General features: G+C 43.5%; 95 protein-coding genes (1 of these 95 running past the window's edge). 34 read left to right on the plus strand and 61 right to left on the minus strand.

The genetic code is table 11. The features are described from left to right. The 8 genes from F597_RS0113285 to F597_RS0113320 all read right to left on the minus strand — a co-directional run. On the minus strand, positions 1-800 hold an 800-nt coding region (locus F597_RS0113285), incomplete at its 3' end, for an SDR family oxidoreductase (protein WP_019540243.1). A 24-nt stretch (positions 801-824) separates the two neighbouring features. Continuing rightward, complete coding sequence (gene uxuA / locus F597_RS0113290) at positions 825-2,006, minus strand: mannonate dehydratase (protein WP_019540244.1); 1,182 nt, start codon at positions 2,004-2,006, stop codon at positions 825-827. A 159-nt stretch (positions 2,007-2,165) separates the two neighbouring features. Next, complete coding sequence (locus tag F597_RS0113295) at positions 2,166-4,061, minus strand: RagB/SusD family nutrient uptake outer membrane protein (RefSeq protein WP_019540245.1); 1,896 nt, start codon at positions 4,059-4,061, stop codon at positions 2,166-2,168. A gap of 12 nt (positions 4,062-4,073) precedes the next feature. Next, entirely contained in the window at positions 4,074-7,343 is a 3,270-nt protein-coding gene (locus F597_RS0113300) for a SusC/RagA family TonB-linked outer membrane protein (protein ID WP_019540246.1), read from the minus strand. 34 nt (positions 7,344-7,377) lie between these two features. Then, a complete protein-coding gene (locus F597_RS0113305; RefSeq protein WP_019540247.1) occupies positions 7,378-8,814 on the minus strand; it encodes a putative oxidoreductase C-terminal domain-containing protein in 1,437 nt (478 codons plus the stop codon). A gap of 85 nt (positions 8,815-8,899) precedes the next feature. Beyond that, positions 8,900-10,282, minus strand: coding sequence for a Gfo/Idh/MocA family protein (locus tag F597_RS0113310; RefSeq protein ID WP_026327454.1), 1,383 nt, complete (start codon positions 10,280-10,282; stop codon positions 8,900-8,902). 191 nt (positions 10,283-10,473) lie between these two features. Beyond that, positions 10,474-11,373 (minus strand): DUF6807 domain-containing protein, encoded by a 900-nt coding sequence (locus tag F597_RS0113315; protein ID WP_019540249.1) that lies wholly within the window; start codon positions 11,371-11,373, stop codon positions 10,474-10,476. Between the two features lie 11 nt (positions 11,374-11,384). Continuing rightward, entirely contained in the window at positions 11,385-12,662 is a 1,278-nt protein-coding gene (locus F597_RS0113320) for a DUF6807 domain-containing protein (protein WP_139224161.1), read from the minus strand. A 586-nt stretch (positions 12,663-13,248) separates the two neighbouring features. On the opposite strand from F597_RS0113320, the gene F597_RS0113325 reads away from it, so the two are divergent. Next, positions 13,249-14,316, plus strand: a complete 1,068-nt coding sequence (locus F597_RS0113325; protein WP_019540251.1) for a substrate-binding domain-containing protein — start codon at positions 13,249-13,251, stop codon at positions 14,314-14,316. Beyond that, positions 14,313-15,041: a lipoate--protein ligase family protein gene (locus F597_RS20830; protein ID WP_019540252.1), complete on the plus strand. Its 729-nt coding sequence runs from the start codon at positions 14,313-14,315 to the stop codon at positions 15,039-15,041. The genes F597_RS0113325 and F597_RS20830 overlap by 4 nt, the downstream gene beginning before the upstream one ends. Before the next feature lie 53 nt (positions 15,042-15,094). Here the strand turns inward: F597_RS20830 and mnmL are convergent, their stop codons facing one another. From mnmL to F597_RS0113390, 11 genes are all read right to left on the minus strand, one after another. Next, positions 15,095-16,027: a tRNA modification radical SAM protein MnmL/YtqA gene (gene mnmL, locus F597_RS0113335; protein ID WP_044060338.1), complete on the minus strand. Its 933-nt coding sequence runs from the start codon at positions 16,025-16,027 to the stop codon at positions 15,095-15,097. A gap of 231 nt (positions 16,028-16,258) precedes the next feature. Further along, complete coding sequence (locus tag F597_RS0113345; RefSeq protein WP_019540254.1) at positions 16,259-16,723, minus strand: DUF4252 domain-containing protein; 465 nt, start codon at positions 16,721-16,723, stop codon at positions 16,259-16,261. 13 nt (positions 16,724-16,736) lie between these two features. Continuing rightward, positions 16,737-17,258, minus strand: coding sequence for a hypothetical protein (locus tag F597_RS0113350; RefSeq protein WP_019540255.1), 522 nt, complete (start codon positions 17,256-17,258; stop codon positions 16,737-16,739). Then, a complete protein-coding gene (locus F597_RS0113355; protein ID WP_019540256.1) occupies positions 17,242-17,763 on the minus strand; it encodes an RNA polymerase sigma factor in 522 nt (173 codons plus the stop codon). The genes F597_RS0113350 and F597_RS0113355 overlap by 17 nt, the downstream gene beginning before the upstream one ends. Positions 17,764-17,889: 126 nt before the next feature. Continuing rightward, the gene (gene rpsA / locus F597_RS0113360; protein WP_019540257.1) at positions 17,890-19,902 is read right to left on the minus strand and encodes a 30S ribosomal protein S1; all 2,013 of its coding nucleotides are present in this window, start codon (positions 19,900-19,902) and stop codon (positions 17,890-17,892) included. Between the two features lie 385 nt (positions 19,903-20,287). Continuing rightward, positions 20,288-20,833: a DJ-1 family glyoxalase III gene (locus F597_RS0113365; protein WP_019540258.1), complete on the minus strand. Its 546-nt coding sequence runs from the start codon at positions 20,831-20,833 to the stop codon at positions 20,288-20,290. Between the two features lie 12 nt (positions 20,834-20,845). Continuing rightward, on the minus strand, positions 20,846-21,628 hold the full coding sequence (locus F597_RS0113370) for an energy transducer TonB family protein (RefSeq protein ID WP_019540259.1): 783 nt from the start codon (positions 21,626-21,628) through the stop codon (positions 20,846-20,848). A 42-nt stretch (positions 21,629-21,670) separates the two neighbouring features. Then, positions 21,671-22,330: a beta/alpha barrel domain-containing protein gene (locus F597_RS0113375; protein ID WP_019540260.1), complete on the minus strand. Its 660-nt coding sequence runs from the start codon at positions 22,328-22,330 to the stop codon at positions 21,671-21,673. Between the two features lie 10 nt (positions 22,331-22,340). Beyond that, entirely contained in the window at positions 22,341-22,748 is a 408-nt protein-coding gene (locus tag F597_RS0113380) for an ExbD/TolR family protein (RefSeq protein WP_019540261.1), read from the minus strand. A gap of 87 nt (positions 22,749-22,835) precedes the next feature. Beyond that, positions 22,836-23,492 carry a MotA/TolQ/ExbB proton channel family protein gene (locus tag F597_RS0113385; RefSeq protein WP_245542042.1) on the minus strand — a complete coding sequence of 219 codons (657 nt, stop codon included), beginning with the start codon at positions 23,490-23,492 and terminating at the stop codon, positions 22,836-22,838. A gap of 121 nt (positions 23,493-23,613) precedes the next feature. Continuing rightward, the gene (locus tag F597_RS0113390) at positions 23,614-24,345 is read right to left on the minus strand and encodes a pyridoxine 5'-phosphate synthase (protein WP_026327456.1); all 732 of its coding nucleotides are present in this window, start codon (positions 24,343-24,345) and stop codon (positions 23,614-23,616) included. 102 nt (positions 24,346-24,447) lie between these two features. Between F597_RS0113390 and F597_RS20835 the strand changes: the two genes are divergently transcribed. Next, a complete protein-coding gene (locus tag F597_RS20835; protein WP_019540264.1) occupies positions 24,448-24,825 on the plus strand; it encodes a hypothetical protein in 378 nt (125 codons plus the stop codon). Positions 24,826-24,986: 161 nt separating this feature from the next. Beyond that, positions 24,987-25,883 (plus strand): NAD kinase, encoded by an 897-nt coding sequence (locus F597_RS0113400; RefSeq protein WP_019540265.1) that lies wholly within the window; start codon positions 24,987-24,989, stop codon positions 25,881-25,883. 82 nt (positions 25,884-25,965) lie between these two features. Here F597_RS0113400 and F597_RS0113405 read toward each other — a convergent pair whose 3' ends face one another. The 13 genes from F597_RS0113405 to pruA all read right to left on the minus strand — a co-directional run bounded on the left by F597_RS0113405 (position 25,966) and on the right by pruA (position 38,472). Further along, entirely contained in the window at positions 25,966-26,148 is a 183-nt protein-coding gene (locus F597_RS0113405; protein ID WP_019540266.1) for a hypothetical protein, read from the minus strand. A gap of 12 nt (positions 26,149-26,160) precedes the next feature. Next, entirely contained in the window at positions 26,161-27,318 is a 1,158-nt protein-coding gene (locus F597_RS0113410; protein ID WP_019540267.1) for a sodium ion-translocating decarboxylase subunit beta, read from the minus strand. Positions 27,319-27,419: 101 nt separating this feature from the next. Further along, positions 27,420-28,577, minus strand: coding sequence for a sodium ion-translocating decarboxylase subunit beta (locus F597_RS0113415; RefSeq protein WP_019540268.1), 1,158 nt, complete (start codon positions 28,575-28,577; stop codon positions 27,420-27,422). A 15-nt stretch (positions 28,578-28,592) separates the two neighbouring features. Then, positions 28,593-29,030 (minus strand): acetyl-CoA carboxylase biotin carboxyl carrier protein, encoded by a 438-nt coding sequence (locus F597_RS0113420; protein WP_019540269.1) that lies wholly within the window; start codon positions 29,028-29,030, stop codon positions 28,593-28,595. Between the two features lie 27 nt (positions 29,031-29,057). Continuing rightward, complete coding sequence (locus F597_RS0113425; RefSeq protein ID WP_019540270.1) at positions 29,058-29,963, minus strand: OadG family transporter subunit; 906 nt, start codon at positions 29,961-29,963, stop codon at positions 29,058-29,060. Positions 29,964-29,975: 12 nt separating this feature from the next. Continuing rightward, entirely contained in the window at positions 29,976-31,538 is a 1,563-nt protein-coding gene (locus tag F597_RS0113430) for an acyl-CoA carboxylase subunit beta (protein ID WP_026327457.1), read from the minus strand. A gap of 212 nt (positions 31,539-31,750) precedes the next feature. After that, on the minus strand, positions 31,751-32,158 hold the full coding sequence (mce, locus tag F597_RS0113435) for a methylmalonyl-CoA epimerase (RefSeq protein WP_019540272.1): 408 nt from the start codon (positions 32,156-32,158) through the stop codon (positions 31,751-31,753). 114 nt (positions 32,159-32,272) lie between these two features. Next, complete coding sequence (gene pfkA / locus F597_RS0113440) at positions 32,273-33,256, minus strand: 6-phosphofructokinase (RefSeq protein WP_019540273.1); 984 nt, start codon at positions 33,254-33,256, stop codon at positions 32,273-32,275. 119 nt (positions 33,257-33,375) lie between these two features. Next, entirely contained in the window at positions 33,376-34,269 is an 894-nt protein-coding gene (locus F597_RS0113445; RefSeq protein WP_019540274.1) for a 4-hydroxy-3-methylbut-2-enyl diphosphate reductase, read from the minus strand. Beyond that, positions 34,256-34,963, minus strand: coding sequence for a (d)CMP kinase (cmk, locus tag F597_RS0113450; RefSeq protein ID WP_019540275.1), 708 nt, complete (start codon positions 34,961-34,963; stop codon positions 34,256-34,258). The genes F597_RS0113445 and cmk overlap by 14 nt, the downstream gene beginning before the upstream one ends. A 192-nt stretch (positions 34,964-35,155) precedes the next feature. Further along, the gene (locus F597_RS0113455) at positions 35,156-35,848 is read right to left on the minus strand and encodes an SMUG2 DNA glycosylase family protein (protein ID WP_019540276.1); all 693 of its coding nucleotides are present in this window, start codon (positions 35,846-35,848) and stop codon (positions 35,156-35,158) included. A gap of 173 nt (positions 35,849-36,021) precedes the next feature. Next, the gene (locus F597_RS0113460; protein WP_019540277.1) at positions 36,022-36,738 is read right to left on the minus strand and encodes a DUF6994 family protein; all 717 of its coding nucleotides are present in this window, start codon (positions 36,736-36,738) and stop codon (positions 36,022-36,024) included. A gap of 102 nt (positions 36,739-36,840) precedes the next feature. Continuing rightward, the gene (gene pruA / locus F597_RS0113465) at positions 36,841-38,472 is read right to left on the minus strand and encodes an L-glutamate gamma-semialdehyde dehydrogenase (protein WP_019540278.1); all 1,632 of its coding nucleotides are present in this window, start codon (positions 38,470-38,472) and stop codon (positions 36,841-36,843) included. A gap of 292 nt (positions 38,473-38,764) precedes the next feature. Here pruA and F597_RS0113470 point away from each other — a divergent pair, with 292 nt between their 5' ends. Then, entirely contained in the window at positions 38,765-39,949 is a 1,185-nt protein-coding gene (locus tag F597_RS0113470) for a proline dehydrogenase family protein (RefSeq protein WP_019540279.1), read from the plus strand. Positions 39,950-40,018: 69 nt separating this feature from the next. Here the strand turns inward: F597_RS0113470 and F597_RS0113475 are convergent, their stop codons facing one another. The 6 genes from F597_RS0113475 to F597_RS0113500 all read right to left on the minus strand — a co-directional run bounded on the left by F597_RS0113475 (position 40,019) and on the right by F597_RS0113500 (position 47,136). Then, positions 40,019-41,068, minus strand: coding sequence for a 2-oxoacid:ferredoxin oxidoreductase subunit beta (locus F597_RS0113475; protein ID WP_019540280.1), 1,050 nt, complete (start codon positions 41,066-41,068; stop codon positions 40,019-40,021). 1 nt (position 41,069) lies between these two features. Next, the gene (locus F597_RS0113480) at positions 41,070-42,935 is read right to left on the minus strand and encodes a 2-oxoacid:acceptor oxidoreductase subunit alpha (RefSeq protein ID WP_019540281.1); all 1,866 of its coding nucleotides are present in this window, start codon (positions 42,933-42,935) and stop codon (positions 41,070-41,072) included. A 259-nt stretch (positions 42,936-43,194) separates the two neighbouring features. Further along, a complete protein-coding gene (locus tag F597_RS0113485; protein ID WP_019540282.1) occupies positions 43,195-43,968 on the minus strand; it encodes an isocitrate lyase/PEP mutase family protein in 774 nt (257 codons plus the stop codon). 101 nt (positions 43,969-44,069) lie between these two features. Beyond that, complete coding sequence (gene murA / locus F597_RS0113490; RefSeq protein WP_019540283.1) at positions 44,070-45,374, minus strand: UDP-N-acetylglucosamine 1-carboxyvinyltransferase; 1,305 nt, start codon at positions 45,372-45,374, stop codon at positions 44,070-44,072. Between the two features lie 18 nt (positions 45,375-45,392). Continuing rightward, positions 45,393-46,391, minus strand: a complete 999-nt coding sequence (murB, locus tag F597_RS0113495) for a UDP-N-acetylmuramate dehydrogenase (RefSeq protein ID WP_019540284.1) — start codon at positions 46,389-46,391, stop codon at positions 45,393-45,395. A gap of 163 nt (positions 46,392-46,554) precedes the next feature. Then, positions 46,555-47,136, minus strand: coding sequence for an RNA polymerase sigma factor (locus F597_RS0113500; RefSeq protein ID WP_019540285.1), 582 nt, complete (start codon positions 47,134-47,136; stop codon positions 46,555-46,557). 124 nt (positions 47,137-47,260) lie between these two features. Here F597_RS0113500 and F597_RS0113505 point away from each other — a divergent pair, with 124 nt between their 5' ends. The 4 genes from F597_RS0113505 to F597_RS0113520 all read left to right on the plus strand — a co-directional run bounded on the left by F597_RS0113505 (position 47,261) and on the right by F597_RS0113520 (position 53,923). Then, the gene (locus F597_RS0113505) at positions 47,261-48,307 is read left to right on the plus strand and encodes a FecR family protein (protein ID WP_169337982.1); all 1,047 of its coding nucleotides are present in this window, start codon (positions 47,261-47,263) and stop codon (positions 48,305-48,307) included. 12 nt (positions 48,308-48,319) lie between these two features. Next, positions 48,320-51,421 carry a TonB-dependent receptor gene (locus F597_RS0113510; RefSeq protein ID WP_019540287.1) on the plus strand — a complete coding sequence of 1,034 codons (3,102 nt, stop codon included), beginning with the start codon at positions 48,320-48,322 and terminating at the stop codon, positions 51,419-51,421. 194 nt (positions 51,422-51,615) lie between these two features. After that, complete coding sequence (locus F597_RS0113515; RefSeq protein WP_026327459.1) at positions 51,616-52,356, plus strand: glycosyltransferase family 2 protein; 741 nt, start codon at positions 51,616-51,618, stop codon at positions 52,354-52,356. 10 nt (positions 52,357-52,366) lie between these two features. Continuing rightward, positions 52,367-53,923, plus strand: coding sequence for an ArnT family glycosyltransferase (locus F597_RS0113520; protein ID WP_019540289.1), 1,557 nt, complete (start codon positions 52,367-52,369; stop codon positions 53,921-53,923). Positions 53,924-53,948: 25 nt separating this feature from the next. Here the strand turns inward: F597_RS0113520 and F597_RS0113525 are convergent, their stop codons facing one another. Beyond that, positions 53,949-54,659, minus strand: coding sequence for an SAM-dependent methyltransferase (locus F597_RS0113525; protein WP_019540290.1), 711 nt, complete (start codon positions 54,657-54,659; stop codon positions 53,949-53,951). A gap of 213 nt (positions 54,660-54,872) precedes the next feature. Here F597_RS0113525 and F597_RS0113530 point away from each other — a divergent pair, with 213 nt between their 5' ends. Then, a complete protein-coding gene (locus F597_RS0113530) occupies positions 54,873-56,402 on the plus strand; it encodes a peptide MFS transporter (RefSeq protein ID WP_019540291.1) in 1,530 nt (509 codons plus the stop codon). Positions 56,403-56,410: 8 nt separating this feature from the next. Here the strand turns inward: F597_RS0113530 and F597_RS0113535 are convergent, their stop codons facing one another. Both F597_RS0113535 and F597_RS0113540 read right to left on the minus strand, forming a co-directional pair. Beyond that, positions 56,411-56,971 carry an NUDIX hydrolase gene (locus F597_RS0113535; protein WP_026327460.1) on the minus strand — a complete coding sequence of 187 codons (561 nt, stop codon included), beginning with the start codon at positions 56,969-56,971 and terminating at the stop codon, positions 56,411-56,413. Between the two features lie 139 nt (positions 56,972-57,110). Then, on the minus strand, positions 57,111-57,944 hold the full coding sequence (locus F597_RS0113540; protein WP_019540293.1) for a sugar phosphate isomerase/epimerase family protein: 834 nt from the start codon (positions 57,942-57,944) through the stop codon (positions 57,111-57,113). A gap of 128 nt (positions 57,945-58,072) precedes the next feature. Between F597_RS0113540 and F597_RS0113545 the strand changes: the two genes are divergently transcribed. Continuing rightward, positions 58,073-59,482 carry a methyltransferase RsmF C-terminal domain-like protein gene (locus tag F597_RS0113545; protein WP_019540294.1) on the plus strand — a complete coding sequence of 470 codons (1,410 nt, stop codon included), beginning with the start codon at positions 58,073-58,075 and terminating at the stop codon, positions 59,480-59,482. A gap of 162 nt (positions 59,483-59,644) precedes the next feature. Next, positions 59,645-60,733, plus strand: a complete 1,089-nt coding sequence (locus F597_RS0113550; RefSeq protein ID WP_019540295.1) for a sensor histidine kinase — start codon at positions 59,645-59,647, stop codon at positions 60,731-60,733. Here F597_RS0113550 and F597_RS20840 read toward each other — a convergent pair. From F597_RS20840 to F597_RS0113565, 3 genes are all read right to left on the minus strand, one after another. After that, on the minus strand, positions 60,708-61,481 hold the full coding sequence (locus F597_RS20840) for a murein L,D-transpeptidase catalytic domain family protein (protein WP_052319825.1): 774 nt from the start codon (positions 61,479-61,481) through the stop codon (positions 60,708-60,710). The genes F597_RS0113550 and F597_RS20840 overlap by 26 nt on opposite strands. Before the next feature lie 325 nt (positions 61,482-61,806). Beyond that, entirely contained in the window at positions 61,807-62,832 is a 1,026-nt protein-coding gene (locus F597_RS0113560) for a L,D-transpeptidase (protein WP_019540297.1), read from the minus strand. 142 nt (positions 62,833-62,974) lie between these two features. Next, positions 62,975-63,661, minus strand: coding sequence for a B3/B4 domain-containing protein (locus F597_RS0113565; protein ID WP_019540298.1), 687 nt, complete (start codon positions 63,659-63,661; stop codon positions 62,975-62,977). Positions 63,662-64,091: 430 nt separating this feature from the next. Between F597_RS0113565 and F597_RS0113570 the strand changes: the two genes are divergently transcribed. The 3 genes from F597_RS0113570 to rny all read left to right on the plus strand — a co-directional run bounded on the left by F597_RS0113570 (position 64,092) and on the right by rny (position 66,405). Beyond that, positions 64,092-64,382 carry a hypothetical protein gene (locus F597_RS0113570; protein ID WP_019540299.1) on the plus strand — a complete coding sequence of 97 codons (291 nt, stop codon included), beginning with the start codon at positions 64,092-64,094 and terminating at the stop codon, positions 64,380-64,382. Between the two features lie 20 nt (positions 64,383-64,402). Beyond that, on the plus strand, positions 64,403-64,705 hold the full coding sequence (locus F597_RS0113575; protein WP_019540300.1) for a cell division protein ZapA: 303 nt from the start codon (positions 64,403-64,405) through the stop codon (positions 64,703-64,705). Positions 64,706-64,875: 170 nt separating this feature from the next. Beyond that, complete coding sequence (gene rny / locus F597_RS0113580; RefSeq protein WP_019540301.1) at positions 64,876-66,405, plus strand: ribonuclease Y; 1,530 nt, start codon at positions 64,876-64,878, stop codon at positions 66,403-66,405. Between the two features lie 142 nt (positions 66,406-66,547). Here the strand turns inward: rny and F597_RS0113585 are convergent, their stop codons facing one another. The 3 genes from F597_RS0113585 to F597_RS0113595 all read right to left on the minus strand — a co-directional run bounded on the left by F597_RS0113585 (position 66,548) and on the right by F597_RS0113595 (position 71,234). Beyond that, entirely contained in the window at positions 66,548-67,885 is a 1,338-nt protein-coding gene (locus tag F597_RS0113585; RefSeq protein ID WP_019540302.1) for a glycoside hydrolase family 57 protein, read from the minus strand. A 22-nt stretch (positions 67,886-67,907) separates the two neighbouring features. Further along, a complete protein-coding gene (locus tag F597_RS0113590; RefSeq protein ID WP_019540303.1) occupies positions 67,908-69,164 on the minus strand; it encodes a glycosyltransferase family 4 protein in 1,257 nt (418 codons plus the stop codon). 108 nt (positions 69,165-69,272) lie between these two features. Then, entirely contained in the window at positions 69,273-71,234 is a 1,962-nt protein-coding gene (locus tag F597_RS0113595) for a glycogen debranching enzyme N-terminal domain-containing protein (RefSeq protein WP_019540304.1), read from the minus strand. Between the two features lie 175 nt (positions 71,235-71,409). Between F597_RS0113595 and F597_RS20845 the strand changes: the two genes are divergently transcribed. Further along, complete coding sequence (locus tag F597_RS20845; RefSeq protein ID WP_019540305.1) at positions 71,410-72,099, plus strand: rhomboid family intramembrane serine protease; 690 nt, start codon at positions 71,410-71,412, stop codon at positions 72,097-72,099. A 90-nt stretch (positions 72,100-72,189) separates the two neighbouring features. Here the strand turns inward: F597_RS20845 and F597_RS0113605 are convergent, their stop codons facing one another. From F597_RS0113605 to F597_RS0113660, 12 genes are all read right to left on the minus strand, one after another. Beyond that, positions 72,190-73,200, minus strand: coding sequence for a GRP family sugar transporter (locus F597_RS0113605; RefSeq protein WP_019540306.1), 1,011 nt, complete (start codon positions 73,198-73,200; stop codon positions 72,190-72,192). Between the two features lie 14 nt (positions 73,201-73,214). Next, the gene (gene rbsK / locus F597_RS0113610) at positions 73,215-74,141 is read right to left on the minus strand and encodes a ribokinase (protein ID WP_019540307.1); all 927 of its coding nucleotides are present in this window, start codon (positions 74,139-74,141) and stop codon (positions 73,215-73,217) included. A 10-nt stretch (positions 74,142-74,151) separates the two neighbouring features. Next, positions 74,152-75,294, minus strand: a complete 1,143-nt coding sequence (locus F597_RS0113615) for a glycoside hydrolase family protein (protein WP_019540308.1) — start codon at positions 75,292-75,294, stop codon at positions 74,152-74,154. Positions 75,295-75,333: 39 nt separating this feature from the next. Further along, a complete protein-coding gene (locus F597_RS0113620) occupies positions 75,334-76,377 on the minus strand; it encodes a nucleoside hydrolase (protein ID WP_019540309.1) in 1,044 nt (347 codons plus the stop codon). A gap of 17 nt (positions 76,378-76,394) precedes the next feature. Continuing rightward, a complete protein-coding gene (locus F597_RS0113625; RefSeq protein ID WP_026327463.1) occupies positions 76,395-77,585 on the minus strand; it encodes a nucleoside hydrolase in 1,191 nt (396 codons plus the stop codon). After that, positions 77,582-78,613 (minus strand): hypothetical protein, encoded by a 1,032-nt coding sequence (locus F597_RS0113630; protein WP_019540311.1) that lies wholly within the window; start codon positions 78,611-78,613, stop codon positions 77,582-77,584. The genes F597_RS0113625 and F597_RS0113630 overlap by 4 nt, the downstream gene beginning before the upstream one ends. Positions 78,614-78,630: 17 nt before the next feature. Next, positions 78,631-79,620 (minus strand): BACON domain-containing protein, encoded by a 990-nt coding sequence (locus F597_RS0113635; protein WP_019540312.1) that lies wholly within the window; start codon positions 79,618-79,620, stop codon positions 78,631-78,633. Positions 79,621-79,637: 17 nt separating this feature from the next. Then, a complete protein-coding gene (locus tag F597_RS0113640; RefSeq protein WP_019540313.1) occupies positions 79,638-81,206 on the minus strand; it encodes a RagB/SusD family nutrient uptake outer membrane protein in 1,569 nt (522 codons plus the stop codon). Positions 81,207-81,338: 132 nt separating this feature from the next. Next, positions 81,339-84,356: a SusC/RagA family TonB-linked outer membrane protein gene (locus tag F597_RS0113645; protein WP_019540314.1), complete on the minus strand. Its 3,018-nt coding sequence runs from the start codon at positions 84,354-84,356 to the stop codon at positions 81,339-81,341. A gap of 673 nt (positions 84,357-85,029) precedes the next feature. Further along, complete coding sequence (locus F597_RS0113650; RefSeq protein ID WP_019540315.1) at positions 85,030-86,583, minus strand: ADP-ribosylglycohydrolase family protein; 1,554 nt, start codon at positions 86,581-86,583, stop codon at positions 85,030-85,032. 72 nt (positions 86,584-86,655) lie between these two features. Further along, the gene (locus F597_RS0113655) at positions 86,656-87,699 is read right to left on the minus strand and encodes a nucleoside hydrolase (protein WP_019540316.1); all 1,044 of its coding nucleotides are present in this window, start codon (positions 87,697-87,699) and stop codon (positions 86,656-86,658) included. Positions 87,700-87,770: 71 nt separating this feature from the next. Continuing rightward, positions 87,771-89,075 carry a Gfo/Idh/MocA family oxidoreductase gene (locus F597_RS0113660; RefSeq protein ID WP_019540317.1) on the minus strand — a complete coding sequence of 435 codons (1,305 nt, stop codon included), beginning with the start codon at positions 89,073-89,075 and terminating at the stop codon, positions 87,771-87,773. Between the two features lie 215 nt (positions 89,076-89,290). On the opposite strand from F597_RS0113660, the gene F597_RS0113665 reads away from it, so the two are divergent. The 7 genes from F597_RS0113665 to F597_RS0113695 all read left to right on the plus strand — a co-directional run bounded on the left by F597_RS0113665 (position 89,291) and on the right by F597_RS0113695 (position 96,000). Then, complete coding sequence (locus F597_RS0113665; protein WP_019540318.1) at positions 89,291-90,313, plus strand: LacI family DNA-binding transcriptional regulator; 1,023 nt, start codon at positions 89,291-89,293, stop codon at positions 90,311-90,313. A 161-nt stretch (positions 90,314-90,474) separates the two neighbouring features. Next, a complete protein-coding gene (locus tag F597_RS0113670) occupies positions 90,475-91,374 on the plus strand; it encodes a diaminopimelate dehydrogenase (RefSeq protein WP_019540319.1) in 900 nt (299 codons plus the stop codon). Between the two features lie 180 nt (positions 91,375-91,554). Continuing rightward, positions 91,555-92,445 carry a prolipoprotein diacylglyceryl transferase gene (gene lgt / locus F597_RS20850; RefSeq protein ID WP_044060342.1) on the plus strand — a complete coding sequence of 297 codons (891 nt, stop codon included), beginning with the start codon at positions 91,555-91,557 and terminating at the stop codon, positions 92,443-92,445. 164 nt (positions 92,446-92,609) lie between these two features. After that, a complete protein-coding gene (locus F597_RS0113680) occupies positions 92,610-93,833 on the plus strand; it encodes an FprA family A-type flavoprotein (RefSeq protein ID WP_019540321.1) in 1,224 nt (407 codons plus the stop codon). A 20-nt stretch (positions 93,834-93,853) separates the two neighbouring features. Beyond that, positions 93,854-94,663: a glucosamine-6-phosphate deaminase gene (nagB, locus tag F597_RS0113685; protein ID WP_019540322.1), complete on the plus strand. Its 810-nt coding sequence runs from the start codon at positions 93,854-93,856 to the stop codon at positions 94,661-94,663. A 198-nt stretch (positions 94,664-94,861) separates the two neighbouring features. Then, complete coding sequence (locus tag F597_RS0113690) at positions 94,862-95,377, plus strand: TlpA disulfide reductase family protein (RefSeq protein WP_157279145.1); 516 nt, start codon at positions 94,862-94,864, stop codon at positions 95,375-95,377. Between the two features lie 20 nt (positions 95,378-95,397). Beyond that, positions 95,398-96,000 carry a thioredoxin family protein gene (locus F597_RS0113695; protein ID WP_026327465.1) on the plus strand — a complete coding sequence of 201 codons (603 nt, stop codon included), beginning with the start codon at positions 95,398-95,400 and terminating at the stop codon, positions 95,998-96,000. 161 nt (positions 96,001-96,161) lie between these two features. Here the strand turns inward: F597_RS0113695 and F597_RS0113705 are convergent, their stop codons facing one another. After that, entirely contained in the window at positions 96,162-96,506 is a 345-nt protein-coding gene (locus F597_RS0113705) for a GNAT family N-acetyltransferase (RefSeq protein ID WP_019540326.1), read from the minus strand. Positions 96,507-97,234: 728 nt separating this feature from the next. On the opposite strand from F597_RS0113705, the gene F597_RS0113710 reads away from it, so the two are divergent. The 11 genes from F597_RS0113710 (at position 97,235) to F597_RS0113765 (ending at position 113,530) form a co-directional block, all read left to right on the plus strand. Next, entirely contained in the window at positions 97,235-98,170 is a 936-nt protein-coding gene (locus tag F597_RS0113710; RefSeq protein ID WP_019540327.1) for a hypothetical protein, read from the plus strand. Between the two features lie 118 nt (positions 98,171-98,288). After that, positions 98,289-101,465, plus strand: a complete 3,177-nt coding sequence (locus F597_RS0113715) for a SusC/RagA family TonB-linked outer membrane protein (protein ID WP_019540328.1) — start codon at positions 98,289-98,291, stop codon at positions 101,463-101,465. 13 nt (positions 101,466-101,478) lie between these two features. Then, entirely contained in the window at positions 101,479-103,002 is a 1,524-nt protein-coding gene (locus tag F597_RS0113720) for a RagB/SusD family nutrient uptake outer membrane protein (RefSeq protein ID WP_019540329.1), read from the plus strand. Positions 103,003-103,098: 96 nt separating this feature from the next. Further along, positions 103,099-104,094, plus strand: coding sequence for a TlpA disulfide reductase family protein (locus F597_RS0113725; RefSeq protein ID WP_019540330.1), 996 nt, complete (start codon positions 103,099-103,101; stop codon positions 104,092-104,094). A gap of 126 nt (positions 104,095-104,220) precedes the next feature. Then, positions 104,221-106,740, plus strand: coding sequence for a M14 family zinc carboxypeptidase (locus F597_RS0113730; RefSeq protein WP_019540331.1), 2,520 nt, complete (start codon positions 104,221-104,223; stop codon positions 106,738-106,740). A 201-nt stretch (positions 106,741-106,941) separates the two neighbouring features. After that, positions 106,942-107,724: a C39 family peptidase gene (locus F597_RS20855; RefSeq protein ID WP_019540333.1), complete on the plus strand. Its 783-nt coding sequence runs from the start codon at positions 106,942-106,944 to the stop codon at positions 107,722-107,724. Continuing rightward, the gene (locus F597_RS0113745; RefSeq protein ID WP_019540334.1) at positions 107,675-107,986 is read left to right on the plus strand and encodes a hypothetical protein; all 312 of its coding nucleotides are present in this window, start codon (positions 107,675-107,677) and stop codon (positions 107,984-107,986) included. The genes F597_RS20855 and F597_RS0113745 overlap by 50 nt, the downstream gene beginning before the upstream one ends. A gap of 79 nt (positions 107,987-108,065) precedes the next feature. After that, positions 108,066-109,331, plus strand: coding sequence for a M20 metallopeptidase family protein (locus F597_RS0113750; protein WP_019540335.1), 1,266 nt, complete (start codon positions 108,066-108,068; stop codon positions 109,329-109,331). A gap of 70 nt (positions 109,332-109,401) precedes the next feature. Then, positions 109,402-110,598 carry a cation:dicarboxylate symporter family transporter gene (locus F597_RS0113755; protein ID WP_019540336.1) on the plus strand — a complete coding sequence of 399 codons (1,197 nt, stop codon included), beginning with the start codon at positions 109,402-109,404 and terminating at the stop codon, positions 110,596-110,598. 229 nt (positions 110,599-110,827) lie between these two features. Further along, positions 110,828-111,646 carry an alpha/beta hydrolase gene (locus F597_RS0113760; RefSeq protein WP_019540337.1) on the plus strand — a complete coding sequence of 273 codons (819 nt, stop codon included), beginning with the start codon at positions 110,828-110,830 and terminating at the stop codon, positions 111,644-111,646. Between the two features lie 27 nt (positions 111,647-111,673). Next, entirely contained in the window at positions 111,674-113,530 is a 1,857-nt protein-coding gene (locus tag F597_RS0113765) for an outer membrane protein assembly factor BamB family protein (protein ID WP_019540338.1), read from the plus strand. A 37-nt stretch (positions 113,531-113,567) separates the two neighbouring features. Here F597_RS0113765 and F597_RS0113770 read toward each other — a convergent pair whose 3' ends face one another. Then, positions 113,568-115,343 carry the 3' portion of a UvrD-helicase domain-containing protein gene (locus tag F597_RS0113770; RefSeq protein WP_019540339.1) on the minus strand. Its footprint extends 1,566 nt past the window's final position, so 1,776 of the gene's 3,342 nt are visible here — the last part of the coding sequence; its start codon lies beyond the right edge, outside the window; its stop codon occupies positions 113,568-113,570.

Below are 115,343 nucleotides of genomic sequence, written 5' to 3' on the forward strand. Positions count from 1 at the left end.
CCGTTGAATCCTCCGTCTATGGTGATGGTTGTCCCGGTCACAAAGGATGAGGCATCGCTCACTAAATAGTGGATTGCCCCGCACAGTTCCTCGGGTTTTCCCATCCGTTTGAAGGGCGTCTGGCGTATGACATCCTCTCCCCGTTGGGTGTAACTACCATCGGGGTTTGTGAGCAAATCCCGGTTCTGTTCGGTGATAAAGAAACCCGGTGCTATGGCATTTACCCGTATCCCCTCGCCAAATTTGGCAGCCACCTCATTGGCCAGGAACTGCGTGAAGTTGGTGACCCCCGCTTTTGCCGCGGCATATCCGGCTACGCGTGTCATCGGACGGAAGGCGGCCATCGACGAGAAATTAATGATATTCCCCTTTTTTTGTTCCACCATGGGTTTGAGAAAAACCCTGGAAGGCAGCACGGTGCCGGTTAGGTTCAACCGGACCACCTTGTCGAATTCATCCAGATCCAGATCGAAAAAGGTTTGTGCGGGACTGATGTTGGCTCCCGGCATATTCCCACCGGCTGCATTGAGCAATGCGTCGATACGCCCGTACCGTCCCAATATCTCTTCCCTGTTCCGTACCAGCACAGCTTCGTCCAGCACATCAGTTCTCAGGAACAGCGCTTCCTTGCCTTCCGATTTGATTTTGTCTACACTCCCCCTGCCTGCCTCTTCCCGGCGCCCCAGGATAACTATTCTGGCGCCCTGGCCTGCCAGGTAGGATGCAATTACACTTCCCAACACGCCCGTACCGCCGGTAATGACGATCACCCTTTCCCGTATACTGAACAAATCTTCCATAACTAAACTATTTTATCAACTTTATCAACATTTTCCTGATTCTATTTCATCTTGCACTACGGCCATTATTCCCTCCACCTGTGCCAGCGCGAACATCCTCCCGTAGAAGGAGTATCCGGGATTATGGTTCTTTTCGACATCATCGAGCATCAACCTGCCGTGGTCGACCCGCATGGGGATATGAGGCCTCTGTTTTTCCAGAATACGGATCACTTCAATCAATGCTCCCTTTCCTTCCAGATGGGAAGCCTCTATGAAGTCGCCGCCGGGAAGCAATCCGGTACTCCTCAGGTGGGCAAAACCTGTCCTGCCGGCAAATCTGCAGGCCAGGGCGGGCACGTCGTTATGGATGCCGGCACTCAAGGATCCGGTACAGAAAGCCAGCCCGTTCGCGGGACTGTCCACTGCATCCAGTATCCATTCGATATCTTCCTCCCCGGTTACGATCCGGGGTAATCCAAATACCGGAAAGGGTGGGTCGTCGGGATGGATGCAAAGGGTGATCCCATATTCTTCGGCTACGGGAATAACCCGTTCAAGGAAGTATTTTAAATTCACCCGGAGTTGGATCTTACTTACCCCCTTATAAAGTTGCAGGAGTTTTTTAAAAGCCTGTACAGGATCAGTCTTCCCATCAGATATACTCCGGTGGATAAACCCCTGGGTCTTTACGATAATGGTGTCGATCAGCACTGCTTTTTCATCTTCGGTCATCCTGTTGTAAAGCAATCTTACCTTTTCCAGTTCTTCGGTTGTATAATCTTTTTCCGCTCCCTCCCTTTGCAGTATCATACAGTCGAAACAGGCAAACCGGATCTTGTCGAAGTAGAGGGTATATGTGCCGTCCGGCAGTTTTCTATGCAGGTCGGTACGGACCCAGTCGATAGCGGGCATAAAATTGTAACAGATAGTTTTTATTCCCGCCTTCCCTAAATTGGACAGACTTGCTTTGTAGTTTTCGATCAGCCGGTCGCGTTCGGGTGCCCCGTATTTGATCTCCTCGGCAAGGGGAAGGCTTTCCACTACCGACCAATGCAGTCCAGCCTGCTCAATATGGTCTTTCAGACTGTAAATGGCTTCACTTGCCCACACCTCGCCGGGAGGCACATCATACAGGGCCGTAACAATGCCTTCCACCCCGATCTGACGGAGCATATCGAGCGTAATTATATCTTTTGCACCAAACCAGCGCCAGGTCTTTTCCATAATTTGTTTTTTCTTTTGTTCATTTAATTAGGCAAATATCGGTTCATTTGTTCTAATAAGCAAGATAAAATAATAACACCAGCCCTACGTAACCACAGAGCACGTGGGGCTGGGTTAAAACATGATTCTATAAATATTTGAAATGCTACATTTAAAATTTTATTGAGGTCCTAACACTGTACCTTCCTTGGGTACAATTAACGGTTCTACATTATTTTCAGCACCCGGGTAACCAATATTCTGATTAATGATCCCTCTTATATTTGTATTTATAGCATTTGCAGGAACGGGCCATAAAACATGATGTACGCTCATTTTATATTCAGCCCATTTATGTATTACACCTTTGTTGTAGAAATTGGATTGTTTCATTATCCAATCATAATAAAAATTAATTCCTTCCTGTTTTATATTTGCCCCTGTTCCTCCCGGACCAGAGAAATTATCCAGTCTATATACTCTGCCACCAAATACTTCGCAAGGTTTTCCGGTCTTCGCATAGGTGTATGCTACTCTTGTCAATTCGGATTTTCTGTTTTCTTCGTAATACAACTCCCTTGCTCTTTCGTCCAAAATAGCACCAATATTTATATCTGCAGCTGTTAAAGGATCGGCTCCTGCTCTTGTTCTTACTACGTTTAAAGCCTCAGCTGCCTGTGCGGGTTGATCTTTCCAGTAATAACATTCAGCAATCATCAGATAGACTTCTGCAGAGCGATAAATGTACCATGGTGTTTCTCCCCCCTGCCATTGAGTTTGAAGCGGATCCGGGACAAAGAGTTTATAATGCGGCCAGGAAAACCAGCAACGGATTGTGTCTTCTACCGACATAGCAACCGGTTTGACTAAATTCTGACCGTACCACGGATTATTGTCTCTTTTAAGGTCGGGATGATTATATTGTAAATCTTCGGGGCTTTTCCAACTGTCGCGATTATAAATTCCACGCAAATCGTTCTTTTCCTTGTCTGTCCATACTTTATTGGTATAATAACTGGTGGGGCGCAAGCGTCCGATTCCTCTTCCGTAACTTTTATTCAAGTCCATCCAAGGATCTGTTTCGGTTGCATGGATACTTACACTGGTTCCGGTTTTTCCATCGGGCGTTCTTACGTTTCCACTATTCCAGAAAGGTACGCCATTACGCATGGTCTGAATCCTGTCGGAACCGTCGATTTCGGGATATGCCACTACATACATCAATCCTTCCGTATTGCTCCTGTCGAGTTTGGCTTCCACACTGTGAAGATCGTGCATCAGATTTGTCCCTGGTTTTGTCTGGTTTGCAGTAAACCGTTGGGTCATTAACGGGTGTTTGGCAATAATTTCATTACCCACTTCAATAGCCCGGTCAAACTCTCCCAACGCCATGCAAACTTTCATCAACAGGACTCCGCAAGCTGCTTTAGATGTCCTCCCCCGGTCTACCTTTTCAGGAACCCATTGATATGCAAATTCAAGTTCGGGAAGCATTTTCTCCAAAATGGACCAGCGGTCATACGAATAGAAATCATATTTGGGTTCTACTATTTCCCAATCCAGATAAGGAACGTTGCCAAACTGATGAGTAAGTTTATAATAGCGGTACGCTCTGTGGAAATAGGCTGATCCCAATACTGCATTCCTTTCAGCTTCGTCTTTGTATTCAGCCTGATCGATCTTGGCAATAACGATATTGGCATATTTAACACCCTTATAGCCTTCATACCAGTACCAACCTACTCTTGTACGATCCACACTATTCAAGTTGGCATCCGGCAAAAGTGAAACATCCAGATCCATTTGGGGACCGGCTTTGTCGGTTGTTCCTTCTACAGCCATATCCGACAAAATAAATTCTGTAAGAATAGGTGATCCGTCTCCGAAATACTCGTGTCTCATATTGCGTTCACATGTGGTTAACGCAGCATAAAACCCTTCTGCATCCACATAGGTATTTTCAGGCGTATAAAAAGATAGGGGTTTTGGCTCCAGCCAGCTGTCTGAACAACTCCATGTTAAGATGAATACCAACAGGAGTGTTATTTTATTGTATTTTGATAATAACGTCTTCATATTATTAAACTATTAGAGGGTGAAGTTTAAACTAATATTATAAGTGCGTGGAGTAGGTTCCATGCTATTGGGATTATCTGTATCCGGATTACGCCTTTCAGGATCCCAAAAGTTCCAGTGCGGAGAAAATACGGCTACATTTCTCACGGAAAGCGATACGCGCATATCCTGAACAAATATTTTCTGAGTCAGAGTCTTGGGTACATTGTATGATAATGTGATATTTTCCCAACGAATAAACGATTTTTGTTTGTAGTTATTTCCGGTATTTTTTGATCCGATCCGGGCATAGTCGTTTATCCTGTTCTCAGCTGTCCAATAGGGTTGTACATATTCCGAAGTTCTGTCGGGGAAATTAGAAACATTTGCCGCACGGTTAAATGTATCATACCACCCCCAATGGGAATAAAACATGGTTGAAAGAGAAAGATCTTTATAAAAGATAAATTCATTGCGGAATGTCCAGTTAAAGCGGGGAGTTTTATATCCCTGGAATATTTTATCGTCATCCGTCATTACTCCGTCTCCGTTCTGATCTTTGTATTTAAAATCACCCGGTTGTAAACCGTATATCTTAGCCTCTTCGGCTTCTTCTTTTTGCCAGACGCCAATGCGTTCATAATCCCATATACGGTCCGGATCCTGACCGATAAACCATTTGTTCTTAATGTCGTCGGCTTCTCTTTGTCCGATTACGTTACCGTTCTCATCCTTTATATCGATCATGTCTCCGTAGAGACTTACAATTTTTCTCCTGTTGAGCGAGAAATTGGCAGAAGCATTCCATTCAAACTTAGGACGTGAGATCATAGTTGCATTTACGGTTGCTTCGAATCCCCTGTTTTCCAATTTACCCAGGTTGGCCGCAACACTGTTATACCCGATAATTTCGGGGAGCGCCCGATCCACTAACAAATCGTTGGTAGTGGCGATATACCCTTCCAATGCGCCACTGATCCTGTTATGGAGAAATGAGAAGTCCAAACCTACATTCATAGAAGCGGTACGCTCCCATTTTAAATTCGGATTCGACATTCTGTCCACATATATCTGAGAGGTTATATATACATTTCCGTTTTGATCGATATAGGGATGTGGACCGGATACCATATTCGATAATGCCTCATATTGTCCGATATCCCTGTTCCCGTTTTCCCCCCAGGATAAACGTAATTTCCCATAATCAAACCAACTGGTTATGGATTCTGCAAACTTTTCTTCAGTAAATGTCCATCCTAAAGCCACAGCCGGAAAAACTGCCCGGGGATTCCTCTGTCCGAAGGCGGAGTAGCCGTCTCTCCGGACGGATGTGGTAATCATATATCTGTCTTTTAAGGAGTAGAATAATCGTCCCATCAGTGCATCTCCTGTACGGTAGGTGTCATCGCTTTCATTCAAAGGAACTGTACCTGCCTGGATTCTGTGATATCCGAGTATGTCGTTGGGCGAGAACTGTGTTGACGTCATTTTTTGGCTCCAATACTGTCTTTGTTCAGCATTTACCAGTAAGGTGGCCTCAATATTGTGAATTTGGTTGAACCTTTTTTTCCATCTCAATATATTGTCGACCTGCCAAGAATAGATTTTATGAGTTAAGCGTTCGGATTTTCCTCCGTTCGCTGCCCATGAGAAGTTTTTGGAAGATTCGTGATTGTAGTACTCTCTCCACTCGTAGTAGGGTATAAAATTAAATTGATATTCAATATCGAACGGAAGGCTCAGGATAGCATATAAATTTGCATTCAGAGTACTGTAGACATTCTTTCGGTCTCTGTATAAATTATCAAAGAAAGGGTTAACCGGAGTTACATCCGAAGTTGGGTATTTCCAGAGATATTCATCCACTTCCGGATTGCCGATCTCATCAGCACCATAGGGAGATATTCTGACCATTTGTCCCCAATCAGCCCGTAAAAAACCTTCATTACGCGTACTAAAACCTGAGTTAAGGCCGATCCTGAGAAAAGAGGTAATATTTGATTCCAGATTTAAACGTGTCCTTGCAGTGGTAAACCGGTCACCTACGATAATACCTTCTCTGTCGGAATATCCCAATGACCAGTAGTAAGAAACATCGTCGGTCTTGTTGGAGATGGCAACCTGATAATCCTGCTGTAATCCTGTCTGGAATACTTTCTTCGCCCAATCGGTTGTTCTGCCAAGAATAAAATTATCAATTTCAGGGGCTTTAAGTTCTAAGCGGGATGCCCAGGTTCTTAAAAGATCTTCTTCCGTGAAATTTTCTATGGGTGTTTCTTTGTCATAGTTGAACCAATCCCGTTGATTTACATTTTGAAGTTTACGGGGATCTTCAAAAATTTCAGGATATTTTTGTAAATATTCATCACTGTTTTTACCAATTTCATATGCCCTCCGGTATTGGATAAAACCCTCGGCATCCAATAATTTGGGCTGATTGGCCGACTGCACCATACCAACCGATGTATTGAAAGATACCATTGGTTTTCCGCCACGTCCGCCTTTTTGTGTCATGATAACAACTACCCCACTAGCGGCTTTGGCGCCGTAAACAGCAGCAGAGCTGGCATCCTTTAAAATATCTATTGAGGCCACATCCATCGGATTGATATCTGCCAGAGAACCTTCGTAAATCACTCCATCCAAGACGATCAGAGGACTGGATCCTGCTTTTAAGGTGTTTTTTCCACGTAATTGTAGAGTAGCATCGCCCTTTGCTGTAGTGGCAAGACCAATGTTTACCCCGGATGAATTGGCTCGTAACAGATCCTGCACAGAGCGGGGGCTTTCTGCTTTGAGTGCTTCTGTTCTGATTGTAGATATGGCACCTGTCAGGTCTTTTTGTCTCATGGTTCCGTACCCAACGACCACTACTTCATCCAGGAAGCTTGTTTCTTCTTCTAAAGTAATATTTATAACGGTTCTGTTTCCCACATTTACTGTTTGCGTCTCAAATCCGATATAGGATATATTCAATATTGGATCTGATGTGGTGAGTTTTAATGTGTAATTCCCGTCTATATCGGTGATGGTTCCATTGCTTGTACCTGCTTCTACCACATTTACACCGATCAGGGGTTCACCTTTCGTGTCATTAATATGACCGCTTATGGTTCTTGTAACTTGCTGTTGTTCAATTGGTTGATTTGCGGGGGGGGGGGGGGGGTATTCACCTAAAGCTAAGGAGCTTACAGGGAAAGAGAAAAGTAAGGCCATAATAAAACCGGCGAGTGTCAGTTTCATGGTCCCATCTCCCACCTTCATTTTTCTTGGATTGAGAAAAAATTCATTCTTTTCTTTCATAATGATCTAATTAAAAAAATAAATAATAAATGGTTTAATTATTTTGAGAGTCGGAGGGATCAATATCTTTTGCCATTTCTAACGCGGTTGTCGTTATGTAATATTTTGCGATGGTGTTTGAAATTTCCCACTCCGGCATATCCCGGTTAACAAGATACCCGAAATATTTTTCGGCTACCATTCCAAAATAGTCTTCATGTCCTTTTCTGAATTCCACAGGAGCAATGATTTGATACCTTCCTTCCTCGATTTTCTCTGCCGATACATAGGGATACGATGCTTGCAGATCTGTCACTGCTTTCACTATATTAGAATCAAAAGTTTGTTCATCAAAAGATTTCTCTTTTTGAATAAATAATTCTTTGATATAGTTCACCGATTGATCCTGAACAATTTCAATAGACGCATTCGTTCCCCTGATAAGGCCATTGTAAGTATCACCACCTCCTTTGGGTGCTTCATAATTCCACAGAACGGTTACCGATACATTTTTTCCTTTTACCTGATAATTGATTTTCCCGTTGCCATAAACCTCCAATACTGAATTATTAATATATTTCTGCAGGAAATCAGGGAAAGCGTTCAATTTTGTGGACTTAGAAAAATCCTGTAACGTCAATCTGGTGGGCCAATGACTTGCGGCTGTCATTTGTACATCGTTGGTATAATCGATTATCTGGTCAGGAAAGCACTGCCAGTTGATCAGATCTATTAAATGTACCGACACATCTGCAATTCCTTCTCCCTGTTGTTCCACATCATAAAACCATACCGGACGAACCAGTGTATTTCCGGATACTTCCTTATAATAATGATGCACACTTTCCATGACTATTCCGGGATTATCCGGTGTTCCGGCTTGTAATTCTCCAAACAGTTCTTTCCTGTTCACAAGTTTACGGGTAAGTGTATTGATGATCTCGTTCCTTTCCGTCATAACATCCAACAAATAAGAGCCATGAGTATGAGCAGAATCAAAGGCTGCTTTCAACAAATTAAAATTCTCTTTGCTGATCGCCATCGGCTTGTCTGAAAGGATATTGAATCCGGCATTGAGCGACTGGAAAATATACTCAGTTTTTTTCCTGTTATTTCCAGCCAGAATCACTACATTTCCATTTTTCTCTTCAATCATCTTCCCGAGATAATCTTCCCCGGCATATAACACTATCTGCCAATTAGTCGGGTTTTCCGGGCGCTGGTTATAACTTTCAATACTTTCCAGATACTGATCAAGTTCGTTCCCCTCAGGCGCATATACGTGTACGGTGTCGTTGACCTGACGCTGTGGAAATTTCTGGAGCAGACTGGCATGAAAATGACCTGGATCCAATACCACTAATCTGATCTCTCCGTCCTGACCGGTAAACTGAGTCGACGCCTGTTCTTTTTCCGTGTCCTTCCGCATATTGCATGAAAAGAGTAAAAGGGCTCCAAGAATAATCACCGATTGATAAAGAATATTTCTCATCATTACAATTCTTTAAAGTTTCACTTAAGTTAGACTATCTCTCGCTATGGCATAGCTCAAGCAAGCTTGGCTCTGCTCATTTAGCTTATCGAGATAGTTGAATATAATCTGTACCGTATGGGGCTCTCTGCGGCCTTTTTAACATAGAGTTTGCCAATTCACTGTTTTTGAATTTTTCGAGTTTCGGATCCCATTCCAGCCTACCCGGAATCTTCATTGCGATGTGGCTGATCAGGCAGACAGTACAGGCACGATGTCCGATTTCCACGGGTGATATAGGCTCTTTTCTCGATTCGATACAGTCAAGCCAGTTCCCGTGTTGATTGTCACTCTTATACAAATGAATCTCGTTTTCACCGATCTCTGAGGTCAAAATTTGGGGATCACTGGCATCCAATGCTTTTGAATTATTTCCCTGTGTCACCGGATCACTTGATGATGCGACATAATTACCACGGGAAACGAAAATCCATCCATCGGTGCCTTCATATCTGATGCCGTTGGGATAACCTCCACTTGTGTACATGGTTATTCCGTTTTCATACTCCGCTTTTACCATAAAATCGCCGTGTACATCCCACAGCCCCGATTTGGGGAATTGTGCAATAGCCTCCACAGAAACAGGACCTGTGTATTCAGTGTCCATACCCCATGCAGCCGAATCAAAATGATGTTGTCCCCACCCGGTAATCATACCGGAACCAAATTGCTCACATCGCAACCATCCGGGACGTCCGTAATTGTTTTGGGGATGAACCCTGATTTCGGTATAATATACTTCAGGGGTTGATCCGAGCCACATGTCGTAATTCAAGTTCGTTGGAACAGGCATTTCATTTGCGTCCGGACCGGAAGGATCGCCGGGTAATCCTATTTTCACGGTATGAAGCTTGCCGATCCTTCCGTTTCTTACCAGTTCTGCCGCTATCCTGAATTGGGGGGACGAACGTTGCTGTGTTCCTACCTGAAGGATTACATTCTGACGGCGTACTACATCGCTTAGGAGCCGTCCTTCCTCTACTGTTAACGATGTGGGTTTTTGCAGATATATGTCCTTTTTAGCCAAAGCTGCGCGGATAGCAGGTTCTGCATGCCAATGATCCGGCGTACTGATAATTACGGCATCAATATCTTTGTCAGCCAGCATATCGATGTAATTTTCGTACATCTTTACGTTTGAATAGGACTTTTTACCTGCTTTCTTAGCATAATATTCATCCACATACTTTTTTCCATCGGTCAGGCGTTTACTGTCTACATCGCAGACAGCTACAAATTGTGCTTTATCATATTTTATGGTCTCTGCCATATCATGATCCCGGGCAATTCTGCCACAACCAATCTGTCCGATATGAATTTTATTGCTTGGTGCATTTTTGCCGAACACCGATGAAGGGACAATGGTTGGAAAAACCGCTGTTCCCACTGCTGTTGCAGCAGCCTTTTTTATAAACATTCTTCTTTTCATATGATTAAATTTATATAATTACCAGTTATCAGTTACTAATTACCAATTGTGATGTCAGAACCAAGAGTCAAGAACCAAGACTATAAAATTCAAGATTTAAGATTCAAGATTTTTAAACTTCTTGATTTTGCGGACTTCTCCACTTCTAACTTCTCAATTAGTCTTATTGGCACATTAGTACATTAGTCTCATTAGTTCGTTTCCGATTTATACTTCTCAAATTCCCCTGCTATCCCGGCTTCAATATGATCACCGTTATGTACAAGTACCCTATATCTGAGTGTAATGATTTCTCCTTTTTTTAGTACCGTATTTTTATCATTCTCCGGCCAATACATAGGGGTGGGAGAGAAGAACCCGTAATCGCGTGTAAACCAGGGAGCGGGATACCACTCATTGGAAGGATGCTGCATAATAGCCATTCCTTCCATTTTTCCCTGCCTTTTACCATGATAATCCATCCATGGTGAACGTTTGCCGAAAGTCGCTTTTTCTCCTTTTTCCCCTTCGGCATTGATCATTGTTCCTCCGTTAGTCACTGCCAAATCGGGATCTATACGTCCACTGAACAAGGAATGGTTGGTTTTTTCTATTGTCACATCCATAAGCATTTCCATAGTGACATCGAAATCTATCTGGATTTTTTCCTTTGATGGGGCGGAAATAGTGATGATCCGTTTGTCCTTTATGGGAGCATCTGCACCGGGGCGTCGCCAGATACATTCGTTTTCGATCACTGCTTTCTCATTCCCTGTCTCAATAATATCGGCTCTTAATGAAATGATTTGCCCCCTTTCTAAGCCTTCCTGCCAGTAATTGCCTCCATTTACTCTGTCACATCCGAAGAAAAGTGAACTATGGTGGGGGTAATCGGCATTGCGCATTGAAGTTACAGATGCGTTCGAAGGGCCATTTACAGGGTAGAAAAAGGGATATTTCTCATATTCCGAAATGATATAATTCGTAAACAGTTTTCCGTTTACTTTTATCTCGATTTTATCTCCTGCTTTTTCTGCCGTTACTTTTGATTGAGAAAAAGTAACATGGTGAATAAGCCCGCTAAAAAGAATAAATAATAGGATCTTTCTCATGTTTTTATAGTTTATTTTTTTGAAATGATTTTAATTTCAGCTTTTCCGGAAAAGCTGTTCCAATACATTTCGGCTGTTTCTTTGTTGATTTTTCCATCAAAGACGATCATCCTGTATTTAAGAACATAGTTATTTCCTTTTTTAAGTTCCCATGACTTATGGCGGATAGGAGTAAACTCGAAGTACATATCGCCTCTACCTCCATTTGCATCTATCGGCCAGACACGCATAGGTTCAGGGTGTGCACGGTTTGAAGAATGGCTCAGGAATAAAATACCCGAGCGGCCTTCCTCTACTTCCGACTCTCCCTCTACAATACACCAACGGGCATTGCTTCCATCGGCATCTATTCTTGTTTTTCCTTCAGAAGTAAGCACTGTAGAGTTATCCTTTGTCCATTTCTCAGTTGCTCTGAAGCCAATACCTCCACCATATCGGTATGCGTCGAGCATGATACCGTCCGGTAATGGAGTATTTAGTATAGTGGTATAGTCAATGACCCTTACTTTGTCATTTATATTCCAGACCCTCACATCCAAAGTTTCATTGATTGCTATCTGATCTTCACCCTTCGCGCCAAAATCAATATGTTGCTGCAGCACACGGAACCCGGAGAATATATCTCCGACTGTTTCAGACAGGAAGCCTGCAAATTGAACGGTTCCCTCACCTTCATACAAATTCCAGAAATCGACTTTCCGGTCATTTATATGTGTCAATGTCCACGGTCCCCAGATGCCATAGTGATGATAATGATCCGGAGCCTGCACACGCGTTAATATTTCTCCGCCGGGAGACCATAAGGGATGGATAAATCCTGAACGCTTAAATAAAGGATTGACCCCTTCAGGAGGATACATTATGGCAAAGCGATAACTTAATACACCCTGCTCCTTTTGACGAAGAGTAAGGTTTTCCCCCGACTTGTATATGTGTATATCAGTATTTAATGTGTCGATAGGATTTTGTTCTTGAATTTTAAGAGAAAATTTTCTTGTGGAATTTTTTGCAGATAATCCTTCCAATATAAACCAAAGGTGAGAGGAGTAATCTGATTCTACTTGGCAGTGTACTGATTTCTCTCCGGTTGAGATAATTTCATATAGTGCCAGGTTCTCTTGGTCTGTATTTACATGACCTAATAATTCATCCAGCGGAATCGATACCGGCATATCAAGACAGGACTCTTTAGTAGTGACCGTGAAGTTTATCGTTTGACTGGTAACACATAGAGAAAATATCCACATAAATGTGAGAAGAATTTCTTTTAATAGATTTGGAGCTTTCATTTCACTGATTTATTTAGATTTATGCAATATTGACGTAAGTTGTTACTTCTTATTTAAGAAATAGATCTTAATTGTTTATTATATATGTCTATTGTTTTATTAGAATCTATAACATTTTCATTATTAGTATATTAATTCATTTCTAGCGAATTTTTAGTATGTGCTCGTACACGGGATCTGTTGTTGTGTACGTACACAATACGTATCGAAATCTTACTGAAACCCTCTTTTTATCAAATTAAGAATGTAAATGATATCTTACTGCCTGGTTTACAATCTCTTTAGCCTTTTTGCAGGTGCATTAAAAACGTATTCTCCCATCACAGAATACAAAGATATGTTATATTTTTCCAAACAAAATAATGAAAAACCTTAAAACATCATTGAAAATATATATAATGAAAATAAATTTTGTTTATATGCTTGTTTTAATTGATATTTTTTTATAGTTTTCTTTGTGAGGAGTAAATATCTAAATCGTTTTACTAATAATATTGCCGGATTTGAAAATATATCTTTACTTTGCACATTTATTTATCTGTTTACAATTCGTCATTATTCCAAACAGGTGTAAAATTAGCCCAATATGCAACGAAAGATTCGCATAAAAGATATTGCGGAAATGGCCGGAGTTTCGGCAGGTACGGTAGACCGGATACTCCATAATAGAGGAAATGTTTCAGAATCAGCGCGTATAGCTGTTGAGGAGGTGTTGAAAAAAGTACACTACAAGCCGAATATCCATATTTCCGGATTGTCATTAAAAAGAAAATACAAGGTAGCGATTACTACCCCCAATGTAATGGAAGGAGAATATTGGGAGAGTATTCATTCAGGTATCAGCCATGCATTGGAAGAGTTTGAGAATATCCGGATACAATGTTTGGTATACACCTATAATCAATATGATATTTATTCTTGTAGGGAGGTATATGATCAGATAGCACAACTCGATGCTGATGCCATCATTATCGGTACTACTTTTAAGGAAGAAACCGTTCGCCTGTCGAGACGATTGGATGAAAGGGAGATACCCTATGTTTTTGTTGACTCTACCCTGGAAAATACAGCACCGTTGGCCTTTTTTACTTCCGATCATTATATCTGTGGCTATCTGGTGGCTAAACTGATCACTTCCATTATTCCTTCGGGAAGTGATATTGGGATGTTACAGGCAGTGAGGATAGGGGATGAGAGTGCCAATACGAGTATATTGAGAAAGCAGGGTTTTAATGACTATCTTACTGAAAAGAGCATCACCAATAGTGTGCAGAAAATACCTTTTACTGCCATGGAACCGGAAAGATTTGATGAACAGCTGGCTCACTTCTTTCAGACACATCATAATATTGGAGGAATAGTAGTACTCAATTCGAGAGGAGGGATCGTTGCCGATTATTTTGCCAGAAACGAGATTAATGATATCAGGTTGGTTTGTCTGGATCTCACGGCACCCAATGTAAGAGGGTTGAAAAACGGGTATATTGATTTTCTGATCGGCCAGGAGCCGGAACATCAGGGATTTCTGGCGATGAAGACATTGATCGAGTACCTGATATACCGCAAACCGGTAAAAGTGGAGAACTATACACAGCTCGATATCCTGACCAGGGAGACTATCGGTTATTACAACCAGTTCAACTTTATGTCATGAACATCATCCTGTCTCACTCTACTTTACCTTCGTTTAACTTAGCTGCAGAAGAACATTTTTTCTCAAAAACGGGAGAAGATTTCTTGCTGTTGTATGTCAATGAACCGAGCGTTATCATCGGATCTAATCAGGCGGTATTGAATGAGGTAGACCAGGATTTTTGTATAGAACACAATATCCGGATTATACGGCGGTTGTCGGGCGGAGGAGCGGTATATCATGATACCGGAAACCTGAACTACAGCTTTATCCATGGGAAAACCGGAGAGCCGTTGAGTGCCCGTTTTCTCGATCCGGTGGTGGAGGCGCTTCGGGCATTGGATATCCCTGTTGAAATAAGAAAACGGAAAGATCTTTGGCTGGAGGGATACAAAATATCGGGTACCGCATCACATCTTTCCAAGGGGCGGGAGATACATCATGGTACATTGCTTTATGATACCGATCTGCAGATGCTTTCGAAGGCATTAAATCCTGAGCAGAGGGATTTAGTAAGGAAGGCAACCGCTTCGATACCCAGTCCTGTGAAAAATATCCGGTCATATTTAAAAAAAATAAAGGGGATCAATCCCGAACCGGAACAGTTCTTCCGGCAGTTTGCCCGGCAGATAGGCTTGATATTGGGAACAAACCATATCGGTACTTTTGGTAACCATGATAAAGAGGAGATAGAGAAGTTGCAAAGAGACAAATACGTACAAAGAAGCTGGAACTATAGAATGTAACAGCTGCCTCGTTGAGGTGATACCAGGGCTTTACGTAAAAGAATCAGATATCCTTATGATTGTCTGTACAATCGCCCTTGCCAGGTTTCTCTTTCCCGGAAACGTTTCACTATTTTTTCTCTCACCACATAATTCTTCTGATCCCAGGCGGGAGCAATCAATAATTTTCTAGGAGATTGGGAGGTAAATCGTTCGATGTAAATCTCCGGCTTTAGCCGTTCCGCAAAATCGACACACAGATCGATATATTCATCCAGCCCGAAGAGGTGGAACGATTCGGGTAATAGCCGGAATTCTTTTGCCATAGCAGTTCCTCTGATAATCTGTAGCTGATGCAGTTTCAATGTTGTCAGGGGGAGTCGCGAAAGTGTACCTGCATGAGAAAGTATCTCTTCTATGCTTTCCCCCGGCAATCCCAGGATCATATGTGCACCTGTCACAATGTTTCGTCCGGCGGTTTCCCGGATCATCTCCGCCGATTCTTCGTAACTATGCTGCCGGTTCACCCTCTCCAATGTTTTATTCAGTGTCGATTCTACCCCGTATTCCACCATGACAAATGTTTTTTTGCTGAGCTCTTCAAAATAGTCAAGTAGTTCGTTGGGCATGCAGTCCGGGCGGGTACCCACGATCAGTCCCACTACGTTGGGGTAGGAGAGCGCCTCTTCATATTTAGAGATAAGCGAGTCGAGACTGTCATAGGTATTGGTATAGGACTGGAAATAGGCCAGGTATTTCATCTCAGGATACTTATGAGAGAAGAAGGTGATACCGTCACTCAACTGTTTCGAAATAGTTCTGGTCGGTTTGCCATAACCTGGGCTAAAACTCTGGTTGTTGCAATAGGTACATCCGCCACGCCCTTTATTGCCGTCACGGTTGGGACAGGTGAAGCCGGCATTGACGGAAATTTTTTGTACTTTATAGGGAAATTTTGCTGAAAGGAATTCGGCAAAATCGCGATATGGTTTGTCGTTTGAAAACACGCGTGTTATATTTATTTTATGAATCAATGGCAGAAGCCGCCAACACAAAGAATCCTGTTGTTATTAAGACTACAGGAATGCTGATTATAACTCCTAATCTTAAACAAATGTAGGAATAAAATGTTTTCGATAAAGGAGTATTGAGATAAAAATGAAATAACGGGAATATGGCTCACGCTATATCCCCGTTCAAGCATTTATATTAAAAAAGTAGAGTTAATTATTAACCGGTTATTTTTTCCTGATCGTGTATAATTCCCATTTCAGAACGACATTTCCACTACCGTTTTCGATAACCCGCACTTCTTCCATCTTATCGGATGATTTGCGTATATATTCCGATACACGATTGTCTTTACCATTGCGGACATAGGAAGTGTTTTCAAATTTATCACTCTCCAACGCTTTATTCACTTCGGCCATAAAACTCTTCTGAAAACTTTCATTGGCTGAATTCAGAATAAGCATTTTCTCATTTTCCTTGTTCCGATCCGATTTAAACCGGATATTAAATGCATCTGTTTTCAGATTTTCCAGGTCTGTTCTATCCAACACAGAGCCGGCACTTCCTTTTCTATATATATAATTGAAGCGTTCATCTTCCATATATTTATCGAATAACTTCTCTACCTGTTGTGCTGATGCTACTGCTGAAAATACCAGCGTTATAAGCATAATTGAAAATAATTTCTTCATAATGTGTTGGATTTTATTGTTTATAATTTGTTTTTATACATTCTATTTTTTGATCTGTTTCTTTTAATATCTTTTCGGCATTAAGATCTTGATTTATAGTGGCCGCTTCACGGAAAAGCTGATAGGAGTTCTCTATGATCTTGTCCGTTTCCGAAAACATGTGCTCGGCGTATTGCTGTGCTTTATGCTGATTGACGACCTGCTTTCCGTTTACAATAACCATATATTCAGGATGTTGTGAGCGTGCGTACTGTAGGTTAGAGAATGTGACAGCCAGTAGTCCTATAGCAGCTGATCCTGCCAGTAGAATAATTATACGTCGTGTAATCGCAGGTCTCCTCGTTTTCTTTTCAGGGAAGGTCATCACCGGTGCCTTTATCTGTTTTTCCGTGTTGAAAGCAGCGAAAACCGATCTGTATATTTCGTGTTCGGGAAGTATCCCTCTTCCCTCGAAATAGTTCTTCAGCCTTTTCTCTTCTTCGGTCGATGACACGCCGTTGAAGTATTTCTCAAGCAGATTATCTATATCGTTCATATACTTTATTCTCCTTTTTTCGGTTGTTTGTAATCATATCGCGAAGTTTTTTGCGCGCCCGGGAGAGGTTTACGGTGACGGCATTTTCCGTCATCGACATTATCTGGGCGATCTCCTCCAATTCCATCTCTTCCACATCTTTCATGCGGAGAATAGTTCGTTGCATTTCGGGCAGTGTATCGATCATACTACCGATGTGATTTATCATATCAGCTTGTTCCGTTTGTTGATGCGGATTGGGAGCGTTGTATTCAGTGTCGGCCGGAATTTCATGTGTGTGAATTGACTTCCGGATCATATCGAGGCACAGATTACGCATGGATGTGAGTACAAATGCCTGATAATTGGCAATGGCATCCAATTGCTCGCGCTTTTCCCACAGGCGCATCATAAGTTCCTGCAATGCATCCTTTGCACTGCTTTCATCTTTTAGGATCGATAGTGCCATCCGATACGATTTATCGGAGAGGCAAAGGATCTGATATTGGAACTGCCGGACATTCATATACTATATAGACGAATATAATGGGAAATTCTTACATAACCCGGTCGATTTTTTTATAAAATAAATCCATAAAAAAAAACTGCCCGGATTTCCGGGCAGTTTTTACATTATGTAGATAAAGAATGATTATTCTTTCTCTGTTTCGGATTCTTCAATTTCAGCTTTGTTTTCTGCTTTCGGCTCTTCCGAAGCAGTTTCTTCCGCTTTCACTTCTGCCTTAGTTTCGGCAACTTCAGGAGTTTCTGCTTTGACCTCTTCGGTTTCAGCTTTTACTTCTTCTGCTTTTGCTTCCGCAGCTTTAGCCTCTTTGGCAGCTTCTTCCTGTTTTACCTTTTTATTGAGTGCTTCTATTTTTTGGCTATCGAGTTTTTCCTTCAATGCAGCCAACTCTTCGATATCACCCAGGGTGGTTCTTTCCATTGCCGGGATAGCCGCAGCGGCTTCGTTTCCGCCTTCTTTTCTACCACCGGTACGCTTATTCCCTTTCTTCCTGGAATCATCTGCCAGATCTTCATGGATACGGCTGTGAGAGACAATGATACGTTTTGCATCTTTATTGAACTCAATTACTTTGAATTCCAGTTTCTCATCCAACTGTGCCTGAGAGTTATCCTCTTTCACAAGGTGTTTGGGTGTTGCGAATCCTTCCACGCCATAAGGCAGAGAAACAACTGCCCCCTTGTCGAGCATTTCGATAATAGTACCTTCGTGGATGGACCCTACAGTGAAAATGGTTTCAAATACATCCCATGGATTTTCTTCCAATTGTTTGTGGCCAAGGCTCAAACGACGGTTCTCCTTGTCGATGTCGAGTACCTGTACTTCTATAGGAGCACCGATCTCTGTCACTTCGCTCGGATGTTTGATCTTCTTCGTCCATGAGAGGTCGGAGATATGGATCAATCCTTCTACGCCGTCTTCAATCTCCACAAAAGCACCGAAGTTGGTGAAATTGCGTACTGTAGCAGTGTGTGTGCTGCCAACAGGATATTTCTGTTCGATATCTTCCCATGGATCGGGTTTGAGTTGTTTAATACCGAGAGACATCTTGCGTTCGTCGCGATCGAGTGTAAGGATGACTGCTTCCACTTCTTCGCCTACGTTCATGAAATCCTGAGCACTGTGCAGATGCTGTGTCCAGCTCATTTCCGAAACGTGGATCAAACCTTCTACACCCGGCGCTATTTCCACAAATGCACCGTAATCGGCAATCACAACTACCTTACCTTTAACGATGTCACCCACTTTCAGATTTTCACTCAAGGAATCCCATGGGTGCGGAGTCAATTGTTTCAGACCAAGGGCGATGCGTTTTTTCTCGTTGTCGAAGTCGAGGATTACCACGTTGATCTTGTCATCCAGCTTCACTACTTCATCCGGATGTTGAATGCGTCCCCATGAAAGGTCGGTAATATGCACAAGACCGTCTACACCGCCAAGGTCGACGAATACACCGTAGGAAGTGATGTTCTTCACGACACCTTCGAGTACTTGTCCTTTTTCGAGTTTTGAAATGATCTCTTTTTTCTGCTGTTCAAGCTCTTCCTCAATCAGAGCTTTGTGCGATACTACTACATTCTTGTATTCAGGGTTGATTTTTACCACCTTGAATTCCATTGTCTTATCGACAAAGATGTCGTAATCACGGATAGGCTTCACATCAATCTGTGAACCCGGGAGGAATGCTTCGATACCGAATACATCCACGATCATACCACCTTTTGTACGGCATTTGATGTATCCGTTAATAACTTCGTTGTTTTCGAGCGCGGCATTGACCCGATCCCAGGAACGGGAAGCACGTGCTTTTTTGTGAGAAAGGATCAACTGTCCTTTTTTATCTTCCTGGCTTTCGATGTACACTTCTACTTCGTCGCCAACTTTCAGATTGGGGTTGTAACGGAATTCATTCATTGATACCACACCATCGGATTTGTAACCGATATTTACAACCACTTCGCGTTTGTTCATGGAGGTCACGATACCGGTTACTACTTCCTTGTCGTTGATCTTGTTCAAGGTGTTATCGTAGCTCTCGGTAAGCTTTTCTTTGCTTTCTTTGCTGTAGGAGTCCCCTTCAGCATAGGCGGCCCAGTCGAAATTTTCTATTGGAGCCACATTGTTTAAATTTTCTGTCATTTGTTGTGAGTAATAATTTTCAATTAAATAAGTGAGACATTATATTAATATAAAAAACGGTGCAAAGGTAGTTGTTTCTTTGTTAAAAGACAACTATTTGCACCATTATTTATGGTCATTTGTTCAAGTTTCGGAAGTCGTGTGATTGCAACTAAATCCTTCGATTGACGATATTTCGTGACCCATAATAGTTCTTATTCACTAAAGTTAGATATTTGCTCGCCATGGCATAGCTCAAGCAAGCTTGGCTCTGCTCATTTGGCTTAACGCAAATATTCACTAAAAGAGTAGAAGTCGCTTCGCTTGACTACTCTTTTTGTGCTCACTTCGAACTATGGGTTCCAACAAAATATCTAAATATCTCGTCTTTAGTTATATTCAGTGCTCAGAGTAACAGACCGTTTTGGACTTCCTGACGCGTTTTGAGGCCGGCAATCTGCTCTACCAGCCTTAATGCAAAGTCGAATACCAGTCCGGGACCTCTCCCTGTGGTGATATTGTCGTCGACTACTACATTTTCACCTGTTGTTTGTGCACCTGTCAATTCGGCTTCAAATCCGGGATAGCAGGTAGCCCGTTTATCTTTAAGCAGGCCGAGTCCTCCCAAGACTATGGGGGCGGCACATATAGCAGCGATTAGCTTTCCTTCGGCATCGAACTTTGTGATCAGTTCTTTCAATGCTTCGTGTTCATTGAGATTTTTGGCACCCGGCATTCCGCCTGGCAAAACCAGCACCTCTACTCCAGAAAAATCGGCTTCCTGAAAGGTTTTATCTGCTATGACCGGTATATTATGTGCGCCGGTCACGGTTTTTTCATCCGAAATGGATATGGTTTCAACAGCTATCTGCGCTCTTCTCAAAATGTCTACGGTGGCAAGCGCTTCAATTTCTTCAAAACCGTTTGCTAAAAAGAGGGCTACTTTCTTCATGATTGTAGTTTTTTAGTTGAGATTGAATCGATAAGTAATGGTTCCCTGCTGGTTGTTAGCAGAGTTAATCGCATTGAATTTGGTCCTTCTTGCGGCCCGCAATGCTTCCTCACGGAGAGTGGCACTGGGAGTATTTGTCCCTCGCCCGATCTCTGCATGGATTACATTGCCGGCAGGATCTACTGTGATATTAACAACAACAGTGCCGTAATCGTTCACGGTGTAATTGGGTTGGCCCAATCCTCCGCTTCCGAGACTACGCCCACCCAAGTCGTAGGAACCGATTCCACCGGTCCCGGTAGGTGAGCCTTGCGTAGCGTTTCCGGTGGAAACTCCCTGTGTACCTTCGCCTTCCGTATTGCCACGGCTTCCCGAACTTTCTCCGAAGAGTCCCGACATCTGCCGGTTGATTTCCCGTTTGCGCGCTTCCTCTTCTCTCCTGCGTCGCTCGGCCTCTTCCTGTGCCCTGCGTTCCGCCGCCAATTGTTCCTTACGTCGTTCTTCTTCCCGTTCCGCTTCCACGTCAATAGTCGGCTCCGTTGTTTGGGTAATCAACGGTTCGGTCGGAGAATAGGGTGGAATCTCAGGTGATGGGGTGGGTGTAGGTGTCACTTCCGTTATAGGTGGTTCAGCGATACCGAAGGCATCTTCGGTGGTTCCGAACATTACCGGTATCCCTTCCAGTTCCTCAGGCGGAAATGATAATGTGAAAACAGAGAATAACAAGATGAGGAAAAGCAATATCGTAAAAATTACCGTTCCTATTATTCCTCCTATTTTTTCTCTTGTGATCATATTTTCTGATAACTGAATTTATGTATACTTAATCGGGACATTTTATTCGCTTCGGTAGCGTAGCATTATTTCCTTGAACAATTCGGCTGTTGTGGGCGGCGTATAGGAAACCGCATTGGCACCGGCTTCAATTACCTGCCTGATGGTCTCATCTGTCTTTCCGCCTGTGGCAATAATGGGAATATCATCATTTATATCCCTGATCTTTTTTACGATGTCCGCCGTTTTATCCGCTCCTGAAACGTTGAAGATATCTATCCCCGCCTTGATACGTTCTCTGATATCGTCTTTTCCCGATACGATGGTAATGATGATAGGAATATCTATCTTATTTTTCATCTTCTCAATCGTCTCGTTCTGGGTGGGTTTATTCAATATGACACCCAGGGCACCCTGGAATTCTGCATCGAGTGCAAGCTCTATGCTTCTTTCTCCGGAGGTGATACCTCCGCCAACACCACAGAATATCGGTTTATCGGCAGCAAGGATAAGTGCATGCGATATCAGAGGCTGAGGTGTGAACGGATAAACGGCTATAATCGCATCGGCATTGGTATTGCGGATGATGGCGACATCGGTACTGAACAAGAAAGACTTTAACGACTGCCCGAAAATGTTGATCCCCGAGCAGGTGTCGATGATTTCAGGAACCTTTACTATATTTTTCCTGAGTCGACCGGGATATGATGGAGCCTTTCTCATTTCTTATTTTTTAATTCGGTCGCGTCATCAGTACCATTTTGAATTGGTTCTGATTGGCAATATCCAGCACACGGACAATTTCCCGGTAGGGGACGGTCTCATCTGCATAAAGTGCGACGAATATACTGGGATCGGCCGAATAGACCGATTGCAGGAAAGGTGTGATATCTTCGAAAGATACCTGCCGTTCCGTTTCATTGGCATTTGCCACGTAATAATTAAGATCCTTGTCTATCGTTACCCGTGTAATAGGTTTTGCTTGGGTCTGTTGCTGAGACCTTGGCAATAACACCTGTATGGAATTAGGTACGACAAAGGTAGAGGTGATCATAAAGAAAATAAGCAGCAGGAAGATCACATCTGTCATGGATGCCATGCTGAAATTAGTCTCTATTGTAAACCGTTGTTTTAAAGCCATTTTATTGATTTGTTGATTTGTTGATTTATTGATTTGATGATTGGGTAGTTTGGTGATTTGATGATAATCAACACATCATCACATCAATTAAGCTGCCGGTTCATTGAGAATATCCATGAACTCCATGATTCTCATCTCTAATCTATTTACAATTCCCTTGATCCGAGTGGTGAGATAGTTGTAAGCAAATAGTGCAATAATCCCCACAATAAGCCCGGCAACGGTAGTCACCAATGCTTCGTAAATACCGGCGGAAAGGGTGGTTATACTCACGTTAGCCCCTGCGTTTGCCATACTCATAAAAGCACTCACCATTCCTGTCACGGTACCAAGGAACCCAACCATAGGAGCACCCGATGCAGAAGTAGCCAGTACCTGTAATCCCTTTTCCAACTTAGAAATCTCAATATTTCCCTGGTTTTCAATGGCAGACATCACATCCGCTGTGGGTCTCCCTAAACGGGAAATACCTTTTTCCACCATACGGGCTGAAGGAGTGTCGGTATTGCGGCAGAGTGCAACCGCAGCGTCGATTTTACCGTCGTGGATATAATCTTTGATGCGATTCATAAATGAATTGTCCTCTTTGCTTTCTTTGTTGATAACTAATGTTCTCTCAATAAGAACATAAATAGTCATCAGCAGAAGGATGAGCAGAACGATCATCAACCAACCGCCTTTCAGGGCAAGATCGAAAGCATTCATTGTGACAGCTTCGGTCTCGGCAGTCGCTACTTGCTGCATGGTGTCATAAATTGCCTGGGCTGTATCTCCCGGCACCGGTATTTGCAATAAATTCATTTCACGCGATTATTATATTTACATTCTGATTTGTTTTGCGGATAAAGATAGTCAATTTGGATAGTCAAACCTCTTCTGGAGACTCTTTTAAACAATTTTTATACGCTTTTATTGTTTCTTTCAACCCCATGTAGAGAGCATCGCTAATGAGCGAATGACCTATTGATACTTCTTTTAGCCAGGGGATATTCTGGTAAAGGTAAGCGAGGTTCTCCAGATTCAGATCGTGCCCTGCATTTACGCCTAATCCGAGGTTTTTCGCCAGAGTGGCAGCTTCAATAAAGGGTGCTATCGCCTTTTCCCTGTCTGCCCGGTATGCTTCGGCGTAAGGACCCGTATAGAGTTCAACTCGGTCAGTACCGATTTGCGACGCCATCCGTACCATTTCCGGATTGGCATTGATGAAAATGGAGGTGCGTACCCCCATTGCCTGAAACTCATTGACAACATCGGTCAGAAAATCTTTATGTGTAACGGTATCCCATCCCGCGTCTGAGGTGATAGCATCATGGGAGTCGGGTACAAGCGTTACCTGTGTGGGTCTGATTTTTCTGATCAGAGAGATGAATTCCGGCGTAGGATTCCCCTCGATATTGAATTCCGTATATACTTTTGCCTGTAAATCAAATACATCGGTATAGCGGATGTGGCGCTGATCGGGACGGGGATGTACCGTAATGCCTTCTGCTCCGAAAAGCTGGCAATCGATAACCACCTGCACCAGATCGGGGATATTTCCACCGCGCGCATTTCTCAAAGTAGCTACTTTGTTTACATTTACACTGAGTTTGGTCATAAAAAGAAAAAAATAAAAACCCGTAGGAACTTTCAAATAGGCAAAATTTTGCCATCTTTGTAAATCAGATACAAAAGTAATACGAAATAACCGTTTTGCGCAATGTCGACTAAAGAATTTATCAAAGAACAGGTGGAAAAATTCAGTTCATCGTTTACTCCAGAACAGTTTACGGAACTTTCCAAGATGGAAAATTCCCTTATTATTCTGGAAGTTCCGTTGAAAGATTATACGCTTACTGAGATAACCCGGATTGTGGAAAGTAATAATGCACATATAACAGCTCTCAACGTCATACCTATTTCAGGAGGAGAATTTCTTTTGGTCTCTTTAAAACTCGATACGGATGATGTGACCGTACTTTTAAGAAGCTTTGAACGATTTAATTATAATGTGGTGTATTATTTCATGAAGGAAGGAGAAGTAACCGATAAGCAAAAAGAACGGTTAGATGAACTGATGTACTATTTGAATATGTAATAAATAAGGTGGAAAAGTGGAAAAGTGATTTAAGTGAAAAGTGAAAAATTAAAAGTGAAAAATGAAATTTTTTTGAGACTGCTAATTGGTAATTGGTAATTGATAATTAGTAATTCTCCACTTCTTAACTTCAGACTTCTAAACTTCTAAAAATAAACGAGATGAAATTTGCTTTATTCGGGAGTATGTTCCCCGACAGGACTGCTAAAGCCGAAGAGCAGATATGCGGGGTATGTGAAGCTATCAGGCGAAACGGGGGTGAGTTATGTCTACCTGTGAATTTTTTTTATAGCCTGCCGGCCCCTCTCCGCCAGCGGATCGCTCCGCTCTGCACACTCGAGGAGAAATTACCTCCGGTAGATATGGTGGTGAGTGTGGGAGGGGATGGTACTTTCCTGAGAACGGCCGGCACCGTAGGTGATTCGGGTATTCCTATTTTGGGTATCAATACGGGGCGGTTGGGTTTCTTGGCAGCTATTAATTATGCCGATATGGAAGAGACCCTACAAGAGGTAATGGAAGGTTCATATAAAGTAGAAGAGCGTACATTACTGAAGTTGTCGACCGATGAAGCCTTTCCTCCGGAACATTTCAATGTGCATGCTCTCAACGAAGTGGCCATCCTGAAACAGGATACAGCCTCTATGCTCTCGATCCATGCTTATATCAACAATGATTATCTGACTTCTTACCAGGCGGACGGATTGGTGATATCGACACCAACAGGATCTACTGCCTATTCATTGAGTATTGGCGGTTCTATTTTATCACCCACTACACCCAGCATTATCCTTTCAGCCATTGCTCCTCACAATCTTACATCCAGATCGTTAGTGGTAGACGACAGCAGTATCATCTCATTGAAAGTGGAAAGTCGTAGCCATATGTTTCTTGTCTCAGTGGATGGAGAATCGCGTGTATTGGACGAATCGGTAAGTATCCAGGTGAGAAAGGATGATTACACGCTCCGTGTGGTGAAACGGATTGGCCATACCTTCTATGAAACACTGCGGGACAAACTGATGTGGGGAGCAGATGTAAGGAAGCAACAAAAATGACGTACCATTTCCCGGTGCTGTCCTTCACCTTTCACTCCCCCTCTTCATTATTAACGGCTCAAAGGCTCTAATTCTTCATTCTTCATTCTTCACTTTCCTCCTCTTCGGATATCTCTTCAATAAACTCTTCCACAGGCTTTTCTTCCTGGTAGGGCAGGTATTTGTCGAGCGCAAGAATGATCAGGTAGAAGAAGGACATAAAAACAAAAATCCCTGCCAATCCTACCACGGCGATGAACAATGCTGTTTGTATTGTCGGTGTCATGTTGGTTGTTTTTTAAGCGAGTAATGGAACTAATGTCAATATAATACCCCCTGCCACTACCGAGCCTATCTGGCCGCCAACATTGGCACTGATAGCCGGCATAAGCAGATAGTTGTAGGGATCTTCTTTCTGTCCCATCTGATGGATCACACGGGCCGACATCGGGAATGCCGAAATACCACAGGCGCCTATCATCGGATTGATTTTATTACCCTCTTTACGGAACAGGTTCAGGAATTTTGCGAAGATCACCCCGCCAAAAGTATCGAAAATAAAGGCGAAAAGCCCGAGGGCGATAATAATCAACGTATCCGTACGGATAAATCTATCAGCCGTCATTGTGCTGGCAATAGTTATACCAAGCAGTATGGTAACCAGGCTCGACAGTTCGTTCTGTGCCGATTGAGATAACTTATTCAATACACCGCACTCACGAATCAGGTTACCGAACATCAGGAAGCCGATCAACGACAGGGAAGAGGGAGCGATGATACCTGCTGCAATGGTAATTACAATAGGGAAGGCAATAAGCGCTTTTTTCGATATTCTCTTATTATTGTGGTTGGCAGATGACATTCTTATAAGCCGTTCCTTGCGTGAGGTCAGCAAGCGGATGACCGGCGGTTGAATAATAGGTACGAGCGCCATATAGGAATAAGCTGCCACAGAGATGGGCCCCAGCAGGTTGGGTGCAAAACGTGAAGCCACCACGATGGAGGTAGGTCCGTCGGCTGCACCTATAATACCAATGGATGCTGCTTCGCGGATATCATAGCCCAGTAATGTGGCAAACATCATTGTGAGGAAGATACCGAATTGTGCAGCCGCACCGAACAGTAGTAGCGATGGATTTCTGAATAGCGGTGAGAAATCGATCATAGCCCCGATGGCGATAAATATCAGTAATGGGAAGATCTCGGTAGCAATACCGGCATCGAAGAAGACATTGAGAACACCTTCTACGGCCTGTCCTGTAGCGGGATCGATTTGTGTGAGCGCCGAAGAGAGGGGAATATTCACTAAAATAGCGCCAAACCCCATCGGCAGTAATAGTGTTGGTTCGTAATTCTTGGCAATAGCGAGATAAATAAGGATAAGTCCCACGCCAATCATCACCAGATGTTGCCAGGTCATACCGGCTATTGCCGGTAACAGTTCTTCTAAGCCCATAAAATAGTAATCTTTTAAATTCAGTTTTGTATGCGCTACTTCGTGTTATGTAAAGAGGCGAGGCTACTGCCCCACCTCTTTACATAACGTATAATCTTTTCTTAATAGAGGAATCCCAACAGGATACCGGCCGCTACTGCCGATCCGATCACGCCGGCCACATTGGGACCCATAGCATGCATCAACAAGTAGTTGCTGGGATCATATTCCATCCCAACATGTTGAGAGATACGGGCGGAGTCGGGTACGGCAGAAACCCCTGAGTTTCCGATCAACGGATTGATCTTTTTATCTTTCCCTAAAAAGAGGTTCATAAACTTCACGAAGAGAATTCCTGCACAGGTAGCGATAATAAATGAAAGTGCCCCGATAGCAAATACTTTTAGAGACTCCCACCGTATGAAAGTAGTGGCTTGTGTCGAGGCACCTACGGTGAGTCCCAGGAGAATGGTTATGGTGTCGATTAGCGGGCCACGGGCTGTTTCAGCAAGACGACGGGTTACCCCCGATTCTTTCAACAGGTTACCGAAGAATAGCATCCCTAACAGCGGAAGTCCGGATGGTACCAGAAACGCAGTCAGCAATAATCCCATAATGGGAAACAGTACTTTTTCGGTTTGTGAAACCACACGAGGTGTTTTCATTTTGATAACCCGTTCTTTTTTTGTTGTCAGCATCCGCATAAAGGGTGGTTGTATTACCGGTACCAATGCCATATAGGAGTATGCCGAGATAGCTACCGCTCCCAACAGGTGTGGGGCCAGTTTGGATGTGGTAAAGATGGCTGTAGGGCCGTCTGCACCACCAATGATACCGATTGCTCCTGCTTCATTGGGTGCAAATCCCAGTTGCAAAGCTATTATATAAGCTCCGAAAATCCCGAATTGAGCGGCTGCTCCAATGAGGATCAACTTAGGGTTGGCTATCAAAGAAGAGAAGTCTGTCATGGCCCCGATACCGAGAAATATCAATGGTGGGTACCATCCTTGTACTACTCCCTGATATAGTATGTTGAATACAGAACCTTCTTCATAAATTCCCACTTGCAGGTTGGCAGCTTCATTGAATGGAATATTTCCGATAAGGATACCAAATCCGATAGGGATCAGTAGCAGGGGTTCGTACTCTTTCTTTACGGCAAGGTAGATAAAGAACAACCCCACGAGGATCATTACAATATGGCCCGTTTCGGCATTCGCAAATCCGGTGTAGCCCCAGAACGTTCGTAGATTGTCTGTTAATGATAATAATGTGTTCATAATCAATCCTTGATTTTATTCAATGACTACGAGATCAGCTCCTTCGAGAACTGAATCTCCTTTCTGGATAAGAATTTCCGTTACTTTTCCATTTCCGTTGGCAAGGATATTGTTTTCCATCTTCATTGCCTCAAGGATCATCAGGGTTTGTCCTTTTTTTACCGTATCACCCACCTTGCAGCGAATATCCAGTATGACACCGGGAAGTGGGGATTGAATGGTATTCTTACCGGCAGGCCCGGCTGGTTTTGTTACAAGATGACTAGTTGAACTCTGTGCTGGTGTTGCGGGCGTACTATGGCGCTGCACGACAGCTTTTGGTTTTTTGGCTTTTGGTGTTATTTCAACCGTGTAGGGTGTACCGTTCACTTCAAGCTCCACTAAATCAGTGTCTGATTTGTTAACCACTACCCTGTAGGGGGCACCGTTGATTTTATAATTGAACTCTTTCATATTATTATTTTATCTTTATTCTTTGTTTTATTTCGGTAACTGCCTTAGTGACTGAAGCTTGGAACTCCATGGTGAATAATTCCTCTTCACATGTTGGATGGTGAGGATTGTGGATTCCAGATCATGCTCATCTTCTCTCATCTCGTGAATGGCGGCAGAGATAGCAGCCAATACCTCACCCGACAGATGAGTATGGCTTCTCACAGCAGAGAGCGTACCACTTTGGGCCACTTTCCTTTCCGACATTCTCTTGGCTATATTCCCCGATGATTTGAAGAAGAGATACAAAGCAATCAGAGCGAAAAATACCACTAACATGGAGGTGATGGTAAGCATGCCACCCCATGCATCGGTTTCCTGAAGACTTACCACTTTGGGATTTTCTTCCAGAATGGCGTTATTGCTGCTGGGAGTTACCCTTTCAAGACGGGTAGCGAGAATGTTACCTTCCTCGTCGTATTTTATACCATCCTGAGTATAGCCATAGGTCTGATCCGCGAGTATCCCGGCCGGGATCACGATTTCGTCCAGCAATGTCTTCCCGTCGTTATCATAGAGTGCGATATAGTTCTCTTTTGTAGGGTCGAGTTTGAAACTCACGTGGAACGTTCCGTTAAAAGGTTCGTTGTCCGCCCAGAAAAGAGCATGCTGATGAGGAGGTATCCTGGTGAGGACGTCCCCTCTGGGGATCGGATACTTTTTCGGATTATTGCGGTCGTTGGTGAGGTATCGCCCTCCCAAGTCCTGCGTTCTTGCCGTATTGTTGTATATCTCAATCCATCCGTTCCGTTGTCCATAATCATCCATATAGCTGCTCTCGTTGAGAACCATGACCTCGTTGATGACCCAGGCCGGATTTTTCAGTTTGGCACTACATCCGGAGAACAACAGCGCTGCGGTGAAAAGAAATAATATTATTGTATAATTTCTCATATTCAACTGCTTTTAAAGAGGTAGATTGTCGTGCTTCTTGGGCGGATTCTGCAATTTTTTTGTCTGCAGTTGTTGCAATGCACGAATGACACGGAAACGGGTGTTCCGCGGCTCAATCACATCGTCAATATATCCGTAACGTGCAGCTACATAGGGGTTCGTAAAAAGATCATTGTATTCTTTCTTCTTCTCCTCTTTTACTGCTGTCATCTTTTCAGGATCTTTCTCAGCTGCAATCTCCTTGCTGTAAAGCACTTCCACGGCCCCATCTGCTCCCATAACAGCAATTTCAGCCGTGGGCCATGCGTAGTTGATATCACCACGGAGTTGTTTACAACTCATCACGATATGTGCTCCACCGTAAGATTTGCGTAACGTAACGGTTACTTTTGGCACAGTCGCTTCGCCATAAGCGTAGAGCAATTTAGCGCCGTGGGTGATTACTCCTCCATATTCCTGTCCTGTTCCGGGAAGGAAACCGGGTACATCTACCAATGAAACGATAGGTATGTTGAAAGCGTCGCAGAAACGGACAAAACGGGCTGCTTTACGCGAAGCATTGATATCGAGCACACCGGCAAGGAATTTAGGCTGGTTGGCTACAATCCCGACCGATTGACCGTTGAAACGGGCAAAACCTACAATGATGTTTTTTGCATAATCGGCATGTACTTCCAGGAACTCTCCCTTATCAATGATAGCACCAATCACTTCATACATATCATATGGTTTGTTGGGGCTGTCGGGGATAATATCGTTGAGTGCGTCATCCAGCCTGTCGATTGGATCATCGTTAGGCTGCAAAGGTGCTTCTTCCAGATTGTTCTGCGGAATAAAGCTGAGCAGTTGACGGATCAGTTTCAATCCGTCCTCTTCGGTTTGTACCTGGAATTGGGAAACTCCTGATTTGGAAGAGTGAACTGAAGCACCTCCCAGTTGTTCTTGGGTCACATCTTCACCCGTTACGGTTTTTACTACTTTCGGCCCGGTGAGGAACATATAAGAAGTTCCCTGGGTCATGATGATAAAGTCGGTAAGGGCAGGGGAGTAAACTGCACCTCCGGCACAAGGCCCGAAGATCCCTGAAATCTGGGGGATCACACCCGAGGCGAGGATGTTACGTTGGAATATCTCGGCATAACCTCCCAACGCATTGATACCTTCCTGAATACGTGCACCCCCTGAGTCATTGATGCCAATAACAGGAGCACCCATTTTCAGCGCCTGATCCATTACTTTACAAATCTTTTGTGCATGCATCTCTGACAGGGATCCTCCGGATACAGTGAAATCCTGTGCGAAAACATACACCAGACGTCCGTAAATGGTTCCATAACCTGTTACCACCCCGTCTCCCAGGAATTTGGTTTTTTCCATTCCGAAGTTGTGGCAACGATGTTCCACGAACATGTCGAATTCCTCAAAACTTCCTTCATCCAGAAGCATGTCGAGTCTTTCGCGTGCCGTGTATTTTCCTTTGAGGTGTTGCGCTTCGATTCTTTTTTCGCCACCCCCTAAACGAGCTTTTTCACGCAGTTGGATAAGCTCTTTGACTTTTTCGAGTTGGTTGCTCATATAAAAATGTTTATTTAAAACGAAATAGGTTTTTGCAACGGCTTTTACTTCACCAAAATTCAAACAAGTTTGTTTTTTGTTTCAGTTCATAATCAACTGCTCTTTGTTGTTGAGAACAAATGACTAATATCTTTTGAGACCTGTTGCTTTACTATATTGTTTGGTGTAAGAATTTTTCTAGATGATAGTGTTGGAAAAGAAGTTTCTCCGGATTATTCGGGATGTTCGCATAGTTCGGTGAGAACGCCACCGGTAGATTTGGGATGTAAGAATGCGATACGCAACCCTTCAGCACCTCCACGTGCTTCCCGGTCTATCAATCGTACGCCTTTGTCTTCCATTTCTTTCAATGCCTCGTTTACATTTTCCGTGGCATAGGCAATATGATGTATCCCTTCACCTTTTTTTTCAATAAATTTAGCGATAGTACTTTCTTCATCGGTCGGTTCCAGTAATTCAATCTTGGTTTGTCCCACCATGAAAAATGCAGTTTTTACTTTTTGATCTTCTACAGTCTCAATGTTATAGCATTTCAGGCCCAAAATCCCTTCATAATAAGGGAGTTGCTCTTCAATACTCTTTACGGCTATCCCGATGTGCTCGATGTGTGTAATCTTCATATTATTATAATCTTATGATATTTCAGAGTTTGACTGCAAATGTACGTCTTTCAATCATAAAATAGAATAAAAAACGCATATTTATTTTGGAAGAAAGGTAGAAAGGCGTAATCGTCAGATAGAGGAGATACGTAATACCTCCAACATTTCCCTGCTGATTTCCCTATCTTTCTTTATCGCTCTTTTAAACGGAACATATACGATCTCATTCTCCCGGATACCGATCATTACGTTACGTTGATATTCCATTAATGCCTGTATGGCTGCAACCCCCATACGGCTTGCAAGGATACGGTCCTGCGCGGTGGGCGAACCGCCCCGCTGCAGGTGTCCGAGTATGGAAACGCGAACATCGTATTGGGGATACTCTGTTTTTACCCGTTCCGCTAATTTGATGGCTCCACCGGTCACTTCACTTTCGGTGACAAGCACCATGCTGCTGTTTTTTGATTTGCGGAAACCCTGCTCAATGAGTTCTGCCAACTGGTCTTTTTCTATACTTATTTCGGGGATAATCGCTGCTTCGGCTCCAGAGGCAATAGCACTGTTGAGCGCCAGGTAACCGCAATTACGCCCCATCACCTCTATGAAGAACAGACGCTCATGTGAAGTGGCTGTATCCCGTATTTTGTCCATCGATTGCATGATGGTGTTCAGTGCTGTATCGTATCCGATAGTTGTGTCGGTACCGTTCAGGTCATTATCAATAGTGCCGGGAAGCCCTACCACCGGTATGTTATATTCATTGGCGAAAATAGCGGCACCCGTGAGAGAACCGTCACCTCCAATCACAACTAACGCCTCGATGCCATGTTTCTGCATGTTTTCGTATGCCATCCTTCGCCCCTCTTGAGTCATAAAATCTGCCGAGCGGGCTGTTTTCAGCATGGTACCTCCCTGCTGTATGATATTACTTACACTATTGGTTTTGAACTCCACAATCTCGTCTGAGATCAATCCTCTATATCCTCTGTAAATTCCATACACTTTCATGTTATTGAATATCCCGGCACGTGTTACCGCACGAATGGCTGCATTCATGCCGGGTGCATCTCCTCCCGAAGTGAGGACGCCGACACTTTTTATATTAGAGTCCATAATTGAAATGTTAGTCTTTGAAGATTTGGCCGTTATTTATGTGAACTTCTTGAAAAATCCTTTTAAATAACGAAGCGCAAAGATAGATTTTTTTAATGATGCATACAAAAAAAAGCTGCTTAAAAAGCAGCTTTTTCGACTTGCATCTGGGGTTGTAGTTTTGCGATGTTCTCAGCTACAGCCTCCATTTGCCACATAGGCGTGGAGGTCGCTCCGCAAATACCTATCCTGATATCTTCTTTCAAAAGAGATGGGTCGATCTCATCCGGATGGTGAATCAGGTATGAGTTGGGATTCTTTTTCTTACATTCGGCAAACAGTACTTTGCCGTTGGAACTCTTCTCTCCGGCAATAAAGAAGATGAGATCATGATTTTCTGCAAACTCCTGTATATTGGGAACCCTGTTCGATACCTGCCGGCAGATGGTGTCGTAGAATTCAAATTTAGCGTCGCCCTGCATACGTGATTTAATCAGTTCTCCTACTTCACGAAAACCTTCAAGCGATTTGGTTGTTTGAGAAAAGAGGCTGATATCTTTTGTAAAGTCTAATTTGTCTATCTCCTCTTTGCTCTCAATTACAATGGCTGATTCATCCGTCTGTCCAAGCAGTCCGTTTACCTCCGCATGTCCCTTTTTACCGAAAATAACAACCTGGGCATCGTCGCTTTCTGCATGTGTGTATTTTTTCTTGATCCGTTTTTGTAATCCCAGCACCACCGGGCAGGAAGCATCAATCAATTCTATATTGTTCTGTTTCGCTATTTCGTAGGTGCTGGGCGGTTCGCCGTGTGCACGAAGTAATACCTTTACATTCTTCAGTTGCTTGAACTGCTCATGGTTGATAGTGATCATCCCCATCTTTTCCAGACGTTCTACTTCTATGTTATTGTGTACGATGTCACCCAGGCAATAGAGGGTGCCTCCTTTTTTCAGCTCCTCTTCCGCCCTGATAATAGCTTTCTCCACCCCGAAACAGCAACCGGACTGCCTGTCTATTTCAATTTTGCTCATTTTTTGCTATGATTCTGTTAAACATATCCAATGCCCATTGCAGTTGTCCCTCGATATCTACGTACGTATTGTCGAGTTCAATTGCATCATCGGCTTTACGTAGCGGACTCTCGGCCCGCGTAGTGTCACGCAGGTCGCGTTCCTTTACATTCGCCAATATATCTTCATAAGCCGGTGGGTTGATCCCTTTGGCTTTCATCTCATCAAAACGACGTTGTGCCCGTATTGCTGGTGGGGCAGTGACGAAGAGTTTTAATTCGGCATCCGGAAGAACAACCGTACCTATATCGCGGCCATCCATCACCACCCCCTTCTCTTTCCCCATCTCCTGCTGCTGCCGTACTAATTCTTTCCGTACAAAACCGAGCGTGCTTACCCGACTGGCACCATTAGCCACTTCTAAAGTACGGATATCATCTTCCACATTTTCTCCGTTCAGGTAAGTATCCTGGTTGCCCTGTGCATTAGGAGCAAATGTTATCTTTATCTCCGAAACATGCTTGCGAAGGGCTTCTTCGTCCATCGTTGTTCCCGTGATCCACCCTTTCCTGATGGCGTACAGGGCAACAGCGCGATACATGGCTCCACTGTCGATATAGGTATAACCCAATTTTCTGGCCAGGTCTTTGGCCATTGTACTTTTGCCGCACGAGGAAAAACCGTCGATGGCAATATTAATCTTTTTTGCGTGCATATCCAAATGATCAATCTCTTTATCCGTTGTTTCCCCGCGATAACCTGCAATGGGTAAATATCCTGAATGAAATAAACAAAGTACAAAGATAGAATGTTTTTGTGAAATAGTTATTTAACAGATATTCCGACAGGTTGGTACAGGAGCCGGAAAAGTGGAGCGACCGAGTCACGTCAACATCCCGTTGCGATCTTATTCCCCGAATGCCAGCAGGTATTTGTCGATATAGAACTGTTTCTCTTTCGACTTGTATTGCTGGATATAACGCGGATGCTCCAATATTGTCATCCTGTCGAAAAGTTTCTCCTCTTTGTTCAGTTTTGCAATGAAATCGGCATTCTTTTTCCCGAGGATATATACTTCAGAAGTATCGAGTCCTGTCTCGATATGTTTTTTGAGCGATGCAATCATAAACCCTTTTACCGTTTCAAACAGTTCTTTATCATCATAGTAGTTGGCGTTAAGCCAGTTGCCGTCTTTTGTTTGGCGGATGATTGCCAGCGGGAAGGGTGAGTTGATGTAAAAGTGGCTGTAAAATTCATCCGCACCGCCGTAAGCCGCGATCATATCATACATGAACACGGAAGAAACCTCGTGGGTATGGGCTGAATGCATGGTGATCCCACAGACACTTTCCAGTCGTTTGGTATCGGTGAAGGGGACACCCGTTACTCCCGCTCCGTGGCGGCTTGGATTAATACCGATGATGAATTTACGCCGGTTCGTGTCGTTATAATATTTACGGTAAAATGCCTGCATGGCCGGCATCGTTTCGGGATTTTCCAGAAAGGGGTTCAATACCTGGAATCCTTCGGGCAGCTCTCCGGAATAGTGCAATTCCCGATTGAAAGCAATAATTTTATCTGCCAAATTTTCTATTTCCATGCCATGTTATCCAAATAAAGAAGAAACAGGTACATTTGTTGTGTTGCCATAATGTTTGTAGGGCGCGTTAGTAATGGCTCTAAGACACTATTAACAATGGCTCTAAGGCACCTTTCTTAAGAGCCGGGTAAATTTTACTCAAAGGTTGTCTATATTTTATAGGTTTTGCCATTCTATGTAGGCTTTAAATGTTGGACATAATCTTTTATTCGTTTGTTCCTTTGCCTTATAAAATTCATCACTCCTTTTTTATATAATAGATATTCATCAGTATTGGAAAATGCTGGTGGGTTTTTGAAATCATCAAAGGGCAAATAGAACTTGATTTTTAGGCTTTCATCGATTAGATCTTGCAATAAAAAGAAATGAATATAACCGGTAAAATTGTCAAACAAATCGAAGAAATTCTTGTATCTCAATAAAGTCTCATAAAGCGGACTTGTTTGCCCTGAATAAAACCGCCGGATACATTCTAAGGTTAAGTCGAATCGATCATCAATTAAACCATTCACTCCGCGTGCTTGGTTAATTGTGTGATTGCCGGCAATTCCGTTATTTGGAAAGATAATGTACGCCCCAATGGTGGAACCGGTATCAAAAAGTTCGTCTACTTCTCCCGGAATTTGTTTTGTAAGCCACTGCTTGTGTTTGTGGTTTCTGTATGAATGTGTAATGGCATCGCTTCCCAAAAAGAATTCCCCGAGCTGTGATTTGTGATATAAATAAATGTTGTCTTGGTTATCCGACAATTCAAAATTTTCACCATTAGGCAGGGGCTTACTCCATAATATTTTGTGGTATCTCCGGAGTGTTGGACTGGTGCTGTCGGGATCTCCGCCTTCCGCGTCAGTGTAAAAATTATAATATATATCAATTGTTGGATCTTTCATGGCATATTAACATGCAATTCGTTGATTCGACCCTTGTCTCGGAAAAATCATTATATATAGAGGCTATCCCGCCTTTATCTGGAGCGGGATAGCTCTCTGTAATTACTCCTCCAGGAAGTTCGGATACATAAAGTCCGTTGCGGGAACGAACGTTTCCTTGATACATTGCGGGGATACCCAACGGAGCAGGTTGAATACCGAGCCGGCCTTGTCATTGGTTCCCGAAGCACGTCCGCCGCCGAACGGCTGCTGGTCGACCACGGCACCGGTGGGCTTGTCGTTGATATAGAAATTCCCGGCGGTATGCGTCAACCGGGCAGTCATCTTTTCGATATTGGCCCTGTCGGCAGAGAAGATCGCGCCTGTAAGCGCATAGTCTGTAGTTGTATCGAGGATATCCAGCGTCTTGTCGAGGTCTGCCGGTTCGTACAGATATACAGTGAGTATCGGCCCGAAAAGCTCTTCTTTCATTGTGATATAATCAGGTTTTTTCGCCAGAATAACAGTGGGATGGATGAAATAACCTTCCGATTTGTCGTAGGTGCCGCCACAGACGATCTCTGCATCGGGTGACGCTTTGGCGTCGTCGATAGCCTTTGCCAGTTTATCAAACGAATCTTCGTCGATCACTGCATTCACGAAATTGGAGAAATCTTCCACCACACCGGTTTTTATTTTAGCGAGATCATCACTTACAAACTTCTTTACATCCTCCCAGAGAGTGGTGGGGATATAGGCGCGGGAAGCAGCCGAACATTTCTGTCCCTGGTATTCAAATGCGCCTCGGGTAAGTGCTGTAGCCACCTGTTTTGCATTGGCTGTCGCATCGGCAAAGACATAGTCTTTTCCTCCCGTTTCTCCCACGATACGGGGATAGGATTTATATTTCGACATATTTCCGGCAATAGTGCGCCACATGCTGTTGAATACTCCGGTGGAACCGGTAAAGTGCAGGCCGGCAAAGTCACGGTGGTTGAAGATCACATCGGCGGCATCCCTTCCATCGGCATAGACGAGGTTGATCACACCATCAGGTAGTCCGGCTTCCTGTAACACTTTCATAATAAGGTGTGCAGAGTAAATAGCCGTCTTTGAAGGTTTCCATACCACGGTATTTCCCATCAACGCAGGGGCACCGGGCAGGTTTCCTGCAATGGAGGTGAAATTAAATGGTGTAAGTGCGAAGATGAATCCTTCGAGTGGACGCCATATCATGCGGTTCCAGATGCCGGGAGAAGAGTTGGGCTGCATCCGGTATATCTCATCCATATTCTTCACGTTATAGCGGTAGAAATCTATTAATTCGCATACCGCATCTATTTCGGATTGATAAGCATTCTTTGATTGACCTATCATGGTAACGGCATTGAAATCGTAACGATAAGGGCCGGCAATCAGTTCGGCTGCCTTCAGGAAGATGGCTGCACGGCTTTCCCAACGCATTGCTTCCCATCCCGGTTTAGCCTTTAGTGCTGCATCGATGGCCGCCTGCACATGTGTTTTGTCGCCCTGGTGGTAATATCCCAGAAGATGGCCGTGGTTGTGGGGAGGACGGATATCCTTCAGGTTGCCGGTACGTACTTCTTTTCCTCCGATGGTCATCGGCAGGTCAAGCCCTCCCTGGTTAAGCTCGGCCAGTTTCTGTTTTAATGCTGCTCTTTCGGGCGTCCCCGGAGCATAGCTCCTGACAGGTTCATTTTTTACTTCGGGTAATTGAAAGACTCCTTTAGACATAAGTTAATCTGTTTAATGAGGTTTTTACTAATTGAATGTGACAAATTTACCAAAAAAAATTTGATGAAGCTGTCTCACCGGAAAGTTTTCATACGATTATTTATCAAATCGGCACATCGCCACTACCTGTCCCGATTTATCGGGATCATCAAATCGACTTATATGCTCGTTTCATTAAAAAAAATGTAATTGACGAAAATAAGATTTTTTTCCGCTGACAAAAGAATAAAATCTTTTTGTTACTTTTGTGGACCTTTACAATACTCTTATATAACACTCTTACAGATAACACATGCAATCGAAGGAAACGCTACCGGTCAATTTTGAAAATACGGAAATCGCCTTTCGCGATCTATCCAATGCAAGTTTAAAACAAGCGTATCAGCTCTTCAGGGTGATGAATAGCCGTATGCTGGTAAATATAGGCAAACATCTGGTTAATTTTGCGTTTACCGTCCATTTTCCTGTGGAAGGTATTATCCGCAATACTATTTACAGGCATTTTGTAGGAGGAGTGTCTATTGAAGATTGTAGCAAGACGATTGCCCGTCTTGCCCGGTGCAATGTGGATTCTATTCTCGATTATGCGCAGGAGGGAGAGGAATCGGATGATGCCTTCGATGCTACGTGCCGGGAAGTAATACGTACCGTTGAGTTTGCCGGCAACCATAAGAATGTGCCATTCAGCGTGTTCAAGATCACGGGGGTGGCACGCTTCGATTTGCTTGCCAAAGTGAGTGAGCAACAGCCTCTGGCCGACGAGGAAAAAGATGAATTCCGGCGTGTGGAGGAGCGTGTGGATGCTATCTTCAGACGGGGATTTGAACTGGATGTACCGGTGCTGATCGATGCCGAAGAGACGTGGATACAGCCGGTACTGGATGAGATGGTGATGAATCTCATGTCACGCTATAACAAAGAGAAGGCTATTGTGCAAAACACCTACCAGATGTATCGTCACGATAGTATAGAGCGGATCAAACAGCATCACCGTATGGCGTTGGAGGGAGGATTTAAATTCGGACTGAAGATCGTGCGGGGCGCCTATATGGAGAAAGAGCGTAACCGCGCTGCTGAACGAGGGTATCCATCACCTATCCAACCAGATAAACCAGCTACGGATCGCGATTTTAATGATATTACCCGTTATTTTATGGAGCATCTGGATACCATTGACTTTATGGTTGCCACGCACAATGAAGAAAGTTCGTTATTGCTGGCCCGTCTGATCGATGAGTACAATCTGCCGAGAAACCATCGGGGAATCTATTTTTCGCAACTGTATGGCATGAGCGACCATATCACCTATAATCTTGCCGGGAAAGGATACAATGTTGCAAAATACGTTCCTTACGGAGCAGTAAAGACCATGATGCCCTATCTGTTCCGTCGTGCCGAAGAGAATTCATCAGTCAAGGGACAGACGAACCGCGAACTGAAGATGATCCGGACAGAAATAAAACGGAGACGTAATTGATTAGTTGATTTACTGATTTAATGATATGATGATTCAATCTGCTAATCAGTAAATCATCACATCATCACATCATTTAACCTCCCATATATTGGACGAGTTCAGCAGGAATTCCGTGAATGACCTTTTTGGCGTCATCATTTGTATTTCTTCGATCTGTTTTTCGTATTCTTTTTCGTATGTAGGTTCTTTCACGCTGCGGATCACTCCCAGTGCCACGGGGAGTCCATCGGCAATATCCATCAATGCCAGTTTCATATGTAAAGTATTATCCCTGGTGGTGGCATCGTGTACCAGTACGTCGTCTATTGTGTAGCCGTCCTCTCCAATGGTTACCGCTTTGAGGTTCCACCCATCGAGTACAATTCCCCTGTTCTCCTCCTTACCGAAGATCATTTTCTCTCCATGTCTCAGTATCAAGGTATTATCTGCTTTCCAGTTACGGTCACTCGTTTTATTATGGATACCATCATTGAAGATCACGCAGTTCTGTAACACTTCCACTACCGAAGTCCCTTTATGTTTAGCAGCTTCAGACATTACTTCCGTCTGGTTCTTGATGTCCACGTCGATAGCCCGGGCGAAGAAAGTACCCCGTGCTCCGAAAGTCAGTTCTGCCGGACGGAAAGGCTCTTCTATCGTCCCGAACGGGGAAGATTTGGAAACAAACCCTCTGTCGGAGGTGGGAGAGTATTGTCCTTTTGTCAGACCGTATATCTTGTTATTGAAAAGTAAAATATTTATATCTACATTCCGTCGGATCGCATGAATAAAATGATTTCCGCCGATTGCCAGTGAGTCGCCGTCACCGGTGGCTACCCATACGCTCAGTTCGGGATTAGCCACCTTCACTCCTGTGGCGATGGCTGCCGCGCGGCCGTGGATGCTGTGAAAACCATAGGTGTTCATGTAATAGGGCAGACGCGATGAACATCCGATTCCGGAGATGACTGCTATCTTATGAGGATCAATATTCAACTCAGCCATCGCTTTTTGAAGGCTGGTTAGAATGGCATAATCGCCACAACCCGGACACCAGCGAATGGCATTTTCGCTTTTGTAGTCTTTCGGCAGATGTTTTTGATATCTCAGTTCTTTTGCTGCTATTTCTGTTACTTCCATATTACTTTTCCTCCATGATTTTCGTAAACTCCTCGATCAATGTACTTACCTTGAACGGTTGTCCTTCCACCCTGTTGTATTTATGAATATTATCCAGATCCTGGAACTTGCCGCTCAGGTAAGCGGCAAACTGTCCGTCGTTCTGTTCTGCCACGATCACTTTTTTATATTTCTTCAGCAGTTCATGGGTGTTTCGGGGAAGGGGACAGATATGCCTGAAGTGAGTGTAGGCTACTTTCTTTCCGTTTGCCATGAGGCGTAATGAAGTTTCCAGCAGATGGCCGTATGTGCCGCCCCATCCCACGATCAGCGTATCGGCATCTTTATCGCCGGTTACCTTCTGTTCAGGGATAAAATCGGCTATTTTTTCGATCTTCGCCTTACGGATATTTACCATCAACTGATGGTTGTCGGGATTCGACGAGATCACACCGGTAAGACGGTCTTTTTCCAATCCGCCAATGCGGTGCATGTATTCCGGAGTACCCGGTACACCCCAATACCTGACGAGTGTCTCTTCGTCACGGAAATAAGGCTTCCATTCTTCTGCGTTTCCGTTATATTTATTCTGTACATAGGGAGGTTTAATATCCGGATAGTCATTCATCTCGGGAATTCTCCATGCCGATGAACCGTTGGCGATATAACCGTCGGTAAGCAGAATAACGGGCGTCATATGTTCCAATGCTATCTTTGAAGCCTCAAAAGCGCTTTCAAAGCAGTCGGTAGGCGATGCTGCCGCCATCACTACCAGCGGGCTCTCGCCGTTACGTCCGTAAAGTGCCTGGTTGAGGTCACTCTGTTCGCTCTTGGTAGGCATTCCTGTGGAAGGGCCACTGCGTTGCACGTCAATCACCACCAGAGGGAGTTCGGTCATCACGGCCAGACCCAATGCCTCGCTTTTGAGCGACAATCCCGGACCGGATGTGGAAGTGGCTGCCAGGCAACCCGCAAAACTTGCACCGATGGATGAGGTGATCCCGGCAATTTCGTCTTCCATTTGCAGAGCCTTCACCCCAAAATCCTTCCGTTTGGAAAGTTCCTGCAGGATGTCGGTCGCAGGGGTAATAGGATAGGAGCCGAGGAAGAGTTCCACGCCCGCCTTTTCGGAAGCGGCAATCAACCCGTATGCCGTTGCAGTGTTTCCATTAATATCAGTATAGAAACCTTTGGTCGACTCAATGGGTTCGATCCGATAAGTGGAAGCGGTCATGTCGGTGTTGTTCCCGTAGTTGTAGCCGTCGGTGAGCGCTTTTATATTGGCCTTTACCAATAATGGTTTTTTTGAAAACTTCTGTTCGAGCAGCTTATCGGCTATTTCCAACGGACGGTTGAAAAGCCAGCATACAATACCCAGCGCAAACATATTCTTGCTGCGGAGTATCTCTTTATTTTCCAGTCCTGAGTCTTCCAGCGAAGCTTTTGTCAGAGTGGTGATATTCACCCCGATCGGTTGCACGTAATCCAGATTGAGTTCTGCAAACGGATCTAATGTTTGGAAAAGTGCCTTGTCGAGGTCTCTTTTTTGGAATGAATCGGTGTCAAACAGCACAATAGACCCCCTTTTCAAAAATGGAGCGTTCACTTTAAGTGCAGCAGGATTCATGGCGACCAGTACATCGGTCTTGTCGCCTGAATTATATACATCTTTGGCGCCAATCCGCACCTGAAATCCCGAAACGCCATGCAATGAACCTTGCGGGGCGCGAATTTCAGCGGGAAAATCGGGGAATGTGGCAATTTCATTCCCGAAAATAGCCGATAACGTAGAGAACAATGTCCCTGAAAGTTGCATACCATCACCGGAATCGCCTGAAAAACGAATGGTTACTTGTTTAATGTCGGTCACGACCGGATTCGTTGGCATAATTTTATGTGGTTGTTGAATAAATTATAATGCAATATTACAACTCCGCAAAGCAAAATCATATTTGCGGAGGCTCTTACCAGATTATCGCTTTCTTGTGCTAAAAACCCATCTGCTCCGCTCTAATCAATGGAGTTAGATCATGGGTACATAATTTTGCAGATAATCATATTAAAATTATTTGCAAAGTAATAAAAGACTTGCCGAAAAAGCAAATATTTTCGATGGAAAGGCTGAATCTATTTTTCAGGTATGTTTTTTATTGGAATAATTTGCCGAAACGCTTTTCGTGTATGAGAAGGGAATACAATTCGTATGCTTTAGCGTAGCTTTGGGCATGAAGGGCTGCACCACTGCTGATACGCTTTACACCTATTTGTTTTAGTTTGGAAAACGAGGGCGTTTCGGGCTGTAAATACACATTGAAGGGCAATTTTGTACTTTGTACCACCTTAGTTATTTCTTTATCATTCGAAAGCAGTGGCACAAATATGCCGTCGGCACCGGCCTCTTCGAAAAGCCTGACGCGTTTCAATGTTTCTTCCAGCGGGTCGGGTTGTTTGGTTACGTATGTATCGATACGGACATTGACAAAAAGTTTCGATTTCTGTCCCGACAAAAACATACGGATACCATCTATGATTTTAGCGAATTTCCCGGTTTCCACCAGGATTCGTTTTTCGTCTTTTACTACAGAGTCTTCAATATTAATACCTGCCGCACCCATTTTTACGAGCTGACCAATATGTTCGTTCACTTTGCCTATGCTCCTGCCATATCCGCCGTCGATATCCACTGAAACGGGAATAGAAACCGATTTGATGATTCTGTCCACAACGAACAACAATTCGTTGAAACTCATATCTTCGCCGTCCCGGTAGCCGAGATTTTCTGCAATGGCGTGCCCGGAGATGCCGACCGCTTTATAACCTGCTTTTTCTGCCAATTGTGCACTTTTGGCGTCCCATACGTTCCCGAGGAGAAATGGTTCGTCACCGGAATGGAGTCTTCTGAAATCGTTGATCTTCGACATATTGGGTGATTTTTAGATATTGCCTGATGATTAAACGCAAAATAAAGGTGTATGGTTCAGTCGGTATCCCAAATGTTCCGGCTCTAACGCAATACCGCCCTTTATTTTCTTTCAATCCTTGCTCCCAATGCGTTCAAACGTCGGTCAATATCCTGATATCCCCTATCGATCTGGTCGATATTATGGATAGTACTCATGCCTTCCGCACTCATGGCAGCGATTAACAGTGAGATACCGGCACGTATATCTGGGGATGTCATCGTCATACCTCTGAGCCGGAATCGTTTACCCATACCGATCACAGTCGCCCGGTGGGGATCACAGAGGATGATCTGTGCTCCCATATCTATCAGTTTATCCACGAAAAAGAGTCGGCTTTCGAACATTTTCTGGTGGATCAGGACGCATCCTTCCGCTTTGGTGGCGACTACCAGCATCACGCTGAGGAGATCGGGCGTAAGTCCCGGCCAGGGTGCATCGGCAATAGTGAGAATGGATCCGTCGATAAATGATTCTATGGTATAATTATCTTGTTGTGGAATATGGAGATCGTCACCCCGTTGTTCCACAATAATACCTAAGCGGCGAAAACTTTCGGGGATAATACCGAGATGGGTCACTGAAGTATCTTTTATGGTAAGTTCCGAGGCGGTCATGGCTGCCATGCCGATAAAGCTGCCGATCTCGATCATATCGGGCAGCAAACGGTGACGGCAACCGGAAAGGGAGGAGACACCATGTATTGTCAGTCTGTTGGAGCCAATTCCTTCGATTTTTGCTCCCATGCGTACCAGCATCCGGCTCAGCTGTTCCACATAAGGTTCACAGGCTGCGTTGTAAATGACCGTTTCCCCTTCGGCAAGGACAGCGGCCATCAATAGGTTGGCAGTGCCGGTAACGGAAGCCTCATCGAGCAGGATATATTGACCGGCCAGTTTTTTGGCAGAAAGAGTGAAGAGTTGTTTTTGCTCATTAAAAATCAGCTCAGCACCTAATTTCATGATGCCGTTGAAGTGGGTATCCAGCCTCCGCCGTCCTATTTTATCGCCTCCCGGTTTGGGTACGACCGCTTCACCGAATCGTGCCAGAAGGGGACCGACAATCATGATGGAACCCCGCATCGCAGCGCTCTTTTGCATGAAGTCTTTCGATTGGGTATAGGAGAGGTTTATCTTTTCCGCTTTGAAAGAGTAGTTCTCCCTGCTCAGTTTCTTTACCTCTACTCCCATATCGGAGAGCAGTGCGATGAGATTGTTTACATCCAGTATATCGGGTACGTTCTCTATGATCACTTCCTCTTGAGTGAGCAGGGTCGCACAAATTACCTGCAGGGCTTCGTTCTTGGCTCCCTGTGGTGTGATTTCCCCCTTGAGGCTGCATCCGCCTTCAATGATAAATGATGACATGTTGACCGCTTTTTATAGTTAATAAATACGCACCTCTGGTTCAAGCATTATACCGAACTGTTTCTGCACTTCCTGTTGTATTTCGTGCATAAAGTCCACAATTTCCTGCCCGTTTTCGGTACCATAATTCACAATGATAAGTGAATGGCGGGTATAGGTACCTACCATTCCGTGCCGCTTCCCTTTATATCCTGCCTTATCTATCAGAAATGCCGCCGACGTTTTGAATTGTCCTTCTCCTACGTTGTAGATAGGGACATCCGGTAGTTTCTGTTGTAACTGATCTTTTTCCTCTTCCGTAAGCACAGGATTTTTAAAAAAACTTCCGGCATTCGGTAGTATTTTATAATCGGGTAATTTCCGGTTGCGGATACGGATAATAGCATTGCGAACCTGGGTAAGGGTAGGAGAGGAAATACCTTCCAACTCACGGCTTAAGTCGATATATTTCTCTTTATATTGAAACGACTTTTCCAATTTGAAAACCACGGAAGTGATTACATAGAGTCCGGAGCGTTTAAAGATGCTGTCACGGTATCCGAATCCGCACTCCTCGCCGGAGAGTTTTTTGTAATTCCCTGTCTGAAGTTCCACCGTTTTCACCTTGGTGATCACATCCATCGCCTCCGTACCGTACGCACCGATATTCTGAACCGGACTTGCACCTACCGAACCGGGAATAAGCGACAAATTCTCGATACCGGCGTAACTATTCTCCACGCAATAAGCAACAAACTGATCCCAATCTTCTGCCGCACCGACTTCAATTTCTACACACCGATCAGTTTCCGTCAGGATATGGATACCCCGTATGGCAGGTTTAATAACCAATCCTTCGAAATCTTTGGTGAAAAACAAATTGAAACCATTCCCAAGCACCAGTTTCTGTTTATCGGAAAAAGTGTGGATGATTTCCGAAAGTTCCTCAGCCGATTGCGGTTCACAGAATATTTTTGCCGACGCTTTCGTACGGAAAGAGTTGTGTAGTTTCAGTTGTGCGTTATATCTGATGATCATTACGGAAAAGATGTATAATTTAACTATTCTTTTCTGAAATAGCCTGATGTATTTGAACTGCAAATGTAGGCAAAAAGTTTCGACGCGCCATATGATGGACAAAGGATAAATTTAGTCGACTATAGTATTAATATGTTCGAAAAAATCAGAATATTTTGATTGATTAGATCTCATGCTCTTTCATTCGCCCTTTAGCCTTTAATATTTCCGGATAGTGTGTTTTTATATATTTTCTGATGATCGCTAATGATTGCGAAAATTTGTTGTGAACTGTTTGTGTGGTTACCCCAAGTTCGTTAGCCACTTCTTTGGCCGGAATACTTTCCACTCTCATCCAAAAGCTGTTTTTTGTCAACGATGAACTGTTTTTCAATGCGTTGTATACAATTCCTTTTAATTCTTCTTTTTCCATATTGTTATAGACGGTTGTGTCGGCCAATAATTCGGCATCTTCAACCGGAATTGTTTCGGGAACAGCAATACGGTATACATCATAGATACGGAAACGCAAATATTGCAATAGAAAAACTTTCACACATCCCTCTTTATTTGCACGGATGATACGGGGATTCTCCCAAAAAGCAACCCAGAAATTTTGTATGATTTCTTTGGCAATTTCTTTATTGTGGACTTTTGACAATACAAAACAAAGAATGGTACTGCCGTACCTTTCGTAAAATCGGGAAAAAGCCTTTTCATCTTTTTCCTCAATGGCTTTTAATAATATTTCGTCTGTGGTTTGCAATTCGTAACAAAAATAAGAAAAATCTTTGAATCTTCAGGTTCGGCCAACTTTTAACTATATACCCCCGTTGATTCACAAAAAAATAGTAATTTTATCCATTAAAATGATTATCGGCGGTAAAAGAATGACAGAGAAGAAAGAAAATTTACGGGATAGTTTGTCGGCACAAGAAAAAGCCGCAATTACCCGCAATTTGTTCGAAAGATACCGTAGAGGTAATACCACTCCGGAAGAGAACGACATTGTTGAATCTCTTGAAAAAGAGGTTATTCCGGAGAAGGAGTTTGAAATAACGGATGATCTGATGCAGGAACTGGAGAATGAAACGAAAGATTTTGTTTTCCGGCAAACAGGGGTAAAGATTGGAAACGCAGCATCCTCTGTGGAAAAGCGTATCATCTCTCCGGCTTTCATCGGTTCAATTGCGGGTATCCTCTTACTCCTTATCGGGATCTTTGTTTTTTATCAGAAACACAATCAGCCGGAATCGTTGAAGTCCGACCCTGATACAGCGCCCATCTTCCAACAATATATTTCGGGAAACGATATCGAGCATATCACGTTGCCGGACGGTTCCCAACTCTCTCTGAATACCGGTAGCACGCTGAGTCTACGTGAAGGTAGCATGGATGGTACTATGCGTGAGATATGGCTCGATGAAGGTGAAGTTTTTTTTGATGTGAGAGAGGATAAGGCGAAACCATTTATGGTGCATCTCCGTGAAGGGTTAACAGTGCAGGTACTTGGTACAAGTTTTACTATTCAGAGTTATAAAGAGTTGCCATTTCAGGAAATCTGTGTTTTGAGCGGAAAAGTGAGTATAGGGACTTCGAAGGGTGAAAATATAGAGTTGAATCCCGACCAAAAAGTAACATACGATGAATCGGAGAAAAGACTTACCCTCGAGAGTGTAAACAGCGCACAAAAAGCGGGATGGCGTACAGGAACGATTGTTCTGGAGAATGCTTCATTGGAAGAACTTCGTTTCCGGGTGCGGCAGTTCTATGGAAAAGAAATGATCTTTCAGCATACCCCCGGAATAATGTCTGTCAATATCATGTTCGATGGGAGTACTTCTCCTGATGAAATTACAACCGAAATAGCCGCACTTTACGATTTATCCTACCGGATCACGGCCGATCAGATTATTTTCTTTCCGAAAGGTTCTTAAAGCGGAACGCCAATGAGCCGGTATTTATCCGACATACAGTATATAATCATATTGATTGTTATTTTTGCTGGAAACAGCTTCCGTTTACCGGCTCAGACCATTTCCTTTCCACAGGAGCCGATGCTTTTGAGAATGGAGAAGATAGCCAATGCCGGCAAAGAAAACGGACAATTTGTTACGTATGAAAGCCGTTTTTTGGAAGGGATTACCGCCCCGGCATTCACAAGCGAATCCGCAGATGTGGAAGAGTGGATACGCCGTTCACTCGAAAACACGCCGCTCTCCTACCGTAAAGTGAACGCCAACCGTTTCGTTATTGTCCGCCGCCCTGTTGAAAAACCGGCTACAGGCTATCTGTCCGGAAAAATAACCGATGGGTTCGGCGTAGCGCTACCCGGCGCAACTGTTCGGGTACAAGCCCTGCAAAGAGGTACAATAACGGGAATGAACGGTGATTATTCACTGGCGTTGCCTCCCGGAAGTTATCTCGTTCAGGTCGGTTTTATGGGTTATGAACCGGTGCAGATCCAACATACCGAAGTAGGAGAAAACCGGACGACCCGTTTGGATATAGTGCTGAAAGAGAACGATATCCGTCTGGATGAGGTGGTGGTTACTTATACGCAACCCGAAAGCACCCTTGCAGGTGCGTTACGCGCACAACGAAACACGCCTTATATCAGTTCCGTTCTCGGCAGTCAACAAATAAACCGGTCTGCCGGAACAACCGTGCAGGATGCAATGGCGCTTCTGCCGGGTATCAGCTTTGATGAAAACTATTCACAGATCATTCGGGGCACAGGCGGCAGGTGGAATGAAATACTTCTGGACGGTATCCCGTTGCCGAATTATGACCCCTCCTACAAAATCTTTTCTTTCGATCTGATCTCTGTCGCTTTGGTAGATAATATCCGCCTTCTCAAATCGTCTACTCCCGATATTCCCGTCGGTTTTGCCGGGGGGATTACCGAAATCATCACCAAAGATATTCCCGAACAAAATTATGTCCAGTTAAAAGCCTCTTATGAGTTTAATACGCTGAATACGTTCAAAACCTTCCGTGGGAGAAGGAAAGGAAACTTCGATTTCATAGGGCTTGACGACCACAGCCGTGAAGTGCCGGAACCGCTTCTCTCTGTAGTTTCGGGAAATCCGGGGAGAATGCCCGGAAATACAACCTTGTTTCCTGCGGAACACTTCAGAATTTCTGAGGGGAGATCACTTCCCTCGCAACATTATAATGTTGCCATCGGCAGAACACGCGCTTTAAAGAAAACGGGCGACCGTTTAGGATTCGTTCTCTCACTCTCTTATCAGAACAGGTCACAACAGTCCGTCATCAATCATACCCAGCGGGGAAGATGGAACTACATAGGCGGATATACGGGCAATTTTAATAGCGAAAGAAACAAGGGCCATACCTATTATTATAACACGGTAACCGGTGGCATGCTGAATGCCGGGTGGCAGTTCGGGAAAAACAGGATCAGTATCCGGAATGTTTTTACCCGGAGTTTCGATAACGACCTGACGGAAGTCACAGCACGTTTGGAGGATATCTCAGGAGTTGAAAGCAATCTCAGCTATCAGTTTTTCAACTATCCCACATTTTCCGACCTGTATCAGAGTAAACTGGAAGGGCAACACCTTGTCAGTGGAGTTTTACTGGGATGGAACATGTCGCATACATTCGTTCAACGCGAACGGAAAGATGCCGCTTTCTCGGAAATGTACAAACCGTTGAAAGATGACTCTCTTTTGTATTTTCTGCATCAGCATCCCGAATTGCGGGCTGTCTATCCGGCCTCAAGCGGCTGGTACACGAACCGGGAACGGGATTTTCACATGGGGTTATCGGCAAGTTACTCATTTCAACAGAATAAGACACTTAATAAAATAATATTCGGTTACAACGGAAATTATAAGCATCTCCGTTTTACATCGAATGAAGCCCTTTACAGCTACGATAACCAGACTGATATTCCGGATCCCTCCTCACACGTCTATCAGATCCTTGAGCGAAATGATTTCAGTGGAAGCATGATACAACATTTTCCTTTCGTGATGTTCGAACATCGCTGGAAAGATAACATGCGCTTTATATGGGGTATCCGGGGCGATTATGAGGATTACAGGACAATTACCGCCAATGAACAAACCGTACCTGGTGAAAGCCGGAAATGGTATGCCGCACCTTCGGCCAACATCGTCTATATGCCGGTGAAGAACCTGAATGTACGACTGAGTTTTCAACGTTCTGCGGTTCGTCCGGAATTGACAGACTATATTCCTTATCCCGTTTACGACACATATCTTCTCGGTACCTCTGTAAATCGTGCTGTATCTTCCTCTACCGTTCAGGCCACTGATCTTCATATTGAAAAATATATCGGTTCGCAGGATATCGTTTCTGCAGGACTGTTTTACAGGCATATCGACCGCCCCATAGAACGGACAACCTATCTGTACAGACCGGAAGAACGTATGTATGTGCTGCAAAATTCAGACAAAGCGTACAGTTACGGATTTGAAGTGGAAATTCGAAAACATTTGGATTTTGTAGGAAATCCCGATTTTTTGAGGAATGTCCAATTCTCCGCGGGATTCGTTTTGACACGATCATCGGTGAAAGGTAAAAGAGTTATAGTGATTCCGGAGAGAGAAGGAGAAACCCAATTTGTCGAAACCGAGAGTACTCAAAAACGGCCGCTTTCAGGACAGACTCCTTATCAGTTGAGGGCGGGGATCAGTTATACCGATAAAAGCCTGCATGCGAATATACTGTTTAACCGCAGCGGACGCCAACTTTTCTTACTGGGTGAAAATGCATATCAGCATGAATACCGTGCACCCTTTAATTCGGTAGAGGCGAGTATCAGCTACCGATTCCCTAAGAGCGGGATTTGGCTGAAGTTGAGCGGCAGTAATCTGCTCAATGTTACTCAAATTTTTTATACGAATACGCCGGATGATTATGTTCGTGGTGAATATGGTCTTCCGACGGAAAGGCTCATTCCGGGTAAAACCGAAAACTACGATGAAGGGCATGATCCGATTATTCATGAAGTAAAAAACGGACAAAGCTTTATGATCTCTTTGAGTCGTACTTTTTAATAATAGTCTCCAATCTTTTAATCCTCAGCATAATTCCTTTGCCTGACAGTCCGATTTTTTCTCTCCTCTCCTCTTTCCCGCTCTCTCCCTTTCATGTTTTTTAACTAAATAACCGGTTAGGTTTTTTCCGAATTCCACGTAATGTAAAAACAATGTACATAAACTGTTCGTATGCCATTTAGGGCTTGGTGGATATGATTAAAGATAAAAAAGTAGTTATTGTAATGCCGGCTTATAATGCCGAACAAACATTGGAAAGAACCTATAGTGAAATACCTTTTGATATCGTGGATGAAGTGATTTTGACAGACGACGGCAGTAACGATAATACCCTAAAGGTAGCTGAGGAATTAGGTATCCGTGACATCCAGATACATGTCCGGAACAGAGGATACGGAGGTAATCAGAAAACCTGCTATAATCGCGCATTGGAATTGAATGCCGATATCATTATTATGCTTCACCCTGATTATCAATATACGCCTAAACTTATTGCCTCTATGGCGTATCTCATCGCCAATGGGGTTTATCCGGTGGTCTTCGCATCCCGTATCCTGGGGAAAGGAGCCATTAAAGGCGGAATGCCTTTGATAAAATACATCGCCAACCGGGTGTTGACTTTCTTCCAGAACATATTATTAAATCAGAAACTATCTGAGTATCATACCGGCTACCGGGCTTTCTCGGCTGAGGTGCTTCGGAATATCAATTTCAATGCTAATTCCGATGATTTTATATTTGATAATGAAATAATTTCCCAAATTTTTTATCAAGGCTACGAAATAGCGGAGATCACCTGTCCTACCCGGTATTTCAAAGAAGCGTCTTCCATCAACTTCAGGCGCAGTATTATCTACGGGATGGGTGTACTAAGGGTTTCCATGATGTATCCGTTCTGTAAATGGGGATGGATAAAGTCGGGATTATATCAATAGTTTTATACATATGCGAAATAACCGGATTTACATACTGATTTTAGGTGTATTGTTTGCCGTAATTTACTCGATGATATTCGATGTGAAACTGGATTTGAATGGCGACAATGTGCATTATCTTACTTTGGCGAAAAATATCTCTGATGGATTGGGATATTCCAATGTGACGCCAAACGGCACCGTGCCGGCAAGCCATTTTCCACCCGGCTATTCTGCTTTTTTATCTGTTTTTATGCTTTTGGGTATCCGGAGCCTTGTATTTTTCAAGATATTGAACGGAATCTTATTTTTTGTAAGCCTGATGGGGATATTCTACTTACTATGGAAAATAACAGATAATAGGGTATTGGCTTTTGTCTGTGCTTTATTGGCTGTTTTTTCTCCCCACACGCTACAGTTTTCCAGTATGGTGATGTCTGAAATGCTATTCTTCTTTTGCTCGGTTGTTTGTTTTTATGCGCTTTATAAGTACAGCGCTATTGAAGGAGGAACAAGTCGTTTTCGTACATTGTTATGGTTGTTCGTCATAATTATTTTTGCTGCTTATGCTTACTACGTACGTGCGGCGGGAATCGCACTGATTTTTGCCATTGTGATTTTCTTTTTGTTTCGCGGGCAGTGGCTTCGGGGGATAGCAGCTCTTGGGGGAATCCTGTTATTGCTGTTGCCCTGGTGGATCAGGAATCGCACACTCGGCATTGAATCCCGTTATTTTGGTACAATGATGACCGTGAATCCCTGGCGGCCGGAAGAAGGAAGTATTTCGTCTGTCGGTGAGTTTATCCGTAAAATGATAACAAATTTTGATGAAACTGTAATAAAAGGTTTTAGAGAGATCATTTTTCCGTTTATTCCTGTAAATTATGAAGTGAATTCCTCTGTTTTTCAAATTGTGACAGGACTTTTTATTTTGGGCATTATATTGTACGGAGCCTGGAATCTGAAGCTGCTAAAATGGGCATTTATTGCCTACTTATTGGGTCAGATAGGTTTGTTTATGCTTTGGCATGGTGGTAATGAAAGCCGTTATGTAATACCTATTGCCCCTTTTATTATTGTTTGTTTTTATAACGGATTATACTGTCTGCTTATATCCAGGGTAAAAAACAGTTCGAAAACAACCCTTTACTCACCTTATGCATTTCTTATCCTGATTTTTGCATTATGGCCTACTGTAAAAGCGATCTCGGTAAAGGCAAAAGAACCTTATCCCCCTGCATTTGAGAATTATTTTACCATCGCGAAGCAGATGCAGAAGCAATTACCGAAGAATACGGTTTGTTGTCGAAAACCGGAATTCTTTACCTATTTTGCCCCCGACTTATATGCCATCAACTATTTATATAGTACGGAACCGGGAGAAGTGATAAAGGATATGATCGAAAAAAATGTAGACTATGTCGTACTGGAGCAATTAGGGTATGCGTCTACTGTACGATATTTGTATCCTGCCATTTTAGCCAATGAAGATTTATTTGAGTTAATGTGGACACTACCCAATCCGGATACCTATTTATTGAAATTTAACCGGGAACGGGCAATTGAGAAGCTTGAAAAAAATAATTGATTTTCAGGCGTGTTTCACAACAATATCACCCTTTATAAATCAGGAAAACAGTCGGTTTTTTATGCATATCCGGCAGTTTGCCTTTCCATGCCTTTACCCTTCGTGTTACAATGAATTCATCTTCGCAGGAGATGTTCATGGCAATACATAACCGGGTTTGCGGTTTACAGTGTTGCAGTATGTCTTCCGCCAGTTTCAGGTTACGGTAGGGTGTTTCAATAAAAAGTTGAGTCTGGTCTTCGTTGTACGCCCTTGCTTCAAGCTGTTTGAGTTTCTTTGCCCGCTCGCCCGCGTCGATCGGCAGGTAACCGTGGAAGGCGAAACTCTGTCCGTTGAAGCCGGAGGCCATGACGGCCATCAGGATAGAAGAGGGACCTACCAGCGGAACAACCCTGTAGCCTTCCTGTTGAGCAATAGCCACTACATCTGCGCCGGGATCGGCTACGGCAGGACAACCGGCTTCGGAGATTATCCCCATATTTTCTCCCGATTTCATGGGTGACAAATAACTTGCGATCTGGTTGGGGTCGGTATGTTTGTTCAGTTCATAAAAGGTGAGTGTGTCGATATCGATATCGGGATTGCTTTTTTTTAGAAAACGGCGTGCCGAACGTACATTCTCTACAATAAAATATTTCAGATCAGATGCCACCGTTGTGTTGAAGGAAGGAATTACCTTCTCAACAGGTGTATCACCCAATGTGACGGGAATTAAATAAAGTACCGGATTCTTCATTTCTCGTTTGCAGACCTTTTAATCTCTTAGGGTTTAATTCTCTCCTCTAAGATACCCCGCCCGCTTGCGGCGAGGAGATTCATTTGCAAAAATAGATAAAATAGGGTAAAGAAGGGATGCTTTCCGGTATATATATCAAAAATGTTTGGTTTTAAGGAGGGATTAATCTGATCAAAATGGCTACTTTTGCAAAATTAATTCTTATTCACAATTATGGCTGCAACAACCGTCAAACACCCTAAAGGGCTCTACTTCGTGTTTTCCATTTCTATTGCCGAACGTTTCGGCTATTATGGCATGCGTGCGCTCTTTGTACTCTATATGATCAATGCGTTGATGATGGACAAGGATCTTTCCGCGCTTATCTATGGGAATTACACCGGATTGGTTTACCTTACACCCCTTATCGGCGGCTATGTAGCCGACAAATATTGGGGGATGCGGCGTTCCACTTTTTGGGGGACTGTCCTGATGGTGATCGGACAACTACTGATGTTTTTCAGTGCCCTCTATTTCCAATATCCCGGACCGGCAAGATGGTTGATGTATCTGGGGTTGGGTGCCCTGATTTTCGGGAACGGTTTCTTCAAACCTAATGTATCCACTTTCGTCGGTCAATTGTATGAACCGGGTGACAGAAGGCTTGACTCTGCCTATACCATCTTCTATATGGGAGTAAATCTTGGGGCATTTGTCGCACCTCTTATTTGCGGATTTTTGGGTGATACGGGCGATCCGGCCGATTTCAAATGGGGATTTCTCGTGGCAGCAATGGTTTCTTTGTTGTGTCTTATCCTTTATGTGCTGCGAAAAGACAAGTATCTGGTCGATCCCGCCGGAAATCCTATCGGAATTGAAGCGGCTGCAAGAAAAAAGAGGGAGGCAACCGGTACAACTCCATCTGTAAAGTACACATTCAAAGAAATAGTGTTGTGGATTGTTGTGTCCGGTGGTCTGTTCGCACTCTTTATGCATCTGTTCAAGGGTGATCTGATCGGAGCTTTTATCTATACTGCCGCATTGGTTGTTCCTGCTTTTGTAATATCTGACAAATCGCTGACTAAAATTGAGCGTCAGCGTATCTGGGTAATCTATATCATTGCCTTTTTCGTTATCTTCTTCTGGTCTGCTTTTGAGCAAGCAGGAATATCATTGACCTATTTTGCGGCTGAACAGACCAACCGTGATATTCTGGGATGGACCATGCCTACCAGTTGGTTTCAGTCGTTCAATTCTGTATTCGTTATTCTTCTGGCGCCGCTGTTTGCACAGTTGTGGCTTGCCTTGGGAGCCAGGAACAGGGAACCCTCTTCACCAGTGAAACAGGCAATCGGACTGCTGTTGTTATCATTGGGTTACCTCCTGATCGCTATCGGTGTACAGGGGGTGGAGCCGGGTGTGAAGGTGAGCATTATGTGGCTTGTGGGACTCTACTTTATTCATACTATGGGTGAACTTTGCCTGTCGCCTATTGGCCTGTCGATGGTGAATAAGTTGTCTCCCGTACGTTTTGCATCACTGTTGATGGGGGTGTGGTACCTCTCTATGGCTACCGCTAATAAGCTGGCCGGTACACTGAGTTCCCTTTATCCCGAAGAGGGAAAAATGAAACACCTTTTCGGAATTGAAATTGCAAACCTGTTTGATTTCTTCATGGTATTTGTTGTGATGGCTGCTGTTGCTTCTCTCATCCTCTTTCTTCTTTCGAAAAAATTGCAAAAGCTGATGCACGGAGTACGGTGAAAAAGCATCTATTTGTCATATAATGCCATATATTTCCATAGTGGAGCTGCCATGGTGGCCTGGACAACGTTACCGCTTTCAAGAAGTTCTTTCAATTCTTCAAAAGAAAGCAGATGAACCGTCAATTCTTCCGATTCGTCCAGAGCCTGATCTCCCAGTTTTTCAACATTCTCGGCAATAAAACAATAAGAATAATTATTTGCAGCACTGGCATTAGGGGCAACACACATGAACTCACTCCATGTCCCGCCACCATAACCGGTCTCTTCCATTAATTCGCGCTGCGCCGAGACAAGCGGCGATGCATCTTCTTTCTCACATACGCCAGCACAAAGTTCGAGACAAGTCTTTTCAATCCCCGGTCTGTATTGTTTTACCAGAATAAATTTTCTTTCTTGGGTGATGGCAATGATATTCACCCAGTTGGGGTATTCCAGTACATAATATTCAGGGACAACAGTACCGTCGGGCATTTGTAATGATTCCCGACGAACCGTCAACCATGGGCGCCTGTGAAGATATTCGCTTTCAATTACTTCCCAACGCATATTGTCATTTTTGTGATCCATAATTACCATTTTAGTTCAAATGAACTCTATCTTTTTTAAAGAGCGAGGCAAAGGTACGTTATCCCCGTGAATTAAAAAAGGGGAAGTCCCGTATCGTCGGATCCATCCCCTCTTGATTCTTAATTTTTTATCTGCTATCTCATAGTTTTTCTTTTGTGGCGGCAATTACTCCTCTGAAATAACCGATGGATTCGGCGATCCCCAGGAACGGGTCTTTCATATTACGTTCGTGTTCCAGGCTGCAGACGCCTTCGTATCCTACCTGACGGAGCATTTTTACAAATGCCGGAATATCGATGATCCCACGTCCGATCTCCACTGAGTATCCGGCCTTGGTAGGCCCTGTAACATCTTTAATATGAATGTCGAACACGCGGGAGTGGTATTTCTCCAGATCTTTGACAGGATCTTTGCCATTGCGGGTGTCGTGGCCGATGTCAAGGCACATGCCGATACGGGGATCCATATCTTTCACATTTTCCCACACATCATCCGCATCAGGATACAATGGCATATCAGGCCCATGCAGGTGGATGGCATAATGGAAATCATACTCCTTCACTTTCCGGTCTATATAAGGCAGCAAATCATAATTGGGAACTCCCACAATCAGTTTCACGCCTACGCGTTTTGCATACTCGAATGCATCGTCAATTTCTTTCTCCGAGCGCATATAAATAGGGCCGACAGCATAACCTGTTACGCCTTTGGACTTCAACTTGGCATGGAAATCGGCTATTTCCTGATCGGTACTGTTGAAGGGGAGATGGAAATCTTTAATGCAGAGATATTTCACATCGCATTTTTCCATGGTTTCCAGTGTTTTGTCGAGATCGAAGTTGACAAACGTGTAGCCTGCCATACCCACGTTGAACTTTTCGAAGGTGTCAGGGGCCGGTTGCGGATCAGGACGATCTTGCGCAACGATTGAAAGGGATAACAATAATCCCGCGAAAATCAGAATTTTGTTCATTTTTATCGTTTTTTTATGATAGTGTTTCGTCACAAAGATACTGTTTTTATTAAGAGTTTAAAACGAGTATGAGAATTAATTTGATAAGCCGAAAAACCTTTTATCTTTGTATTTAAAATAGTAGACAGATGGATTTTCCCATAGATTTTACATTATCTATTCGGCCGTTACTTGGGAACGAGGCGGAACCGTTCTTATCAGCACTGGCCGGGGATGCTTCAGTCAGCCTTCGCCTGAATCCTTCCAAGGCGGCTCGTAATCCGATGAAACTGGTGATCCCTTTGCAACGGGTGCCCTGGTCTCAATGGGGTTTTTATCTGGAAGAGCGACCTTCTTTTACCTTCGATCCTCTTTTTCATACCGGATATTATTATGTACAGGAAGCTTCTTCGATGTTTGTAGAGCATGTGGTTAACAAATTGGTAGCAGAAGTGGCCGAACCTATGGTATGCCTCGATCTGTGTGCTGCCCCCGGTGGGAAATCGATTTCCCTGCTTTCCGCTCTTCCGGAAGGAAGCTTGTTGGTGAGCAACGAACTGGTTCGCCAGCGAGCTCATGTCTTGTCGGAGACGATATCGAAATTCGGCCATCCCAACGTAATAGTCACAAATAATATGGCAAAGGATTTCTCTGCCTTTCCCCGCCTTTTTGACCTGGTATTGGTAGACGCTCCCTGTTCGGGAGAAGGGATGTTTCGCAAAGATGAGACGGCGGTGGAAGAGTGGTCGACCCAAAATGTGGAGATGTGTGCGGTACGGCAAAGAGATATACTGAATGACATTTGGGCGGCACTGAAACCTGGCGGATTGCTTATTTACAGTACCTGTACTTATAATACTGTTGAGAATGAGGAAAATGCCTTTTGGGTCGCACGTGAATTGGGCGCAGAATTTGTATCGGTGGAAATAGATGAAAGGTGGGGTATCTCTCCTTCGTTTGATGACCGGGTGAACGGTTGTCGTTTTTTTCCACATAAGACCCAGGGGGAAGGGTTATTCGTAACAGTACTGAGAAAAGCAGAGGCAGAAGAAACAATTTCTGACCGGAGACGGATAAAAAATAAAAGAAAACCATCACCATTTGTGAAGGATCGTTCGGCTTACACTCATCTACTATTGCATCCTGACTCTTTTGATTTTATGGAGGACGGTAATCGTATTGTTGCACTCCCCGCGGATTATTCCGGAGATATTCTCACTCTGGATGAGCAGTTGAAAACAATCTCAATGGGTATAGAAATTGGTGAGAAAAAGGGAAAGGATTTTATCCCCTCCCACATATTGGCGATGAGCAGGGAGCTAAACCTCAAAGCATTCCCTATGTATGAGGTGACATATGAGGAGGCTATTTCCTATCTGCGGGGGGAGGCGGTTATTCTGCCGGGTGCGCCCAAAGGTTATCTGATTCTCACTTATAAGGGAGAACCGTTGGGTTTTGTGAAGAATCTCGGTAACCGGGCAAATAATTTATACCCCAATGAATGGCGTATCCGAAGCGGCTATCTACCTAAAAAAAAGACTGAAATATTCACTCTGTAGATTTTCTGTCGTCACTCGGCATAATGCAAACAAGTTTGTTTCTGCCCTCGTTCCTAAGAAAATTCACTCACTTTTAATTTTTAGTCATTCACTTTCAACTTTCAATTTTCAACTTTCACTTCCATGCATCCCAGACAGTCTCTTACTTATCTCTTTGTAATTATGGCAATTGTTGTTGCCCTGCTGTCGCTATGGCTTTCGAACGGGCTAGTGAAGGAGTTGGCGGATGAGGAGCGCAGGAAGATGGAGATTTGGGCGATGGCGACCGAATCGATGGTAATGGATGAAGAGATGGATATGTCGTTAGTATTGCGGATTCTGGAAAGCAATACTACCATCCCCATCATATTGTACGACAGAAGTTCAGGGAAATTGACACCACGTAACGTCAAGTTCCCCGAAGAGGAGGCAGAATCCTATTTACAAACAAAAATGGAAGAATTCGGCCGAAAGCACGACCCTATTGCACTGCATGAGATGAATCAACTGCTCTATTATGATGATTCATATACCCTGAAGATGTTGCACCTCTATCCCTATCTCCAACTGCTGGTGATCGCACTCTTTATCGGCCTCGCATTTTTTGCCCTGAGCCGTTCGCAACGGGCAGAACGGGACAGAGTATGGGTGGGATTGTCTAAAGAGACCGCGCATCAGTTGGGTACTCCTATTTCATCGCTGATGGCATGGATGGAGTATATGAAGTTGAAGGAGGTTGATCAGCAATTGTTGACTGAGATCGATAAGGATATCTTCCGCCTGCAAATGATCGCAGAGCGTTTCTCCAAGATTGGTTCTGCGCCTGCTTTGATACCTGTGGATCTGAGGGCGGTGGTAAGGCATTCGCTGGAATATCTGGAAAAACGGGTTTCGTCCGAAGTGGTGTTCCATACCCGGTTTCCGGAATATCCGGTAAAGGTCGAATTGAACGAGTCGCTTTTCGGATGGATTATTGAGAATCTTGTGAAAAATGGAGTCGATGCCATGCAGGGGCAGGGTGTCATTACTTTTGATATCTGCGAAAAGGATGAATGGGTCTGCCTTGATATTTCTGACACCGGTAGAGGGTTGCCAAAATCAAAATTCAAAACGATCTTTTCTCCCGGCTACACCACAAAGAAAAGAGGATGGGGACTTGGTTTGACGCTTGTGAAACGAATAGTGGAAGAGAATCACAAAGGAGAGATCTTTGTCAGGAAGTCGGAACCGGAAAAAGGGACAACTTTCAGGATCCAACTGAAGAGAAGTTGAGAGGCTGGTTTGGAGTACTGTTGCGGGCACTCAATATGGTTTTCTTCATCAGGATTTGTTCTTGCTTCAACACTTCACTATTAGCCAGATATTCCGGCTGATCGGCATAAATGAACAGTAGTGATCCACCTTTTATGGTGTCGATAATAGGTTTTGTCAGTTCCCTGGGAAGGGCAGGACAACCGAAACTTCGTCCAAGACGTCCGGTAGATTTTATAACGCTTTCACTGCAATAGTCGGCTCCGTGAATGACGATAGCCCGTTGCATGGCTTTATCGTTGATGCCTTTTTCCAATCCATCCAACCGCAGAGAATAGCCGTTTCCTCCATTATAGGTCCCGGCTGTACGGTAGAAACCCAAAGAACTTTGGTGTGAGCCGTCCCGGTTGGAGAACGATGTAGCGTAATTTTCCCCGCTATTACGCCCGTGAGATACGTAAGAGACAAAAAGGATTTCCTTTTTTGCCAGATCCAACACGTACATTCTTTTCTCAGTCGATGGCAGGCTGAAATCGACCAGGGTGAGTAAAGGGTTATTGCCTTTATTTAACTTCTTATAACCCGTGTATGCCGATTTGAATGCATCCAATCGTACCAATCCATCCAGTTCCATCTGTTCAAACAGCCATTGACTCTCATCTTCAGGCAATGCTGCTTTTTCAAGTTCCACATTTCCCTCTTTCCCTCCCATAGGGCCGAAGAAGCTAAGAGAAAAAAGGAAGATAAAACAAATAATTATTTTAAGCATAGCGTATATTCCGGAAATAACGTCCAAATATACGAACTATTTCGTTAAGTGAGAATAAAACAAGTTTACTTGTTTTACCGAGCGCAGAATTGAAAATCGAGGAGCAGAGGCGACTCAATTAACAGTTGAGGAGTGGAGGCGACTCAATTAACAGTTGAGGAGCGGAGGCGACTCAATTAATAGTAGAGGAGCGAAGGCGACTCAATTAATAGTTAAGGAGCGAAGGCGACTCAATTAATAGTTAAGGAGCAAGCGACTCAATTGAAAATCGAGGAGCAAGCGACTCAAATAGTCTGATGAAATCGAATTTCTCCAAAAACAATTGTTAATCAATTACGATGACCACAGACTCTTTGACAGTTGCCCAGTCGAAGACGAATTTTGAGTGTGACGATGCATTTCTTACACACATATGGGAGCGGGGAGTGGTACCCAGGGTTGGACTGGATTCGATGATACTTTTATTGGGGTATTGTGTTGGTACGCCATGCACATATGCACCGTTGGTAAACCGGGTGGCATAGGGAGCGAAACCGGCAATTTCACTTGTTCCGTCCCTGAGGTAAAACATTTTCTCTTTTTTCTCCTGCACCGCGAAGATACCGGTGGGTGTTTCTTGTGCATAGGGCGGTTGATGAACACCAGTGGTAGCATGATTCATACTTAGTATCTGCCAGGTATCGTCATTTTTTTCCAGTGTGGCAATATTCTGATTTGTCACATCAACAGCTATCACTTTATTGAAACGAACGCTGTCGCGCCACGATATGATGTAACGGTTCGGAACCAGGAATTCACCCTCAAACGAAACCCCTTTTACCCTCACCATTTCAGTAGTGTCATTGTCCGGCAGTTTTACGATCCATCCGTCCCTTCCGTAACGTACCAATGTGGTATCTCCATCGACGGAATAGAGCGGGGCCGATTGATAGCGCTCCACACCGAACTGGTCCGAAACCCGCCTATACTCGTTTCTTACGAAATCAGCGACTGTAGGGGCCTCTTTATTCATATTCCTGTAATTGCTCAAGATACCCCAGTTGCCTTCTTCGGCTATCGCGTTCTCGATCACAGCGATCTGCTCCTGGATTTTCTCCCACTGAAAATGACGGATAGTGTCTTTATAAGGGTATTCATCGTCAAGCAGGTATTTGTCGTACCGGATATTTTTCTCTAACCGGATATCCTCCCCTGTCAGTTCTTTTTTTATTTCTTCCTGATCATCGACGAAAGTGCTATCAGGGCTGGAACTAAGTTGATCGTCGCTTGATTGATCGGATTTACAGCCGACTGTGAAAAAAAATAATCCAATGAAAAAGATAAAAAGAGATAATTTACCTGCTCGTCTCATAGAGGTTTTGGCGTTTATATTTCAGAAAGAGCCCTTTTGTTCTTATTAACCTTAGCTGGCCCCTTTTTTGTAAACTATAACGGTTTTTAAGGAGAGTTGTTCATTCCTGGTAATGGAAAAGAGATGAAACAGGAATAAAAGATCAATACGGCGTTGTGGCACCGTTTACATTCAATAATTCGATCTCTATCTCCCGGGCTTCGGCATATTTTTTCAATAACTCCACCGAATAATTGACCGCTTCCTGTAGGCCTTCCCTGCCGGAATAACCGTTGATCAGCATCAGTACACGTGTTGTGCCGGAAGTGATCTTGGTGCGCTCTTCATCACTGGTGGGTGTCCCGATACCACCCGACTTATCGCGGTAAACAGGTAACCCTTCAATGTTCAGCAATCCCCGCCCGATTGCTTCGAACTTCTCTCCGGCTTCACCTACCCCCAGTACCAGATCTCCCTGTATCTTTGCATCGTCGAATCCTCCGATGGAATAGCCGGTTTTGAGAGAAATCAGGTTAATGAGATCGACCAGTGTATCGATGCGATAGAGTGGTTGCCCTTTCAGTATCCTGCGGCACAACGCTTCAGAAGAGGGACGATAACGATTGGGGTCTTTTCCCAGTTTTTTATATACTTGCCGTGTAGCATAAATGGCCGGACGCTGATTGATATCTTCCATTTTATAGGTAGAGGCGAACCGGTTGTAAAAAGCGTCGATCTCCTGCCATAATCCGTTATTATAAGAGCTGTTCCTTACTTCGCATGCAATGGCGGCAACATGAAACCCGGGGCAGACTGCCGTGATCTGATCACTGATTGTTATATTCCTCATTTTATCCTTCCTATCCCTTTATCTTTTATCGTGCAAACTACACTATCCTTAATCTTCTATCCCAACCCCAAAGGTACAAAATCCCGGTCAAAATGCTATAAATCGGATTAATTGAGTGATACAGGTCTATCTCCCGATTTGACTACGTCGATTTTCAATTCATTCAAGTTTCGTAAGTCGAGTGATTACAACTAAAGGTCTTCGCTTTAGTTATATGGACTATCTAAGGATACATCTGAGAGTTCAATAATCCATGATTTGATAAATAATATGCCGAAATTCAAAAAACGTCTTGTATTTTGATTCTTGACTCTTGGTTCTGTAAAAATCGTTTGAAATAAAAAATAAACTGATCCTATGCAAAATAAGAGACAATTAATTTGTTAAACTCCATTTCAATGTTTATATTTGCGTGAGTTTTTGTTTGCATATGGCTGAAGAACATAATAAGCTGCTTGTTGATCTGGAGGTACGAATAAAACAGGTGTTGTTTTTATGTGACTCTTTAAAGGAGGAGAATGCCCGGTTAAAGGCTGAAATACGGTCCGGGCGAACCCATCTGGACGAGACGGTAAAAGAGTTAGAGCAGTTGAAGGCAAAATATGACAGTTTGAAAATTGCAAGAACTATCACTGCCGCTTCGGTAGATGTGGACACTGCTAAGGCAAAACTGTCGAAACTGGTGCGAGAAGTAGATAAGTGCATAAATTTGTTGAAATAGTTTTCTGAAAAATTTATGTGATGGGCGACGAAAAATTTTTATTGACATTAGAGATTGCCGGCAGAAAATATCCACTGAAAATCAAACGGTCGGAGGAGCAGGCATTCCGTGATGCCGCCAAAAAGATAAATAATAAAATAAACCAATATCGCGTTGTGTATGGAGGTGAGAACTCCAGCATGACAACACAGGATTTTGTGGTGATGACAGCCATTCAGGCATTGGCAGAAAATTTTTCTCTTGGAAGTAAGAATAATACGAAACCCTTTGAAGATAAGATAGATTCGTTGATAGGCGAGTTGGATAATTATCTGAAGAAATAATATATTCTATTGATATCCAGTAGAATGACAGACGCACCATTTATATGCATCGGCCGAGATGTATGTAATTGAGTGTGTTTTTTTATTTAGTAAGAAGTAGAATTAAATCTCTTTCCGGAATCAGGAATTTTTCCGGTGAGTGTATAACAATCAATTTAATAATAGACAATATGGAAATAGTAATAGGTATTATCGGATTACTGATCGGAGCTGTTGTGGCCTGGTACGTGACCGGTAAGATGGCCAATTCACGCGCTCAGAATATTTTGAGCGATGCGGAGAAAGATGCCGAAGTAATAAAGAAGAAGATATTACTCGAAGCAAAGGAAGAGACGCTTCTGATGAAGACAGAAGCGGAGAAGCAGGCGAATGCCCGTACATCCAAGATCCAGATTACCGAAAACAGGCTGAAACAGCGTGAGATGACGCTCAATCAGAAGCAGGAGGAACTGAATAAGAGGATGGCCGAGGTTGATGAGGTAAAACAGAATCTGACAAATCAACAGGAGTTTCTCGATAAGAAAGGAGCCGAGTTGGAGCGTTTACACAGACAATCGGTGGAAAGACTGGAAACCATTTCCGGGCTTTCCGCAGAGGAAGCCAAAGAGCGGTTGGTAGAGTCTTTGAAAGAGGAAGCCAAGACCGGGGCACAGTCTTATATCAGCGAGATCATGGAAGAGGCCAAAATGACGGCCAACAAAGAAGCGAAGCGTATCGTTATCCAGAGCATTCAACGGGTAGCAACCGAGACATCTATTGAAAATGCGATAACGGTATTCCATATCGATTCCGATGAGGTGAAAGGCCGTATTATCGGACGTGAAGGACGTAATATCCGTGCTTTGGAAGCAGCTACAGGTGTTGAAATTGTGGTGGACGATACCCCTGAAGCCATTGTCCTTTCTGGTTTTGATCCCGTCCGCCGTGAGATAGCGCGCCTGTCGCTACACCAGTTGGTAGCCGACGGACGTATTCATCCGGCCCGAATTGAAGAGGTGGTGTCGAAAGTGAAGAAACAGATTGAAGACGAGATCGTGGAGACCGGCAAACGTACGGTGATTGATCTGGGCGTGCACGGCTTGCATCCTGAACTGGTACGTATGGTGGGCAAGATGAAATATCGTTCTTCTTACGGCCAAAACCTGTTGCAACACTCCCGTGAGGTGGCCAATCTTTGTGCCATAATGGCTTCGGAGTTAGGCTTGAATCCCAAGAAAGCAAAACGCGCCGGATTGTTGCATGATATTGGGAAAGTACCCGACGACGAACCCGAATTGCCGCACGCAGTGCTGGGAATGAAGCTTGCAGAGAAGTTCAAGGAGAAACCCGATATCTGCAATGCCATCGGTGCTCATCACGACGAGGTGGAGATGACAAGTTTGCTGGCGCCTATCGTGCAGGTGTGCGACGCTATTTCCGGCGCACGTCCCGGTGCCCGCCGCGAGATTGTAGAGGCTTATATCAAGCGGCTGAACGATCTGGAACAATTGGCGCTCTCATATCCGGGTGTGGTGAAGACATATGCCATTCAGGCTGGTCGTGAACTGAGGGTGATTGTGGGGGCAGACAAGATCGATGATCAGGATACCGAAAAACTATCATCCGAAATCGCACGCAAGATACAAACCGAAATGACTTATCCCGGCCAGGTGAAGATCACAGTAATCCGTGAAACCCGTGCAGTAAGTTACGCGAAATAACGGGGGAGTGACTCCCGGTTATAGAACGACCATAATTAGAAATTGAGAGTTTGGGTTTGTTCCCAAACGAAATAAATAAGAAAAGGGTGGATCACAAATAAAAGTGTTTCACCCTTTTTATAGTATTGAAAATTTGTAATATTTACTTCTCTGCTTTTTGTACTTTTGGGTTCTTTTCCACTAATAGTTCCTCGTTGGTTCCGATCACCTTTTTCAATTCCGACTGAAGACGTTTGATCTCCATTTCCTGATTATGGATGGTGGTAAGAAGTGCGTTCAACTCTTCGTTATCCACCGTATCGGGATACTGTGCCTTTACACGGCCAATGAAGTCGCTCAGCACATTCATATAATTGTTGAAAGCGTCATAAGGCGACATATAGGGGCTAAACTGGCTTTGTCCGCTTCCGAAATGTTTGGTAGACATATAATGGAAATGGTCGCTGGTCTGCAGATAGATCCAATCCTGTTTGAGCCGGCGGTCGGTACACAAACGAACCCTTTCACCTACTTCATACAATGATTGCAGTGCGCTCTTTTGGAGTTTATTGCCTACCCATGCACTCAGGTCACGCTCCTCATCCGTCCAGGAGATAGGATTGGGCACGTTCATGATCCCAATAGGTTCATGGGAGTCTAATGCCTCGCCGGGTGTGGAGAATCCGATCCCGTTCTCAAAAGCAAAGCGGGGCATTGCTTTAAAGAATTCGAAAATACCGGTGTATGATGGTTGGAGGTTGCCGAGTGTTTCATAGTTCATAAAGAGGTTAACCACCTCTTCTTCGGCAGGAGTACCGGCTATCCATGAGATAAACTTCTCTGCCGTCAGCGGATACTCATTCCAGCTATAATTCGAAAAACGATAGGCTATGTCATCGCTGAAACGACTGTTTTTGAGCAACAATTTCAGTTTTGGTTGTGTGGCTGCCTGATAGACATAATTAGGACTCTTCCATCCCAATATATGTTTGGCACCTTCGGTGATCATTTTCGAATATCCCATATCATATACCATCTCAGCAATCTCATCGGAGTAGATCAGTTCCGTATTACGGAGAACGGTCGGCTTCTGTTCAAAAAGCATCTCCATCCTATCGGAATGATGTTTTACCTGATTGCGGAACTCTTCAGGGTCGTAAAGGCTGGCCAGTGAATGGGCATAGGTTTCCGTCAGAAATTCTACACTTCCGGTTTTGGCCAGTTCGCGAAAACCGTCTATCACCTCCGGTGCATAAATTTCGAGTTGTTCTAAGGCTACACCCGAGATAGAAAAAGCCACTTTGAATTTTCCCTTATATTGATTGACCAGATCGAGCAACATGCGGTTGGCAGGGACGTACGATCGGGTAGCAATCTGTTGCAGTATATCTTCGTTGGCATAGTCATCGAAATAGTAATGATCCCTGCCGATATTGAAAAAGCGGTATCTCTTTAACCGGAATGGTTGATGGAGCTGGAAATAAATGCAAATTGTCTTCATATTTCTTGTTTGTTTCTTGATTTTACATAAGGCTGTCGTAAATCCGGCGGACTTTTAATCCGGCATCTTCCCATTTTATATTGTCTACTTCTATCTTTCCTTCTACTTTCAGGTGCTCTGCCATTGCAGGGTAGGTACATATTGAGTAGATTGCATCAGCCATCGCATCCACGTCCCAATAATCGGTCTTGATGACATTATTAAGGATTTCTGAACAACCAGACTGGTAAGAGATAATACTGGGTACACCGCATTGCATTGCCTCGAGAGGCGATATCCCAAAGGGTTCCGATACGGAAGGCATTACATAAACATCGCTCGACTTCAGCATTTCATATACCTGTTTACCACGAAGGAAGCCGGTAAAATGAAATTTATGTGCGATACCACGGTCGGCCACCAGACGGATCATCTGATCCATCATATCACCGCTGCCCGCCATCACAAAACGGATATGATCGGTCTTTTTAATTACCTGTGTAGCGGCGTCTACGAAGAATTCGGGTCCTTTCTGCATGGTGATGCGTCCTAAAAAGGTAACCACTTTCTCTGAAACACCGGAAATTCGTTCAATAGCTTCTATTTCAGGACTAAGCGGTTCTACGGCATTATGAACAGTGGTTACTTTCCAGTGAGGCTGATGATAGTTTTCAATGACTGTACGCCGCGTCAGATCGCTCACACAGATAATGTGATTGCAGTTATCCATTCCGTCTTTTTCAATTCCATACACCATCGGATTGGGCTTGCCCCTGCTGCGATCGAATTCAGTGGCGTGTACATGAATCACCAATGGTTTACCGGTAACACTTTTTGCATGGAGTCCCGCAGGGTAGGTGAGCCAGTCATGCGAATGGATGATATCAAAATCATAGGTACGGGCAATCACTCCTGCCACGATAGAATAGTTATTGGTTTCTTCCAGGATATTGTTCGGATACCTGCCTGAGAATTCGATGCATCCCAGGTCGTTTGTATGCATATAGTTGAAATCGGCGTAAATATTGTCCCGCAACCGGTAGTATTCCTGGGGATCCATGAATTTTTCCAGTCGTGGTTTTACTGTTTCCCATGGTACATCCCGCCAGACAATAGGGGTGTTGTTGGCTCCTATAATCTTCATAAAACTCTGGTCCTCATCACCCCAGGGCTTGGGAATCACGAAAATGGTCTCCAGATCTTCCTGCTTTGCCATCCCCCGTGTGAGTCCGTAACTTGCCGTACCTAATCCCCCAAGTATATGTGGCGGGAATTCCCAGCCAAACATTAATGCTTTCATATATTTATTTTAAATTCAAAATTCAAAATTCAAGATTTTGAACTTCTCGATCTCTATCAATCTCTATCAATCTCATTGGCATATTATTCTTATTGGCACATTAAAAACCTATCTCCCGTTTTCCAATTCAGTACTATACCTACTGATAATCCGTTGTGCCCTCAGCAACTCACCTACACTCATGGCAAAGGAATATCCTCCATGGGCAATGAATGGTGGGTGTGAATCATAGAATTCCGAGATACTACCGATACAGTCGTTCTGCATCTGCCCCTCCATTTCTACCATGATCCTGTCTGCCAGAGATAATCCACTCATATGGAACAGGTTTAAATAAGCTTCAATATAGTGGGCGAATAACCATGGGAAAGACATCCCGTTGAAATAGGCGAATTTTTTTTCATTCTCCGTTCCTGTGTAATGGGGACGGAATTTATCACTTTTCGGGGTAAGCGATCGTATACCACAGGCGGCCAGCAGTTCTTTGGTGATAAAATCGATCACTGATTTCTTTTGTCCTCTTTCCAGAGGCGAATAAGGGAGTGATACGGCAAAGAGCATGTTGGGGCGTACATCCGGATCTTTATAGTTTCCGTCGACATAATCATAAAGATAGCCGGCAGGATTGAGGAAGAGTTCTTTAAAAGAATTACCCGCTAAGCGTGCACGTTCTTCAAAATCAGATGCCACTTTATCTTTATTTTTTGTCCGGGCTATTTCTTCTGAGAATTTCAACGCATTGTACCAGAGTGCGTTAAATTCTACCAGATAGCCTGATCTGGGTACGGCCGGTTTGCCGTCGATGGAGGCATTCATCCAACTGACAGATACATCACGGCCGTAGGTGGAAAGTAATTCGGTCTCTTGATCCAGAACCAGATTGGGATGCTTACCTGTGGTTATATAATCAATGATTTCATTTATGAAATCACTGTATTTCTCCAGGAAAATATCCTTCTTCTCTTTCCAGAACTGCTGAAGCGCCCATATCACCCATAGTAATACGTCGGGATCGTCTATCTGCTTCAGATAGCTTTTCGATGGCTTGTCCTTCATAAAATCCCGCAAGTGAGGAATGGCTGTATCCATCATCAGTTCAAAATCCTGCGGTTTATCTACCGAAAGTGTACAACCGGGAAGAGCAATGAACTGGTCACGGGCACGCACTTTGAACCAGGGATATCCCGCCAGAAGGTAATATTCATCCTTTTGAGGGATATAATAAAACTGATGGCTTGAGTTCTTGAGGCAGTTATAGAAGTTGGAGCGTGGAGTTCGCTTATGTGTTTCATAATCAAACTCTTTTGCCAGGGTAGAGGTGTCTACCATAATATCTCCGGTAGAGAAGATAATCTCTTCACCTTTAGTGATAGACATTTCGAAGTAGCCCGGTACATAAAGGTCTTCCTGGAATGTGTCACCGCTTTGTAGATCTTGCAGATACTCAATGTCGCGATACCAGTCGGGATGATAGACAAATTCCGGTTTTTTATTGAACTGCATGAACAGTTCGGGGTAACCGAAATACATACAGGTACTGATACCGTTTTCTACTTCGCGGTAGGATTTGTCTACCTGATCGTTTTCCCGTGTGAGTTGGGATATCTTTCTAAAAGCCAGGAAAGGTTTAAAACGGATGGTAGTAGGGGAATGGGCGTCTAAAAGCGTATAGCGGATCATCAATCGGTTCTCTTTCGAGGAGAACATGATTTCCTTCGAAAGGATTACCCCTCCCACACGGTAGATAGTTTTGGGTACGCTGTCGCAGTTGAACTCCCGGATATATTTGTGTCCCTTCGGGTTGTAATTGTCGCCGGCATAGCGGTGAATCCCGAGGTTAAATTCTGCCCCGTGCTGTATTACCGTTTCATCAAAAGAGGAGAGGATGAGATGATTCTCATCGTCAAGGTAAGGTACGGGCATTACAAGAAGCCCCTGGTATTTGGTTGTATTGCAGCCGGATATGGATGTATTCTGATAAGCTCCCCTTCGGTTTGTTCTCAAAACATTTCGGTATAGAGAATACTCCAGGTTAATCATCAGGTCTTTGTCAAATTTCAAGTAACTCATCGTTGTATAATTTAGGGTAATATGTGCCACTTAATTCCTGCGAAAGATAATAAAATGAAATCTAATCTACAAGCAAAGAATAAATAATTTTCGGTTTTCTACACTTGTGCGGGGGAGAAAAAAATAGTTTGTATATTTGTAAAAAACAGATGAAAAAGAGGGTATATTCCAGAAAATGAATATCGATAACTCATCATGGTACAATATAGAGAAGAAGCGGGCGCGGCTTGCTCTCCTGCCCGCCATTGTGTTTGTCGTCCTGGTCTGGGTGGCATTTATTGTCGACTATGCAGGGGTGTTTACATGGGACTTCTCACGTTTGGGGATATTGCCGGGAGTTGTTGACGGTTTGGTGGGGATCATCTTTTCACCTTTTATACATAGCTCTTTTTCCCATTTGCTGTCGAATACGCTCCCTCTGCTGATATTGATCTGGTTTTTGTTCTATTTTTACAGTAAGATCGCTTTTGGTGCTTTCATCTGTCTCTGGCTTTCAAGTGGATTTCTGACATGGATCATCGGACGCGGCTCTTATCATGTGGGTGCAAGCGGACTTGTGTTTGGGCTCCTTTTCTTTCTCTTCTTTAGCGGAATTTTCAGGAAGTATATCCCTTTGGTCGCGGTTTCCCTGATTGTTGCATTTATTTATGGAAGCACTATCTGGAGTATTTTTCCCATCACGGAGATGGTGGATGCTTCAATTTCATGGGAAGGGCATCTGTCGGGTGCCATTAGCGGTCTCATCTTTGCTATTGTTTTCCGCAAACAAGGGCCACAGAAACCAGAAGTAGTGTGGGAGGAGGATAATGATGAGTTGGATAAGGGGACTGGGGAGAGACGGGGTGACTGGGAGACGGGGTGTTAATGTGATGGGTAGGAAAATAAAAAGGATGATGGCTTCAACCCGTAGTGAACCATCATCCCAAAATAGATTATTTAAAGACTTTGCTTGCGTCTAACTTCCGCCGGAGACGACAATCATGGCCAATCCTGCGATAAACAGGATAAACATAAGCGTCAGTAACAGATTTACCGGCTTAGAAGCGCCTTTGAACTCTTTCCATATGAATACACCCCATAACGCGGCGATCATGGGTGCACCCTGCCCCAGAGCATAAGAAATGGCCGGACCGGCTTTTCCTGCGGCAATATAGCTCAAAGCCGTACCCACACCCCAGATAATACCACCTAAAATTCCCACTGAATGTGTACCCAGGCTGCCTTTGAAATATTGGGAATAACTCACCGGTTCTCCCATAAAGGGTCTCTTCATGACAACGGTGTTGAATATGAAATTACTTACCAATATCCCTAACGAGAAAATAAAGAATGCACCGTAGGGAGTCAGCATCCCGGGTGTGGGGTTCTCCAGGTTATTCAGATCCATAGCAGAAGCGACAAACCGATAGAAGAAAGACATCAGGATCCCGGCACATATGGCAATAGTAATCCCTTTCTTTTTGTTCCTGCCTGCTTCCGTTCCCGAACCCACTTTTCCTGAAGCAAGGCCGTTCAGAATAATAGCAATAACAATCAGGACTACACCTGCAAACAGGATGACAGGGTCGCCTTTCGGTGCACCGAAGTAATTGATAAATACACCTAATACAAGTGCCAATCCCACTCCCACGGGAAAAGCGACCGACATTCCTGCCAATGAGATGGAAGCCGACAATAATATATTGGATGCATTAAAAATAATACCTCCTACAAATGCACTCCGGAAATTATTCGCATCTACCTGTACGATATCGTCGGTAAAACTGCGCCCCTGCTCGCCAATACTTCCCAGCGTGAATCCCAAAATAAGGGAAAGGAGTACAATACCGATTACGTAATCCCAATAGAACAGTTCATACCGCCATGTCTTTGCGGCCAATTTTTGCGTATTGCCCCACGATCCCCAGCAAAGCATGGTAATAAGGCAGAGTAATACTGCTAACGGATAATTTTGTACGATAAACATAAATTCAATATAAATTAATGGTTTGTTGTTTTCATTTTTAAGAAATTACGCACTTCGGTTTCTGTCGGTATAGAAGGCTGTGCTCCCATACGTGTGACACAAATGGCGGCTGCTGCGGATGCAAATTCAAGCGTCTCATGCCAACTGCGACCTTTGCTTAGTTCTGCGGCTAAAGCACCGCAGAACGTGTCGCCTGCTGCTGTCGTATCTACTGTTTCCACAGAGAAAGCCGGTATCTGTAAATATATTTGGTCGTTTTTTACTATGCAGCCTTGTTTGCCCAATGTCAAAACAACTGTTTTTACGCCCAAAGCCAATAATTTGTCAACAATTCCGTCTTCACCGATATGCTCTATTATTTCTCCTGAAACGATTTCAGCTTCGGTTTCGTTTACGATCAGAATATCTATCTTTTTAATGATATCCTCATCTAACTTTCTCGCGGGCGCCACGTTTAACAGTATCTGTTTCTTATTTTCATAGGCAAGGTCGCAAATGACTTTGACCGTGTCGTATGGGATCTCCATTTGCAGGACAATCAAGTCAGCCTCCAATATCTCTTTTTCGATTTCGCGGATATATCCGGCAGAAAGCATCTCATTCGCTCCTGAGATTATTACAATGCTGTTTTCTCCTTTCTCGTCCACCCAAATCATAGCTATTCCTGAAGAGGTATCCTCGACAATCAAAGATAGAGAGACATCCAATCCCTCTTCCTTATAGTATTCCAGAGAATTCAGTCCATTGGTATCTTTGCCCAGGCTGGTTACAAATTTCACTGTTCCCCCGAGCCGATGTGCAGCCACTGCCTGATTCGCTCCTTTGCCCCCCATCGCCTGGAGATAGGAGACCCCCTTAATTGTTTCACCTGCCTTGGGAAACTTTTTTACTTTCGCGATTAAATCCGTATTGGAACTGCCAATCACTACTATCTTACTCATATTATATAAATTATTCTTTAACTATTTGACTTTTCCAAATATGGTATGTCCATTCCGCATGGTTATTGCCTGAAGGTTGTACATCAGGAGCAGCTTTACTGACTGTAAAGTAAAATGTTGGTTTCTCCCAGTCTTGTAAGTATCCCAGATTATCTCTCAATAGGGCTGCGTTGTGGTTACGCGGATATCCGGTATCTTCCGGTATAATGCGATATATAGGTTTCCAGCTACCTGTTTGATTCATAAAATCGGAAAGATTCATGTAATCGATTTCCAGTGAGGTGTTCAGGTAAGCCGGATAATCAGTCGGATGGGGTTGTACCGGACGGATCATTATGATCTTGTCGGCTTCTTTGTTGATGGCAAAATCAGCGTTGCATGTGTAATCCGCACTTTGGTTGTCTATTGCTTTCAATCCGCTTTGTACGATAGTTTGAGGTGAAGTTATCGTATAGTTATCCATATTGCTGAAATCCGCTTCCGACCATACAATCCGCGTACCGCCGATATCTCCGACGGTATATGTCAGTAGTACTTTGCCTTTTCCATCCAAAGATACTACAGATGGTTGGCCTACTCCCCATGCTTTACCGGATCCGCCGACACTCTGATCCCCGGGTGTGGACCATGTCTTTTTTACAATCTGTTCCGGGTATTTTACCCAACTGTCCGTATCCAGCTTGTTACTGAATGCTACGCCGATTTCATTGTAATATACTCCATACATATTGCCCAGGAAAAACATGGCATATTTATAGGTTACACCATCCCAGGTGAAATCGCCGGCAATAACCGAAGGATCACACGTATGATGGTCGTCCCATGAACCCGATACTCCGGGCTGCAGGACGCTTTTGGCACCTGTCTTCGTACCATCGGGATTGATCTTTATATGATAAATATTATCGACCATGATCAGATTATTGGGATTTCCGCAGAAGAACATGTGAATACTTCCGTCTTCCTGTTGCAATACACTTGGACAATAAGAATACCTGCTTTCCCCCTGAAACCCGAATACGAATTCCGGGGTAGCTATAGCTGAAATCGGGTTTCCCGGCCCCGGCGGGTCAATAGGTGGCTCAATAGGATCCCCTTCCGAACAGGAAGATATAAACCATATTCCGATGAGTAGAAAGAAATATTTAATCATGTTACTTATTGTTTTAGAGATGTGTTTGTGTCCGGATATTTATTTGAAATTGGCCGGTTGCCGGCTGATCAATTCAATAAAATGTTGCTTGATATTCTCAGCCTGAATGGAATCCACCATTAAATAATACCGATCACCTTTCTCATCGGCTGTAAAAGTAGTAGCTCCTTTATCCGTTACATCAATCTTGCCTGCAGGAGAAATATTGAAATAAGAGGGACCTTCCACTGAATATAATACTGAAGTCAGATCCCAGGTAGGACGGTCATAAGGCATTTCCAGATAACATTTATAAGCCTCTACCATCGGGTGTGCCGGTGCCCATCCGAAATCATTTTCAATGCTGGCGCCCGGATAGTTGATTGCAATTCCCACTTCAAAGGGGGAAGTTACCACACGTGTCGGCCATTCGGCAAAGACCTTTTTTGCGGCTGGAATGTCTTTCACGATGTTGTACTCATATAGATCCGGATTATTGAAGCATCCTGCCATGGTGCATAATAGCTTCACTTTCTTTGCAACCAACTCTTTTCCTGTCAGTGGTGAAAAATCATCTCCGGGAGTATCCAGTAAACGGGCCAGATTGGTAGAGAAACCTACAGAGATAATTGTAATGGAATTATCGGGTTGTTTAGCCAATAGTTCACGATACAGCATATGCGCTTCCGGTAGAGTTGAATAGTCTTTGAGGGAACGGTGAAATATCGGCTCCCCGTTCTCTTTGTTCATCAGGGATACACATTTGGCATAATTGGTAGCATCATTCTCGCAGTCTGCGCCATTGTGTATGATACCAACAGGAATTTCAGGATAACCATACCAGGTATTCATAATGTCCGTATATTCAGGGGGATATATGCCTTCTTTGTTGATCATAATCCCTAACAAGTTTATGTCTCCTGCATCCATGTATTTATAGAGCATATCCAGCGCTAAGGCATCATCCACATCGTTGCCGATATCCGTTTCAAAGATAATTTTCTGTGCATCTGAAACAGTTTGTGTACTCCGGTCTTTAGATGTGCAGCCGGACAAAGCGATCAGTAATAAAAGGCTTACTACATGAAATTTGTTGTCGGTCATAAATATATATTTTTGAGTTAATGATTGGGTGAAATAGAGATATATAGTTCGGGAATCACCTTCTGAAATGCTTTCTCGTTCTCTTCAAGGTCAGGGCGATAGTAAATTTCTTTTTCAGACGGCTTATCGGTATATAAGAACTGGAAGCGCCCGTCATTTCTTATCTCGGTGATATTACAACGGCGCAGTTCGTTCTTTATTATCCGGTCGCCCTCCCTGACATTCCCTTCTTTGATAAGGAAGTACTCCCCACCGGGAGTACACACGATTTCCCTTTGTGTCGCTTTTAACCAGATCGCACTTTCCCATACATGAAATGGTTTTGGATACTGGTCAATATTTATATTTACCGGATATGCAGCATCCATTGCCCGAAGAAAATCATATTGCAATTTCCGGTTGAAAGCAAAGTCCAGATATTGTCGTAACCGGGGATCCATTTGTTTGGTAAATTCCATATCAGGTAATCTCCAATAGGTGTTATTCTTATCTTTAATAAATCCTCCATCTTTACCTGCACACGGATAGATAGCTACCGGAAGATCGGATTGTAAGATTCTGGTAAAAGCAAATACATCCAGGGCCACGTTCCATTCTCCTCCCGGAATGGCATTCGCTCCTTCGTCGCTTCCTAATTCGTGGTTTTTACTTGCCGTCCCGGCACTCAGATGGATTTTACTTATTTTCTTTTTTAACAGGTCTGGATTGCGGTTATAGGCTACTGCCAGTATTCTTGCCGAACCAAAAGAAAGGATTTCAACGGGTTCTTCACATTCTGTTAATATTTTTATGAACAATGAAATCGCTTCTTGTTCATAATCAGGTAAATCTTCCATCTTATCCTCTTCCGATTTCATCATGGATAACGGGCCGAGTGCATATGGTATCTTTTTATTGAAAATATAGTTTAGTTGTTCCACCGGAATGATACCGGCCTCTCTCGGTCCTCTCGGATCTTTCCATAATGTCGGATGGTCGGCCGTATCCTTTCTGAAAGCATCTGTAATATCTAAAAGCACAGCTTTCAGGTCAACATCCGGTAAGCCGAACCCCATGATAAGATCCATATTATCTCCCGGATCCTGATAAGGATGGTATAAATCGGTAATGACCACTACAGGAATATTATGCCGTTGTGCCCTTGTCTTCCCAAAAGGGAAGGCAAGGATATACACAAGACACAACATTAGAAATAGAGTTTTTCTCATTTAAAATAACTTTTGAGATTAAATGTTGCTGAATACAGATCATAAGACCACAGCCAGTTTTCTCCTGTCATGGCCGGAGTAAAATACATTATGAGCTCGTCATCATTCAGCATATATCCTTTGGTATCGGTCAGAATACCGGGATTATGATTTCTCGGGAAACCCGATTCTTCAGGTCCGACATGTCCGATTTCTATCCAACGATTCTCTTCGGAAAACATATCTTCCGTTCTTGGCATATAGGCTAAACGAGAGACATCGCCTACCCAGGTAGGTATTTCCTCGATAGGACCAACACGCATCTCGGAAACCATATATATATTCTTATCAGACATGGCCGGATAATTGTTGGATCCCATAAAACGGATCGGCTTCTCTTCTCCTATCACGATGTTATCCAGATCATTCATTTTGATTTCACGCATGCAAAATCTGCCATTCTCGGTCGTGGAACTATAGAATAATTGGATGGTCGTGGAATCCTTGACAATTGTCGTACTCTGCCCGACTCCCCATTTTGTTCTGTCTTCGTATGGTATCAAAGGATTACGATCGAATTTAATATAGGGTCCTTCAATGTTTTTGGAGATGGCCAGTCCGATCTGATTATGTTTACTGTCCCATTGGTCAACACCTAAATAGGTCATAATCCAATTGTAAGTCTCTCCCTTATATGTGGTTTTAAACTCGCGGACATCCGGATCACAGATATGGCAGTTGTCCCAGCCTGTTTCGGAGGGAGCAATAATCTGAGTACCGGGTTGCCATACATAGCCATCGGCAGTAGGGATTCCCTTATACAGGTATACATAATCCACTATTTCGAAGGGATCACGGTTTTCACATATAAATCCATAACGGATCCCATACTGATCCTGTATGACGCTGGGGGCATAGTTGTAATGCCCTGCACCGCCACTGAATTCATATCTGATTTGAGGGGTAATAGTAAGAGGTCTCTCACTATCAGTTCTGCTTTGGCATCCCCAAAGCAGAACTACAATAAAACAGATAAAAAATGATTTCATTCCGCATGCTTAATTAGTTAGTCTTCTACCTGAATATCTTTCACCGGCCGGATCATGGCTGCGCGTATTTTTTGCCCGTCACCCCAGCCCCATACGTCGCGGTAACCTCCGGCATCTCCCAGAGACATACCGCCATGTGTGGGACTTAATGATGTGCCCGTCCGAACAGCGCACAGCCATCCACGATCGACCATCCCGGTTTCGTTACGCCATCCGCTTTGCGGAAGAAACAGGCAACCCAATTGTTTCAGATTATCTTTGTTGGCATTCGCTGCAATGGATGCGGGAACACCTATAATTAAGCCGTCCACGTTAAATCCGGTTTGCGCTTTTGACACCCAGGTTGCTCCGAGTTCCCAGAGTGCTACCATCTCTGCGGCGGTAGGGACACGCCATCCTTCGGGAGAGGGATCGTTTTCAGGAAGCCAGTCGGTTCCGTCGTTTGTATAACTGGCCGGCCAGTTTTCCGGTGCCGGATCACCTTGCGGACCGCTGGGATAGCCTGTTTTCCGATTAAACTGATAATACATACCCGGATCATCCGGTGAAGAGGCAAATGCACCCGGTGCACCAATATTTTTGGTAGACCATACCATACCATTTATCAACACTTCGTCTTCGCCAAGTACCATGGTTTCCTGGAGAACTTTTGATCTCAGCACTCTGTCATCCGACTTAACGTTTATAATGATCGACCGCAATTTTACAAAAGAAGTGCTTGGAGTAACAGTGAGAGTGATTACTTTCTTGCCACTCCCCGAAGTCTCGCTTAATGTACACCAATCAACAGCTGAACTGTTGGATTCGGTTAATTCGATGGTCCATGCTTCATTTCCGGTTATTGTCAGTTCGTATGTTCCTCCTTCGGCACTCACAGGGATCGCTACCGGATACACTCCAAACCGGTTGGAGTCTGATTCGATTACATAACCGGAATCATTATCATCACATCCGGAAAGCATCAAAAGTAGCACGAATGTTCCTAATAAATATTTTATATTGGTCATAATTTGTAGATTTTCAATTAGTATTTATCATTCTGATTTAAATTAGGATTGTTGTCAACCTCACTTTGCGGGATAGGCATACGGATAGACTTGCCAATAATGAAATTATTAAAGTCCGAATCACGTGCTTTTAACTCATTCAATGTCGCTTCATTATTTATTCCCCAGCGTTTCAAATCAATCCATCGCACACATTCCATAGCCAACTCAAGGGCACGCTCAATTTTTAAATGTTCACGGAAAGCATCTTTATTACCCGTTATCTGAGTACCGTTATAATAGGTGCTGTTTTGTATATTCGGTAAGTTTACGCGATTACGTACCCGATTGACACATTCAATGGCCTTGGCAGGCGGTGTGCCACTCAGTTCATTGAGCGCTTCGGCGTAAAGTAGCAGCATATCCGCATAGCGCAATGAACGGAAGTTATTATCGTTCCAGTAATACAACGGCATTGCATCCGTGCTGTATTTCCTTATAAAGACACGGTTTCCCCAATCGCTGTTCCAGGGCGCTCCATAAATCAATTGGTCAGGATATTCCGGAAAATCGGATGATGCACCGTCATACCACAAGGTATGAAATAACCGGGGATCATATTTACCGTCGGTTGTTTTTTCGCGCTTAAAGTAATCTACCAACCAACGCCTTGCTTCTATATTGTTCCAGCCAATACCCGGAGGTGCTGCATTCATTTCGATTTGAGTACCTAATTGCGCATTCGGATCCAGGTAATTATCGGTCTGGTCGAATCCTACCCGGTTCACCAGAGAGAAATGTATTTCATACAGCGCCTCTCTGTTGTTTTCCGTATGGTTACTGAAATTGCTTTCCCAGTCAGCTACCAGATCATAGTGGCTTTTCCCTTCGCCGTCGATAAGCCATTCAAGACACTCTTTCGCTTCTTCCCATTTATGATGTTGTGCATAAGCTTTGGCAAGCAATCCGTAGGCTGCACCTTTTGTAGGACGAGCGGTATTGTTTGCGTCACGTGTAGGAGGAAGCTTGCTGACAGCATCTTTCAGGTCTTCTTCTACCTGGGTAAGTACTTCCTCTTGCGTAGCTTGCATGGGGCGGTCGGCTGCAGATGATGTCTGTAATACAAGGGGGACATTATCCCAAAGCATAGTAAGGTAGAAATAATAGAAAGCACGCATAAATTTGGCTTGCCCTATTAAATCCTGTTTATGGGTGTCATTGGCAAATGTGATATTCTCTATGTTATCCAATACCTGATTGGCACGGAAAATAGCCACATAATGCTCTCTCCATATCTTCACATTCGTTTCTCCAAAATTATAATTGGTAAAAATAAATTTGGTATATTCATTCAGTTCTGTCCAACCGGCATAACTTACTCCCTCATCCGCCATACCTATCATTTGCGTGTAGATATTCCTTGTCCATGTACCCTGACGATAGAACATCCCATATATGGAAATAACGCCGGCTTCAATATCAGCCTCAGTCTTCCAGAATACGCCCGTACTCAGGGTGTTTTCATTTTGAATATCCAGTAGAGAGGCATCGCACGATACGCACACTACCAGGATAAGACATAATATATAATTGATTATCTTTTTCATACGATTATTTTATTTTTTACATTATAGTGTATGGAACTCGCAATATTGACTGCGTCGATTACTTCGTAATTCATGTTGATGGGTGTAATGAGTTATATGCTCGTTTCATACGATTAAAACTGTTTATTTTCGTTAGAATGTAAATGATAAGGCAAATTGAACAGCCCGGGGATTGGGGAATGAGCAATTGTCTGCCCCTATGGTAAAGATACCGCCATCTGCAAATTCAGGATCCAACCCGGAATATTTGGTTAATGTGACCATGTTTTGCAGGGTTACCGATGCACGAACTCTGTCTATACCAAACTTTTCGCAAAAGGTAGCTGGAATGGAGTAGCCCAAAGTAATATCGCTTAAACGGAAGAATGAGCCATCTTCCAACCAGCGGCTCTGGTCACCGCGACTATTTCGGGAATCCCCATATACAATACGTGGGCGATCGTTCGAACGATATTCCTGTGTCCAGGGTCTGAGACCATTAAAGTTGTTTTGATTATTGGCAAAATCACCAGCCGCTGCTGCCGATCCATTCCAGATGTCATGTCCGAATCGTCCATAACCATTGATCTTCAGATCAAAGTTTCTATAAGAAGCTCCGAGATTCAATCCCATTTCTAATTTGGGCCAGGGATTCCCTACAATCTGACGGTCGTCCGACGAAATAATACCGTCGTCGTTATAATCGTCATATTTAATATCACCAGGCAAAGCATTCGGCTGGATTACTGTTCCTTCCGAATTTGTATAATTGCGGACCTCTTCTCCCGACTGGAAGATACCATTCATTTTGTACAGATACCACATTCCAAGCGATTGCCCAATTTCTGTTTTAGCCAAATCGGTGTAATAGACTGTCTGGCCGTATCCCAGATCTATCACCTTATTCTTTAAATGCGACACATTCAACGAGGCTGAATAGGAAAAATCTCCCACTTTATCATTCCATCCGATCTCTACTTCAACTCCTCTGTTTTCCAGGCTCCCGGCATTCACAGCAGGCGATCCTCCTTCATTTCCGGAGCTCATCAAAATAGGAAGATACACCAGCAGGTCTCCGCTCTTTGAATAAAAATATTCGGCTGAAAAACGTAACCGGTTATTCAGTCCTACCAGGTCAAAGCCGGCATTGGCTGTGGTTTTCTTCTCCCAAACGAGATCGGTATTGGTTAATCGGGACTGGATCATTCCGATCTCTTTTGTTTCCGGATTACCCATAATTGCCCGGGGAGCGGTATTAATGGTGGATTGATAATCCCAATAGCCAATACTGCTATTTCCCAGTGTACCATAATTAGCGCGTATCTTCAAATCATCAATAAACGGAACATCAAAGAACTCCTCTCCACTGATACGCCATCCCAATGAGACGGAAAGGAAATTTCCCCAACGTTTATCTTTGGGTAAACGCGAAGTCCCATCACGACGGGCGGTTATCTGTGTCAGATATCTGTCATCATAGGAATAATTGATCCGTCCGAGATAGGATATCAGCGCAGATTCTCCGTAACTTCCTCCTGCGGTTGTGTTGCCGGTTGCGGCATCAAGCGATTTAATATATTTATCCCCGATCGTTAACGGATCTAACTTGGTAATCCAGCGGACTTCTTCGTGGAATTTATTATAAGTGATGCCGCCTAAGGCATTTACATCGTGCTTGCCAAACTTATGTTTAAAATTATAGGTTTGCTCTATCAGGATATCATGATTCTGTGCGCTGTTATATCCTAAATGCGCTGCATCATCTCCTTGTCCCATAACCCAGTTTCCTTTTTTGCGTAAGGTATTGGTAACACCCATATAGCTTTTATAAGCGACATTCAACCTGGCATCAAGCATATTGAAAAGCGATACCTGGCCAAAGACGTTACCGGTCAGGTATTCTTCTTCATTGTTTCGTTCCATTAAATCCTGCATTGCTACCGGATTCCGGCCATAAGAATTAGCCCGGTCAACATCCCCATAACCATATCCACCTGTGTGGGATTCATCATATACCGGAATTGTGGGCGGCATAAAGATAAAATCATACCACGGATTACCATTCAGCAATGTCCTGTTTGATTTGGTATAATAGAAGTTCTCACCATAAGAGAATATTCCTTTCTGTCCGCTTGTATTAAGACGGAATCCGTATTTGTCATACCCGGTACGATACAATGCTCCGTCGTCTACCATACGATTTAACGAAGTATAATACTTTACAGTGTTAGAGCCGCCGGATAGTGAAATATTATAATTCTGTAATATGCCCGTCCCCAGCATCTCTTCCTGCCAATCCGTATCGCCATCGAAATGATTCTGACGTTTTGTAATTCCTCCGACTCCGGCCAGAATCGCTTCTTCATAGGCCCGGTCATTATAAATCTTATAAGTGGAGGCGTCCATCAGATCATAACGAGGTAGCCAGTTGAGTGTCAGTTGTGAGTCGAATTTCACTTTCAAAGGCCCCTCTTTCCCCTGTTTGGTGGTAACGATTACAACCCCGTTCGCTGCCCTCGACCCGTAAATCGCGGCTGATGATGCATCTTTCAGGATTTGAATAGATTCTATGTCTTCCACATTCACACCCAGATCGCTACCGCCGTAAGCCCCATCAATAATAAATAAAGGATTGTTATTGGTCAAGCTCCCCAGACCGCGGATAATAATGGAAGCATTAGACCCCGGCTGACCACTTGATGTGATCTTTACGCCTGAAGTCAGTCCACGCATAGACTCTACTATGTTACCCGATACACGTTCTGCCAAAGCATCCTCTTTGACGACAGATACAGCGCCAAGCAAATCTTTCTTCTTTACAGTGCCATAACCTACGACCACTACCTCTTCTAAAGTCTCAATGTCTTCCTGAAGAATGATATTCAATATCGTTTCTCCATTCAAGGCAATGGTTTGTGAGATCATGCCTAAATAGGAGATCTCTAATATGCTGTTTGAAGGGATATTGGTTAAAGTGAATCTGCCATTTGTATCGGTAACAGTACCGGTTGTTTTTCCTGAAACCTGAATAGATACTCCAATTAGGGCTTCTCCTTTGGTATCAGTAACCGTTCCCTGTATGGTTATGCTTTGAGCGAACAGACACACGGAAGATATCCATACTAACATGAATAAGGTTCCTTTCCATAGATTTAATTTTTTTTTATTCATTTCATTTTTCTCTTAATTGTTTAAATTAATATGGTATATTGAAAATAATCAGTCGTTGCTTTTAATATCCCGAACCTGCCCGAAGAGATTGCCTGTGGTCTGTCTATTATCAGCCGATAAAGGGTGGATCTCTGTCGATTGATAACGATGAGAGTGATTACCCTATCGGTATACAGTCCCTGCGACAACAATTCTATTTAAATCCATGATATTTATATCAAATAAATGCAAATATATTGACAATATTAATTAGAACAAACGTTTTCGCAATTATATTTAGTTAAATAAAGTTATTTACAGGCTTGTTGTCTGCTTATTCTGTTATCTCTGTTCGTTTTATTCCAAAAAATAGGTTATAAAGCGCAAGTCAAACATAGTCGATATTGCCGGATGGTTAGTTGGGATTTTGTAGTATGGCGGTATCCATGTTTTGAATGGAAAAGCTGATAAATACAGGATAAGCAAAGCCACTCAAAAGGAAAATAAAACTTACGGGGTAGAAGTTGAATTTTTGAATGAATTTGTCCGAAATTTACGAACCGGTATAAGTAAAACGATTGTGCTAATTTTTTCTTCTTTAAAAAATTCTTTTTTAGCAGAGTCTATTTAGATGATATATTTCTTTGGTAGCAGTTTCCCTGATCGGTGTGGGGCCAATGCCTGGTTAGCGGGATTAAAAATATACGTGTTTTCCCGGATTTTTACTGGAATACACTATGAGTTCCCTGATATTAATATGGTAACCATCGGGAATATTCCTTGTTTTTAATGTTATGGTATGTTCCCCTTCGGAAAGGTCATAGTTCCATGCCACATCATGTCTGCGAACAAGAGACAATGTTGGCATCTTGATCGTTTCGATAAAATTGTTATCAATATAAAGATCAGCTTCCAACGTATTATCTTCCTGGTTGTTTTGTACTGAAGCATATCCTGTGAGAACAAAACCACAACCGGTTATACCAAATGAAACTTCATTGTTTTGCTCAGTTAACCGGGTACTTATATCTTTCCTTTCAGTAGGATGGATCCCTTCAAAACCTATTTCCAGAGCAACTGTTTGGGGAATCTGGTACCGGATAATAAATGAATCGTTATTCTCAATGCCTCCGTTTCTTTTGATCATTTCGGCAGCATGACGGAATCCTATATCATAGACTTTGTTAAGGGACATTTCTGTATACTGGAAATTCATATCCTCCACTTTTTCAATACCCTGCATCCAATAATCAGGGATATTACTGTATCCTATCATTGTGCCCAGAATTCCGGCAGCATTGGCCGGATTACAATCCGAATCATAACCGCACCTTGTACTTATATCTATTGTTGCACCGTAATCACCTTTACCGTAAAGTAATCCGATTACAATGTAGGCTGCATTGATCTTGGCATCGATATTGAACGGCATAAAAACCCCGTCGGGACATCCTTTATCATGTGTCCATTTTTTCTGCGCTTCGAACCATGCCGATTTCCAGTCGTCAGGATTGTTTTTATACCATTTAATTACATCTGCTATGCATTGATAAAATTCACTTTCGGCCGGGATAGTCTTCAAAGCCTCTTCCACTATAAATTCAATATCATTGTGAACGAAAGCAAGGGAATACATCGCAGCCACATAAATTCCGCCATAAAGGCCATCTCCGTAATTCATGATGTGGCCAATCCTGTCACAGATGGCAGCGGCCGAATTCACCATACCCGGGGACATCAATCCCGCGAAATCAGCCTCAATCTGAAAATCGATATCGTCGGCGTGCGGGTTATTTTTCCAATGCCCGGAAGCAGGAGGCATTATACCGTTAAGTATATTATAACGTGCAGCCTGATTGGCATGCCAAAGAGGATACTCAGCATGGGCAAATGCCAGTGCATGCAAAGAGTCGGGTGCATCAAGACCATGCTTTTCAAAAACATCCACAAAAGTCAAATCCATATATATGTCATCATACAGACCCGGAGAATTTTTATAATACCACAACATCCGGGTGTCATCCCATGGAATAGCTATATGGTCGTCAATCATTGTGCCGTTCCAACGAAACTCAGTCGGACCACCGTATGTGCATCCGATTACCTGTCCGGCCCAACCGCCTTTGATCTTGTCCAGAAGTTCACTTTTGGAAATCGTTACTTCATTTTTTTCTGAATAGCCCGTATTGCAGGATAATGTAATCATAAGTACCGACCACATTATGGCTGTTTTAAAGATGTTCTTCATAACTTTAAGTCTTATTTCATGATACAAATATTTTAATTGGATAAACTGACAATCAGTTGCAATCCACATCTATCACTGATATTTCTTCGGCTTTTGGGTTATCAGGTCAATGAAGTAATCCCTTATTTGCTCCCTTTGTTGTTCCGTGACAGTCAGGTATTTATGTTTCCCTTTTTCGTCGGGTGTAAATCGGGTAATCCCTTTATCATCAATACTTATCGTACCTGCAGGTGACTCTCCAAAGAAACCTTTATCTGCTTCAACAACGTAAAGTACCGAGGTCAGGTCCCATGTCTGACGGTCGTAGGGCATCTCCAGATAGGCTTTATATCCTTCAACCAGTGGATTGGGTTCTTTCCCTTTGAAATCATTTTCGATGCTGGAGGCAGGATATAATATTGTTTCACCCAGTTCGAAGGGGGATACCACTATGGGGGTCGGCCACTCCTTGATTACTTTTTGAGCGGCAGGAATATCACAGTTGACATTGAATTCCGAAAAATTTTCGTCCTGAAAATGTCCCATCATAGCGGACAGGATTTTCACTTTCCTGGCGATGAGTTCTTTCCCTGTAAGGGGTGAAAATTCATCTCCCTTGCTGTCCAGAAGCTGGGCAAGGTTAGTAGAAAAACCTACTGAAATAATATCTACCGAATTATCTTCCTGTGATGCTAATATTTTACGGTAGAGGGCTACTGAGGTAGGAAGTGCTTTATAATCCTTCACTGTTCTTTCGAAAGCAGGTTTGCCTTCTTTCTCCATTTGACACACTGCACGTACGAAATTATCCTCATTGTCTTTTTCAGATCCATTGACTACCATTCCTATAGGAATATCGGGATAGCCGTACCATGTATTCATAATATCGATATATTCAACGCAATAAGGACTTTTCTTTGTTGTAGGAATACCAAGTAATTCTATCCTGTCCTGATCCAGGTATTTATATAACATATCCAATGCAAGCGCATCGTCTACATCATTACCCATATCTGTATCGAAGATTATGTCAATCTTTTGCCGGTCAACATCTCCTTTAGTTTTGCCTTCGGAGCATGATAAAAGAAATACGAAGACGATGAATAGCCACAATGTTGTTTGTATAACCTTTCTCATATTGTAGTGTTTTTATTTATTTAAACGCATTGAATTCTCTTATACAAATTTTGCCTGATTACTTCATATCCTTATATACGGGGGAATTTCCATGGCTCTCTGTATTGAGGCTTTATATATTTATTTGCTTCAGCGATGTTGAACGACTTATTCTTATCGTCATATTGTAAAGAGACTCCGCTCATCCTGGCGGCAATATTCCCTAAATGAGCATATTTGGCGCACAAACTCCCTGTTTCTATCGTGCATGCCGTATTCCGGTCTCTTCTTTTCATGCATTCCAGGAAGTTGAACACATGATCTTTGTGGTCCTGATAATCGGCTTTGACAATTTTCCCGGGAACCTTTTCCCTTTCGGGATAAACCTGCCAGTCATCTCTATTGGCCACCAATGTCCCGTTTTTACCGGTAAAGACTAATCCGTAATTTTTACCATACGGGCCGGATTCAATACCGGCATTATTCTCCCAGGTCAGTATATAATCATCAAACTGGTATAATACTGATTGAGTGTCAAAAGTTTCATGCATACCATCCGGGTAGAGAAAATTACCGGCATTGGCCTGTATACTATTGGGCATGGTATGTATTTTCTTCGCCCAAAGTGCCATATCCAACAGATGAACACCCCAGTCGGTCATAAGACCTCCCCCGTAATCCCAGAACATTCTCCATAAGCCGTGAAAACGTTGTCTATTGAATGTCCGTTCCGGGGCAGGCCCCAACCATGTGTCAAAATCAACTCCTTCCGGGATATTTGAATCGGGAACAATTTCGGTTATTGCAGCATAATTGAAGTTGGCATATACATGTATACGGGATATTTCTCCCAATACACCCGAATCCAGGTAATCAATCATTTCTTTCCATAGCTTTGCACTTCTTTGTTGTTGACCTACCTGTACCACCCGCTGATATTTATTCGCTGCTTCGACCATCACATCGCATTCTGCTATCGAATTACTGACCGGTTTCTCAATATACACGTCTTTACCGGCCTTACATGCATCCACAAATTGCAGGCAATGCCAGTGATCGGGCGTTCCGATTATGACTGCATCGATGTCCTTTCGATCGAGGATCCGGCGGTAATCACCATATAGCTCGAATTTCTCTTTCTGCATGGAAGCCAATTCCTTTGCCCGTGACTCCATGACCGATTTATCAATATCACATAATGCCAAACATCGTACTTCATCCGATAGCAGGAAATCCGATAAATTAGCCCATCCCATAGAGCGGCATCCGATTAATGCAACATTAATCTTATCATTCGCGGATACATTAATCGATGCGGCCCTTAAATAGGCGGGCATTGCCAGGCCTGCTGCCACAGTAGAGGATGTTTTCAGGAAAGAACGTCTTGTAATACTCATAATAATAGTGTGCTAATTGTAAATTACGAATCGGGCCATTTCTAAAAGATACAATTGTGTTTTTAATTTATTAATTGATACTAATTGCAAATATATGAACAATATTTATTTGAACAAACGTTTTCGTAATTTTACTTAGTTAAATAAGCTATCTTTGTAGACTTAGTCTCTGCTTATTCCATTATTTCTGTTAGCTTTGTTAAAAAAATAGGATTATGCATCATAAATCGAACATAGTTGATATTGCCGAAAAGTCGGGATTCTCTATTACTACTGTCTCCAGGGTTTTGAACGGCAAGGCAGACAAATACAGGATCAGTAAAGCTACTCAGCAGAAAATAAAGGCTCTGGCGGAGGAGCTGAATTATGTTCCGAATGAATTTGCCCGTAATCTCCGCACCGGTAAAAGTAAAACGATTGCGTTGATTGTTCCTTCTTTAAAAAATCCTTTTTTTGCCGAGATAGCAAGCGTGGTAAATACAGAAGTGAGAAAATACAATTATATAACTATTATCGGAGACAGTGATGACAATATCGAAAATGAAAAAACAGAAGTAATGCATTTGTCATCCAGAAATCTGGATGGAATGATCATTGTTCCTTGCGGGGATGAATGGGGACATCTGGAGAGGATGCAGGAGAAAGGACTTCCGTTGATCTGTATTGACAGGTATTTTGAAGGGTTGGATCTCTCCTTTGTTTCTTCGGACAATTATGAAGGTGCCTATTCAGCATCTAAATATCTGATTGAGCACGGTCATACTTCTATTGCCTGTATCCAGGGGGTCAGACACTCAACCCCTAATATCCAACGGGTAAGAGGTTTTGTGGATGCCATGATTAATTCCGGTATCACTTCATATACGGTGACCGGAGATGCTTTCAGTGAACAGAACGGATATCTGGAAACAAAGCTGTTGCTCCGGCAAAAAGTGAGACCTACTGCTATATTTGCCTTTAGCAATACTATCGCTATGGGATGTATAAAAGCGCTTAAAGAGGAGAAGGTGAAAGTACCGGAAGATATATCACTGCTTACATTTGACGATAATCCATACCTTAATTATATAGAGCCTCCGCTTACCTGTATATCGCAACCAGTGGAAGATATTTGCAAAATAGCTGTGAAGATACTGTTTTCCAATATACTGGAGCATGATACTTCTCCCAAACATGTTCTGTTAAAAACCCAGTTGAAAGTGAAAGCATCGGTAAGGAATTTAGGTCGTCCACTATAAGGTGGGAAGGTGGAAAAGTCAATTAAAAATTAAGTCTCAAATCCGACATCTCAAAATCGAAAGAGGTTTAGTCTGCCGTTCTGCTCAAAAAATACCGGAGATGAATTTTGTATGTGCATTGTTTTGCTTACTTTTGAATCCTCTAAAATATATTTGTTTTTATGTCAGGAAAGATCAGAGCTGCCGTAGTAGGCTACGGAAATATAGGAAAATATGTGGTGGAGGCGTTGCAATCGTCCCCCGATCTTGAAATTGCCGGAATTGTCCGTCGCGATGCCGCGAATATTCCCGCCGAGTTGAAAGAATATGATGTGGTAAATTCCATATCGCAACTCGAAGATGTGGATGTGGCGATACTTTGTACCCCTACGAGAAGTGTAGAGAAATTTGCATTGGAATGTCTGGAGTTAGGTGTCAATACGGTAGATAGTTTCGATATCCACGGTCAGATAGTACAATTGCGAGAATCGCTCGATGGAGCAGCAAAGAAGCACAACGCCGTTTCCATTATTTCGGCCGGATGGGATCCGGGAAGTGACTCGGTGATCCGTACCCTTATGGAAGCGATGGCACCACGTGGGATAACCTATACCAATTTCGGGCCGGGCATGAGTATGGGGCATACCGTGGCCGTAAAGGCTATCGATGGTGTAAAAGCGGCCCTTTCTATGACTATCCCTACAGGCACAGGCGTACATCGCAGAATGGTCTATATTGAACTGGAAAAAGGACATGACTTTCAAACGGTAGCACAGGCTATTAAAGCCGATGATTACTTTGTCCATGACGAAACCCATGTTTTTCAGGTGGAGGATGTGGAAGCCCTCAAGGATATGGGACACGGCGTGCTGATGGAACGCAAAGGCGTTTCGGGGAATACACAGAATCAATTGTTTAAGTTCGATATGCGTATCAATAACCCCGCACTCACAGCACAGGTGCTTGTAGCTGTAGCTCGTGCGTCGATGAAACAACAACCGGGAGCCTATACCATGATTGAAATTCCTGTAGTGGATCTCTTGCCGGGAGAAAAAGAGGCGTGGATCAGGAAATTGGTATAAGTCAATGTAATAATGTGACAAACAACGTTCAACGGAATGAAACATAATTAAATTTGCCAATCCCGATAAGTCGGGGACAAGGTGTCTCGATTTATCAGGATTATCATATCATCACATCAGTAAATTATCACATCATCACATTTTTCCTTATCTTTGTCGAAAATATCAATTCTGATGGACATATTACTCACTGTAACCTGGAATGTAGATCCCACACTTTTTACCGTTTTTGGGCGCGAAATTCGGTGGTATGGCCTTTTATGGGTCATAGGGTTGATTGTTGCCGTGTATATGGTGCAGCGTATCTTTAAGCGTGAAGATCTTCCTGAAAAGTGGTTCGATTCGCTTTTCTTTTATATGATCGTCGGTATTATCGCAGGAGCCCGCCTGGGGCATTGCCTTTTTTATGAACCGGCTTATTATCTCGCCAATCCCGTTGAGATACTGAAGGTATGGGAAGGTGGCCTGGCAAGCCATGGGGGAGTGATCGGAATTATTATTGCCGTCTGGCTCTATTCGAGGAAGGTGACCAAACTCAGTATGTTGTGGACGTTCGACCGGGTGATGGTGCCGACGGGATTTACCGCTGCAATGATCCGTTTCGGAAACCTGATGAATCACGAGATCTATGGAGGTCCGACCGATCAGCCGTGGGGATTCCGGTTTGTAACTAATCTCCACCAATGGATGCAGGGTGCTGAACCGGTTTATTCACAACCGTCGCATCCCACGCAGATATACGAAGGGTTGGCCTATCTGGTTGTTTTTGCCGTCACCGTGTATATGTACTGGAAAACAGATGCCAAAGATAGAAAAGGATTGATTACCGGCGTAGGTATCCTGCTGATTTTCCTGTTCCGTTTTTTCGTGGAATTTCTCAAGAATGTACAGGTCGAATCTGAAATAGCCATGCGTGATAATACCGGCCTGATCTTAGGTCAATGGTTGAGTATTCCCTTTATTATCTGGGGTATATGGCTGATATGGAACGCCTTGCGAAGACCAGCTCAGGTAGCAGATACTCCAAAGCAATCTCAAATGGCACAGCCCAGACCAAAGAAAAAAAAATGATTTGCTGATTTAGCGATTTGTTGATTTGATGATTGAGACTAAAGCGGGACAAGTCATGTCAATGAGACTAATAAAGAACGACATTTGTAATTAGTCATTAGTAATTGGTAATTAGTAATTTATTAACATGTTGATTTGTTGATTAATTAGGGAATACGAAATATATGTACAAGCCGATTGAAGTAACAGAAGATATTTTTTATGTGGGTGTGAACGACCGCACCAAACATCTTTTTGAGAGTCTATGGCCCTTGCCGCAAGGTGTTTCTTATAACTCTTATATTGTCAGGGATGAAAAAACTACACTGATCGATACCGTCGATATTTGCTATTCAGATCTTTTTATGCGTAAGATCCGGTCAGTGTTGGGTGATAATCCCATCGACTATCTCGTGGTGAACCATATGGAGCCCGACCATTCCGGTTCCATCGAATTCCTTGTCTCCAGATATCCGAATATCCAGATCGTAGGGAACAAGCGAACCCTTGAAATGCTGAAAGGTTTTTACGGGATAGTGGATAACGTGGTTGAAGTGAAAGATATGGATGAGATGAGTCTGGGAAAGCGTACGCTCCAGTTTTACATGACTCCTATGGTGCACTGGCCGGAGACAATGATGACCTATGTCAGGGAGAGCAGAACCTTGTTTAGTGCTGATGCCTTTGGTACCTTCGGCACACTCGACGGTGGGGTGTTAGACAGGCAGCTTTGTCCTGAAAGGTATCGTGACGAGATGATCCGTTATTACTCCAATATCGTGGGAAAATTCGGCTCCCCTGTGCAAACGGCCCTGAAAAAACTGGCCAATGTGGGTATCGACGCTATCTGTTCCACCCACGGTCCCGTATGGACGATCCCGGAAAATATAGCCGGTGTGATTGCCTTGTATGATCGGTTAAGCCGTTATGATGCCGAAGAAGGACTGGTCATTGCCTACGGAAGTATGTATGGCCACACCGAAGAGTTGGCTGAGATCATTGCCGGCGAAGCTGCTGAAAACGGGGTAAAGAGCATTGTGATGCACAATGTGTCGAAAAGCCATGAGTCGGATATCCTTCGTGATGCGTTTAAATACAAAGGATTGATCATCGGATCACCTACCTATAACAATAAATTGTACCCTGCGGTTGACAGTTTGATTTCCGCCCTGCAAAACCGCGGACTGAAGAATCGATTCTTCGGTTATTTCGGTGGTTTTACCTGGGCCGACGCCACCGCCAGACAATTTGAGGCTTTTGCCGGAGCAATGGAATTCGAAACAGTGGCTGAGCCTGTAATCATGAAGCAGGCTATGCTGGCCGACGTAGTGGAGAAAGCCCGCAATCTGGGTCGTACCATGGCGCAGAAGCTGACTTCAGGTACAGAAGTAGTTTCACAATACGTCTAACTGTCAATAAATATAGAAACATGAGACTTATCATTCAGCCCGATGCCGATCAGATGGCACAATGGGCAGCCAATTACATTGCAGCAAAGATCAATAGTGCAAAACCGACGACAGAGAAGCCTTTCAAATTGGGATTGCCGACCGGATCATCACCTTTGAAGACCTACAAGGCTTTGATCAAATTGTATGAAACAGGACAGGTATCATTTGAGAACGTGATTACGTTTAATATGGATGAGTATATCGGTTTGCCGGCAGACCACCCGCAAAGTTACCACACTTTTATGTGGGATAATTTTTTCAGTCATATCGATATTAAAAAGGAGAATGTATATATCCTCGACGGAATGGCAGAAGATCCGGAAGCTGAATGTGCCGCATATGAACTGGCCATAGCAGAGGCGGGAGGTATCGACCTTTTCCTTGGTGGGATCGGCCCCGATGGGCATATCGCCTTCAACGAACCCGGCTCTTCGCTTAGTTCGCGTACACGTGTGAAAACGCTTACCACCGATACGGTGATTGCCAACTCCAGATTTTTTGATAACGATGTGAACAAGGTACCCAAAACAGCGCTGACAGTAGGAGTAGGTACTGTACTTGATGCCAGGGAAGTGCTTATCCTCGTCAACGGACATCATAAGGCCCGTGCGCTATATCACGCTGTGGAAGGATCTATTAACCAGATGTGGACGATCAGTGCCTTGCAATTGCATGAAAAAGGGATCATTGTTTGCGATTACGATGCCTGCGCCGAACTGAAAGTGGGTACTTACAAGTATTTTCTCGATATCGAACATGATAATCTGAATCCGGATTCGCTACTGTAGTGTATTGGTTGGTACATTGCCAATTCTATATAACCGCTACCGTTTAGAAGATAAAAAGTGTGGGCTCCTGCCTGCACTTTTTTCTTGATACCTTAACGTTTTTTACTTGATCTTTAACAAGTTCCGTCGATTATTAAGTGAACAAGACCCGTTTATTGTTTGTTTACCGAGAAATCACAGTATCAATCGCACAGAAAAATGAACAAGGTAAAAAATATATTTCGTCTGCTTCCGGGCCTGCTGTTTCTGCTAATTCCTTTTCTCCTTTTTTCGGAAAACAGGAAAAGCGAAACAGAGATAAAAGTGGTCGATTTCAAACAACTTCAACCTTTGTTGGAACAAGAGGACGACACTATATATGTGGTGAATTTCTGGGCCACATGGTGTGCTCCCTGTCTCAAAGAGATTCCTTATTTTGAAGAATTCGGCGAAAAGTACCGTGACAGGAATGTAAAGGTGCTTATGGTAAGCCTCGATATGCGTAGCCAGTTAGAAACGAAACTGATCCCCTTTATTGAAAAGGAGAAGATGAAGAATGAGGTCATTCTTTTGGATGATCCCAGGTTCAATGATTGGATACCTTTGGTGGACAAGAGCTGGACCGGTGCTATACCTGCTACGCTTATCTATGGGAACGGGTTCAGGAAATTTTATCCGAAAGAACTCACCTTGGCTGAACTGGAAGAGATTGTACAACCTCTATTGGCTAATTAACATTTTAAATGACAGTAACAATGAAACAGTTTTTAATTTTATCAGTTTTGACGTTGAGCGCATTATCGTTGAACGCGCAACCTATCGCGGTCGGTTCCGTTGCCCCCGATTTCTCACTGAAGAATATCGACGGTACGACCGTCTCTTTGTCCGATTACGCAAATGAGAAAGGGGTGATGGTGATCTTCTCCTGTAACCCTTGTCCTTATGTGCAGGCTTACGAAGACCGTATGATCGCTTTGCATAATGAGTTTGCTCCACAGGGAGTTCCGGTGGTGTATATCAACCCGAACGATCCGGTACAATCACCTGCCGACTCTTTTGAAGAGATGAAAAAAAGGGCTGCTGAAAAGAACTTCCCTTTCCCTTACCTGGTGGATGAAGGACAACAGGTATATCCGGCATACGGTGCTACCCGCACTCCGGAGATCTTCCTGTTAAAAAATGAAGGTAATGGACGGTTTGTGGTAGTTTATACCGGAACCGTGGATGATAATTATCAGGATCCAGCGGCTGTGACCGCTCCGTATGCAGCGAATGCAGTACGTGCTTTACTGGCCGGTAATAACCCCGATCCTGCAACAACAGTAGCGATTGGTTGCACTATAAAGCCAAAGGGATAATAGTTTTGGGTTATTAGAACGCAGAATAAATAATGCGGAATTTTATCCGCCGGATTGCAATCCTCCTTTCGGGAAGTATGCAGGTTCCGGCGGATTTTTTGCTTTTTTCAATAGCCGATGTTCGCCTTCAATTTTTTAAAGTTTACTTTATTTGATGACATTCAGTTATTCTTGTCTTTCGGCTTAATACCACAGGCCTCTCCTGTGGGTTCATCTTTGGAACGATACCATATATCGTTGTAATCATCAGGGCGCCTGCGGAATTTTGCCAGGATATAGGAGCATGACGGGATTACCTGATATCCATTCTCCCGTGCATAATTGACCATCTCATTGAATAATCTTCCGGCAATACCTTGCCCTTCCAGTTCTGGACGTACGCCTGTATGATAGGCGTTCAGCAGATTATCTTTTATTTCGAAATCCAGTTCAGCGACCTGCCGCCCTTCCTGTTCAATGAAAAAACTACCCCGGTTACTGTTGTCTATTCTGAATTGTATATCCATATCATTCAATTTTAATTGTGACCTGTTTGTGACCTACTTTATTAAAACATATTCCTCTTCTGATTTGTTGAGTCGTAAAATGCTTTACTTGTTAAGCAAGGAAAAAAGATTGAACCAGTACGGAGTTTGTGGAAATGTTAAAAATGATATCCTTGTGAGTTGAAAATGAGATTTTTGTAATTTTATTCGAAAAATACTATGAAAAAAGATATTATTTTTTGTGTAGAATGAACAAAAATGCATTACTTTTGTTTTTGAAATATAAATAAAGACAAAACGATAGTGAGAATATTTTTACAAGATACAGCCGCAACAATATGTAACACTTCAGTAAAAAGGGGATGTTGCATGTGTATGTGTATGGACATGTGTATGTCCTTCAGGCGATGTTGTGTCGGAGTAGAATAAAAGAACAATAGAATATATTACGTTAATATAGAACTCTCCTGGTACAATAAAATATCAGGAGAGTTTTTTTATCTTAGGGTTAGAGTCAATTAAAAAAATCAAATGAATAAATATTTTATCCAATATAACGATAATACTTGTACTACATGTTGTATGACGATGTGTTGCTGTATGGCTATGTGTATGGTCAGGAATCATATCGTATTGGATAGGGGAAAATAGTATTATAATAAAAACATAAAACATAAAAAACTCCACCGATACGGCTTCGGTGGAGTTTTTTTTTTGCTCAATATTAATTATTAAAAAAACGAATGACAATGAAAAGATTTGGATTTATTAGGTTATCATTAGTAGTTGCTGTATTGTTTTCTACAAACGCTATAGCTCAGCAGAATTCCAGGGAAGTGATATACATTAAGAGTGCACGGTTTGCCATATCTCTAATAGAAAAATGGGCTTCTGAGTATGAAAAAGTGAACTCCCAAATAGAAATTAAGTTTGCGGAAGGGCAATCATCCGATGAAGATATCGATTTAAGCTTTATTACTTCCATCAATGAAGAGGGGGCTGAAAATGAAAATCAGATTGTATCATATACCGGACGATATGCTTTGCTTCCGGTTACCAATGCAGAAAATCCATTGTTAAACGAACTCAATCGTAAAAGATTGAACGGTAAAAGATTGGAGAGTCTGTTCTTTGATAACGATATTCTCGATGAATATTCCGATTCGGCGAATAAGCAGAAACATGATATAACTATCTATTCGGGCACCAATACCAATTCCTTTGCTGGAGCCTTTGCCTCTCACTTCGGATATTCTGCGGCTGATATCAGAGGACGAAAAATATCCGGCGACGATATTTTTCTTATAAATGCCATACAGAAAGATAATACGGGCATCACGTTTAATAATCTCAGCTATATCTTCGATATTGACACACGTGGATTGAAAAATGGCTTAGCCCTTATTCCGTTGGATATAAAAAAAGAACAACGTGAAATATTGCAGGAAGCCGATATCGACAAGACAATAGCCCTGCTCGAAAAAGAAAGCATATCACTTATTCCTGTTGAAAATATCGGATTCGTTTATGAGGAGAATAATGTTCAGGCAAAAAGATTTTTGAAATGGATCCTCTCCGAAGGACAGAAATACAATCAGGAATACGGTTTTCTTAAGGCAGAAGAGACCATTTTGTCTGCACAGTTGAAGGAGATTGAGGATTTGCTTCTGACAGCTACTTACTGAAGTGTTTGAAAATAAGAAATATATAAAATCATTCGTTGCAACAAAAAGATAAGCGCTCCCATTAGCCAATTGCAGTCGGACGCGGAAGCGCTTATATTCACTCTAAAAAAATTAGAATATGACAAATGTATCACTTTTTTACAGGAACAGAAGATTATCCCTCATATTAAAAAAAGGTATTTACGTTTTTTTAATCCTTCTTTTGTGTTCTTTCAGTACTTATGGGCAGGAAACCATACGGGGTACAGTCGTTGATAAAGAGAATCATCCGCTTCCCGGAGTTGCTGTTGCTATAAAATCGACCACTATCGGAACAGCAACCGATATAGACGGGAATTTCAGTTTTACCACAGACCAATCGCTTCCGCTTACATTGACAATTAACCTTTTGGGTTATAAGACACAGGAAATCGATGTATATGAGGCAAATGAAATCATAAGGGTAATATTGTCGGAAGATATTAATTATCTCGACGAAGTGGTTGTGGTAGGTTATGGTACAGCCAAAAAGTCCAGTTATACCGGATCGGTCGCTGTGGTTGGAGCCAGAGAATTGGAAAAACTGGAAATCACTTCTGTCGGGAAGGCTTTACAGGGGACGGTCCCGGGACTTCAGTCAGTTTCTTCCGCGGGTCAGCCCGGTAGCGATGCTTCGCTGTATGTGCGCGGGATAGGCTCAGTCAATGCTTCCACATCGCCTCTGTATGTTGTGGATGGTGTTCCCGGAGCAAATCCCAATCAGATAAGCGGGAAAGATATTCAGTCGATATCGATACTGAAGGATGCTACTGCAAGTGCCCTTTATGGATCGAGAGGCGCTAATGGTGTAATCGTTATCACCACTAAATCGGGAAATCTCAACACGAAACCGGTAGTCAATTTTTCGAGTAGTGTGGGGTTTACGAGCCGCGCCGTCAAAGACTACGAGTATCTCTCTGCAAACGAATATTACGAATTGCAATGGGAGGCCATCCGCAATACCCAGTCAGACCAGGGTAGAACTGCTGCAGAAGCTGCTCAATATGCGACCGATTACCTCGTTGACGGTGCACTTAAAGTGAATATCTACGGCCCTCAGTATCCTAAGCCTGTCGGTACGGACGGAAAATTGGTTGCCGGAGCAACGCCGTTATGGAATGACGACTGGGGTAAAGCCATCTCACGACTCGGAATACGTCAGCAATACGATCTGAGTGTCAGTGGTGGAAGTGCTAATACAAGATATTTCCTGTCAGGAGGGTATTTAAATGAAGAAGGATGGATAAGAACTGCTGAATACGAACGTTTCAATTTCCGTACAAACATACAATCGAAGATCAATAACTGGTTCGAGATCGGTGGGAATGCCTCACTTTCGTCGGGTTATCAAAGATCTCCTAACCAAAGTGACAGTAACACGGGAAACTTTGCCAATTTCCAGCGCCTTATTTCAAACATTTATCCGGTTTATGAACGTAATCCCGATGGTTCGTACGTGTTGGACGAAAACGGGAATAAAAAATGGGATTATGGCATATGGCGCCCGACTACGGCTGCCAGCGGAGTGAATATCCTTGGAAATGCGGAACATGCCATATCGGGTAGTAAAACAGAGGCTGCATTGCTTAGCACAAACTTCAATATCACTTTTCTACCCGGTTTATTGTGGAAGACGACAGCAAGTGTCGATTACAGGACAGGAAGTTCGCACTCTTATTCCCATTCCTATTACAGCACGGGGGTAATATCCGAAGGTGCAGGCACTGCCAGCAGGAGCGCAAGCCGCACACTTAACTATACGGTAAACAGTTTTATCGATTATAGCTTTGGCCTGGGTAAATCACATTCCTTTAATCTCCTCGCCGGACCGGAGGTATATGTAAATAATATAACATCATTGTCAGGAAGCCGCACCGGCTTCCAGGTACTGGGAAAAACCGAACCTTCGGCAGGTTCCACAAGCGGCATCTTCTACGGAACTTCCGACAATTACCGGTTGGCAAGTTGGTTGAGTAAACTGGATTACAATCTTCTTGATCGTTATCATTTCTCTGCCAGTTACCGCCGTGATGGCTCTTCACGTTTTAGTAAGGAGTCGCGCTGGGGTAATTTCTGGTCGGTGGGCGCCGCCTGGAATGTGAAGAGGGAAAATTTCCTGCAGCATGTGAGGGATATCGACAACCTAAACCTTCGTTTCAGCTACGGAGCACAAGGTAACGACAATGTGGGTAATTATGCTTACGGCGGTTTTTATGAGATCTATAACAGTCTGGATATGCTGGGATTATTGCCGTCTGAGCTTCCAACGCCCGAATTGAAATGGGAAACAAACTTAAATCTCAATTTCGGGATAGATATTTCCCTGTTCGAGAACCGGTTGATCGCCCAGATCGATGTGTATAACCGGCAATCGAAAGACTTGCTGTTTGAAAAACCGCTTTCTCCTTCCACCGGTTATAGCGGCATCAATGCCAATATCGGTTCATTGAGCAACAGAGGTATCGACGGGCAGATAACCGGTACTCCTATCCGGAATAAAGATTTCAATTGGGATATTACTCTCAACTTCGGACATTATACCAATAAAATAACCAAATTGCCCCAGGAAGAAATACTTACAGGTTCGATAGGACAATTCGGAAATACCAAGAAAATGGTAGAAGGTGGCTCGGTCTATGACTTTTATATCAAGGAATGGGCGGGAGTCAATCCTGAAAATGGGAAAGCCACATGGTATAAAGATATTGTTGACGAAAATGGAAATGTAACCGGACGGACTACCACCGAAGATCAGACAGAAGCCACGCAGTATTTCCAGGGAAGTTCATTGCCTGATTTTTATGGTGGTTTGAACAACCGGATTTCCTATAAAGGATTTGAACTGTCATTCCTTTTGTCGTACAGTATAGGAGGTAAGATATTTGATGGCGACCAACCGTTTATCATGCATCTGGGATATGCGCCCGGCCGGAACTGGTCGAAAGAAGCACATACGCGTTGGACGCCGGAAAACAGGGATACCGATTTTCCCCGCCTCTCTTATGTCTCCGACCCGTGGAATACAATTCCATCGACTCGATTTCTGTATAGCGCTACATATGCGCGCCTGAGAAATGTTGTTTTTTCCTATTCATTCCCACAGCAATTATTATCGAACTGGAATTTATCGGATCTGAGACTGTATCTCACTGGTGATAATATTCTGACTTTCTTCGGCCATAAGGGATTGGATCCCGAGCAAACCGTTTCCGGTTCGACATTCTACCGTTATCCCGCACAAAAATCATATTCACTGGGAATTAATGTGTCATTTTAATTAAGATAAGATTATGAAGCAGAAATTTATATACATACTGGTCACTTTGTCATTATTTACGTCGACTTTATTTACGTCGTGCAGCGACAGTTTTTTCGAGACTTCTCCGGCAACCCTGATTACTACACCGGAGGTTTTCTCTTCCGAGGACAATATCGATGCCTTTATTAACGGGGCGATTCGTTATTTGATGGAAAACAGTACATCCCAGGATAATCCGGGACTTCCTGCCATTTTTCTTACACATGAAGTAATGGGTGAAGATGCTTTTGCACGTGACGGGCGTTATGGATTTCGTGATTCATATCCATACCGTGATCCGTTTGATAATACGACAAGACGGGCTTTGTTCTTCTGGACTTTACAATACACATCGATTGATCATGCAAACAATATAATTGCCAATATTGATATCGATGAGAGTACAAAACAGAGTATAAAACATCTCAAAGGACAGGCTTATGCTTTACGCGCATACAATTATTTAAACCTGGTACGTCAGTATCAGTTTACATATGTGAAAGATGCGAATACAAAAGCTATTCCCGTCTATACCGAGCCTACGACTCCCAATACCAACCCCAATCCCCTGTCGACAGTCAGTGAGGTATATGATTTGATTATTAAAGATCTGACGGAGGCGGAGAAACTGCTTCCAGGATTTGAACGTACAGTGAAGAACCGTCCCGATATTAACGTGGTGTACGGATTATTTGCCCGTACCTATCTTACGCTTGAAAATTGGGAACTTGCAGCCGAGTACGCAGCCAGGGCCCGTGCAGGCTATCCTGTTATGACGCCTGAACAATATACCGGAGGATTTAATGATGTGAGTAATCCGGAATGGATCTGGGGGCATCCGCAAACCCAGACTCAGAACAAGGGAGGCGCGTCATATCTGGCATATATAGAAACAACGCCTTACACCACAGATGCAAACGGAACGAATCTTTATTACGGTTACAACAGCATCATGCCTGATCCCCATTTTATAGCTCTGTTTGACGATGGGGATATACGTAAATCGCTTTTCGAGATAGCCACGCAACCGGCAGAGGCACTGTATAGGCATTACAGGTATAAGAAATTCAGGAATAAATATCCTAATCACGACGGGCATATTGTTCTGATGCGCTCTTCGGAAGTATTACTTATTGAGGCTGAAAGCAAAGCCCGGTTGAATGATGTGAATGGTGCCGTTGGAACGCTGAATGAATTGCGCCGCAACAGAAATCTTTCCGATCTGTCGGCAACCGATTTTGACAAGGAGGGTATCATCGATGAAATACTGCTTGAACGTCGGCGTGAACTCTGGGGCGAAGGTTTCCGCCTGTATGATATTCTGCGCTTACAAACAGCTCCTGTCCGTCGGGAGACAACGGAGACTTTTGTAGATGATGAGGGTAGAACGGTGTCTGTAAGAGGACATTGGATCACCAGATTCCCCGATGGTACCGATTTAGTGCCTAACAGTAAGTATTATCTTTTCCCTATTCCATTAAACGAGATCAATAACAATCCTAATTTAGATCTGTGAATTCAAGATTTAAGATTCAAAATTCAAAATTTTTAGTTTTGGTCCTTAACTCTTAGTTCTAGAAACGTTTATATACAAACAAGAAAAATTAATCATATGAAGAAGTATTTATTATTAATCGTGATAGCTTTTGTAGCATTTTCATGCAAGCAGCAAAGCAGCAATAATCTGATCCTCAACGGTAGTGTTGAGGGAGTACAATCCGGTACGGTCTATTTGCAGAAATTCAGTAACAAAACATTTTTTGTAATAGACTCAGCAGCAATAACAGACGGGAAATTCCACCTTTCCAAAGATATACCACTTCCTGAGATTTACGGATTAACATTAGATACATTGAAAAATTCCTTTCTCGTCTTTTTCGATGAAAATCCGGTGACGCTACATCTTGATTCTTCGCGTTATTACCGTAATACAAAAGTAGAAGGTTCGGAGTTGCACGATTTGTTTGTGGAATACAAAGCGCAACGCCATGTGAAGATCGACTCGTTTATCCGTCAACATCCTGCTTCACTGGTATCGGCTTATGCCCTTTATCGCGATTTTTCCTACCGGTTGTCACCTGAAGAGATCAGGTCAAATATTGAATTGCTTGATCCTTCTTTATGGAAAACGCCATACGTACAAACATTGGAAGAACTGATAAGTACTCTCGAAGTGGTAGCGATCGGTAAGCAAGCACCCGATTTTACGGTAAATGATACGGAAGGGAATGCAGTAAAACTTTCGGACTATTTGGGCGAAGAATATGTGCTGCTTGACTTCTGGGCATCGTGGTGCGGACCTTGTCGTAGAGCAAATCCGGGTAAAGTGGCCGCGTATGCTAAATATAAGGACAAAGGTCTTGACGTTTTTTCTGTATCACTTGACAAAAGCAGGGAGAGATGGTTGGAAGCCATTGAAAAAGATAACCTCACATGGACGCATACTTCCGACTTGTTACATTGGGATAGCGAACCGGCAAAATTATACGGTGTAAGAGCTATTCCTGCCAATTTCCTGATAGATAAAAACGGTACTATCGTTGCCAAAAACCTGAAAGGGGAAGACCTGGATAAAACATTGGATGATCTGTTGACAGTTGACAATTGACAGTTGACAATTGACAGTTGACAATTGATAATTGATAATTGACAGGTGATAATCAGTGAATCAGTGAATCATCAAATCGTCAAATTAAAAAAATGTCTTAGTTCTTGTATTTAAATTATTAATCGTATGAAAAATGTATTCACTATAATTGTTATTTCGTTTGTTGTACTGTCAACGGTTCATGTCAGGGCAGAGAAAACTGATTATTTCTTTGCGCCGGAAATAATATTCGATTCAACAATTCCGACTCCGGAAGAGTTTTTAGGTTATGAGATCGGTAGCAGGATTACCGAACACAGCCGGATCAATGCATATTACGAGAAACTCGCCGAACTATCCGACAGGACTTCTCTGATAGAGATCGGGCAAACGCATGAAAAGCGTAAGCTGTATGTACTGATCGTTTCATCACCCGAAAATATAAAAAATCTCGACAGGTATAAAGAAGCCCGCCAGAGAGTTCGCCAGGGAGAAAAGCCGGACAGACCGCTGATCGTCTTCCTGGGAAATACGGTGCATGGCAATGAAATTTCTTCTTCAGAAGCAGCGTTATTGTCGGCTTACTATTATGTAGCAGCACAAAACGATTTCGTAAAGAAACAACTTGAAGAGGGAATCTATTTTATCGATCCCGTCCGCAATCCCGACGGACAGGAGCGCTTCGCCTCATGGGTGAACTCCAATACAAGTGTAAATACCTGTAATATTTCCCAGTTCGACCGTGAACATACAGAGGGTTGGCCCAGAGGCCGCGGCAACCACTATTGGTTTGACCTCAATCGCGATTGGGTGAATATCGTGCATCCCGAAAGTAAGGCCCGGGTCGCGTTTTATCAGGATTGGCTGCCTCATGTGCAGGCTGACCATCATGAAATGGGGACAAACAGTACCTTCTTTTTCGAACCGACTGATCCTGATGGGAATGAGAGCCGCTTTGTTCCGCAATCAACCTATCAGCTTAACCGGCTTTTTGCAGATCATTACGCCAAAGCACTGGATAAAGTCGGTTCTTTTTATTATACAAAAGAATCTTACGACAATAAAAACCCGAATTTCGGTTCTACTTATCCCGATTATAACGGAGGTGTGGGAATCCTTTTTGAGCAAGGGTCGTCGAGAGGTCTGAAACAGGAATCGGATAACGGGATCGTAACGCTTCCCTTTACCGTAAGGAACCAGTTGGTAACAAGCATTGCGACGGTTGATGCGGCTATAGCGCATAGAGAGGCTTTGTTTGATCTTCAGAAGGAATTTTTTACCCCGCTCCGGGGAAGGGAGGCTTCGAAATCATATATTATCGGTGATAGTTATGATTTGTCCCGATTGCATAAATTCGTTCAGTTGCTGCTCGACCACCGACTGGAAGTATATGAAAATTCAAACGACGTCACGATAGATAGCGTGAAATATGAAAAGGGGAAATCCTATCTCATTCCGGCAGGACAAGCTAACAGCGCATTGGTGGGAATTATTTTCGACGATATAAAAGATTATGAAGATGCTTCAAAGTTAGGTTATGGAGCCGGTTTTTCCGTCGCTTATTCCACCGGGCTTTCTTATAATGTAACAACCTCTTCGCCACGGGGAGCAAGGATACAGGCATTACCGCAAGTATATACCGGCAGTTTGCAACCGTCGGAATATGCCTACCTGGTGGATTATCGCGACTCAAAAAGCCAACAATTGCTTTTCAGGCTTTTGGAGAAAGATATTCTGGTTAAATCGGCCTTTAAACCGTTCTCCATAAGTACGGATAAAGGCGTGAAGGATTTCTCTTATGGTAGTCTGCTTATTCCCGTAAAAAATCAAACCACCTCTTCCTCCGAATTATATGCGATATTGAAAGAACTGGCGGAACAGGAAAAAATTGATATTATTCCTGTCTCTACAGGCCTTAATGTGAAGGGAGTCGACCTGGGTAGCAGTGCTTTCAAGCGGATAGAAAAACCGAAAGTACTGGTAGTGACCGGCGGCGATGTATCATCGCTTGAAGCCGGCGAAGTGTGGCATCTGTTCGACCAGCAATTAAAATATCCGTTGGTACGCGTCGACTTTAATGTTTTCGGACGGGTTCCTCTGCATGAATTCAACCGGATTGTCTTTGTAAGCGGCAATTATTCGTTTTTGAATGAATCGGATATTGACAACGTAAAAAACTGGGTTAGAAACGGAGGTGTGCTGATCACCCTTAACGGAGCTTCCCGGTGGGCAATAACCAATAAAGTTGTTACTGCGAGATTTGCAGAGAGACCTGATACTGCCGCACAAAAGCAGGATGTAAATATCCGCTCCCGCTCGTTTGAAAGATTTGCCACATCCATATTTCAGACTAAAATAGACCTGGAACATCCCCTGGCTTTCGGGCTGACAAGCGCGAAACTGCCGGTAGTACGGGAAAGCGCCTTGTTTCTTGCTCCTTCATCCAATGCGGTGTCAGTATATACTGACGATCCCTTGCTCAATGGTTATATCTCTGCCGAACATCTGGAGAGGCTGAAAAATTCTGCCTCTATTCTGGCTTATAACTCCGGCAGGGGGAGTGTGATCCTCTTTGCCGAAGATCCGTTGTTCCGTGGAATATGGGATGGAACGAGCCGCACTTTTGTGAATGCGGTTCTATTCGGAAATAATATTTCCGGAAGATAGTGCTGCTGGTTTTCTTTCTGTTTCTTGTAAATAAATCCGTAATGAAATAATGAACCACAATATGCTGGAGAAACTGTTTAAGCGCAATAACCTGTTCATGCATTATGCTGAAAAGATATATTGAAAATTTATCGCTGGTTTTGACATTATCATTGTTGGCCGTATATGCAGGCAATGATAAATCCGGTAAAAAGAAATGATATGCAAATCAATATAATTATTACCGCTGTATGTATTGTTTTTGCCACAGGCAGCTGTACAGGATCAACTGTCAGTGATAAGACTGTGTCATTTCAAAACAAGGAATATATACTTTCGGATTATACGGATGTACATAAAATTTCACACGACTCCGTATTACCGCTGGATGGGGCGGCAAAATCAGAACGAAGGTTGGATATCAAAAATTCGCCTTACTTCACGTCCTATGATTTTTACAATATGGAAAGTGAGGGAACCCTTGTGCTGTTGAAGAATTTTAAAACGATCCAACAGGCTACAGAGGTCACCTGTGGTCCCGCATGTGTGCTTATGGTACTGGAATATTTCGGTAAAAAGGGGAATTACAATGAGAAAATGCTGAAAGAATTACAGGGTACTGACCAGGATACCACTTATCTGAGGCATTTGCTGAACATTTTTGAGGCGGTCGGAGGATTTAAATATGTTTCTACATTCGACTATAAGAAAAAGGAAGATACTCCCCAAAATTTATTCCCTGATTATTTGAAACGTGATATTCCCGTTATTGTCGGCTCCAACGAATGGGAAGGGCATTGGCAGGTGGTAATCGGTTACGATACGATGGGGACGGAAACAAAAGCAGATGATATACTTATTTTAGCCGACCCATACGATACAACCGATCATAATCAAGACGGATATATTATCCGTTCGTTTTGTCGATTTTATGAGGATAATTGGAAAAACCGGTATGATCCTGATTTTGACCGGGGGCTTTTTCTTGCTGAATGGCCGGAGTAAAAAAGATTGTTTAGTAGGCGATATAAACACACTGAAAGAAGTAGAAGAGATAAAGCCATTGGAAGAAGAAAAACCCTCATTGGGCGGTAGATCAAGTGATGTAGGAGATGTATTTTCTCTTACGGCTATCGACCTGTATGCCAATCCAAAATTGATTGAAGCGGCCAAAGCGGAGTTTGAAGAACGAAGGGGTAAAGATTTCACCTATGTTTCTTTACCTGGAGACCGTGCTCCTGCCCTGGATTACCGGGTGAAAAAATAAATTCACCAAATAATTGACGAATAAAAAATTAAAAAAAAGTATTGTGAAACAAATAGTAAGAAAAGGGTCTTTCTGTAGAATGATAATAATAACGGCATTCATTATTTCTTCCCAGTTTTCCATCCCTGCACAAGAGACGATGAAAAAAGAAGCCGTTCTGGAAAAAGTAAATCAGATAGACAGTTATGTGCGTCAGATAAGAGGTTATTTGCATGAACGTCCGGAATTATCTGCTCAGGAATTCGAAACCAGTCGCTTTCTTCAGGAAGAAGTAGAGAAACTGGGGTTGTCCGTCACAAAAGTAGAAGGGACGGGGTTTTATGCCGTGTTGGATACCCGCCGTCCCGGGAGAACTATTGGATTGAGGACAGATATCGACGGCCTGCCTATCGAAGAAAATCCGTTCAATTTAAAACAGAAAAAACAGTGGATATCAAAAAATGAAGGCGTTTCTCATGCTTGCGGACACGACGGACATATGGCAATCCTGCTTGGCAGTATTAAAATCCTCAACGATCTGAAAGACCAGCTTACAGGTAAAATAGTATTTATATTTGAAGAGGGAGAAGAGACCAATTCCGGTATTCATGCAATGATAGAAGCATTGCGGCCTTTGCAGATTGATGCGATTTATGGTAATCATTTGAATTCCAGATTGAATACGGGAGAACTTTTCATTCACGAAGGACCGATTATGGCGGGTACGGGAACCATTGCGTTTGACGTGATTGGCAGAGGCGGACATGCTTCCCGCCCTGATTTGTCGATCAATCCGATTTTTGCTGCTGCAAATATATTAAACGGAATTTCAATAGCCTGGAACAATCAGCGTGACATCACCAAGACCCTTACATTGGGCGTTACACAAATACAGGGTGGAGAAACCTATAATGTAATTCCCAATTCGGTCTATATTGGGGGTACAATACGTTTCTTCGACAAAGAAGAAGGAGAAAAAGGATTTGAATTGTTGCGGAAAGTAGCTGAAGATATTGCACGAGCACACAATTGTACGGTTACATTTCATGATAAGATGGGGGTCGCTTTGAATCCGGTAGTCAATGATCCGGTATTGACGGTATTTACCCGCAATGCCGTAAAGGAGATATATCCTGATAAAGTTATTTCCGGAGAACAGCATATCTGGTATGCAGCTGAAACTTTTGCGAGATATAGCGAACTGGCTCCTGCCGTTTTTCTCTTTGTCGGCATCAAAAACGATGAACTCGGTAGCGGAGCGGAACATCACAATGACCGTTTCGATCTGGATGAAGATGCGCTGCAATATGGCGTGGGAGCAATGGTACAGTTTGCAGTGCAATACTTGCATTCATACACGGAGTAACTGCAAAATAAATCATCCGGTGAAGATAGTTTTATTATTCTCATTTCATCAATTATAATTAAAAACAGTAATGAAACGAATCTTTTCAAATACAAGTTTCCGTTTATTTCTGGCGGTAATTGCCGGATTGGTGATAGGCCGGTTCGCCACAGAAGGAGTGATCGCCGTCATCCTCCCGATAAAGCATATATTGGGACAGATCATCTTTTTTCTGATCCCCCTGATTGTTTTCGGATTCATTACTCCTGCTATTACCCGTCTGAAAAGCAACGCCTCAAAGCTCCTCACGCTATCGCTTGTTTTGGCGTACCTGTCATGTGTCGGTAGTTCGGTGTTGGCGGCCTTAGTTGGTTACAACACCATACCATTGATCGATATTACACCGGATGATGAAGTATCAAAAGTGCTCCCACAGATGATATTCCGTTTGGATATTCCGCCTTTGATGCCGGTATTGAGTGCGCTGGTACTGGCTTTTCTGGTAGGCATAGGAATACTTTTGACAAAATCCCGGAAAATAGAGAATGCTTTATACGAGTTTCAGGATATTGTATTTGTTATGGTTAAAAGAGTGCTGATACCGCTTCTTCCCTTTTTTATCGCGGCAAATTTCAGTGTGTTTGCCTATGAAGGAAATTTAGTATCAAGATTACCTGTTTTTTTACTGATCATCCTGATTACAATTCTTTGCCATGCCGCATGGCTCACCTTCTTATATGTCTCGGCGGGGATATACTCAGGCAAGAATCCCTGGCAGGTGCTTAGATATTACGGACCGGTAGTATTGACCGCGTTAGGATCCCAATCGTCGGCAGCAAGCCTGGGCGTTGCTATCGAAGAGACCCGGAAAAGCCCTGTATTGAAGCCGGAAGTAAGGGATTTTTCTATTCCCTTGTTGGGTAATATTCATTTTCCCGGCTCTGTGTTAGATATTGTCTTTTTGGCATTGGCCGTGTCGTATCTGTTAAATGGAACGATGCCGGACATCGAAAAAATGGTTCTCTTTATTCCGCTTCTTGCCATTTTTGGTGTGGCTGCACCGGGACTCCCGGGAGGAACACTTTTTGCTTCACTTGGGCTGATACAGGCTGTACTGGGAATAGGTGAAGAGGGAATTGCCCTGATGATCACTATCTTTGCTTTGCTGGATAGTTTTGGTACAACCCATAATATCACGAGCGACGGCGCATTATCGTTGATCCTGACAAAATATTCCGATAAGAAGGAGAGAGCTAAATCTGTCGGAATAGAACCTGGAGTAATTTGAACTCTAAAATTGGACATATCTTTTTCTGTTTTTTGTATCTTTGGGGAATCAATTCTAATGTGCTAATGTGCCAATGAGATTAATGAGCCAATATGACTAATTAGGAAAGAAGTCAAGAAGTTCAGAAATTGAGAAGTTATTATTTAATTCTTCACTTTTCACTTTTAATTCTTCACTTATAAGTCTTGGCTCTTGGCTCTTGATTCTTGGTTCTAATAATAATGATACAATGAAACGGTGTGTGCTTATTCCCCTGCTATTAGCCTTATTCGTTGTAGGAGTCTTTCCTGCAACGGTCGATACGGTAAGTGTTTTCAGCAAAAAAATGGAAAAGGAAATCAAAACGGTTGTCATTAAACCGCAATCGTATGACGGGGAGAATACTTTCCCCGTTCTCTATTTGTTGCATGGTTATAGTGACCGATATGACGGATGGGTAAATAAAGTGCCTAAAATCAGGGAATTGTCTGACCAATATGGAGTGATTATTGTCTGTCCCGACGGCGCTTTCGGAAGCTGGTATTTCGATAGTCCTGTCGATCCGGTGTTTCAGTTTGAGACATTCGTATCAAAAGAGCTGATTACATGGGTGGATAACAATTACAAAACCGTTGCTTCGCGTGAAGGACGAGCTATTACCGGCCTGAGCATGGGAGGCCATGGCGGGCTCTACCTGGCTTTCCGGAACCAGGATGTGTTCGGTGCATGTGGAAGCATGAGCGGCGGCGTGGATATTCGTCCCTTTCCCAACAATTGGGATATCGCCAAACGGATTGGTTCACAACGTGATTATCCCGAAAGATGGGAAGAAAACACCGTCATGGGATTGTTACATTTGTTGACACCAGATGCATTAAAAATCATTATCGATTGCGGGACGGAAGATTTCTTTTTCGCTGTCAACGAGCGGCTGCATGATGAACTGCTGTATCGGAACATACCACACGATTATATTACCCGTCCCGGAGCACATAACTGGGAATACTGGAGCAATGCAGTGAAATACCAGGTGCTCTTCTTCAGTGAATATTTTAAATCCCGGCAATAAGAGTTTAACCAATCAATAACAGGAAAGATGAAGAAATGGGTATTATCTTGTCTGGCGGTAGGCATCAGCCTGTTGCTTTCCGCCCGGCTCTCAGAACCTTTCAGGTTTGCACTGGTTACCGATATACATGTCAGCAATCCTGAGAACAATGAAGATCTCCGGCGTACGGTAAGAGACATCAATTCGCTTACAGATATCGCTTTCGTGATTGTATCGGGAGATGTGACCGAATTCGGTTCATATGATGAACTGCATACAGCGAAAACGATGCTGGATAGTCTGAACGTTCCTTACTATACAATTCCCGGGAATCATGACTCCAACTGGTCGGAAAGTGGAACCAACGATTTTTTGCGGATTTTCGGCAATGAAACATTCGGCTTTGAGTATAACGGTTACAAGTTTCTCGGACTGGCATCAGGTCCCAATATGCGTATGGGACCGGGGCAGATACCACGGGAGAACCTCACCTGGTTTTTTGAAGAGCTGGAGAAAACCGATACCGATATGCCTGTTATTTATGTGAACCATTATCCTATGGATAACGGGTTGAATAACTGGTTCGAAGTGATGGATGCGCTGCGGCCCTATAATGTACAACTGATGCTGTGCGGACACGGGCATGCCAATCGGGCAATGAATTTCGAAGGAATCAATGCGGCGATGTGCCGCTCCAACCTGCGGGCCAAAGAAGAGTATGGAGGATATACTATTATCACTGTGGATGCCGATTCTATTACTTTGCAGGAACGCAAAGCTTCGGGCGAGACACTTGCTCCCTGGCTTACCTACCCGGCAGGACAACGACCTCAATGGGAGACCAATCCGCCTCGTCCCGACTATTCTTTTAACCGGAATCATCGCTATGTTTCCGAAATATGGAATATACAGGAAAAAAGCGATATGGGTAGCGGCATGGCACTCCATAACGACCTGCTGATATATACCAACACGGCCGGAGAGGTCAGGGCGGTGAAGGAAGGAGATGGTACCACGGTATGGACCTATAAGACCGCAGGCAAGATCTATTCTACTCCTGTTGTGCATGAAAACCGCATATGGGTTGCCTCTTCCGACTCCTACCTGTACGGACTGCGTGTGCAGGATGGAAAAAAACTTTTCCAACTGAAAAATGATAAAGCGGTGGTTTCTTCTCCCGCCTGTTCCGGAAACAAGGTGATGCTCGCCGGTGGAGACGGTCACTGCCGGGCATGGGATGTCTCGACAGGAAAGCTCCTTTGGGAGTTTGATAGTGTGAAGAACTTCGTGGTGACCCGTCCGCTTGTAAAAGATGAAGTGGTCTTTTTCGGCAGTTGGGGCAATGAATTCTATGCCCTTGATATTGAAACCGGAAACCCACGCTGGATCTGGAACAGCGGACACTCGAACCGGATGCTGTCACCCGCACAGGTGGTGCCCGTTGCAACGCATGGACGGATCTACCTGGCATCCCCCGATAGGTATATGACTGTTTTGGATGAAGTGACAGGAGAGGTGATATGGCGGTACAATGATCCGGAAAACAGGGTGCGTGAGTCAATCGGCATGTCGGAAGACGGCAATACTGTCTACGCCAAGACTATGGATGGAAATATCCTTGCTATTGACGCGACTGTTACCGAAAGAAAAATAAAATGGATCTCTTCGGGAGAGGATATGGGCTATGAACTTACTCCTACGCCGGTGGTGGAGAAAAACGGAGTCGTCTATGCGCCTACCGATAAGGGGCTGATCTATGCCTACCGCGCTTCTGATGGTACGTTTCTCTGGAAGTACCGTATTTCCAACGGACTCATCAATATGATCCTGCCGACGGACGGTAACGAATTATTTGTCTCGGCAATGGACGGTCGGTTGGTGAAGTTAAGAGTGAGCCCTTATTGAAGAAATACCCTTTCCCTAGTATTTGCCCCTATTCCCTTCATCCTGACAACGGGCATTTCACGATCTTTCCCGATTTCACGTAAAAGATGTATCCCGATACGTTTTCGTAGCCTATTTCCTGTATATGTTGTATATAACGACGCACCTGACGGATATGTTTTGTCTCTTCCAGCTCTCCGAATTTGTAATCGGCTACGATTACTTCGTCGGGGCCGATCATTACCCGGTCGGGGCGGCTGAATCCGGTGTCGGGATGTAGCACCTGGGTCTCATTCAGTACGGTATATTTGCCGGAATACCAGTCTGAGATCTCCGGTCGGGATAAGATCTCTGTCAACCGATGGATCGTATTTTCCCTTTCTTCTTCTGCCAACTCCCCTGCGGAGACCTTTTGTTCTACTGCCTGCGGAATATCCTCCAGGGTCTTCACATTGCTTACAATGTCGTGCATCATCGTGCCATAATCGCGACTGCCATCGTCACTGAAATATCCAATGGAATTGAATCGCAATTGTAGCCGGTCACCAAAAGGAACCGATTGCCATTTCCCTGTCTTATCGCTGTCCGCGACCGCTTTTTCTTCCGGTTTCTCTATTGTTGCCGGTTTGCCATATTCAAAAACGGATTCAACTTCACCCTCATTGAAATATTCGTTTAGGGGAATATAGTCTCTTTGATGACCGGGGTTTGTAGACACTGGATTTGTGGATTCCGGGGAAGCGGTGTGCCCGGTTAGCACCGAAGCGGGTGGGGGAGCAGTGTCGGTAATACTTCTCCATAAGAGATCTGCTACATCGGATATGGTTTCCGGTTTCCGGGGGATGGGGGCGAAAGCGATAAGCCGGTGTTTCGGACGGGTAAATGCCACGTAGAGCAGGTTCAGGTTGTCGATATAGGTGAACCGTTTTTCTTCCAGATAGCTATCCCTGAAGATGGTGTCTTCAAGTCCTTTTCCGTATTTCAGCGGCGCAACACCCAAAATGTTGAACGGCGCGGATCCGGGTTTGCACCAGATAATATCGTTATGATATGTATTGTGGTCCATACCCCAGCTCACGAATGGCATGATCACAGCACCAAATCCCAACCCTTTCGATTTGTGGATGGTAATCAACCGGATGGCGTCCTGGTCTTCCGGAGAGAAAAGGGCTTTCCTGTGGCCGGTCTCATCCCACCAGTCCAGAAAGTCGTTTAAATCCGCAGTAGCACTCTCTTTGAATTTAAGGACTATATCCAGAAAAGCCTGTACATAGGCATTCTCTTTGGCATCCAATGCATCGGCCGTCAATGTGAAGAAATGCTCGGTCATTTCGTAAAAAGGCATGGATACCAGTTCACCGAGATGACCTTTTATCTCGTCGGGGAAATCGCCGCGGCCTTCTTCACGATAGAACTGTAGAGCCTCGTCCGGAGAAGAGCGGCGTTGAAACCGGTAGAATTCGTAGATTGCCATCATTCTGCAAATTTCATCTTTCGGGTTCCGGAAATGTCGCATCAGTGCGATGATGGCTTTCACGCTTTGGGCACTGCGGACAAGAAGCGCTTCATTGGAAATAATATCGTAACGGTAAGGCGATTCCGGGTGTTGTTCGCGGTAAGACAACAGTGTCTCAGCTACCTGTACCGCTTCATGGTTCCATCGTACTACTATGGCGATGTCTTTCAGAGCGAACCCCTGATCCTGGAGTGCTTCGATCTCCTGCGGCAGCCGCTCCAGTACATCTGCTTTCCAGTCTGTCTCCTTATCATCCTTCAGAAAGGTGATCCTCACTTGTCCGCCACTGTCCGCTTTTTTTGGAGGAACCTGCTGATA

Source organism: Proteiniphilum acetatigenes DSM 18083 (assembly GCF_000380985.1).
Lineage (GTDB): Bacteria > Bacteroidota > Bacteroidia > Bacteroidales > Dysgonomonadaceae > Proteiniphilum > Proteiniphilum acetatigenes.

Bases quoted from the DNA above. Each gene is read 5' to 3' on its own strand.
- uxuA (WP_019540244.1), bottom strand. From the start codon at position 2,006: ATGGAAAAGACCTGGCGCTGGTTTGGTGCAAAAGATATAATTACGCTC.
- F597_RS0113295 (WP_019540245.1), bottom strand. From the start codon at position 4,061: ATGAAGACGTTATTATCAAAATACAATAAAATAACACTCCTGTTGGTA.
- F597_RS0113300 (WP_019540246.1), bottom strand. From the start codon at position 7,343: ATGAAAGAAAAGAATGAATTTTTTCTCAATCCAAGAAAAATGAAGGTG.
- F597_RS0113305 (WP_019540247.1), bottom strand. From the start codon at position 8,814: ATGAGAAATATTCTTTATCAATCGGTGATTATTCTTGGAGCCCTTTTA.
- F597_RS0113310 (WP_026327454.1), bottom strand. From the start codon at position 10,282: ATGAAAAGAAGAATGTTTATAAAAAAGGCTGCTGCAACAGCAGTGGGA.
- F597_RS0113315 (WP_019540249.1), bottom strand. From the start codon at position 11,373: ATGAGAAAGATCCTATTATTTATTCTTTTTAGCGGGCTTATTCACCAT.
- F597_RS0113320 (WP_139224161.1), bottom strand. From the start codon at position 12,662: ATGAAAGCTCCAAATCTATTAAAAGAAATTCTTCTCACATTTATGTGG.
- F597_RS0113325 (WP_019540251.1), top strand. From the start codon at position 13,249: ATGCAACGAAAGATTCGCATAAAAGATATTGCGGAAATGGCCGGAGTT.
- F597_RS20830 (WP_019540252.1), top strand. From the start codon at position 14,313: ATGAACATCATCCTGTCTCACTCTACTTTACCTTCGTTTAACTTAGCT.
- F597_RS0113345 (WP_019540254.1), bottom strand. From the start codon at position 16,723: ATGAAGAAATTATTTTCAATTATGCTTATAACGCTGGTATTTTCAGCA.
- F597_RS0113350 (WP_019540255.1), bottom strand. From the start codon at position 17,258: ATGAACGATATAGATAATCTGCTTGAGAAATACTTCAACGGCGTGTCA.
- F597_RS0113355 (WP_019540256.1), bottom strand. From the start codon at position 17,763: ATGAATGTCCGGCAGTTCCAATATCAGATCCTTTGCCTCTCCGATAAA.
- rpsA (WP_019540257.1), bottom strand. From the start codon at position 19,902: ATGACAGAAAATTTAAACAATGTGGCTCCAATAGAAAATTTCGACTGG.
- F597_RS0113365 (WP_019540258.1), bottom strand. From the start codon at position 20,833: ATGAAGAAAGTAGCCCTCTTTTTAGCAAACGGTTTTGAAGAAATTGAA.
- F597_RS0113370 (WP_019540259.1), bottom strand. From the start codon at position 21,628: ATGATCACAAGAGAAAAAATAGGAGGAATAATAGGAACGGTAATTTTT.
- F597_RS0113375 (WP_019540260.1), bottom strand. From the start codon at position 22,330: ATGAGAAAGGCTCCATCATATCCCGGTCGACTCAGGAAAAATATAGTA.
- F597_RS0113380 (WP_019540261.1), bottom strand. From the start codon at position 22,748: ATGGCTTTAAAACAACGGTTTACAATAGAGACTAATTTCAGCATGGCA.
- F597_RS0113385 (WP_245542042.1), bottom strand. From the start codon at position 23,492: ATGCAGCAAGTAGCGACTGCCGAGACCGAAGCTGTCACAATGAATGCT.
- F597_RS0113390 (WP_026327456.1), bottom strand. From the start codon at position 24,345: ATGACCAAACTCAGTGTAAATGTAAACAAAGTAGCTACTTTGAGAAAT.
- F597_RS20835 (WP_019540264.1), top strand. From the start codon at position 24,448: ATGTCGACTAAAGAATTTATCAAAGAACAGGTGGAAAAATTCAGTTCA.
- F597_RS0113400 (WP_019540265.1), top strand. From the start codon at position 24,987: ATGAAATTTGCTTTATTCGGGAGTATGTTCCCCGACAGGACTGCTAAA.
- F597_RS0113405 (WP_019540266.1), bottom strand. From the start codon at position 26,148: ATGACACCGACAATACAAACAGCATTGTTCATCGCCGTGGTAGGATTG.
- F597_RS0113410 (WP_019540267.1), bottom strand. From the start codon at position 27,318: ATGGGCTTAGAAGAACTGTTACCGGCAATAGCCGGTATGACCTGGCAA.
- F597_RS0113415 (WP_019540268.1), bottom strand. From the start codon at position 28,577: ATGAACACATTATTATCATTAACAGACAATCTACGAACGTTCTGGGGC.
- F597_RS0113420 (WP_019540269.1), bottom strand. From the start codon at position 29,030: ATGAAAGAGTTCAATTATAAAATCAACGGTGCCCCCTACAGGGTAGTG.
- F597_RS0113425 (WP_019540270.1), bottom strand. From the start codon at position 29,963: ATGAGAAATTATACAATAATATTATTTCTTTTCACCGCAGCGCTGTTG.
- F597_RS0113430 (WP_026327457.1), bottom strand. From the start codon at position 31,538: ATGAGCAACCAACTCGAAAAAGTCAAAGAGCTTATCCAACTGCGTGAA.
- mce (WP_019540272.1), bottom strand. From the start codon at position 32,158: ATGAAGATTACACACATCGAGCACATCGGGATAGCCGTAAAGAGTATT.
- pfkA (WP_019540273.1), bottom strand. From the start codon at position 33,256: ATGGACTCTAATATAAAAAGTGTCGGCGTCCTCACTTCGGGAGGAGAT.
- F597_RS0113445 (WP_019540274.1), bottom strand. From the start codon at position 34,269: ATGAGCAAAATTGAAATAGACAGGCAGTCCGGTTGCTGTTTCGGGGTG.
- cmk (WP_019540275.1), bottom strand. From the start codon at position 34,963: ATGCACGCAAAAAAGATTAATATTGCCATCGACGGTTTTTCCTCGTGC.
- F597_RS0113455 (WP_019540276.1), bottom strand. From the start codon at position 35,848: ATGGAAATAGAAAATTTGGCAGATAAAATTATTGCTTTCAATCGGGAA.
- F597_RS0113460 (WP_019540277.1), bottom strand. From the start codon at position 36,738: ATGAAAGATCCAACAATTGATATATATTATAATTTTTACACTGACGCG.
- pruA (WP_019540278.1), bottom strand. From the start codon at position 38,472: ATGTCTAAAGGAGTCTTTCAATTACCCGAAGTAAAAAATGAACCTGTC.
- F597_RS0113470 (WP_019540279.1), top strand. From the start codon at position 38,765: ATGCAATCGAAGGAAACGCTACCGGTCAATTTTGAAAATACGGAAATC.
- F597_RS0113475 (WP_019540280.1), bottom strand. From the start codon at position 41,068: ATGGAAGTAACAGAAATAGCAGCAAAAGAACTGAGATATCAAAAACAT.
- F597_RS0113480 (WP_019540281.1), bottom strand. From the start codon at position 42,935: ATGCCAACGAATCCGGTCGTGACCGACATTAAACAAGTAACCATTCGT.
- F597_RS0113485 (WP_019540282.1), bottom strand. From the start codon at position 43,968: ATGTCGAAGATCAACGATTTCAGAAGACTCCATTCCGGTGACGAACCA.
- murA (WP_019540283.1), bottom strand. From the start codon at position 45,374: ATGTCATCATTTATCATTGAAGGCGGATGCAGCCTCAAGGGGGAAATC.
- murB (WP_019540284.1), bottom strand. From the start codon at position 46,391: ATGATCATCAGATATAACGCACAACTGAAACTACACAACTCTTTCCGT.
- F597_RS0113505 (WP_169337982.1), top strand. From the start codon at position 47,261: ATGACAGAGAAGAAAGAAAATTTACGGGATAGTTTGTCGGCACAAGAA.
- F597_RS0113510 (WP_019540287.1), top strand. From the start codon at position 48,320: ATGAGCCGGTATTTATCCGACATACAGTATATAATCATATTGATTGTT.
- F597_RS0113515 (WP_026327459.1), top strand. From the start codon at position 51,616: ATGATTAAAGATAAAAAAGTAGTTATTGTAATGCCGGCTTATAATGCC.
- F597_RS0113520 (WP_019540289.1), top strand. From the start codon at position 52,367: ATGCGAAATAACCGGATTTACATACTGATTTTAGGTGTATTGTTTGCC.
- F597_RS0113525 (WP_019540290.1), bottom strand. From the start codon at position 54,659: ATGAAGAATCCGGTACTTTATTTAATTCCCGTCACATTGGGTGATACA.
- F597_RS0113530 (WP_019540291.1), top strand. From the start codon at position 54,873: ATGGCTGCAACAACCGTCAAACACCCTAAAGGGCTCTACTTCGTGTTT.
- F597_RS0113535 (WP_026327460.1), bottom strand. From the start codon at position 56,971: ATGGATCACAAAAATGACAATATGCGTTGGGAAGTAATTGAAAGCGAA.
- F597_RS0113540 (WP_019540293.1), bottom strand. From the start codon at position 57,944: ATGAACAAAATTCTGATTTTCGCGGGATTATTGTTATCCCTTTCAATC.
- F597_RS0113545 (WP_019540294.1), top strand. From the start codon at position 58,073: ATGGATTTTCCCATAGATTTTACATTATCTATTCGGCCGTTACTTGGG.
- F597_RS0113550 (WP_019540295.1), top strand. From the start codon at position 59,645: ATGGCAATTGTTGTTGCCCTGCTGTCGCTATGGCTTTCGAACGGGCTA.
- F597_RS20840 (WP_052319825.1), bottom strand. From the start codon at position 61,481: ATGCTTAAAATAATTATTTGTTTTATCTTCCTTTTTTCTCTTAGCTTC.
- F597_RS0113560 (WP_019540297.1), bottom strand. From the start codon at position 62,832: ATGAGACGAGCAGGTAAATTATCTCTTTTTATCTTTTTCATTGGATTA.
- F597_RS0113565 (WP_019540298.1), bottom strand. From the start codon at position 63,661: ATGAGGAATATAACAATCAGTGATCAGATCACGGCAGTCTGCCCCGGG.
- F597_RS0113570 (WP_019540299.1), top strand. From the start codon at position 64,092: ATGGCTGAAGAACATAATAAGCTGCTTGTTGATCTGGAGGTACGAATA.
- F597_RS0113575 (WP_019540300.1), top strand. From the start codon at position 64,403: ATGGGCGACGAAAAATTTTTATTGACATTAGAGATTGCCGGCAGAAAA.
- rny (WP_019540301.1), top strand. From the start codon at position 64,876: ATGGAAATAGTAATAGGTATTATCGGATTACTGATCGGAGCTGTTGTG.
- F597_RS0113585 (WP_019540302.1), bottom strand. From the start codon at position 67,885: ATGAAGACAATTTGCATTTATTTCCAGCTCCATCAACCATTCCGGTTA.
- F597_RS0113590 (WP_019540303.1), bottom strand. From the start codon at position 69,164: ATGAAAGCATTAATGTTTGGCTGGGAATTCCCGCCACATATACTTGGG.
- F597_RS0113595 (WP_019540304.1), bottom strand. From the start codon at position 71,234: ATGAGTTACTTGAAATTTGACAAAGACCTGATGATTAACCTGGAGTAT.
- F597_RS20845 (WP_019540305.1), top strand. From the start codon at position 71,410: ATGAATATCGATAACTCATCATGGTACAATATAGAGAAGAAGCGGGCG.
- F597_RS0113605 (WP_019540306.1), bottom strand. From the start codon at position 73,200: ATGTTTATCGTACAAAATTATCCGTTAGCAGTATTACTCTGCCTTATT.
- rbsK (WP_019540307.1), bottom strand. From the start codon at position 74,141: ATGAGTAAGATAGTAGTGATTGGCAGTTCCAATACGGATTTAATCGCG.
- F597_RS0113615 (WP_019540308.1), bottom strand. From the start codon at position 75,294: ATGATTAAATATTTCTTTCTACTCATCGGAATATGGTTTATATCTTCC.
- F597_RS0113620 (WP_019540309.1), bottom strand. From the start codon at position 76,377: ATGACCGACAACAAATTTCATGTAGTAAGCCTTTTATTACTGATCGCT.
- F597_RS0113625 (WP_026327463.1), bottom strand. From the start codon at position 77,585: ATGAGAAAAACTCTATTTCTAATGTTGTGTCTTGTGTATATCCTTGCC.
- F597_RS0113630 (WP_019540311.1), bottom strand. From the start codon at position 78,613: ATGAAATCATTTTTTATCTGTTTTATTGTAGTTCTGCTTTGGGGATGC.
- F597_RS0113635 (WP_019540312.1), bottom strand. From the start codon at position 79,620: ATGACCAATATAAAATATTTATTAGGAACATTCGTGCTACTTTTGATG.
- F597_RS0113640 (WP_019540313.1), bottom strand. From the start codon at position 81,206: ATGAAAAAGATAATCAATTATATATTATGTCTTATCCTGGTAGTGTGC.
- F597_RS0113645 (WP_019540314.1), bottom strand. From the start codon at position 84,356: ATGAATAAAAAAAAATTAAATCTATGGAAAGGAACCTTATTCATGTTA.
- F597_RS0113650 (WP_019540315.1), bottom strand. From the start codon at position 86,583: ATGAAGAACATCTTTAAAACAGCCATAATGTGGTCGGTACTTATGATT.
- F597_RS0113655 (WP_019540316.1), bottom strand. From the start codon at position 87,699: ATGAGAAAGGTTATACAAACAACATTGTGGCTATTCATCGTCTTCGTA.
- F597_RS0113660 (WP_019540317.1), bottom strand. From the start codon at position 89,075: ATGAGTATTACAAGACGTTCTTTCCTGAAAACATCCTCTACTGTGGCA.
- F597_RS0113665 (WP_019540318.1), top strand. From the start codon at position 89,291: ATGCATCATAAATCGAACATAGTTGATATTGCCGAAAAGTCGGGATTC.
- F597_RS0113670 (WP_019540319.1), top strand. From the start codon at position 90,475: ATGTCAGGAAAGATCAGAGCTGCCGTAGTAGGCTACGGAAATATAGGA.
- F597_RS0113680 (WP_019540321.1), top strand. From the start codon at position 92,610: ATGTACAAGCCGATTGAAGTAACAGAAGATATTTTTTATGTGGGTGTG.
- nagB (WP_019540322.1), top strand. From the start codon at position 93,854: ATGAGACTTATCATTCAGCCCGATGCCGATCAGATGGCACAATGGGCA.
- F597_RS0113690 (WP_157279145.1), top strand. From the start codon at position 94,862: ATGAACAAGGTAAAAAATATATTTCGTCTGCTTCCGGGCCTGCTGTTT.
- F597_RS0113695 (WP_026327465.1), top strand. From the start codon at position 95,398: ATGAAACAGTTTTTAATTTTATCAGTTTTGACGTTGAGCGCATTATCG.
- F597_RS0113705 (WP_019540326.1), bottom strand. From the start codon at position 96,506: ATGGATATACAATTCAGAATAGACAACAGTAACCGGGGTAGTTTTTTC.
- F597_RS0113710 (WP_019540327.1), top strand. From the start codon at position 97,235: ATGAAAAGATTTGGATTTATTAGGTTATCATTAGTAGTTGCTGTATTG.
- F597_RS0113715 (WP_019540328.1), top strand. From the start codon at position 98,289: ATGACAAATGTATCACTTTTTTACAGGAACAGAAGATTATCCCTCATA.
- F597_RS0113720 (WP_019540329.1), top strand. From the start codon at position 101,479: ATGAAGCAGAAATTTATATACATACTGGTCACTTTGTCATTATTTACG.
- F597_RS0113725 (WP_019540330.1), top strand. From the start codon at position 103,099: ATGAAGAAGTATTTATTATTAATCGTGATAGCTTTTGTAGCATTTTCA.
- F597_RS0113730 (WP_019540331.1), top strand. From the start codon at position 104,221: ATGAAAAATGTATTCACTATAATTGTTATTTCGTTTGTTGTACTGTCA.
- F597_RS20855 (WP_019540333.1), top strand. From the start codon at position 106,942: ATGCAAATCAATATAATTATTACCGCTGTATGTATTGTTTTTGCCACA.
- F597_RS0113745 (WP_019540334.1), top strand. From the start codon at position 107,675: ATGATCCTGATTTTGACCGGGGGCTTTTTCTTGCTGAATGGCCGGAGT.
- F597_RS0113750 (WP_019540335.1), top strand. From the start codon at position 108,066: ATGATAATAATAACGGCATTCATTATTTCTTCCCAGTTTTCCATCCCT.
- F597_RS0113755 (WP_019540336.1), top strand. From the start codon at position 109,402: ATGAAACGAATCTTTTCAAATACAAGTTTCCGTTTATTTCTGGCGGTA.
- F597_RS0113760 (WP_019540337.1), top strand. From the start codon at position 110,828: ATGAAACGGTGTGTGCTTATTCCCCTGCTATTAGCCTTATTCGTTGTA.
- F597_RS0113765 (WP_019540338.1), top strand. From the start codon at position 111,674: ATGAAGAAATGGGTATTATCTTGTCTGGCGGTAGGCATCAGCCTGTTG.